The organism is Bradyrhizobium mercantei (assembly GCF_001982635.1).
In the GTDB taxonomy this organism is placed as follows: domain Bacteria; phylum Pseudomonadota; class Alphaproteobacteria; order Rhizobiales; family Xanthobacteraceae; genus Bradyrhizobium; species Bradyrhizobium mercantei.
Map to the genome: position 1 here is coordinate 556,838 of NZ_MKFI01000007.1, position 87,552 is coordinate 644,389.

Sequence of the window (87,552 nt, forward strand, 5' to 3'; positions counted from 1 at the left end):
CACCGCGAAGCGCAGCACGGCAAGCTGCCAGGCATGGAGCAGCTTGCTCTCCGGTTCGGTCGCGTTGTCGCGCATCAGTCGAACACCCCGCGCGCCGATACTCCTTCGGCTGTCGAGGGAGGTCAGGCGCGGCCGCGACTATCCTTGCGCGGGAATAGGTTTTCGAGGGGAGCGCGCGCCCGATCGCATAGGAATCCCATAGGCGGGGCGCACAGCGTGCTAATTCCCTCAAATCCCTTCGAACTGCAGCCGCGCCAGCCGGGCATAGAGGCCGCCCGCGGCGACCAGCTCGGCGTGGGTGCCCTGCTCGACGATTTTGCCCTGGTCCATCACCAGGATGCGGTCGCAGGACAGCACGGTTGCGAGGCGATGCGCGATGACCAGCGTGGTGCGGTGGCGCATCAATTCCTCGAGCGCAGTCTGTACCAGCGTTTCGCTCTCGGCGTCGAGCGCCGAGGTCGCTTCATCAAGCAGCAAAAGCGGGGCATCGCGCAGGATCGCACGCGCGATCGCGATGCGCTGGCGCTGGCCGCCGGACAGCGTCACGCCGCGCTCGCCGAGTTGCGCGTCGAAGCCCTCAGGCAGCCGGCGCAGGAATTCGCTGGCGTGGGCAAGATCGGCAGCGCGCTCGACTTCGACATCGGTGGCATCCGGCCGGCCGAACCGGATGTTCTCGCGGGCGGAAGCGGCAAACACCACGGAATCCTGCGGCACCAGCGCGATCCGCGCGCGCACCTCGGCCGGATCGGCCTGCCGGATCGGCACGCCGTCGAGCGAGATGGTGCCCGATTTGGGATCGTAGAAGCGCAGCAGCAGATGGAACAGCGTGCTCTTGCCGGCGCCGGAGGGGCCGACGATCGCGACCTTCTCGCCGGAGCTGACCTTCAACGACACGCCGTCGACCGCGAGCGCGTTGGGCCGGGTCGGATAGGCGAAGCTGACATCGTCGAAGCCGACATCGCCGCGTGCCGGCTGCGGCAGCGCGCGCGGCGATGTGGGCGCCGCGATCTCCGGCTTGACGCGCAAGATCTCGAACAGCCGCTCGGCGGCGCCCGATGCGGCCGAGACTTCACCCCAGACCTCGCTGAGCTGGCCGAGGCCGCTCGCCGCAAACGCCGTATAGAGAATGAACTGGCCGAGCCGGCCCGGGCTGATGGTTCCGACCAGCACGTCGTGCGAACCGACCCAGAGGATCACCACTACGCTGGCGAACACGATGAAGATGACGATCAGCGTCAGCACCGCGCGCGCCTTGGTCGAGCTTCGTGCGGCCTGGTAGGCCTGCTCGACCTCCCCGGCGAAACGCGCCCTGGCGAGCCGCTCGCCGGTATAGGCCTGCACGGTGCGGATCGCGTTGACGAGCTCCGAGGCATAGGCGCTGGCATCGGCCAGCGTGTCCTGGGCGGTGCGCGACAGCCGCCGCACCCAGCGGCCGAACGCGACCAGCGGAATCACGATGACCGGAATCGCGAGCAGCACGAAACCCGAAAGCCGCGGGCTGGTGATCACCATCATCGCGGCGGCGCCGAAAAACAGCATCAGGTTGCGCAGCGCGATCGATACCGAGGCGCCGACCGCGGACTTGATCTGGGTGGTGTCGGCGGTGAGCCGCGACACCAGCTCGCCGGACCGTGCGGAATCGAAGAACGAGGGCGACAGCGAAATCAGATGCGCGAACACGTCGCGCCGGAGATCGGCGACGATGCGCTCGCCGATCGTCATCACGAGGTAGTAGCGCGAGGCACTGGCGCAGGCGAGCACCGCGACGACCGCGATCATCACGCTGAAATAGCTGTTGATCATCGCGATGCCTTCGGGCGTGAAGCCCATGTCGATCATCCGCCGCACCGCGACCGGCACGATCAGCGTGGTGATCGCCGCAATCGTCAGCGAGATCAGCGCAAGGATCGCCCGTCCCTTGTAGCGCGCGACATAGGGCGCGAGCGCAAGCAGCGGCCGCAAGCGGGCACGGCTCTTCGAAGGCTCCGTGATCTGGCTCTCGATGAAGGCTTCCTCATCGAGCAACGCGTCGCGCGGCGCCTGCGGGGTGCCGTGCGGGGTCTCAAGCTGTTCAGCTACGCTCATCAATCTAGACCGGTTCTATCGCCCCCCACATAGGCCCGCCGACCCCCGGCTGGCAAATCCGGTAAAGTCCCAATCCGGTGATGGGCTTAAGCCCTTTCTTGGCTTGTTTTGGGGGGCACCATGGGTTATAGAGCCGCCCAAATCCCGTATCTAATGCATCTTGAGACGGGCGCTGGCGCGCCGAAGGAACTGTCATGAAAGCCGATATTCATCCGAATTATCATACGATTAAGGTCGTCATGACCGACGGCACCGAGTACCTGACCCGCTCCACTTGGGGCAAGGAAGGCGACACGCTGAACCTCGATATCGACCCCAAGTCGCACCCGGCCTGGACCGGCGGTACCCAGCAGCTGATGGACCGCGGCGGCCGTGTGTCGCGCTTCCAGAAGAAGTTTTCGGGCTTCCTCAAGAAGGACTAAAGTCCGCTTCGGGATCGCCCTCGCGATCGAACGCAAAACGCCTCCCTCGCGGGGGGCGTTTTTGTTTTGCGGGCTGCTCTGGATGGGCCGGATTGAGAAACGCGCCACTCCCTCCACGTCGTCGTCCCTGCGAAAGCCAGGACCCACAGCCATTGGTCGTGAAAGCGATCGTGGCCCCAGCATCGTTCGGCAATAACCATTCGGGGTAATCGGTCCTGGCTTTCGCCAGGACGACAGCGGCGGATGGTTCACGCGGTGTCATCACCGCGCATGCGGGTGATCCAGTATTGTTGCCCGTCAAGCGGCCGCAAGCCGCGGCGAGGCTAATGGGCGGCTCGAACCCAGGCAACGACCTGGTCGACGACCTGATCGATCGCAAGATTGGTCGAGTCGACAACGTGGACACGCCATCGCGGGTCGCCGCGTTGCCAGTTGACCCAACGGTCCCACCGCATCGTATCGGGTGGGCGGCTGCATATCACATCCTGTCGCCACTGGGGATCGACGGCATGCACGCGCTGCCACGCCGCCCATGACAGCATGTCTTGTGTCGCGCCATGTGTTCCGCGCTTCCGGAGGCGGTCCAAACGCACGACATCGTGGCAATCAAGCAGTGCGACGTGAATTTCGCCAAGGAGGGGCGCTGACGGGCAGGCCAGTATTTCCCCCATGATCGCGCCGCCAACAATACCCGTATCCCTGCCGCGTTGCCTGTTTTCGACCGCCACCTGAATCCAGCGCTCGGTCGTGAGCGGTCGCCATTCCGGCGGACAGGGAGAAGGCACGCCAAATTCATCGAAGTCCCGCCAATCCATCTCCGGCAGATTTGCACGCAATCCCGGCAGGGCTGCGCTCTTGCCAGAACCACTGGCACCAGTGAGGAAGAACATCATGTGGCCCTTGTCGCTTGAATCCGTGTGTTCGTGGACGGGTTGGAGCTTTGGCAAAGAATGATCCGCGCTCTGAGAACACCGCGGCAGGATTCCTGAAGTGAAGCGGCGCGCGTTCCTCACGCCGGGTGTGGCGCGGTCATGACGAGGTGACTGCTCGCCTCTTCGCATGCGCCCGACGCGGCTCGGCTGCCTGCGGCAAGCGTGGCCACCATCAGGGCTAACGTTCAACCGGAACAGACAGATGCGGAAGGTACGACCTAGCGCGGATGTCTTGATCGCTTGAGCTCGGCGACCTTGAACTTCCCGGCGGCCTGCAGGCTGCTGCAAAGCCACCAGGCCCGGTTGCGGTACTCGCCCAGGAACCATTTGGTCTCGACGCAATCCACGTAGGATTTGTAGGTGAGGTTGTCCCTGCACGTTGACGAGAAAGGCCCATGTGCTTGTCCGCCCGCAGACTCGCTGCAGCCGACCCAAGGGTCCTTGCCGTGCGGGAGGCTCGATTCGCAGCCACCGTTGCAATTGCTGGCGACTTTCTCCAGCGCGGCAATCCTGCCCAGCACTGAATCCGGCGCCGGCGATGGCGCGCGAGCGGCTGATGATGACGTCTGGGTGGCTCTCGATCTCCGGCGAGATTCCCCTGTATTTGCCGTTTGCGTCGGACGATTTGTCCTTGCCACCTGTTTCGGCGCTTCGACCGTGATGGACGGTAGCGGCTTGGCGGAGTCTGTTTGCGACGCGGCCGGGCCGCACAGCAAGACAGTCGACAACACAGCGACAGTTGAAGGCGCGACAAGGCTCGGCAACAATCTCATGAGATGCCCTCCCAAATCGGGGACGGAAATGCCGTCCCGCCAAGCGCACGGTACCATACATCTCGAATGGGGCCACCTAGGGTTGAAATTATTTCCGGAGATGACTGGCCATCGACATGGCGGCCAAAAGAACGCCGACGGAATGCTGACGGGATTTCCGCAAGCGACCCAACCAGAACGGTTCAAGATTGTTGCGACGCAAATCGACCGTTGAATCCTGTTTCTATGTTCGCGATTTCCTGATGTGATCTTCAGTATTGCGAGCCGATTTGCTGTGATCCCCGCGCTGGGGCACCGGGTCGATCACATCATGTCGTGACCAGAATGATAGAGCAGGAAGGACATCACATGCCTTCACGCCGTCAATTTCTGACCGGCACCGTCGCGACCGGTGTCGCGCTGTCAATGCAGCAGACCGCGGTAACAGCCGCGCAGCAAAAGCGAGTTATCGTTGACTCGCAGGTTCATCTGTGGCCGGCGAGCACACCGGAAAGACCCTGGCTCCCCGGTGGCAAACCGCAGCTTCCGGAGCCCTTCACCATCGAGCGGATCATTCCACTGATGGACGAGGCCGGCGTCGATGTGAACCACTAACGATCCCCGAAGGCGAGCCGCGCGCCGAGCGCGACCAGGATGCTGCCGCCGATCCGCTGCATGATCCGCTGCGACCTCTTCGAGCGCTGCAGCTTCGACATCACCGCGCTGGCGAAGAACACGCAGACGATATCGACCGCCGAGAATGTCAGGTTGACCGTTGTGCCGAGCAGAAACAGCTGGGTCCAGACCGGCAGACTTGCCGACGCATCGACGAACTGCGGCAGGAACGCCAGGAAGAAGATCGCGGTCTTCGGATTGAGCACCTCGACGACGATGCTTTGCGCGAAAGCGCGCTCCGCGGAGAGCGGGGCCAGCTCGGGACGCTCGGTGTTGTCGCGTTCGCGAAACAGCGACAGCCCGAGCCAGACCAAATAGGCCGCACCGGCGAGCTTCATCGCCATGAAGAGCGGCGGCACCGCATGAAACAGCAGGGCGAGGCCGGCAGCCGCGGCGCCGACATGGACATAGCCGCCGAGATGTAGCCCGAGCGACGCCATCAGTCCCGCGCGGCGTCCGCCCGCGAGCGTGCGGGCCGCGGCGTAGAGCATGGCTGGTCCCGGGATCAGCGCGAAGGTCGCGGTCGTGATCGCGAAGGCGAGATACAATTCCATATGGGGGCGTCCATCTCTGAACAATAGGGGCTGAGCGGCCGCTACTTCCTCCGCCGTCATTGCGAGCGAAGCGAAGCAATCCGTCTGCCCGCGTATGCCGATGGATGGATTGCTTCGTCGCTGTCGCTCCTCGCAATGACGGGCGGCATTTTGTTCAGAGCGCTCACTTCGCCGGAATCATCGCCGCGACGTCGCGATCGACCGGATTGTCGCTTTCGCCGAGCCCCGCGATCACTCCGGCGCGGTCCTCGAGCTTGCGGTTCTGGCTCATCTTCTTCTTGGCGTCGATCCGCGTGATCGGCATCCGGAAGCCGACGATGCCGCGCAGCTGCGCCTTGATGAAATCATCGGGCGCATCGCTGACCTGCCAGACCTCCTTGCGCGACTTCTCGTGCAGCTCGGTCAGCCGGGTCACCACGTCGAGCAGGCGGTCGGCATCCTCGAAGAATTCGGCCGCGCCATAGGCGTGCACGGCGACATAATTCCAGGTCGGCACCACCTTGCCGTGCTCGGCCTTGGTCACATACCAGGACGGCGTCACATAGGCGTCGGGCCCCATGAAGATCGCCATCGCCTCGCCTGTCGCCGGCAGCTTCCACTGCGGATTGGGCCGCGCGACGTGACCGTACAGCGTGCCGTAGTCGCCCTCGTTCTCATTGAGGATCAGCGGCAGCGGCGTGCCGATCAGCCCGTCGGCGGTCGCGGTGACCAGCGTCGCGAGCTTCGAGGCCCGCATCGCGGCGTGGATCGGGCCGAGCTCATCGATCTTGAAATGCGGCGGCAGGTACATCGGACAACCTCATCAAATGTTGCTCGCACCATAGCGCCGAAGTGGCCTATGATAAGAGCCACTTTCGATCATCTTGATTGGTCCACTATGCCCCGCCTGCGCGCCACGATCAGCATCCCCTCGCTCGGCGCGATCGACCGCGCCGCCGGACAGGTCGGGCGCCAGCTCGCGCAGGCCCTGCGCGCCGCGATCACCAAGGGCGAATTGAAGGCCGGGGAATTGCTGCCGTCGACGCGTGCGCTGTCGGCCTCGCTCGGCGTTGCGCGCGGCACGGTCACGGAGGCCTTCGAGCAATTGCAGGCCGAGGGCTATCTGGAATCGCAGGTCGGCGCCGGCACCCGCGTCGCCCCGACGCTTGCCGAACAGGCACGGCCGGCCGCGGTCGATCGCAGCCCAAGCAAATCAGCGCCGATCCAACTGCCTGCACGTGCGGTGCGGCTTGCCAAAGTGGTGAGCGCCTTCACGCCGATGCCGGAGGTCCCGTTCGCGATCGCAGTCCCCGGCGGCGCGGTCGCGCCCGATGACAATTGGCGCCGGCTCGGCAACCGCGTGCGCGCCTCGCGCGCGGCCGCGCCTGCGAGTTACGGCGATCCGCGCGGCCTGATGGAATTGCGGCAGGCGATCGCCGACTATGTGCGCAAGTCCCGCGCGGTGCATTGCGAGCCGGAGCAGGTCGTGATCACGGCCGGCACGCAACAGGGTCTCTACCTCGCCGGCCGCGTGTTGCTGTCGTCAGGCGATCGCGTGTGGGCCGAGGACCCCGCCTATCCCGGCATGACGGCCGTGCTCGACGACCTCGACTTCGTCACCACGCGCGTGGGCGTCGATGCGCAAGGCATCGACGTCGATGCCGCAATCGCCGCGTGTCCCAATGCGCGCGCAGCGTTCGTGACGCCCTCGCATCAGTACCCGCTCGGCATGCCCTTGAGCATGGCCCGCCGCAACGCGCTGGTGGCGTGGGCGCAGCGAAGCAATGCCTGGATCGTCGAGGACGATTACGACAGCGAGCTGCGCTATGCGGGACATCCCTTCCCGTCGATGCAAGGCCTCGCGCCGTCGCGCGTGATCTATCTGGGCACGCTGAGCAAGGTGCTGTTTCCCTCGCTGCGGCTCGGCTATGTGGTGGCGCCCGCGCCGCTGATCGACGCCTTCGCCGGCGCGCGGGCGCTGCTCGACCGGCATTCGCCGACTGCGGACCAGCACGTGCTGGCAGCCTATATGCGGGAAGGTTTGTTCGAAGCACATATCCGGCGGATTCGCGGCGTCTATGCCGCGCGCCGTGCGACCCTGATCGCCGCGCTCGCACGTCACATGCCCGATGACGTCACGCCGCAACCGAGCGACCAGGGCATGCATCTGCTGCTGTGGCTGCCGCCGCGCTTCGACGATGTGCAATTGGCGAAGGCCGCGCTTGCCGACGGCATCGTGGTGCGGCCGATTTCGCCGATGTACAAGACAGCGGCGCAGTCCGGGCTGATGCTCGGCTTCGGCGGCTTCGAACCGGACGAGCTGGAGTCAGCGGCGATACGGCTGCGAGGATTGATGGATCAACATACGTTGCAGCGGCGGGCCAAGCCGCGCCGCATCGACGTATCACACTGAATGGATCCTACTGCTCGAACGCAGCCTTCAGGCGGTTGAGCTGCGGCACCAGCGGGTTGCCGATCGTCGAACGGTCAGGCGCAGGCGCGTGGATCGTGGTATCGAGCCGGCGGACGCGCGCCTGCAGATCCATCGAGCGGGCGATCAGCTGCTGCAATTGCTCCGGCAGCTTGGTGACCATGTCGGCCGGGCCGGGATCGGCGGCCGAGAGCTTCACCTTGGTCTTCTCGCGATTGGCCTGGGTCAGCGTCATCTCGCCTTCCTTGACCGCGCGATGCAGCAGCAGCCATGACGCGAGCTGCATCAGCCGCGTGGTCAGGCGCATGCTTTCGGTGGCATAGGTCAGGCTCACGGACCGTTCCAGCGCCTTGGCCTCGGCACGTCCGTCGCCGTCGAGATAGGCGGCGGTCTGCTCGACCAGGTCCATGCCTTCCCGGAACAGCACGCCGAATGCCGCAGAATTGGTCAGCCGTTCACTGAACAGCACAAGCCCGGCTTCGTTCTGGGAACGATCGGCCATGGTTAACGCCCTCACACCATCGTAACGCCCGCTGGCATCTCACGCGCCAGCTTATGATGAACAAATCATTGCGCGGGCGCGCCGAAGAGTCCAGCCGCAACCGGATTTATGGTTTCCAGCCGGGGACGCAACAAAAAAGAGCCGCCGTTTCCGGCGGCTTTTGAAGTTGATAACAGGGAGGCGTCAAACAGAGTGGACAGGAGCCACTCGGTGTCCAAACGAGGACAATGCAGTCATAATCGAGAAAGCTTAACCGATCGTAAATGAACGGATTTCTTGACGGTTTGTTTGCCATGTCGGCCATTGACCTAGTTTGGGACAGGTGCAGGCTGCGCGCGAACGCGTAGCCCGGATGGAGCGCAGCGCAATCCGGGAATGGTGCTTCTTCTCCTTCCCCCTGAAAGGGGGAAGGTCGGGATGGGGGTCAGCCGCAAGCGACGCTGCAAGGGGAGAGAAGAGATCTCCACCCGCTTTGCTCTGACGCGCAAAGCGACCTCCCCTTTTCAAGGGGAGGTTGAAGCATCGTTCATCGCAGCGCTACGACTTGAAGAACGCGTTCGCTGCATCCTTTGACGCACGCTTCTTCGTCATCGCCTCTTTCAAGCGATCGACTTCGGCGGTGAGCAACGCAATGCGCTCGGTCAATTCCTCTACCGACAGCAGCGAGAGATCCTGTCCGATCTCGTGGCTGATCTTCTTCCGCGGCCGGTCCTCATCCTCAATCGGCATGTGTCCTCCCGGCGATGTGATCTGGCGCCTCGCGTCCAGAGATGTTATATGTCGTGAAGCACGATGAGATCGGGTTGAACCGTCATCGTGTTCTTTGTTTGCGCATGATCTTTCCGGAAAACCGCTTCGCACTTTTCCGGATCATGCTCGAGGAGAATTTTGCAGTGACTTTCGTGTGCGCGCAACATCTGACGCGAATGCCCCGGGCCGACCGCAAGGAGTCTGACCGGACGGGATAGCGCGCGCCTGCGCGCCAGGCATGAGCCGACCCCAAGCCCTTCCGATCACGCGGGAGGGCTTTTTGATTTTTTCGATCCGGGGTCGGCATCACCGAACGCGAAAGACCTCAACCCATGACCAAGATTCTCATCACCAGCGCGTTGCCTTACGTCAACGGCGTCAAGCATCTCGGCAATCTCGTCGGCTCGCTGCTGCCCGCCGATGTCCACGCCCGCTTCCGCCGGCAGACCGGCTGCGACGTGCTCTTCATCTGCGCGACCGACGAGCACGGCACGCCGGCCGAGCTCGGCGCTATCGAGGCGGGACAGGATATCCGCCCGTTCTGCGACGCGCAGCATGCTATCCAGGCCGACATCTACCGCCGCTTTGGCCTCTCCTTCGATCATTTCGGCCGCACCAGCGCGCCGCACAATCATGCGTTGGCGCAGCATTTCTATCGAAGGCTCGACGCAGCCGGACTGATCGAGGCGCGCAGCTCGCGGCAGGTGTTCTCGCCGGCCGACCGGCGCTTCCTGCCCGACCGCTACGTGCTCGGCACCTGTCCGCATTGCGGCGATCCCGGCGCGCGCGGCGATCAGTGCGACCATTGCGGCACGCTGCTCGATCCGCCGGACCTGATCGAGCCGCGCTCGGCGTTATCCGGTGACCGCGCCCTCGAGATCCGCGAGAGCCGTCATCTGTACCTGCGCCAGTCGCAGCAGGTCGAGACGATCGGCGCATGGATCGACAGCCGCACCGGATGGCCACCCTTCGTGGTGTCGACCGCGAAGAGCTGGCTCAATGCGGACTTACGCGATCGCTGCATCACGCGCGACCTCGCCTGGGGCATCGCAGTGCCGCGCGAGGGATTCGACGGCAAGGTGTTCTACGTCTGGTTCGACGCGCCGATCGGCTACATCGCGGCGACGCAGGAATGGGCGGACGCCGCGCCCGGCCGCGACTGGCGGCAGTGGTGGTTTGAGGCCGACGACGTCAGCTACGTCCAGTTTCTCGGCAAGGACAACATCCCGTTCCACACCGTGAGTTTTCCGGCGACGCTGCTCGGCTCCGGCGAGCCATGGAAGACCGCCGACGTGATCAAGGGATTCCATTGGCTGAACTACGAGGGCGGCAAGTTCTCGACCAGCAGGAAGCGCGGCATCTTCACCGACGCGGCGCTGGAGGAGTTGCCCGCCGATCTCTGGCGCTGGTGGCTGATCGCGAACGCGCCCGAAAGCGCCGACACCGATTTCAACGTCGCGAGGTTCGTCGCCGACGTGAACAAGGACCTCGCCGACATCTTCGGCAATCTCGCCAACCGCATCATCAGCTTTGCGCATCGCGCCTTCGACGGCCTTATCCCGGACGGCGGCGCACCCGGCGACGCCGAGCGGCAGCTCGCACATGACCTGGAGCAGCGCATCGCGACACTGCACCGCCACCACACGGCGCTGGAGTTTCGCGCGGCTGCTGCCACGACCCGCGCGATCTGGGACACCGCGAACGCCTACCTGCAACACGCAGCACCCTGGACCGCCATCAAGTCCGATCCTGACCGCGCGGCGGTCATCACGCGCACAGGCCTCAATCTTGTCGCGCTGTGCGCGACGCTGGCGTGGAGCATCGTGCCGAACCTGTCCGAACGCGTGCTCGGCGCGTTCGGACAAAACGATGCCGTGCCGCGCTGGCCCAATGGCCCACTGCTCCCGCCGCTCGATCGGGGCGCCGGTACGCCGGTCGCAAGGCTCGGCCCGCTGGTCGAGAAAATCAGCCCTGAAAAAGCCGACCATCTGACGAGCCGGTTCGGAGCTTAATGGCGTTTCGCTTCGTTGGAAAAGGCGTTATGCCATCCGCCAATCCTCTTCACTGACCAGGGACCAGCCATGACAAACCTGCCCGCGCAAATGACCGTCGTCGCCATCAGCAAGCCCGGTGGCCCGGAGGTGCTGGTGCCGGAGACCCGCGCACTGCCAATGCCGAAGGCCGGCGAGATTTTGGTCAAGGTCGCGGCCGCCGGCGTCAATCGTCCCGACGTCGCGCAGCGCTCCGGCTCCTATCCGCCGCCGCCCGGCGCCAGCGACCTGCCCGGCCTCGAGATCGCCGGCGAAGTGGTCGCGCTCGGCGAAGGCGCCAAGCACAAGATCGGCGACAAGGTGATGTCGCTGGTCGCCGGTGGCGGCTATGCGCAATATTGCATCGCGCAGGACGCGCAGGCGATGACCGTGCCGCCGTCACTGTCGATGCAGGAGGCCGGCGCCATTCCGGAAACCCTGATGACGGTGTGGCACAATGTGTTCGAGCGCGGCGCGCTCAGGGCAGGCGAGACGCTGCTGATTCACGGCGGCTCGTCGGGCATCGGCACGATGGCGATCCAGCTGGCCAAGGCGTTCGGCGCCAAGGTGATCGTCACCGTCGGCTCGCAGGACAAGGCCGACGCCTGCCTCAAGCTCGGCGCCGATGTCGCGGTCAACTACAAGACCGAGGATTTCGTCGAGGCGGTGAAGAAGGCGACCGACAGTGCCGGCGCCAACGTCATCCTCGACATGGTCGGCGGCGATTATATCGACCGGAACTATGACGCCGCCGCCGTCGAGGGCCGCATCGTCCAGATCGCGTTCCTGTCGGGAACACCGAAGGCGTCAGCCAATTTTGCCAAGCTGATGGTGAAGCGGCTGCACCACACCGGCTCGACCCTGCGCCCCCGTAGTAATGCGGACAAGGCGGCGATGGTCGCGGCGATCGAGGCGAAAGTGCTGCCGCTGCTGCGCGAAGCCCGCGTCAAACCGCTGATGGACAGCACATTCCCGCTGGAAAAGGCCGCCGACGCACACCGGCGCATGGAGACCAGCGAACATATTGGCAAAATTGTGTTGGTGGTTTAATTCTCGCAACGGAAGCAGGGGCGGAAACCCTTTGATTCCCTTCGCTTTCGTGTCATTTATCGCGCCACCTCCGGGCCGGTCGCCGGGCCCCGGGCAGTTTGTCGATCGCGGAGTACTGACATTGCGTCTGATCAGGTGCCTTGCGCTGCTGGCGCTGGGCCTCATGATGTTTGCCGCTGCGCCTGCCGCGTATGCGATCGACGCGGTCAGCGTGCGCAGTGATGCGCCGGCGATCGATTTGACGGCGGTTCTCGACCATCAACGCAGTGAAACCGACCGCATCCAGGTTTCCACCGCGCCGGGAACCGACGGCATCGTGCGCCGCATCGAAGTTCGCGCCCGCGAAGGCGGCCAGAACTGGGTGGTGTTCGCACTCGCCAACAACACCGACGACCAGCTCGACCGCCTGATCGTCGCACCGCACTATCGCATCGTGTCGTCAGGCCTGTTGTGGCCCGACCTCGGCCTGTCGCGCATCGCCACCATCACGCCGTCGGTCGGCGATCGTCCGGAGCGGCAGGAGAGCCCGACCGCCGACGTGTTCCGCATCACGCTCGATCCCGGCGCCGTCGTCACCTATGTCGCGGAGCTGCGCACCGACAAGCTGCCGCAGCTCTATCTGTGGGAACCCGACGCCTACAAGGACAAGGTCAACTCCTTCACGCTGTACCAGGGCATCGTGATCGGCATCTCGGGCCTGCTCGCGCTCGTGCTCACGATTTTGTTTGTGGTCAAGGGCAGCATCATGTTCCCGGCCGCTGCGGCGCTGGCTTGGGCGGTGCTGGTCTATATCGGCGTCGACTTCGGCTTCTGGGGCAAGGTGCTCGACATGTCGAACAACGCCGAGCGCGTCTGGCGCGCGGCGGGCGAGGCGATCCTCGCGGCGACATTGCTGGTGTTCCTGTTCGCCTATCTGAATTTGAGCCGCTGGCACGTCCGCTACTCGCACATCACGATCGGCTGGTTGGTCTTCCTCGGCTCGCTGGTGGCGCTGGCGCTGTTCGACCCCGCGGTTGCCTCCGGCATCGCGCGCATGTCGCTGGTCATGATCGCCTTCGCCGGCTTCGCGCTGATCGTCTATCTGTCGACCCACGGCTTCGACCGCGCGGTGCTGTTGATCCCGACCTGGTTCCTGCTGGTGGTCTGGGTGGTCGCGGCCGGCATGACGGTCGCAGGCTCCGTCACCAACGACATCGTAGGCCCGGCGTTGCTCGGCGGCCTGGTGCTGATCGTGATGCTGATCGGCTTCACGGTGATGCAGCACGCCTTCGCCGGCGGCGGCGCCACCACCGGCGTCGTTTCCGATGTCGAGCGCCGCGCGCTGGCGCTGACCGGCTCCGGCGACCTGATCTGGGACTGGGACGTCTCCGCCGACAAGGTGTTCACCAGCCCCGAGACCGAAGCCCTGCTCGGGCTGAAGCGCGGCACGCTGGAAGGCCCGGCGGCGAAATGGCTCGAGGTGCTGCATCCGCTCGATCAGGACCGCTTCCGCGCCGCGCTCGACAGCGTGCTCGACCAGCGCCGCGGCCGACTGGTGCAGGATTTCCGGCTGCGCACGCCGGACGGCCACTTCATGTGGTTCGCGCTGAAGGCGCGGCCGGTGGTCGGCTCCGACGGCGAGGTCTCGCGCGTGGTCGGCACGCTCACCGACGTCACCGAGTTCAAGAACTCCGAAGAGCGGATGCTGCATGACTCCGTTCACGACAATCTGACCGGCCTGCCGAACCGCCGGCTGTTCATGGACCGCCTCGGCGCGGTGGCGAACCTCGCCAAGACCATGCCGAACCTGCGGCCGACCCTGATGGTGATCGACCTCGACCGCTTCAAGCAGGTCAATGATTCCGTCGGCATCGCCGTCGGCGATTCCATCCTGCTGACGCTGGCGCGCCGTCTCACCCGCATCCTCAAGCCGCAGGACACGCTGGCGCGGATGGCCGGCGACCAGTTCGGTCTGATCCTGCTGTCCGAGCAGGATCCGGCGCGCATCACCAATTTCGCCGAGACCATCCGCAAGACCATCCGCGCGCCGATCGCCTTCAACGACCGCGAGATCTTCCTGACCGCCTCGATCGGCCTTGCGCTGTCCGATCCGGCCGCGCCGCTCACCGACGAGATCATCAAGGACGCCGAGCTTGCGATGTATCATTCCAAGCGGATCGGCGGCGACCGCATCGACGTCTACAAGCCGGCGATGCGGGCGCGGAAGACCGACCGCCTGACACTGGAAAGCGACCTGCGCCGCGCCATCGAGCGCCAGGAGATCACGATCCTGTACCAGCCGATCGTGCGGCTGGAGGATCGTGCGATCGCCGGCTTCGAGGCGCTGGCGCGCTGGGACCATCCCAAGCTCGGCCGGATGTCGCCGTCGGAGTTCATCAATGTCGCCGAGGAGACCGGCCTGATCGTCGATCTCGGCATGTTCGTGATGGACCAGACCGCGCGCCAGCTCGCGGTGTGGCAGCGCGCGATGCGCGCGCGCGAGCCGATCTTCGCCTCGGTCAACGTGTCGTCGCGGCAATTGCTGCGCCACGACCTGATCCACGATATCCGCACCGTGCTGTCGCGCTCCTCGGTGGCGCGCGGCACGCTGAAGCTGGAACTGACGGAATCGCTCGTGATGGAGAACCCGGAGCACGCCGCCCAAATGCTGGCGCGGATCCGCGAGCTCGGCACCGGGCTGTCGCTCGACGATTTCGGCACCGGCCACTCCTCGCTGTCCTATCTGCAGCGCTTCCCGTTCGACACCATCAAGATCGACCAGTCCTTCGTCCGCACCACGAGCCGCGGCACCCGCCCGGTGATCCTGAAATCGATCATCGCGCTGGCGCACGATCTCGGCATGGAGGTGGTCGCGGAAGGCGCCGAGACGGATTCGGACGCCGTCGAGCTCTACCAGCTCGGCTGCGAATACGCCCAGGGCTTTGCCTTCGGCGAGCCGATGGACGCGGATGCCGCCACGCGGCTGCTCACTGAGGAACGGCTGGAAGCCGCGAGCTAGCGCGGCTTCGGCATTCGCTTGAACTTGACGCTCTTGCCGTCGGTCTGGCGGGTGGCGATATAGCCAGCCTCGAGGCAGGCCTCGCGCTGCGGCATCTTCTCCTGCGGGCTGCGCAGGGTTTCCCACCACGAGGCCCGGTGCGCGGCGCGCGGCAGCGCCGCATCGATGATCGCCTCGATCTCCTCGAAGGTCAGCACGAATTCGGGCAGATGCTGCTTCTTCAGATAATCCCGCAGCGCGTCGTAGTCGTTCACATCGTCCTCAAGGCTCAGTGTTCCGGCAACCACCCGTTAACCCATTCGGCGGCCGCTGTCGCCACTTAAGGCGACAACAAGATTTCCCGTTGCATGACGGCGCTTTGGAGCGGGACATGCCATTTCGACGGGGAAAGGACGCAAGGCGGCGCTGGCGGCTATCGGCAAAGCTGCTGATCGTCGCATCCGTTGCGACCGTCCTCGGCTTTTCCGCAGTCTGCGCCGGGGTGATGTTCGACATGCGCCGCGGCGAGGAGCAGCTGGCCCGCCGGACCCTGGAGAATCTGGCGTCGGGCATCGAAGCCGACATCAGCCGCAACATCGAGCTCTACGACCTGTCGCTGCGCGCGGTCGCCAGCAACCTCGAGATGCCCGAGATCCGCAATGTCAGCAAGGAAATGCGTCAGCTGATCCTGTTCGACCACGCCGCGACCGCGAAGCATTTCGGCGCGATCCAGGTGTTCGACACCAAGGGCGACCTGACCATCGACGCCGCGAGCCTCGATCCACGGCCGGAGAACCGCAGCGACGAGGAATATTTCACCATCCAGCGCGACCATCCCGACACCGGGCTGTATATCAGCCGGCCGATGCTGCATCGCGGCGCCTACGCCATCGTGCTGAGCCGGCGCATCGTCGACGATAACGGCCGCTTCCTCGGCGTCGTGGTCGGCTCGATCCGCTTCAGCTATTTCCACGATCTGTTCGGCCGGCTGAACCTCACGCCGGGCGACACCATCACCGTGCTGCGCAACGACCGCACCATCATCATGCGGACGCCCTTCGATCTCGATGTGATCGGCAAGAACCTCGCCGAGCAGCTCGACTGGAAGGCCGAGAACCTGAAGGCGGGCGGCGCCTTCTCCGGCAAGGGTCCGGTCGACGACACGCCGCGGCTCTATGTCAGGCGCAGCAGCAGCGGGCCGCTCTACGTCGTGGTCGGCAAGCCGCTCGACGCCGTCTTCAACCTGTGGCGCACCGAGGCAATCCGGATCGGCGCGATCATGGCGTTCCTGATCCTGTTCGTGCTCAGCGCGACGCTGGTGCTCGCCCGCGAGATCGGGCGCCGTGCCGACGCCGAGGACAAGCTCGAGGAGATGGCGACCACCGATGCCCTCACCGGCCTGAAGAACCGCCGCAAGTTCGACGCCGAGATCGAGCGCGAGTGGCGCCGCGCCGGCCGCTACGGGCAGCCGGTCGCGCTGCTGATGATCGATGCCGATCATTTCAAGGCCTACAACGACACCTATGGGCACCAGGCCGGCGACCAGGTGCTGGTCGGAATCGCGATCTGCATTTCGGATGCGGTGCGCCGCGCCGGCGATTGCCCGGCGCGCTTCGGCGGCGAGGAATTTGCCGTGCTGCTGCCCAACATGACCGCGCTCGAGGCCTTCAACCTGGCCGAGAGCATCCGCGGCAAGGTCCAGCAATGGTGCGAGGGCGAGCTGATCACGACGGTGAGCGTCGGCGTCGCCAGCATGCGGCCGGTCGCGGGCCAGCAATGGTGCGACCTGATCGAAGCCGCCGACAAGGCGCTCTACGCCGCCAAGGCCAACGGCCGCAATCAGTCGGTGCTGGCCACCACGCCGAAGATCACGCTGGTGGCGTGAGGGCACACTCCCTCCGCATCGTCGTCCCTGCAACGTGTAAGGGACGCTCCGGCGGAAGGGCTCCCTCCGCCCTTGCGGGGGAGGGTTGGGGAGAGGGGTGCCGCACGGCAAGCTCTCTCCACTCAGTAAAGTATGCTCCACGCGCCAGCCGAAGTCGCACGAGTCGACATCACGTCAATGATCTCGCCCGGGGCCACCCCTCTCCCCACCCTCCCCCGCAAGGGGGAGGGAGCCTGAGCAGCTTGCTCACCTCACGTAGCGTAACACCAAGAGCGGCTAACCTCTCCGCTTCTTCTTTGGCTTCTTGCCGAACTTCGGTTTCGCAGCCGACACGTCGGGCCACTGCGTGAGCCCGGCGTGTCCGGCCTTGCCCCGATGTTTCTTTTTCTTGCCGAACCTCGGCTCGTCGCCGGATGTCGGCCTCGTGCCCTTTTCGTTCCGATCTAACCGGAATGGAGCTCTGGAGTCTCGCTTGGACGCGTAATCATCGCGCGAACCGCTCGCACCTTCCCTCGAAAACGCTTTGGTCTCGCGATCCGGCTTGCCGCGTCGCTTTGCTGCAACCTCATCATGCGGCTCCTCGCCACGAAGAGCGCCGCGTCCACCGTCGTCCTGATCGCGCCAAGGCTCGTGTCTCGGCTCGTACCGCGGCTCGCGCCTGGGCTTGCTTGCCGGCTTCTCCGCGCGCGCCTCGCGCTGCGGAGCGTCCCCCAGCGCCTCGATGCGGATGCTGTCTTCCTTGTCCGGACGCTTGATCTTGACGGCGAAGGAGTCCGCGACCCGCGCGGCGATCTCGAACTCGGTGGTCGTATCCATGATCTTGATGGCGCCGATGTCGCGTTTGTCGATGCCGCCGCGGCGGCAGATCATCGGCAGCAGCCAGCGGGCCTCGGCATTCTTCCGGCGCCCGATGGCGGCGCGGAACCAGACGGTCGCCTCCTCCATGCCGTGGCGAGGAGACTTCCCGGTCTTCGCTCGCGGTCCGGCGGCACGCTCCTCGCGGCGCGAGGCGCGCTCGCCGCGGTCGCGGCCCCGTCCCTCGCCGGGATCGAGAATGTCCTCCGGCGCAGGCAGGCGGGCGCGATAGAGCCGGGCAAGTGCTGCGGCAACCGCCTCCGGCGTCCGCTCGGCAAGCAAGGCTTGTGCGAGGACCAGATCGTCCGGCGTCGCCTCTTCGCTGAACACCGCATCCCTGAGCAGCCGATCATGGTCGAGCTTGCGGATCTCCTCGGCCTGCGGCGCGGAGCCCCAGACGATATCGATGCCGGCGAGATCGAGCAGCAATTCCGCGCGCCGCCGCCGTGCCGGCGGCACCAGCAGGATGCTGACACCCTTGCGGCCGGCGCGGCCGGTGCGGCCCGACCGATGCTGCATCACCTCCGGGTCCTTCGGCAGATCCGCATGGATGACGAGGTCGAGGCTCGGCAGGTCGATGCCGCGCGCCGCGACGTCGGTCGCCACGCAAACCCGGGACCGGCCGTCGCGCAAGGCCTGCAACGCCTGGGTCCGCTCGTTCTGGGTCATTTCGCCTGACAGCGCGGCGACGGAGAACCCGCGCTCGAGCAGCGCCGCCTGCAAATGCCGGACGGCTTCGCGGGTGTTGCAGAACACCAGCGCGCTCGGCGCCTCATGGAAGCGCAGCACGTTGACGACCGCGTGCTCGACGTCGTCGGCGGCGACGCGGATGGCACGGTACTCGATGTCGGCATGACCGCCTTCGTCGCCGGCGACCTCGATCCGGAACGCCTGTTGCTGGTATTGCTTGGCCAGCGCGACGATGCCGCGCGGAAACGTCGCCGAGAACAGCAGCGTGCGGCGGGTGTCCGGCGTGGTCTCGAGGATGAATTCCATGTCCTCGCGAAAGCCGAGATTGAGCATCTCGTCGGCCTCGTCCAGCACGACGACTCGCAATCCCGAGATATCGAGACGGCCGCGCCGCAGATGGTCGCACAGCCGGCCCGGCGTTCCGACCACGATGTGGGCGCCTGCGGCCAGCTCGCGCTGCTCGCGGCGCGGATCCATGCCGCCGACGCAGGAGACGACGCGGGCGTCGGCATGTTCGTAAAGCCACGAAAGCTCGCGCTGAACCTGCAGAGCGAGCTCGCGCGTCGGCGCGACGATCAGCGCCAGCGGGGCGGCGGCCGGCTCGAACTGCTCGGCGCCGTCGAGCAGGTCCTTTGCCATGGCCAATCCGTAGGCAACGGTCTTGCCCGAGCCGGTCTGGGCCGAAACCAGGAGGTCGCGGTCGACGGCGTCGTCGGCGAGCACGGCGAGCTGGACGGGAGTGGGCTGATCGTAGTTGCGCTCAGCCAAAGCGCGGGCGAGCGGCGAACTTGTGGTCGGAAAGGGCACGAGATGGGAAACCTTGATTGGTCCGGGCGCAGAACGTCGAGCGGGACGACCTTGAAGCTGCGTACCCGGCAGGCGGCACAGCCGCATGACGATTTGGGGTGCTTTACGCCAAGACCGGCCAAATCGCCATGCCCCCAGAGCCTTCCTACGACGGAAAAGGCCCCCCATGGCGGAAAAGGTGCCGGATCAGGCCGGCTGCCCGATCGGGGCCTGGAGACCCGCGATCCGGTCCATCAATCCGGATAACCGCGACGGCGGTGGGCTGGCCGGGGCGATCAGGCCGCCTGCCCCGCGCAGCGCGCCCGGGATCAGCTCGCAGGCCAGCAGGCGATTGCGTTCATATGGCCCGGGCATGCGGAGCGTGGCGGTTGTCCCGGCCGAAAAGCCGAAGCGGCTGTAATAGGCGGCATCTCCAACCAGGACGACGGCTCGGTGACCGAGCCGCTGCGCCCGTTGCAACGCCTGCCGCATCAGCGCGGCGCCGATGCCGAGGCACCTCACCTCTTCGGCCACTGCGAGAGGGCCGAGCAGCAGGCAGGAATGACCGGTACCGGTCACGACCGGCCACAGCCGCAATGTGCCGACCAGGCGACCGGCACGGCGCGCGACAAACGCGAGGCCGCGCGCAGGCTTGCGGCCCTCGCGCAGCCGCTCCGAGGTCTTGGCGAAGCGGCCAGGACCGAATGCGGCGTCGAGCAGACTCTCCCGCGCCGCCACGTCCGAACGGCGCTCCCTGCGGATCGCAACCGGTTTGTCGTTCGGAGAACCAAATGAGGACATCACGCCACCCTCGCCAGATAGATGAAGACCTCGTCGAGGTCCCGGCACTTGAAGCGCTCGGCGAGCTCGCCCGGACGCCCCATCGCGACGACGCGGCCGTGGCTCATGATCACGACGAAGTCGCAGAGCTGCTCGACCTCGGTCATGTTGTGTGAGGACAGCAGGATGGTGGCGCCGCGGCGCTTCTGATAGGCGACGAGCCGGCTGCGCACCCACTCGGCGCGATCAGGGTCGAGCGAGGCCGTCGGCTCGTCGAGCAGCAGCACGTCGGGATCGTTGATCAGCGCCTTCGCGACGGCGACCCGGGTCTTCTGGCCGGCCGAGAGCCGCCCGGTGACACGGTCGAGCACGTCGCCGAGCTCGAAATCCTCGATCAGCTCCTCGATCCGGGCCTTGAGATCGGCGACGCCGTAGAGCCGGCCGAACACCATCAGGTTCTGGCGCACGGTGAGGCGCCCCGGCAGCGCAACATAGGGGCTTTCAAAATTCATCCGGCTGAGCACCTTGTGACGCTCGGTCGCCATGTCGTGTCCCAGCACCATGGCGCGGCCGAAGCTCGGCACCACGAGGCCCATGATCATGGCGATGGTGGTGGTTTTGCCGGCACCGTTGCCGCCGAGCAGGCCGACGGTCCAGCCCTTCGGCACGATGAAGTTCACCTCGTCGACCGCCCAGTGGGTGCGGTACTTCTTGCAGAGGTCCTCGACCGCGATCGCCGGTGCGTCGGCGGTGCCGAGGCTCGCAGGCGCGTTGCCTTCGGACGGTACGATGTTTGTCGACACTGAAGTCAGATGCCTGCGCGGCAAGAAGCGTTCGATACGGCTCATGGATGTCTCCCCTTACTCGCCCATGGTGAGCAGGCCGCCCTTGTGGCGGGCGCTCTGCAACAGGGCCACGAATGTGGTGAAGCCGATGCCGAGATAGACGGCATTGAGTGCGAGGCATTCGATCATCAGGTCAGTGCGGAAGGTGCCGTCGAGCAGCACGGCACGCATGCCCTCGAACACGTAGGTCGGCGTCAGCGACCAGGCGACCGGCTGCAGCCAGAGCGGCAGCGCCGCGACCGGATAGTAGACGCAGCACAGCGGCAGCAGCACGATCATGATCGAATAGGCCAGGCTCTCGGCGCCAAAACCCTGCCGGATCACGAGGCCGGCTATGACGAGCCCGATCGCCCAGCTGGTCAGCACGAGGTTGAGGAAGAACGCGACCAGCCCGGGCCCCATCGCAAAGAGGTTGAAGCCGAACAACACCAACGTCAGCAGCAGCACCGGCAGCGTGCCGATCACGAGCCGGATCAGGCTCATCAGCATCAGCGAGCCAGCAAGCTCGAACGGCTGCAACGGGCTCATCATCAGATTGGCGAGATTGCGCGACCAGATCTCCTCCAGGAAGGTGAAGGTGAAGCCGAGCTGGCCGCGAAACAGCACATCCCAGAGCAGGACGGCGCCGAGCAGCAGGCCGGCGGTCGAGGCCATCGCCGACTTGCTGTCGTAGAGGTAGGTGTAGAGGAAACCCCACACCAGCATCTGCATCGCCGGCCAGTAGACGATCTCGAGCAGCCGCAGCCATGACGAGCGCAGGATGTAGTAATAGCGCGCCGTCATGGCGGCGATGCGGTTCAATGACTGTGTCATGGCACGCACCTCCATTGCTGCGATTAGTCGAACTCGCGGCGGATCGGACGGCGCTTGCCGACCTTGGGCGGAAACGCGAGCAGCGCGTTGGCCTGCACCCGAACCGGATGCTCGAGGCAGGCCGCGAGCAGGTCCTCCAGATGCGCGACCGAGCCGTGCAGCCGCGACATCGGCGTATCCTGGCCGAGCACGACGCGCGCCTCGACCAGATCGACGCCGCGCTGCACGATCTCGAACTGCGCCAGATGCAGGTTGCAGTCGAACATCCAGCGATAGGTCGCATCGAGAATGCTGCCGGCCGGAACCTTGCGGCCGTCGCGATTGACGAAGGCGTCGTTGAGCCTTCCGTCGATGCTGGCGATCTGCGACCAGTTGATATCCGACGGCGCGGGATTGGCCGGCTGGGTGATGTAATCGCCCTGCACGTAGCGGATGAACGGCATCGCCTCGTTGAGCAGGTTGGTGATCACGGCGATGCCGGACTGGCCGGGAGCTTGCGGCTCCATCGTGAGGGGATCGAGCACATCGAGATGCACCGTGTCCTCGCACACGTGATACTGGCCGCCAGGCATCTCGAGCGCGATCCGCGTCGCTTCCTCCGAGGAATATTCGTCGAGCACGGGCACGCCGAGCTGGCGCGACCATTCCGCCCGCGCAGCGCGCGAGGAATATTCCGAATGCGTCACCGCGAGATTGAGCGACGAACGGAATTCGTCGACATGCGGCATCAGCGCATCGAGGCTCGACGGATAGAGCGACAGGATCTTCGGCCCGAGATAACGCAGATGCTGGGCGACGCGCGCCGGCGGGATCAGGTTCGAGATGAACGCGGTCGGATAGTCGCCACCGATCGAATCGAACCACCACGGCACGGTGTAGACATGGGCGAGCAGATCCTCGGCGCGGTAGTTGCCGCCGCTCTGCATCGCGAACTGGCGGACGCCCTGGATGGTGTCGGTGATGACGGCGTCATAGTCGACGCGGATCAGCAGGGTCTGCCCGGACGAGCCCGACGAGCGGGTCGGAAACAGGTTTTCCGGCTTGTACTTCTTGTTGACGCACTGGTTCGGGAAGGCCGCGACCAGCTCCGGCTTGGTGATGACGGGAATCTTCTGGATGTCGTCATAGTCGCGCAGATGCTCCGGCTTGAAGCCCGCCGCATCATATTTGGCGCGGTAGACCGGAATCTCGCGGTAGGCGAGCTCGACCAGCTCCTTGATGCGGGCGAACTGCCGCGCGCGGATCTCGGCGACCGGCAGATAAGGATGCCGCATGCATTCGCCGAGATAGTTCGCGGTGGCGGCGACGAGTTCGGGCGCCGCGTCGTTGGACGGCTGAAAATCCGGGCGGGTGTGCTCGGTCTCCCAGAACTGACGCTGCGGCACGCTGCTGACATCGACTGCGGCAGGGACGAGGGACGCGGCGGCCTGATCGTGCTCCGGCACCAGAGCAAGGCTGTCATCGGAAGTGCTGATTGCGAGAGAGGACGTCATCTTCAGCTCCATGATTGACGGGGAACCGCCCGTTCATGGCGCTATCAATGGCGCGCGGCGCTTGCTCCTGCCGTGACACGCATCACACGCGGTCGCACCCCGTCGCAGCGCGCGCCGGTCCTGTCACCGAGCATGTGCTGAAGATGTTTTGGCAGCTTTCGATCACTTCGCCTTGAGCGCCTTGTCATGGCTCTCGAGTGCCGATGCCAGCAGCTTGGGCAGTTGCGCGGCATAGACCTCGATGAAGGTGGCATCGCCGCACGCCTCCGGATCGCGCGCGGCCTGCTCGGCGACACGCGCAGCCTTGGCCTCGCATTTCGCGAACATGTGCCAGAACCAGTCCGGACTCTTGCCGAGCGCCGGCTTGTTCTTCTTGATGACGGCGGCGCCGACCGCGCTCATCGCGCTGACGACGCCGGCGCCCAGCGTGCTGATGGCGCGGGCGTTAAGGATGTCCTCGCGCGCCTGCGCGGTGGCGTTGGTCGCGGTCGCTCGTCCCTTGGTCGGCATGCTCAAGCTCCTTGTCGATCCCTGCCGATCCTTCGGCCGGCGAAGCATCGGCCGGGGAAGTTGAGGAAGGCTCAAGGGGCATGGTTGAAAACCGCTATGGATTTCATTCCGGTTTTAGGCGCTTCCGAGCGATCGGTCCCGATAGGGTTGCGGAGCGATCCGTCAGGAGCCGTTACCCTTTGGCGCCGTAGCGGCGGATCAGCTGGTCGGCGACGTCATTGAGATCATTGCCGACCACTTGCGGCTGCGGGCCGACGCCGAGCACATCATTGCCGGGCCGCTTGATCAGCGCGGCCTCCCAGCCGGCGGCGACCGCGCCCAGCGTGTCCCAGGTGTGGCAGGCGATCAGGCAGAATTCCGAGGGCTTGGCCCCGAGCTCCTGCTCGACATAGCCATAGGCCTGCCGCGACGGCTTGTGGTGCTTGACGCCGTCGGCGGAGAAGCGCCGCTCGAACAGGTCGACGATGCCGCCGTTGGTGAGCTGCCGGGTCTGCACCTCCAGGAGATTGTCGGTCAGCGTGAACAGGCGGAAGCCCGCCGCACGCAGCTTGCGCAGCGCCGCCGGCACTTCCGCATGCGGCGGCATGGTGGAGAATTTCTCGGTCAGCTCCCTCTTGTCGTTGTCGTCGATTTTGATGCCGCGCGTGTCGGCCAGCATCTTCATGACCGCGGCGCCGATGTCGGTGAACGGCACGTAGCAGCCCGCCACGGTGAGCGAGGCGGAATACATGATGAAATTCGCAAACCACAGCCGCATCGCGCTCTTGTCGTTGAAGATGCGCCCAAACACCGGCTCCATGGTCTCGAGGTCGAGCAGGGTCTCGTTGACGTCGAACACGATCAGAGGAAGTGCCATTTTTGGTCTCCTGTTGCTTGTTTGTTGGTCTCAGCCCCTGTCCTTCATCCGGCTGCGGTGCGCGGCCTGCTTGGCGCGGTTGCCGCAGATCGCCATGCTGCACCAGCGGCGCGCCCGCGCACGCGTATGATCGGCAAACATCAGCGTGCAGGCCGGCCCCTCGCACGCCTTGATGTCGGAAAAGCTCTCCTCGCAGACCACCCTGGCCATCGCCTCGCCGATCGGCAGCAGCAGCGATTCCGTCGAGCGCCAGTGCCGCGTGCGTTCCAGCGCAAAGCCGTCATGGTCGTCGTGACGATGCGGCACGATCCTGCTGAACGCCGCATCGCTTTCGAGCAGCCGGTTCAACGGCTCGAGTTCCCCAAGCGCCCGCGACGCCAGCGGCCGGCCCATATGCTTGCGGACGAAGCCGCGGAACCATTCGCGCAGATCGCGGGCCTGACCGGCGACATCGTCGAGTTCGCCCGGGGTCGCGCGCGCTTTGAGTGCGTCGAGCACGTCTGACGGCACCAGCTTCGCCTGCGCGAGCCAGCGCAACAGGCCATCGCCATCGGCGATCCAGTCCACCGGCGTATCGACCGGGGTCGCGATCGAATTGATGAAATCGAGGCCCAGGCTGTCGGCGATGAACATCGCGGGCGGGTGGGATTGCACGAGTGCCTCCTGGCGGCTTTTCGAGGTTGCCGCAAATAACCTGATTAATGCCTGTTGACAAGTTACGAACATTGGATCATAAGCATCGTAACCTGTCAAATAGCTTTTAACAGGTTACTTGAAAACCAAGGAGCGGACAATGTCGAACAAGGACGTCAGCGTGGTGCTTGCCCATGGCGCATGGGCCGACGGATCGAGCTGGGCGCGGGTGATCGCGGCGCTGGATGCCGAGGGCATCAATGCGGTGGCGGCGCCGCTGCCGCTGACCTCGCTCGCCGACGACGTCGCAGCGTTGAACCGCACGCTGGACCGCGTCGAGGGACCGGTCGTGCTGGCGGGCCATGCCTATGCCGGCGCCGTGATCGCCGGGACCCGCTCGCCGCGCGTCAAGGGCTTGGTCTATATCGCGGCACTCGCGCCCGACGAGGGCGAAACCGTCGCCGACGTGTTCTACCGCCTGCCGCCGCATCCGTTCGCGCCGAAGCTTGCGCCCGACGCCAATGGCCTGATCTGGCTGCCCGAGTCCGCCTTCGCCTCGGCCTTCGCGCAGGGCGCGCGGTCGGAGGACCTCGCCGTGCTCGCCGCCGTGCAGCGGCCGATCTCGCCGGCCTGCATCACCGTGCCGGTCGGCCGTCCCCGGTGGAAGGACGTTCCAAGCTGGTTCCTGGTCGCCGAGGACGACCGGATGATCGCGCCAGAGACCCAGCGCAGCATGGCGGCGCGGATGCAGGCGACCGTGCGTTCACATGCCGTCGATCACACCCCGATCGTCACAGCGCCGAAGCTGGTCACCGACATCATCCGGGAAGCCATCCACGGCGTTACAGAGCACTGACCTTTCCAGCGATCTAGGACAGGAGCACTGCCATGCAGGACAAACCACTCTCGGCCGACCGGCTCGGTGCGTTTTCCGATGCGGTGATCGCCGTCATCATCACGGTGATGGTGCTGGAGCTGAAGCCGCCCGAAGGCGTGGCATTTGCGGACCTGCTGCCGCTGTGGCCGACCGCGATCAGCTACGCGGCGAGCTACCTGTTCATCGCGGTGATCTGGGTCAATCATCACCATTTGCTGCATCTGGTGCGGCAGCCGACACCACGCTTGATCTGGCTGAACTTCGTCCATCTGTTCGCGGTCTCGCTGCTGCCCTTCGCAACCGCCTGGGTCGCGCGGTCGCACATGGCCGCGGCGCCGGTGGTGGCCTACGCGGTGATCTTCCTCCTGATCGACCTCGCCTATCTCGCTTTCGAGCGCGCCGTGCTGGCGCAGGCCGACCAGACGATCGTTTCCGAACGCGTGCGGACATGGGCGCAACGCCGCACGCTGCTCGCCGTGCTGGTGTTCGCGGCCGGCGCGGCGATCGCGCCCTTCATGCCACTGCTCGGCTTCGCCACCGTGTGCTGCGCGCTGCTGCTCTACCTCAGGCCCGAAGCGATCAGCGGGCTCGCGAAGCAAATCAAATCCTAGGCTCCAAAACCACACCACCACATCACGACCACAAGGAGTGACAGATGTCCCACGTCAAATATCGCACCGCCGATGTCGATGGCTTCAACGTGTTCTATCGCGAGGCCGGATCGCCCGGCGCGCCGAAGCTTTTGCTGCTGCACGGCTTCCCGAGCGCGGGACACATGTTCCGCGATCTGATCCCGCTTCTCGCGGACAAATTCCACATCGTGGCGCCCGACCTGCCCGGCTTCGGCCAGTCGGACATGCCGCCGCGCGACAAATTCGCTTACACCTTCGACAACATCGCCGCCGTGATCGATCGCTTCACCGAGGTGATCGGCTTCGATCGCTTCGCGGTCTATGTGTTCGACTATGGCGCGCCGACCGGCTTCCGCCTGGCGGCGAAGCATCCGGAGCGGATCACCGCAATCATCTCGCAGAACGGCAATGCCTATGAGGAGGGCCTCAGCGACGGCTGGACCCCGATCAAGGCCTATTGGCAGGACCCGTCACGGGCGAACCGCGACGCGCTGCGCGCCTTCCTGACGCCGGACACCACGCGGTGGCAGTACACCCACGGCACGCCGGATCCGGCCGCGGTGTCGCCGGACGGGCAGAACCTCGACAATTACTACATGGCGCGGCCCGGCGCGCATGACGTGCAGCTCGACCTGTTCGGCGACTACAAGAGCAACGTCGCGCTCTACCCGGCCTTCCAGGACTACTTCCGTACCCACCAGCCGCCGTTCCTCGCGGTGTGGGGCAAGAACGATCCGTTCTTCCTGCCGCCGGGTGCCGAAGCCTTCAGGCGCGACAATCCGAAGGCCGTCGTCAAATTCCTCGACACCGGCCATTTCGCGCTCGAGACGCATGCCGCCGAGATCGCGCAGAGCATCCGCGAATTCCTGGCTCGCTGACGTCGGCTGCAAGGAAACGGCCATGACCAGACCCGTCGCCATCGTGACCGGAGCAAGCTCCGGCATCGGACGCGCGACCGCGCTGCGGCTCGCCAGGGATTTCTCGACAATCGTCCTCGTCGCGCGCAGCGGCGAGAAGCTGCGCGAAGCCAGTCAAGAGATCGAAGCCGGCGGCGGCACGCCGCTGGCGCTCGACCTCGACCTCGCAACACCGGCGGCAGCCGACGACATCGTCAAGGCCACGCTGGACCGCTTCGGCCGCATCGACGCGCTGGTCAATATCGCCGGCGCTGTGCCCGGGCTCGATCTGTTCGAGATGACCGACGCGCAATGGGACGCGGGCCTCGCGCTCAAGTTCCACGGCGCAAGGCGGCTGACCATCCGCGCCTGGGACGCGCTGAAGGCGTCCCAAGGTGCTGTCATCTTCACCTCGGGCAATGCGGCCGTGCTGCCGCGCGCCGGTGCGGCGGCGGTCGGCACGATCAACGCCGCGATCGAGGCACTTGCCAAGGCGTTCGCCGAGCGCGGGATCGACGACGGCGTGCAGGTGAACTGCGTATCGCCCGGCGCCGTGATGACCGGACGGCGACTCGGAATGCTTGAGAAGGCCGCGGCAGCAAAGCAGCTCGACGTCGACACGGCCAAGGCCGGCTTCCTCAAGCAGGCCGGCATCAAGCGATTTGGCACGCCAGAGGAGATCGCCGAGCTCATTGCGTTCGCGGTGTCGCCGCCGGCGCGCTGGATGACCGGCACCGTGCTGCGGATGGACGGCGGCGAGATCAGGACGGTGTGAGACGGGCCTCGTCGCCTAGGCGCCCGTGACGCGCCAGATCACGTTGCCGACGTCATCGGCCATCAGCAACGAACGGTCGGGGCCGATCGCGACGCCGACCGGGCGGCCATAGGACACCTTCTCGTCGGGTGCGAGAAAGCCCGACAGGATGTCGCGCGCGGGACCGGAGGGGCGGCCGTTCTCGAACGGCACGAACACCACCTTGTAGCCTGATAGCGTCGAGCGATTCCACGAGCCGTGCTGGCCGATCACCATGCCGTCAGGGAAACCGGGCAACGTGCCCTTGGGCATCCAGCACAGGCCGAGCGAGGCGGTGTGGCCGCCGAGCGCGTAGTCCGGCTGGATCGCCTTGGCGACCATCGCCGGATCCTGCGGCACGCGGTCGTCGACCGTCTTGCCCCAGTAGCAATAGGGCCAGCCGTAGAAGCCGCCGTCGCGCACCGAGGTCAGATAGTCGGGCGGCGTCTCGTCGCCGATGCCGTCGCGCTCATTGACGACGGTCCACAGCACATTGGTGGTCGGCTCCCATGCGAGCCCAACCGGATTGCGCAGCCCGCCGGCGAAGATGCGGCTGGTGCCGGCGGCAAGATCTAGCTCATAGACCGCGGCACGGCCTTCCTCGACCGCCATGCCGTTCTCGGCGATATTGCTGAGCGAGCCGACGCCGGCATAGAGCTTCTTGCCGTCGGCGCTCGGCAGCAGGCTGCGCGTCCAGTGCCCGTCGGGCTTGAAGGTGACGAGCTTGCGCCCTTCCGCGGTGATGCGATCGGCGCCCGCGGTGTAGGGATACGCGACCACGCCGTCGGTGTTGCCGACATAGAAGGTGTCGCCGATCAGCGCCATGCCGAACGGCTGGCGCAATCCTTCCATGAAGGCACCGCGGCTTTCGGCGACACCGTCGCCGTCGCGGTCGCGCAGCAGCGTGATGCGGTTGGCGCTGACGCCGAGCGCTGCGGCGCGGCGCATCGTTGCCTGCATCGCATAGTGGAAGACGCTGCGCGGGGTGCCGGCGATCTGCGTCGCCTCCGCGATCAGCACGTCGCCGTTGGGCAGCACATTGATCCAGCGCGGATGATCGAGCCCGGTCGCAAACGCGTTGACCTTGAGTCCGGGTGCAGCGGTCGGAAGCTGGCCCTTGTCCCAGCCCCTTGCGGTCGGCATCTTCAGCGTCGGGATCGCGCCCTGCGATTTCGCCGCCGGAATCTGCGGCGCGCTGCCCCAGGCGGGCGCGGGCTCGGCGCCCTGCATCCGTCGCCACGCCACGGCGCCGGCCCCGATCGCCGCGACGACGCGGGCAAAAACTCCAGACGTGCTCATGAACTTCCCCTGTTACTGCGCCCTGTTATTGTGCCTTGTCATGGCCTTGCCGGCCGGCCGCGGGCCCAAAGCAGCATTCGCATAATGCCGGCCCTGATGACAGTAGTTATACGATCTTCGCAGCCGCACTCGAATCGAGGACACTGGCTGCACGCTCCCTTGTCAGAGCGTTTTCCTCCCTGAGACCTTGCCCGCCCCGGTCGGCGGGCTTCCTTTTCCGAAGCACGGGCTTTTTCTGAGGCCGTGGCCCGCCACCTCGCGCCGCCGGACAAGATTGCATTAACGTCACTGCGCAATCGTGCCGTGAACTCGCGTGAGGCGCCGCAAGAGCGGTGCTAAGGTCGACACCGGAAACCGCGATCTACCCGCTGCAATGCATTGGCTCAAATGCCCGTGATGAACCGCGCTGCCCCGTTTGTCGTCGACACGTTCCTGTCCGCCGTCGCGGTCTTCATTCTTTCCGAGGCGGCCTGGGGGATCATCGGCGCAAGCGGCCAAGGCGGCGCCTTCGCGGTGGCGTTCGTGCCGCTGCTGCTCGCCCTGTTCATCGGGTGCATCGCCGCTCCGTTTCTTGCCGTCCCGATCTACGGACTTGCGAAGGGGCGCTATGGATTCGTGCTCGGGCCGGCGATTGCCGCAGCGGCCACCTATGCGACGTCAACATGGGAGCTTCAACGGAAGGAAGATGTCGTTGCAGGACTGACCAGCACGACATCCGCACCGATCGAGGCCAATCATCGCCTTCTACCCGTCGACGGCTGGCGCCTTGGCGACAAGTGCGCCACCAACTGCATCAAGGTGCTCGCCACCTCCAGCCACGCGATCGCGCTGAGCTCCGGCGACGCGCGCAACAAGCACTGGACAGTCTACACGGGAGCTGATGGCGAGATCTGTCGCGCCACGGAGAATATGGGGCTTACACTGGAGTTCCTGCGGCTCGGATATCCCGGCAAATGCGCAACCCGGCAGACCATCGCCGATTTCGATGATGGGCTCATCGTGCGCGTGCGCACGCCCGATCCGCGCTATTGGCCGGCCGCTGATCTGCCAAAGTCGTTCCGGGGAACGGTCTATGAGAGCTTTGAACGCGTAGACGGCAAGGACCGGCTGCTGGCCCGCCATATGGTCGGATACATGGGTCAGGAGATGTCGGGCCTGATGCTGCTGTTCGGCAAGCGCCCGCAAAAGCTGGATGCAGGCCCGCCGCTCGACGAAGACTCCTTTCTGGCCAACGCCATCAACATGCCGGCCGACTTGCTGCTCAACCCTGCGGACCCGTTCCCGCTCGACCAGGTGCTTGGCGAGATTGAAAGCCATCTCGACCGCAAGGACATCGTTCCCGGCAGCAGGGATATGCCAATGGCCTTCATCGTACAGACCGCGTGGGAAGCGGTGATGCGAATTCAGGGGCCGCAGGATCCCGACATCATGAAACGCCACATCCTGTCCCTGCTGACCAGTCGCGAGCCTCGTCGCATCGAGCTTGCGCTGCTCGGGATGAATCTGCTCCCGCCGAACGATCAAAAGCCGCTTCCCGATGCAGACGGCCCTCTGTTCGACCTCGCGTTCATTCCGTTATCCGATCGGAGCATATCCCTGCTGTACACCGCGATGCAGTGGCAGTTCGCTCCCGGGCGAACGCCACCGTCGTCCGACATTCGCGAACGCGCCAAGGCTCATCTGAGCGACCCGGATCGCGAGGCGTGGCAGCGCCAGGTCCTGGCGAAAATCAGCGTACTCTAGCGTTGCCGGCGGAACGACGCTCGATCGTGCGGCGCAAGCCCGCTCACCAAAACCTGATGCCATTCTCGCGCAAATGCACCCTCATGAGCTGCATGGCAGATCCAGGAACACCGCTCCATGGCGGTCGTTGGTCGCGACACCAGCAAGGAGTGTATCAATGCAACGGAACACCAAGATCCTGGCCCTGGCCGCAGCATCGCTGATCGCAACGACAGCAGGTGCATTCGCACAGGGCTATTATCCGTATGGGAGCCCCGATGCACGGTACTACGGCGGCCCACGCTACGGTGCGCAACCGTATGTGACGTATAATCAGGCGGAACCGGGCTGGTATGGCGCGATGAACGGCACCAACCACCCGACGCCGAGTTCGACACAGGGCGACGTTGGTCCTGAAGGGAACAACAACGGCACGCTGACCGGCGTCTACCGGCGGTGGTAGCCGCGCAAATGTGAGGCCCGTCGCTCGGCTTGAGCGACGGGCCTTTTTGCTGTTCCTCAGGTGGTGAAGATCGAAGCCGCAGCGATGCGGCTTATTTCACCATCGCGCCGTAAACGATGTCCTGCATGTTCTCGCGATAATATTTGCGCAGCTCGGCGGGCGATTGGTATCGCTATTTTGCCGCCCCGCTTCGGCAGGAATTGATCACGCCGGCAAGGGCGACGACAAAGCGTGGCGGCGCGCGGCGCTGCCGCCCGTGCGGATGTCTCCGCCCGCGAAGAACGGCTCAACCTCGTGCTCGAACGTCTTCAATGCGGCGCCGATCGCCTGGTGCATGTCGAGATATTTGTAGGAGCCGAGCCGGCCGCCGAAGATGACGTTCGGATGCGACGCCGTCATGGCGTGATAGGACGCCAGCATGGCGCGGTCGGCGGCCGTGTTGATCGGATAGTACGGCTCGTCGTTGCGGCCGGCGGAGCGGGAATATTCGCGGTAGATCGTGGTCCGCGCCCCGGCATGCGCGCGCTCCGGATGCAGATGCCTGAACTCGTGGATCCGGGTGAACGGCACCTCGGCATCGGCATAGTTGATGACGGCGGCGCCCTGGAAATCGGCGACATCGTGCACCTCGCGCGCGAAGTCGACGGTGCGCCAGCCGAGATGGCCGCAGGCATAGCCGAAGAAACGGTCGATCGGTCCGGTGTAGATCACGAGCTGGCGCGGATGAATGCGGTCGGCGATGTCGAAATAGTCGACGCCGAGCTCGACCGCGATTTTTGCGTGCTCGAGCATCCGGCGGAAGATCGCGGTGTAGCCACTGGCCGGCATGCCCTCGTAGCGGTCGGCGAAATAGCGATCGTCGAAGGTGAAGCGCACCGGCAGGCGGCCGATGATGTCGGCCGACAGCTCGCGCGGATCGGTCTGCCACTGCTTCTGGGTATAGCCGCGGATCAGGAGATCGTAGAGCGTGCGGCCGACCGAGGCGATCGCCTTGTCCTCGAGATTGCCGATGCCAGCCGCGCCATGCGCCGCTGCTTCCGCCGCGATCACCGCGCGCGCCTCATCCGGCGACATGATGCGGCCGAACGCGGCGCACACCGTCGCGAGGTTGATCGGCATCGAATAGACGCGGTCCTTTGCCACCGTGAAGACGCGATGACGGTAGTCCGTGAATTCGGTAAAGCGGTGCAGATAACGCCAGACGGTCTCGGAATTGGTGTGGAAGATATGCGTACCGTAGCGGTGCACCTCGACGCCGCTGTCGGGGTCGACCTCCGAATAGGCGTTGCCGCCGATATGCGGCCGGCGGTCGAGCACGCAGACACTTTTGCCGAGCCTGTTCGCCACCTGCTCGGCGATCACGGCGCCGAAGAAGCCCGCGCCCACCACGACGACGTCGAAACTCTCAAGCTGCATGTGGCCCCCGCCCCGCGCGGGCCCGGGCGGCCGTCCGCCGCGACATCCCGACGGAGCTTCAACGGCGCTGTGGCCGACTTCCGGCGAAGAATTTGGTTAAGGGCGCGATAATTCCGAGCCCGGAACCGCCTGCTCAACCGTTCAACTGACAGCATGCGAAGCGCTGGATTTGGCCGCGCGCGCAGCAACAGCATCACGCGCGGGGGCCCGATGTCCGTAATCTGCGTCCTGTATTCCAGCAACACGACCTATGATTCGCTGCGCGGCATCCTCGCGATGGCCGCCGCCGAGCTCGACCGGCTCGGGCACGAGGTCAAGATGCTCGATCTGCTGGCGCCGGATTTCTCGGCCCGCCTCAACGCCCTGCTGCCGCGGCGGACCGAGACGATGGCGCTCGGCTTCTCCGGCATCGGGCTCGATATCCACACCAAGGACGGAAGGCTGTTCTGGGACGTCGCCCAGATCCCGGTCTTCACCTGGTTCTGCGACCACCCCTGCTACTTCGCCAAGCGGCACGGGCTGGAGAGCCGCTACACTGCGCATGGCTATGTGTTTCCGGACCATGCCACGTTCAACCGCGATCACCTCGGCGCCAACGGCAGCGTGTTCGCGACCCATATGGGCATCCCCGATCCCGGCTTCTTCGGCGGCCTGCCGCCCGAGCGGCGCAACGGCCGGCTGATCTTCGCCAAATCAGGGTGGAATCCGCTGGGGCTCGAGCGCGGCTGGCGCAAGACGATGCCGCCAAAACTGTTCGCATTGCTGTTCGACGCGATCGCCGAGGCGCGCGGCAAGACCTGCGGCGCGTTCCCCAAAATCATCGTCGACGTCGCCGAGCGGCATCTGGTCTATCTGAAGCCGGGCGGCGACCTGTTCAACGTGATCCTGACCCGGCTCGACAACTACACGCGAGGCGTGCGCACCCGCGAAGTGGGCGCGGTGCTCGCCGATTATCCGGTCGACTTCATCGGCGGCGGCTGGAGCGATCTCGATGTTGCCGGACGCCCGGCCCGCGTGCTCGGCGCGATGACCTTCGATGCGATGCGCGAGGGCCTGGGCGGCTATCTCGGCGCGGTCTCGCTCAATCCCAATATCGACCTGTCGGTGCATGACCGGGTGTTCTTCGCGCTCGGCGCCGGCACCGTGCCGGTGTTCGACGCCAATCGCTTCTCGGCCGCGGAGATGCCGCAGCTCGCCCGCTACAGCTTCGCCCAGGACACGACGAGCATCGCAGCGGCCGTCGAGGCGGTGCTGGCCGATCCCGCCGCGGCCCAGGCGGCAACCGCCACCACGATGAGCGAGCTCTATCCGCGCTTCTCGATGCAGCGGTCGGTGCAGGACATCCACGAGATCACGATGTCGATCGCGGGCGCCGCCGGCTCCGGGTTGTTGCCCGCCGAGCCGGTGCCGGCCGGCGTCTGGACGCCGAAGCAGGCGGCCTGACCGCGCGCGGCCGGTAGCCCGCATGAGCGCAGCGATATGCGGGGCCAGCACCCAATACTCTCCCCCGGATATCGCTACGCTCATCCGGGCTACGCCTGCCGCCATTTCCGTGGCTGGCTCGCTCCAGCTGCGATACCATGGACCTATCATCTCCGCTCGGGTCCAGCATGAACCGCCGCGCCTTCGTTTCGGGACTGGCTGTTGCCACGATGCTCGCGGGCCTCGCGCCGGCCGCGGCCGACGGCAGGCGGGTGGCGCTGGTGATCGGCAACGGCGCCTATAGAAGCGTGCCGGCGCTGTCCAATCCACCGAATGATGCCGGCGATATCGCCGCGGCGCTGAAGCGCCTCGGCTTCGCCGTCACGCTGGTCAGGAACGGAAGCTTCGACGACATGCGGCGCGGCCTGATCGCGTTCGGGCGCGAGGCGGCCGGTGCCGACATGGCGGCGGTGTACTTCGCCGGCCACGGCATGGAGATCAACGGCGACAACTGGCTGATCCCTGTCGATGCCGAGCTGAAGCGTGACACCGACGCTGCGAACGAAGCGATCAGCCTGCAGAGCGTGATGCTACAGGTCTCCAACACCGGAAGTCTCGGCCTCGTCATCCTCGACGCCTGCCGCAACAATCCGTTCGCGGCGAAGATGAGCCGCTCGCTCGCAACCCGCGCCACCACAACCAGCGGGCTCGGCCGCATCGAGCCGGTCGGCAACGTGCTGGTCGCCTATGCCGCGCGCGACGGCACCACCGCGCTCGACGGCGACGGCCGCAACAGCCCGTTCGCCGCAGCGCTGCTGCGCAACATCGAGACGCCCGGCGTCGAGGTCACCTTCATGTTCCGCAACGTCCGCGACGACGTGATGGAGGCGACGCGCAACGAGCAGCAGCCGTTCGTGTACGGCTCGCTGTCGCGCAAGGCGATCTATCTGGCGGCACAGCCCACCGCCGATGCGGCGGGCGCAAAACAGGCGAACGCGGCGCCGGCGGCCGCGGCTCCCGCATTGCCGGCGCCGCCCGCAACGTCAGCCGGCGCCATCGATCCCGCGCTGGTCGGCACGTGGCAGCTCATGGTGGCAAGCGGCCGCGGCCAGTCGCGCTGGATCTGGCAGATCCTGGCCGACGGCACCTACAAATTCCACGCCGAGCCGTTCCGCTCGGCGCAATCCCACGAAGGCACCGTCACCTTCGCCAATGGTCGCTGGACGCTGCATGCGCTGAAGGGGATGAGAAACTACAGTGATGCCGGCACCTACGAGGTGCACGACGCGACCGCCGTGATCACCGGCAAGCTCGGCACCGGCTACTGGAAGCGCAGCATGGAGTGAGGGGACTACTGCTCACAAGTCCAGTTCACCCGTGGCCGGATAGACCACCGTCCGATCGCCCTGCACGACCGCACCTTCGGTCAGGCGCGCGGGCTCCAGGCGACCGTCGCCCATAATGTGCACGACGGTCTCGCCTGCCGCAATCAGATAGTCGGCGACGATGCGGCGGTGGCAGCGCCACCACACCGCTTCCGAGCACATCATCGCGCAGCGTTGCGCGTGGCCCTCGTCGCGCAGATGCTGCAGGCTCGCGTGAAACTGCGGCGACAACGCATAGTCGGCGTAGTTGTGAAAGCTCTCATTGCTCCAGAACCCGTTGACCGAAGGCGCTACGCCGCGCGCCTTGCCGCGGAGCCCGCCGAGATCGGCCAAATGCTCATAGGAGATGCCCGCGGCCTCAAGCGGCTTCGGCAGCGTGTCCTTGTTGAACTGCGGATTGGTGCGCGACCGCGGCACCGTCCTGATGTCGACGACGCGCTCGATCCTGGCCGCGGTGAGCAGGACGACGAAGTCCTCGAGGCTGCGGTTGGAATGGCCGATCGTGAAGAACGGCAGCGCCGCGCCCTTGCTAGGCATGATGCAGCGCGCTGCCCTTGTGGGCCGCGACGTGATCGGTCTTGTCGCTCTTGATCTCGTATTGCGGATCGGCCTCCGAGGCACGGTGCGTGTGCCCCTTGTAGTCGAAATCGCGCGTGTGAACCGCGATGATGGTGCCCGAGACGCGGCCGGCCTCGGAATTCCATCTGACGTGATCGCCGACCTTGAATCGCCTGGTCATGTCGCAACCTCCGGCTTGAGTTGAGCATACCTCGTTCCGATGATCCGGCTCAGCCAACCTGACCGGCACAGCATAGCGGGCTCGTGGCAAACCGGCGAAGCCGATCCAGGTTCCCATTGCTCACGCTTCATGTCGCGCCTGCGCCCCGCCGCACGCAATCGTGGCGCCACCGCCGACAGTTCAAGATTCAGGTTGTATTATTGACGATATGCACGTAGATTTCGAATGCGATCACAAGTGGAGGGGCCATGCCGCTGCACCATAACGTTGATCCGAAATTTCCCTATGACGGTCCTGATTTCGACGAGTTCTGCATTGCGGAGAATGGATATCTGAAAGCGTCGCGTGATCGCAGCCCCTGCATCACCTGCGCCCTGTCCAAGCTTTGCCAGGCCGGCTTCGAGAAGCAGGTACATCTTGCCGTCGAGGGAAAGGATCCGAGCCTGACCAAGGACTGCGAGCTGACCGCGAGCGACCTGACCGCGGAGCGGCTGCTCTCAGGATTGAGCGAGGAAGAAATCGCGTTCGTCAAAACCCATATCTCAAGCCTGGCGGAGGAGTGCGGAAATGGCTGATACAGCATCGATGCAGCTCGAAGCGAAGAAGCAGCTGGCTGCGAAGGCGGACACCGTGGCCAAGCATCAACTCGAGGCAAAGCGCCAGCTGGCGGAAAAGGCGGCGCTGACCAGCCGGCACCAGCTCGAGGCCAAGAAGCAGCTCTCCGAGAAGGCCAATCTGGTCGCCCGGATGCAGCTCGCGACCAAGAAGAGCAGCTGATCGGGCGCTCGGCGTCCCGCAGGAGGAACGCTGAGTCACCGCGCCGGCTCAGATGCGACCGCGCGTCGGGCTGATCGAGCGCGGTCTCCGCAAGCGCGGCGGCAACAGGCCGATCGCGATCAAGGACAATGGAGTCGCCCGCGAGATCGCATTGATCTTGTGCCGTGTTGGTCTTGTGCCGGGGAAGAATGGTGCCAAAGGGCGAGATCGAGCCATCCGGCTTCGCCCTTCGGGCTATGCGCCTGTGCGGCGCGATTGCTGACTATGGGAGCATCAAGGGGGATGGTGCCCAGGGGCGGGCTGGACATCCGCCAAACAAACTACAGCATTTTCAATGACTTACTTAATTTATCGACTGAGGCTTTGTACCACTTAAATGTGCTTATGTCGACCGAGCTTCTGCATTGCAGGAGCGGACGGTCACGGATAACGTCACACCGGCATGGAAGCTGGTGCGCGTCAGCACCCCCAGCGCGGGAACGTTCTTATCGGGAAGCCGCAAGGACACCAATACACTTATCTTGGATATGGGACGACCAACTCCGGGGAAGGACGGCGGTCCTCCAGATACTTCGGCGATGGACAGCCAAATCCTCTACTCGATCCTGGAGCAGGCTTTACCTGCTAGTAGGCCGTAACTCGCAGTCTCGCTACAACAGGCCGCACTGTGGCGCCACGCTCGCATGCTCACCGGCCAGGAGGATGCTGGGATCCGCTTCGAATTTGAAGGGGAGGGTCGCTGTCGGCCTAAGGCTTGGCGCGGCAGGCCGCGAACGGACGATTGAGCAGGTAAAGTCGCCGCTGCACCCACTAAACATTTATGCACCTCATGAGCGCGTCACAGCCAGATGCATGACTTCATATTCACTACACGTTTGACGGGCGGCGTCGCGCAAAGACCACCTCACGATGAATGCAGGCCGAAGTCGTAGTGCAGATGGAAGAAGCGCGAGTTTCGGAGGAGGCCATCCGGCGCCTGCCCTTCCGGCATCTCGATGAACTCCCGCACCAAGCTGTCCTTGACGCCGAAGACAACGTCGGTGTCGAGATACTGGTCGCCTTCTGCGAATACGTGCGTCACCAGTTTCTGATAGCCGGACGCCGAAATCATGAAGTGGATGTGCGCCGGGCGCCACGGATGCCGCCCCTGCTTCTTCAGCATGTCTCCGACTGGGCCGTCGTGAGGAATTGGATATGCAGCCGGCTTAATGCTCCAGAAACTGAACTTCCCATCTCCATCCGTCGAGAACCTCGCCCTCATCGCTAGGCCACCAGTCTCCTCGAGTTGCTGGACGTCGTAGTAGCCGTCGCCGTCCGAATGCCAGACATCGACAATGGCGCCCCTGATCGGCGTGCCGTCTGGAGCATTTACCGTTCCCGTGACGATCAGCGGCTCACCTGCGAGACCGCCAGAGATGTCATCGCCGCGCTCCTTCTCGGGAGGCCCTTCTACGTAGAAGGGCCCAAGCACAGTCGACTCAGTGCCGCCATTGGCCGCTCCGTGATTGATAGCGTCCACGAGCATCGAGACACCGAGCGTGTCTGACAGGAGCACGAACTCCTGGCGGGTGTCACTGCACATTTTTCCGGTATCGGTCAGGAACGCGATGCCCTTCTCCCATTCTTCGAAAGTCGGCCGCACCTCTCTGACGAATGCATGCAAATGTCGAACCAGCGCGGCGCTGACCTGAGCCGTCCGTTTGTCGCTCGCGCCTGAAAGGCGGTCGATGACCGCGTCGGTGATCGTGATTTCGTCGAAGTTTCGCATGGCTCCCCGTCTTTTTCTTCTTTGGTGAGATCTCTCAAATCCTGTAGTCGTCTATCTGGATCGCGTTCGGCGGACGGCCGTCACACGCCGTACGCAGAATCTCTCGAATCGACGAGTGGTCGAAGGGGCGGGAATTCCAGTAGGCGTTCTTCATCGCGAGCTTCGTGGCTCGCTCGATCTTCTCTTCTCCGAGCTCGGCTCGCTCAGCGATGTCGACGCCTATGACCGAGCCTCCCTTCGCGCCGCTGGAACGCACCGCAAACGATGAATGCTCGCGTCAAGTTCAACCGATTGATCTCGCTGCTTATCGATTCGATGGTCCGCGAGCCAAACAACGCGCGTGTCGGCACGCCGGAAAACGTGAAGCGTGGCATCATCTACCTTCAAGGGAGCTGGGAGCCCGCGGAAGCCGGTCGGGGCTTCCGCGGTCTTGAGTGACGCTTGGCTTACTCGGCCGCGTCGTTCATGTAGGACTTCTTAACGTCCTGGGCTTTGGCGTAGTCGGGCTGGAAGCGGACACTGGCGTAGTGGGATTTTTGCTCGGCCTCCTGAGCACGCTTGCCGAGTTCCGCCGTGTCGCCGAAACCGAGAACCTGCCGCGCCAGTTCGGTCAGCGGGCCATCGACCTGATATTCGGTTCGCTGCATCGTAAGTAGATTGATGAGGTAGAGAGGCGTGCCGTTGAACTTCTCGAACATCTCGTGGCGGTTGCCCCATTCGCTCAGGAACCGCTCACTGATCTGACGGAAGATCTTGATGCGATCGTAGGCGCTGATCTCCGCGCCGCGGAGAGCCTCGGCGAGCTTTGGACCGATGTATGGATCTTCCATCTCGCGCTTCGACGGTTGAATAACAACGCCGCGACCGCAGAAATCGATCAGCATGTTCACCATCTTGGCCTGGTTCTCGAGATAGTAGGCACGGCCGAAATCGATGTAGATGTTGTTCGGTTTGAACAGGCCCCCGGGCGTCGCGAATCCCGTCTCTTCGGCAGCGATCATGAAGGCCCGGCAAGTCTCCCGGAACCGGATGAGCTCGGCGAGCTGGGCCGCGACGACCGGGTTGGTGCTAGTGCCCAACGACTGGGTCAGAAGCAGAGCGAGACCGACCATCAGTTCAGCGTGGACGCAGTGACGGATTTGGGTCTCGAGATGCACCCAGTCGAATTGGCGCTGCGGATACCACTTCGCGTGATCCGGGTTGCCAACATGCTGCACGCGGTCCCACGGAATCAGTACGTCATCGAAGTAGACCATCGCGTCGAGCTCGTCGCCGATGGTTGCCAGCGGACGATCGTACGGATCTGCGTCCGGCTGTGCGTTCGACTTGCGGGCTACGACCGAAACGCCCTTGGTAGCGATCGGCACCAGCGCGTAGACGGTCTGCTCGGCAGTCTGGCCGGGGCGCCACAGGTTTCCGATAAGGAGGTGATTGACGAACGGAACGGACGTGCCGATTGCCTTCCAGCCGCGGACGAGGATACCATCGTCGCGCTCTTCGATGACCTTCAGCATTGGCGTCTCGGCCATCGCATTGTCACGGCCGCGATCGAATTGGACGTCGAGGAACATCGGCGAGATCGCCAGGTCCTGAGACGTGACCTCTTCCCACTGACGCTGAATATTGCCGGAGAGATCGCGTTTCTTGCCGCTGAAGCGCGAATTGTCAGACCAGGGCTTCTGGTCATCCACCTGGGTGAACATAACCACATTCATGCCGGCTGGCGGCCGCGTGAAGATACCACCCTTGAAATGACGGCAGAGGAAATCGCAGTACTCGCGGCGCTTGACTACATCTTCCTTCGACCGCGGAAGGAACCAGTGCATCGACTGACGCTTGCCCTTTTCGTCGACGAAGGTTGCTATGTCCTGATTCTTAGGGTCGAGGTGAAGATCGTAGTATTCGGCGATCGCATTCGCATACCCTTTCGTCATGGGATGCGTGGTCACGTCCTCGATCAGCTCGCCACCGACATAGACGCGGCGACCGTCTCGCAGAGATTGAAGATACTCAGCACCGGTTCTCATAGTTCACTCCTCCATGGGGTTCCTAGGAAATTTGTCGCTGGAACGTCGCTGCGTCCCAGTAGTCCTCGCTGTGGCGTATCCGACCGTCTTCGACTTCGACGAGTTGGACGCCGCGTAACGAAATGGTCTTGGCTTCAGTCGCGCCGTTCTTCCGCGGAGCGGTCGCATGCATGACGTAGGAGACGGCAATCGCTCCGTCGCGCCCCACGATCATGGACTTCACTTCCCAGTGGACGTCCGGGAGCCAACCGAACAGCTTCTGCATGCCTACCGCGATCTCGGCGGCACCCTGCTTCGTCTTGAGTTGGGAGATCTCGTCGTGCGTTGCATCGTCGTGATAGAGCGCGAGGATCGCACGGTGATCGTGCCTGACGTAAGCATCGAAGAGCGAGTTGACGACTTCTTTCGGGGTCGACACGGACATCATGCGCGCGCCTCCAATTCGACGCCGAGCATGTAGCGGCCCTGTCCGTAGAGTAGCGGCGGGCCTGCAGCCGGGGCATGAATGCTTTCGATTTCGGCAATAGCGATGCGATGGCTTCCGACCGCGAGCTGCTCGACTGCCCGACATTCAAACACGATTGACGCCTTGCGCAGCCGCGGAACACAGTTTCCTCGGGAAAAGTCGTCCGGCAGTAGGATGTACTCGTCAATGAACTTGTCGACGTGAGGTCGCGAGCAGAGCTCCGATAGGTGAAGCTGGTCTTGAGTGAGGAGATTCACCGCGAAGCGCCCGCCTTCCCGCACGTGCGTGGCGGTCACGGTCTTATTGTTTAGGCAGATCAGTATCGTCGGCGGCTCGGTGCAGACCGAGGTGAACGAGTTGATCGTCATCCCCCAGGGTCTGTCGCCATGCCAGGTTGTTACGACGCTGACGCTTCCGACGAAGTGCCGCATCGCTGCCCGGAACGCCGCCGCATCCGTAATCGTCCGCGAGGGCGAAACTCCGAGGTCGTTTCCAAATTCCGAGTTGTTCTTCATGGTGCGCCTCGTTGCGACTTACCTATGTCGCAGAGGCTAAGTGGCGCGCGTACCCGCCGTCTAATCGATAATAAATATTCCAACTATCCGCCGCATCGATTCATCCGCCTTATGCTCGTTGAGACGCCATGCGGGAAGCAAGGGGCGCGCGGACATAGCAACGCAATTGCGGCAGCATTTCGCAACCGCAATATGAGCGATATCGCCGCTCCGAACGCGCTAAAGCGACCTCATTCCGATAGTGCAAGGCGATGCAAATTGTTACGGTTTGCAGTCTCGTCCATCGGGAGACCCGGGGTGAACCTACGAAATATCGACCTCAACCTGCTCGTGATACTCGACGCGCTCCTCACCGAGCGCAACGTGAGCCGGGCCGGCCAGCGCATTGGCCTCAGCCAGTCGGCGATGAGCGCGGCGCTCGCGCGACTCCGCGAAGTCTTCCACGACCCATTGCTCGTGCGCGTTGGGCGTGATCTGGCTCTCACGCGGAATGCGGAGGACTTGATCGTTCCTCTGAAGGAGTCTCTTGGCAAGGTCGAACAGATCCTGCTGCGTCGTCCTGGATTCGATCCGGCGACCGACGTCCGGACGTTCTCGATCAGTGCGTCCGACTATGCGGGGTTGGTGCTGCTCACGCCGCTCGTCAGGATGGTCGCCAACGAAGCTCCGAATGTGACGATCCATCTGCTGCCTCGGGCTCGCGACGCCGCACGCGTGCTACAGACGAGCCAGGCAGACATTGTCATCGAGCCGATCGAACTCTTCGGACCGAACGACTATCCGACGGCCTCGCTGCTGCGCGATCGCTGGCTTTGCGCCGTCGATGCAAATCACCCCGACGTCAAAGACGACACGTTGACCGAGAAGCAGTTTCTAGAACTTCCGCACCTCGTCTACGGCATCGGAGACGATCGGCAGCTGAACCTCGCCGATCAACATCTTGCCGATACCGGCATTCAGCGCCGGATCGAGGTGACGGTCGAGAGCTTTCTGTTGAACCCGTTTCTGATCAAGGGGACGCGGCTCGTCAGTCTCGTGCTCGAACGCGCGGCCAGAAGACTGATTGGCACGATAGATATCAAGCTGCTGGAGTCACCTATACCCGTTCCGGACATCCACGAGGCCATGTACTGGCACCCGCGCCATACAACCGATCCGGGACACAGGTGGTTGAGAGAGAAGCTGCTTAACGTCGCGCAGCAACTCGATTGAGGCGCTTTTGCGATCACCCTAGCCGCGCGGTTGCCTCTCGACCATCGCGTGCCTTAGCGCGACAAGGACGGCCGACTTAAAGTAGAGTTCGCTCGACCGATCTACCGATCGGCGCGCTGGACGGCGGCGCGCTGATCAGCAATAATTACATGGCGGACAGCAACTAGAACTCAATCTGCCCTTCCGCGTTATCCGATTGGTCGACCCATATCGCACAGACCGGCTTTGACGGTCAGAAGTATAGAGACCTTCTGCACCTTCGCTATACACCGTCGTCGCTGATCACGCGATCCCTGCGTGGCGCTGAGATTACCGCCACCGAAACTCGCGATGACAATCCGATTCATGGCCTCTGCGGACGATTTCCGCTCGAGGACGCCTACATCGTTAGCCTGAAACTTCGCGAATATTCTGCCTGCGAATACTCGGAGCACGGCCGGTGTGTCACAAAGATCGATATCCGGCCAGACACGACATATTTGTACGACATGAAGTGCGATCCTCGCTTTGTGATCGATAAACCGCATCACTCCCTTCATTTTTATGTGCCTGCCGCGGCGCTGAATGGGATTGCAGAGCAGTACGGAGCGTGGCGTGTCGGACAACTCGATTGTCAGTTTGGTAACGGATTTTGCGATGAGGCCGTGCACCACATCGGTGCGTCGCTCTTGAAGGGCTTGCGTCGACCATTCGAGGCGAACCAGCTTTTCGTCGACCACATGATGCTGGCGTTCACGGCACACGTCGCTCAGTCGCATGGACAACTGCGCAATGCTGCCCCCTTAAGCGGAGGCCTCGCTCCCTGGCAGGCAAAGCGGGCCTGCGAAAAGCTCGAAGCTGATCTCAGCGGCAAACTTACGTTGCAAGAAATCGCAGCTGATTGGGGCATTTCGGCCAGCCATTTTTCGCGAGCGTTTCGGGCGACCATCGGCCTGCCACCGCATCAATGGTTACTTCGCCAACGCATCAGCGCGGCCAAGCAGTTGCTGAGTGTCCGTAGCCTATCACTCGCTGAAGTCGCAATAGCGGCCGGGTTTGCTAATCAAAGCCACTTTACGCGCGTATTTTCAACTATGGTTGGCGCGCGTGGCGTCGCGAAATTCACGGCGGCCCGAAAAGTGAGACGTAAGGTAGGGGCACGGCCGTCGTGCTCGGCATGTTGGCATCTGCTCTGGGCTGCATAAGAACGATTTCAAACTGCGTCGTTCTAAGAAGCTAAGAACCGGGACTGTTATCGCGGGCGATTTTCCGGATGGGGCCCGTCAGGTCCACCGGATTGAGCGTTGCAATCGACCGCCTCCATCCTGCCGATCAGCAGCCGGTGGCGTCCGCGCCCCCACTCTTACCGACGGAGAGGGCTGCGTGCCGCTAAGCGGTCGGCGTCACCCGGTATCGCCGTATCACGCCGATAATGACGACGACAAAGAATGCGAGAACGATACCCTGGACGACAATGAACGGCAGCTCGGCCGGCGGCACGCTTGGCGCCAGCGCGTGCAATGCCGGCACTTTCAGGAAGGACTGGATCACGAACACGAATACGTTGAGATAGAGCGAGACAAGCGCGGATAGCGCGTAGATCCAGCGCCAAGCACCGGTTTGCCTCTTTCTGTAGCGCGCAAAGCAGGCGATTGCCAACAGAACCAGAGAGAGAATGCCGATTATGTGCGACGGCAGTAGCTTGTCGAACAGCAGCGGCGGAATCAGGAATCCTGAAGCGCTCGCAAGAATAGTGAAAGCAAGGAAGGTCCAAGTAAGACCCGGCATCTGCCTCGAGCCGAGCATCCCAAACATCACGACCAGGCCCGCCACGATTGCAACCAAGCTGATGATCACATGGGCCATCGTGAACGTCGTCAAATTCATACCCAAGATTACAACACTCCCTAACAGAAACGTATGGTTCTCATGCTCGCCGACGCTCCGATGAGCGACAGGCTGAGCCGCCTTCGGTAACAGGTCTTTTAAGGATGGGGCACCACCTTTGGTGGCAATTTTGGTCATTGGCTGGATCCTTGAAGTGTAATTCTATCGGCCTTGGCTTTCTTCAAGATCACCTTCGCTCTCCGCCCGGTGAATATGGCACCGTGATGATCTAGCGGATGGGCGCCATGACTACGCCAGAACAATTGCTGTGCTTTTAGAGCTATTGCGGCTAATCCGCGCCTTGCCCAAGGGCTGCAGGATTTATCAGGATCCGCGATGCCCCGTATCGGCCAACGTGGACTGCATGCCGCGGTACGCTTGCGGTATTCCTTCGCGCACGTGTCCTTCGCAAACCGTTACGGCTGATCGTAGCAGGATCGGAAAAGGCATGACCGTTTTGGGAAAGACGCCGGACCCGCGCTGGGCTAAATGTTCGCCGATGTTCGAACCCAGGGTTCTGCTCTGTACAAGCTCCCAAGAGGCCGCGAGCCCAGCGTCCATCGTGGATGCGCTGAAGGCTGCGGCGGGTGAATCGCCAACGGAACGTTCTAGCTTTGCCAGAGGCTGCTGCGTGCGCGGCACCTATGTCCCGTCGGATCGAGCCAAGGAAATCACAAGATCCCGCAGTTTTACCGAAGCATCTCGCGTGCTGGCTCGTTTCTCAGTAGGCGGCAATCCGACATTGGCGGATACAGACCGTCCCGTCCTGCGGCGCTTCAGCTTCCGGCTGGGCAGCGACGGGCATCGCTCGGAACTCCTTACGCAGAACGCGCCAGTGCACTTCGCAAGGACGCTGGACCAAATGTTGGCTCTTCTGAAGGCGGCCATTCCCGGACAGAATGGCAAGCCGAATGCGAAGAGGATCAAGGCATTCTCTGCCGCTAATCCTGAGACTCTGCGCCAGGCACAATGCCTCGCGGCGCAACCATTGCGATGGAGCTTTGCAGACACTACCTATTGGGCCGTGCACGCCTTTCCGGCGACAAACTCACGTGACGAGACGCGCTTCATCAAGTTCAAGGTGGCGCCGGTCAGTGGAGACGGCACACTAACCGATGACGATGCAGCGATAGTGCCTTCCGACATCTTGAATGATGAGCTCGGTTTGCGGATCGCAACTCGCGATGTCAGGTTCAGCGTGATAGCGCTGCTCGATCGTCCCGGCGATCCCGTTATGGACTTAACGATACGATGGCCCGAAGAGGACGAGCGCGAAGCGGTGCGATTGGGTACGATCGTCATCACTGGCGTTGAAGCAAACGACGAGATCATCCTCGAGCCTGGCAATCTCGCGGAAGGTATCGGCTACCCACCGGACGAGATGTTTGCAGCGCGCTGCGTCGCTTACGCCATCTCACGGGCAAAACGCCGATGACAGGATCAAGCTCCTGCTATCACGTTTCGCCTTCCGACGCGCTTCGCTTCTCGCCCGGCCAACCACCTGGGACCACTGACGAGCGCGTCCTCGTGAGGTGGCTTTGAATACCATTGCGATCTCTGACGGCGCCGGACTAGGAAGCGTCAGCAACTTGCTTCACCGCCTTACCCGCCTCGGCCCAGCTCAAAGAAAGTCAGCGTCGCTGTCCATTTGCCAGCGACAATGCCATTCAGCAGATGCTCATATTGCGAATTTGGTTGCACAGCAGCAAACGCGACCATTCGCCTCGTCGTTGCAATTTCGATTGCAGCTGATACGTAATCGCTTGTAGCAGGATTGGGCAAAGTGCGATTGTTTTAGGAAGGACGCAAAACCGGTCGAGCACCCAGAATGCGCGTCGAACGCTCAACGAAATGCCCCTCACAGGCGAGGACAGATTCATGAGCAGCACGCCAAGCTTACCCAATCGTTCGCATAACAATCAGACAGAGACTTCCCAGGCACAGCGGAGCGATTCGCCAATCGGTGAGTGCCCTCACGCCGATGCCGAAATGAAGCGTGTTCTCAAAACAACGCCACTCCACATGGCTTCAGACCCATCGAGCGGCGTGATTACGTTCTGGAGACACGACCCCCTGCACGACGTCGTGCGGCCCATGGCCGACCACGTCATTATGACATTCCCCGCCGAGCCAGTGCGGTTTGAGCGCCGCGACGGAAAAGTGTCTGTAAATGGAATGACTCGTCCGGGGACCTTGACAGTCATTCCGGCCGGTTCAACCTCGCGATGGGACATCTACCAGCCCCTGAGTGTTCTTCAGCTCTACCTTCCTCAGGCGACGCTCGATCGCGTTGCACACGAAGCTGGCACAGCCGCTTCCGGTGAACTTGTGGAGCGAACTGCACATCCGGATCCCATTACATCCCGATTACTGCTGAGCGCGGCAGACGCCTTGGAAGGCTGCGCGGCGCTGGATACGCTGTTCAGGCACCAACTGACCGATCTTTTGGCCACGCGCCTGCTTGCCGCGCACGTCGGCGCGCCAGCGACATTCCATCCGACCATCGGCGGGCTGGCGCCCAAAGTGCTGCGTCGCGCTATCGAACGCCTGCGTTCGGAAAACAATGCTGACCTTTCTCTCGGAGCGCTGGCCAGCGAGGCCGGCCTATCGCGCTTTCACTTCTGCCGCGCCTTCAAAGAGAGTACAGGGCTTTCGCCCCACGCTTGGTTACGTCAATATCATCTCGAGCGGGCCATGATGATGCTGCGTGACACCGACGATGCAATTGTGTCGATTGCAGCCGCTCTGGGCTATTCCTCGCAGACCGCATTCGCCGCGGCATTTAGAAAGCTGACCGGTGAGAGCCCAAGCGATTGGCGGCGACGCGTGAGGTGAGCACTTCGCCGACATTTGCTGGGAGCAAATGCCCGCTAGTGCCTTGGTACACGCTTATAGGCATGATCGATCGAGCGGCCACGACGGTAAAACGACAATGTTTTCCGTCCAATGAGCAGATTATTTTGCAACGCGACTCCACCAGTTTGAGGTAGCGCGAAAGGACTGGTAGATGAAAACATTTCTCAGCCTGGGAGCGGGTCCAGGGATTGGCTTAGCAACCGCCGAACGTTTTGCCAAAGAGGGATTCCATGTGGTTTTGGCCAGCCGCGACGTCGCGAAAACGCACGAACTGGCCGAACGGCTGATTGCAAGAGAGTACAAAGCCAGCGTTCGCCGGGTCGATGCAAGCAATCCAAGGAGTGTCATGGAAATGGTCGCCGATGTTCAGAAACAGCACGGCTCGATCGACGTCTTGCACTACAACGCCGCATCCCCGCGCAAGGCGACCCTTTATGAACAACCTCTTGATAGCTTCAATGCTGATCTCGCAGTGAACATCGGAGGAGCGCTCGTAGCGGCTCAGGCAGTCACCCCGAAAATGGAAGCGCAGAAATCCGGTACGATCCTATTGACTGGAGGTGGCTTCGCACTCGCTCCCAATCCGGACTACCTCTCGATCAGCATCGGAAAGGCTGGTCTTCGTGCTTTGGCTCAAGGACTTTTCGAACCGCTCCGGGAAAAGGGGATTCACGTCGGCACGGTGACTGTTTGCACCTTCGTTTCCCCGGCTTCGAATGAGGCCTCAGCGGTGGCTGAACACTTCTGGCAACTTTATGGCCAGCCGAAGGACTCTTGGACGGTCGAGGTCATTTACAGCCCGGCGAGCGCATGACCGAGAGGCCGGCTCCCGGCGACGCCACAAGGCGCTTCAAATACGACATATTCTAGTTGGCCGTACAAAGCACACTGAAGACCGACCATAGGTCACCCCGTCCGAAGAACCGGCGAAGGCCGAAGCGATAGCGGAAGTTCAGGCGTTAGCAGCAATTGCTCTACAGATACGGCAATCGCTCTGGCGCGACCAAAGGACCGATCCGCTAGATTCCCACGGTGCCCGCGTTCAACCGGACGGAGAGATAAGATGATCTGGAAGAGCATCTTTGGATCCCGTGCACTCGCACCGCGACGGCGAGTTGTCGCAGCCGCAATCGTTTACGGGCTTTCGTTGGCCGTTCGCTTCACGTCAGCAACAGGTGAGGAAATCGAGATCCCGGTGCGGTACGTGCATTCTACCAAATCAATGATGTCCGCTCCAACCAGAGGCGGCACTCAGTTTCCTTACGCCGACTGGAGCTTGAACCCCACCCAAGCGGCTTTTCGTTCTCCACGCCTTGGCCGGTTCGGAACGTGTGACTGACGTCTTCACGCGCAAGGTGCCGCGGAGACCTGCCCCGTCCAGATTGGCATCAGTGACCGAGAGGTTGTCGTGGCCGATCTCACTGACCGCACCGCGCGGCCTTGGCCGCAGGAGGGACGTACTTCAATTCAGGTGAGGCTTCGACCGACAACGCCATTATTCGGAGTGAGGCTGCTCGCTCGCAACTATGGCCGATCGTCCGCCATTGACTTCTTGAGCTGGTCGGCTGACGCGCGCGAAGGCATTGCGATCTCCGCCAACGCCGGCCGGACTCCAAAGCGACCATACGCAAGCGAGCCGTTGTTCAAGAGAGGAGAAGTACCTTGAAGACGCATTCACTCTGGATGATTACAACCAGTTGCTTCATCGCCTTGACATCCGCTGCGCAAGCGCGATCGGCCTATGATGGTTCTTGGGACCTCGTCTTCGTGACCCAAAAGGGTGCCTGCGAGCCCAGCTATAGCTTCACCGTCAATGTTTCTGACGGCATCGTCTCGCACCCGAATCTTCTCAAATTCAGGGGACACGTGGCACGATCTGGCGCGGTGCATGCGTCAGTCGCAGTTAGCGACAAATATGCTTCCGGCTCCGGCAGGCTCGTCGGCTCCGCCGGCCAAGGCAGATGGAGTGGCCACGCCGGCAGTTCGCTATGCTCCGGCTACTGGACCGCTCAACGCAGTTAAATGTACCCAAGGCGACGATTCAGAGGCCTCCAAATGGTCGGCAGAACCAACACGATCGAAAGTGTAGCTATCTCTGCTGCGCTGCGTCGTCGCCGGACCGGATGCCAGCTTGGTTCTTCCCGTTTCTACAATGAGAGCTGCACCAACGTGGGGCTCCGCGCCAAGGCTTTCCCGAGCGATTGGCCCCGACGCACCTTAACAGCAATCGCTCTTCAAGCCCGGCAATCGCTCTGGCGCACCGGCAGCTTTGATCGGCTAGACCATCATTACGGAGACACACCCGCAATGAGCGGATCACGGGCCTCCGAACACCTCATAGCATCACCCGCTTCCCACGCGGGAAGCGCCCCGCCAAGATCGAACGCAGGAGTTTGCAGAGATGAATGAGACGATCCGACGCACTCAGCAACAGATCTCACATGCCGTTAACGACGAGCTAGTTCCGTCGCGCTACGCGCTTCGGATTGGCGAGATTGACGTGCTGGTGATCAGCGATGGCGTGCTGACGCTGCCAGGCGCGATGTTGGCCCACAACGCCGATCCGGCTACGCGGGCGGCCTGGCTAAAGGACAATTTCCTCCCGCCGGACGCGTTCGATTGGGCGCTGAACGTGGTCGTGGTGCGCAGCGGCGGCCGGACCATCCTGGTCGACGCCGGGATGGGGGTTGAGTTCCCATTGCCGCGGGCCGGGCAGTTGGTCCACCGATTGGAGAGCGCCGGCATCGATCTGTCGTCCGTGACCGACGTAGTGCTGACTCACATGCATATGGACCACGTTGGCGGACTGCTCGTCGACGGGGTGAAGGACCAGCTGCGTCCTGACCTGCAGATCCACCTCGCGGCCGCCGAGGTCAAGTTTTGGGAAGCGCCCGATTTCTCCCGCGTCTCCATGCCGCCGGGATTCCCGGACGCGCTGCGGGCGACCGGCAAGCGGTTCTTGAACGAGTACCGCAGTCGGTTTCGGACGTTCGATGAGCAGTACGAAGTGGCGCCTGGGGTGGTCGTCTGTCGCACTGGCGGCCACACCCCCGGACACAGCGTGGTCCGCCTTTCGTCCGGTGGCGAGCGGCTGACGTTCGCCGGCGACCTCGTGTTCACGGTCGGGTTCGAACACCCCGACTGGCACAACGGCTTCGAGCACGATCCCGAAGAGGCGGCCCGCGTCCGGGTCCGTCTATTGCGAGAGCTGGCGGCGAACCGCGAGCTGCTGGTAGCCACACATATGCCGTTCCCGTCCGTCGGTCATGTCGCAGTCGATGGTGACGCTTTTCGTTGGGTCCCGGCCATCTGGGATTATTGATTGCCTTTGTTGAGTGCCAACTAGCAAGTCGTAAGTCAGAGCAACACGATGGAGGAGACCATGAAGATCGTCGTGATCGGCGGCACGGGCCTGATCGGCTCGAAGACTGTCGCCATTCTCCGCCGGAGCGGCCATGAAGTAATGGCTGCATCGCCCAAAAGCGGCGTCAACACCATAACCGGCGAAGGACTCAAGCAGGCCATGTCGGGCACGCAGGTGTTGCTCGACCTCGCCAATTCGCCTTCGTTCGAGGATAAGGCGGTGCTGGAATTCTTCGAGACGTCTGGCCGCAACCTGCTCGCGGCCGCGGCGGCGGCGAATGTCCGGCACCATGTGGCGCTATCGATCGTCGCGACCGACCGTACAGACAATGGCTATTTCCGTGCCAAAGTTGCTCAGGAGAACCTGATCAGGTCCTCCCGCATCCCTTACACTATCGTGCGCGCGACCCAATTCCTGGAATTCGTCCGCGGCATCGCCGATTCAAGTGCAGATGGAAACAAGGTCAGGCTCCCACCCATCCTGTTCCAGCCTATCGCCGCGGACGACGTCGCTGCCAACGTCGCGGATGTGGCACTCGCGGAGCCGCGAAACGGAATCGTGGAGATCGCTGGCCCGGAACGAGCGCCACTCAATGAAATTATCGCTCGTTATTTGAAGGCCGTTGGTGATCCGCGCGAGGTCGTGAGCGATCCGGAGGCGACATACTGGGGTGGCCGGGTCGAGGAGCACTCGCTGGTGCCGTTGGGCGAGGCGCGTCTCGGGCGCATTGGTTTGGATGAATGGCTTCGTCGCTCAGAAGCAGCAGCCTAGTCCACATCGCGAGCGACGCCCGTTCGGCCACGGGCGGGCGTCGACCAACAGGCGAAGGAGCCGACCATTATGATGAAATCCACTGCTTTGGTTCTGCTGTGCCTCATGACCGGCACGGCATTGGCTGAGGGGCCTAAGGTCACGCCACTCATGTCCAAGGATCTTCCGGAAAGCCCCGGCAGGGAAGCCCTGATGATCACGGTCGAACATGCGCCAGGCGGGACAAACGCCGTTCACCGACACAATGCTCATGCGTTTGTCTATGTCCTTGAGGGGTCCGTCGTGATGCAAGTGAAGGGCGGGCAACCGGTGACACTGACGCCAGGACAGAGCTTCTATGAAGGGCCCGGAGACATTCACGTCGTCGACCGGAACGCAAGCGACACAAAACCAGCCAAGTTCCTGGTGGTCTTGATCAAGGACAAGGGCGCCCCAGCGCTCGTGCCCGCACAGTAATCGTCGTCACGACTCATTTGCAGTTGCCCAGTGTCCTGCGGCGACGGTCACAGCCGTCACGCTCGCCGGCACGGCTAAACGCGCGGGATTTGCCATGAGTATGAGGCCAATCTTAGGCTTGCTCGGCGTGTTGATCGCAGCAATGAGCAGCGAGTTCAACGACACCGTAACGTCAATCGCGCTCGTCGATATTCGAGGTTCTCTTGGAATCGACTATGATGCTGGCACCTGGATCGAAAGCCTTTACGTCGCAGGACTTGCTATTGGGATGACTTTCGCGCCTTGGTGCGCGGTGACATTCACGCTTCGCAGGTTCGCCCTTTGCGTCGTCGCTGCGGTCACGGCATCAACTCTTCTCATCCCATCGGCGCATAACCTGCAGGTAGTCCTGATCTTGCGCGTTATCCAAGGCTTCGCCGGCGGCCTTACGATCCCTCTTCTCATGACAACGGCGTTGATGGTGTTGCCGCCATCTATCCGTCTCTACGGCTTGGCCGTGTACGGACTGACAGCCACGTTCACATCTCCTTTCAGTGCCTCGCTCGCCGCGCTCTGGACTGATGTCATCGGCGACTGGCAATTCGTCTTCCTGGCAGCACTTCCTTTGGGCGCTCTGGCGGCTGTTCTGGTCTGGTACGGCATGGATCCCGGCGAGCCCGAATACAGCCGGCTCAAGCTATTCGACTGGCGCGGTGCGCTGCTAATCATTCTGAGCTTCGGCGCTCTCACCACGCTGTTGATGCAAGGCGATCGGCTGGACTGGTTTAACTCTCCCCTCATCTGTGTCCTCGCACTGGTTTGTATCATCGCTATCCCGTCGCTCCTCATCAACGAGTGGTTCCATGCACTGCCGCTGCTGAAGCTGCAAATGCTGCTGCGGCGCAACTTCGGATATGCAGCGCTCGCCCTTTTTACTTTCGTAGTGCTCAGCGCCTCTTCGACGCTGATCCCAACGACGTTCCTGGCAAGTGTGCAAGGCTACAGACCGACCCAGGCTCATCTGATTACGCTTGTCATCGCGCTCGGCCAGTTTGTGATGTTACCGGCAGTGGCGTTCTTGCTCGATCACCGGAATGTGGATGCGCGTGCGGTTACGCTTATTGGCCTTGCACTGATGATGATCGCCTGTCTTGGTGCATCGTCCGTCGACGTCACATGGCATCGCGATCAGTTCTATGTCTGGCAGGTACTCCAGATGGTTGGTCAACCGATGATCGTCATGCCCTTACTGATGATGGCAACGAATACGGTGCGTTCTCACAGCGAAGGTCCGCTCGCTTCGGCACTAATCAACACCACGCGCGCTTTGGCCGAGCCGGTGGGAATCTGGCTTATCGCGCTCATTGAGCGTTGGCGTGGCGCTCTACATTCTGAGCGACTTGTCGATCAGATTGGCCTCAATCGTTTCCAGAAAAGCACGGGAAGCCTTGAACAGTCAGCCGAGGCAGTCACGCAGCAGGTGCACGCTCTCACGACAGCCGATATCTATCTCGTCATGGCCGCCCTCGTCGCCGGCTTTGTGATGCTGGTGATGATTCTCCCTGAGCGTACCTATTCGCCACGTATTCTGTTTGCCAAGAAATAAGGAGGCTATTGCCATGCTTCTCCCCCCCGACAATGTCAACACCGGCGAACCCATGCCGGCGGGTGCTCTTGTCCCCGGCAGTAAGGTCGAACAGGCTCCTGCGAAGAAGCGAACCCGCTGGCCTTGGCTTCTGGCTGGTGGTGCCATCGCAGCAAGCGCCGCTACCGTACTTTGGCGCATCTACGTCCCGCAGGCTGATGTCTGGACAAATGATGCCTATGTACGCGTACACTATACAACGATCGCGTCGCGGGTCGCCGGTCAGATCACCTCGGTGGCCGTCGATAACAACCAAATGGTCAAGACCGGCGATCTCCTGGTTCAACTTGACGATCGCGATTTTCGCGCCGCCCTGGACACAGCGCAGGCAACGCTAACGCGTGATCGCGCTGCGGCTGCGAATGCTACCGCCAATATCAGCCGTCAAACAGCGTTGATCGCCCAGGCCGACGCTCAGCTAACAATGGCAAAGGCGCAGCTGAGCTTCGCAGAGAAGGATGCCAGTCGCTACAATCAGCTCGCCTCCACGGGCGCTGGCACTGTGAAGATGCAACAACAAGCGGACACCTCTCTGTTAACGGGCGAAGCATCGGTTAGCGGCGCCAAGGCCGCGCTGGAGGCCGCGCGCGCGCAGCTCACGGTCGCCAAGGCAGAAGAAGATGCGGCCATGGCCACGGTTAAGGCGGACGAAGCCCGGCTGACACAGGCGCATCTCAATCTTTCTTACACGCAGATTCGCGCACCCGTCGACGGCATGATCGGCCAACGCGCCGTACAGGTCGGAAATTATGTCAATCCAGGTGCCGGACTGATGGCTGTCGTGCCGCTCTCCGACGTCTATATCGAAGCGAACTACCGCGAGGTCCAGCTGAAGCACGTCCAGGCGGGGCAACATGCCCGCATCCATGTCGATGCCTATGACATCGATCTCAAGGGTACGGTGCTCGGCGTGCCTGCAGCCACAGGGACGACTTTCGCGGCGATAAAGTCCGAGAACGCTACCGGCAATTTCACGAAGATCGTGCAGCGCTTGCCGGTCCAGATCATGCTGTCTCCAAATCAGCCACTCGCGCGGCTCCTTCGGGTCGGCCTCTCGGTTGAAGCTACGGTGGAGACTGGCCTGGAAGACGTTGTCGGCGCCCATCGGACGCTCGATGCGAACCTCCTATCGCGGGATCCCTAGTCCCTTCGACCGCAGCTAATGGGTACGCATCCGGCGATGACCGGCCTGTCGAGTGAGACGCGCTGTTGGGAACTGTCCTAACGGATTGTGATAGGCGCAGTTGCAGTGCCCAAGTCGAGCGCTCGAAAATGGTAGACACGTGCCGGCGGCAACGCTGGTCCGAGGATGATAAGCTCAATCTTATCCTGGATGAGCTTACACGCGCTGCGTCAGGTCGCGGGCCCCGGCTGATGATAGGATCGTAGCAGCGATATCGAACCAATTTGCTTTGACATCGTTGGTAACGCGCGTTACCTCCTTTGACTGGTTTGAATGTTTCAACTCGTGGGGGAACGCATGGCGGTTGCAAAACGACGACCTCCTGAAGATCGACGAGAGCTCATTTTGGATGCCGCAGGAAAGGTTTTCTTTGAACAAGGCTTTTCAGCGACGAGCGTCGACGCGGTCATTGCCCACGTGGGTGGATCCAAGAGGACAATTTATAACGAGTTTGGGAGCAAGGAGGGCTTGTTTGCCGCTCTTGTCGAAAGGTGTGCGGATAGAGCAGTCTCAGTTCTGATCGAGAATGAAGCGCAAGGTCGCGATGTAAGGAAGACGATGACAGACTTCGGCAGTCAACTGCTACAGGTCTACCAGACAGACGATTTGATCGGAATTTTCCGAACTAGCCTGGTCGAAGCGGAGCGGTTTCCACGGCTGGCTCGGACCGTCTACGAAAAGGGACCAGGCCGAGCTGCCTCTCATCTTACACGTATCCTGGAAGATGCGAAGGCTAAGGGCGAGATACAGGTGATCGACTGTGCAGGCGTCGCAAACCATTTCGTGAGCATGATACGTGGAAATCAGTATCTCAAGGTTGTGCTGGGCTTACGCCCCCCACTCAAGGGCAGCGAAGCAAGTGCGTTCGTTAAGTCCGCGGTGGATCTCTGTCTGCATGGAATCGTCACACCAAGTTCCGCGAAGCGAAAGAAGTGACTTCGTTCAGTGCCGCGTCGAGCTGAGGAAGGAATTGGAGTAGCTGCGAGGTTCAGATGACGTTGGCATGGCTCAACTTGCGTACGGCAGAGCCTAGTCCGCACCCGCTGTGCTTCTTGATGATTTGGTATCTACTCTAATGCGGGCCGTGACTATCCAGAGCGGAAGCCATGACCATTTCTGGTAAGGCCATCGAACTCTCACGCGTCAGAGCTGTCGTCGCAACACCCAGCAGTTTGAAATCGAGTTACCCGGCAGCTGGCAGAGGCAGTGATTGCTACTGTCTCTGTCCCTCGACCGGGTGTTGGGCAACCGAGAATTTGATGCGCGCTGGCATTCTTTGGCGGAAGCAGGACGACTTCGCTGTCGGACGTGCCGGCAGCGCTGGCCGATCTACAAGGAACCTCGCCTATCGTTCAACTCAATCAATCCAACCACGGGCTCCTGCTCTGAGCGAGATGCACGTGGGCAGCACCTGACGACGTACCGAAATACAGGTTGGGACGAACGGATGGCGCAATTGCAATTCAACTTGGGGCGGACCAGCTAAACATGCGGAGCCGGGAAGGTTGCGGAACCAAAGCCCACTCCCCGTTCCCATTATTGCGCTCTCTGCCGCGCTAGCGCAGATCCTCGCTCGATTGCCATGAGCCGTTTGCCCACCGCGCGATCGATCTGCCTCGCTTCTCTTGCGGTCACCTTTCCCGTGACGATTTCGGTCGCCATTCTCGATGTAAGTGCCGCGATCTCCTGTAGCGTCATTTGCTCGATCTGTACGATCCGCTCTGCGATGTTAGCATCTGCTTCCGCGGCTTCCTTGTTGCGCATGGCTTGCTTGCCGCATGAGTCGCACTTCGATCCTGAACCCGGTGGTGCCGAAACAAGGGCGCTGGCTCCGAAGGAGCTCTGTGCAAGAAGCTACCGCCTGGCGTCCCTGCATGGTTCGCCAGCCGGTGCCGGTTACGCCCCCTAGCATCCGTTCGCGGACGTGCTCTCAGCGGCTCCCTTTGCTGTTTGACCAGAACGGCGTGGTTCACCGATGTTTGTAGTCACGAGGAGACGAGAGATCCTCACCGTGTACTCTTCCTACTTCACCAAGCGCAGAACGACACCAAGCGATTCGCTTCGATCAGCCCTGCAATCGGCTTGAGCGCGGCGCCGCGGTGTGAATCGAAGGAACGCAAGAGGCCGCTTTATTGGTCGGCAAGATCGAGGAACTCTTCAACATTGATGAGTTGTCCGTATCGGTCCTTGCGCGCATGGATGGTGCGATCGCAGCCGCGTTGCAGCGGCCCCGCCCTGGAGCTCCGCGATCGCCTCGGCAGGAACGCAGCGGTTACGGCCTCAGGTCCGACATCAGATTGGCGTTCCCATTCGGCCTAAGTTTGATCCATCTGACATTCGCCCCCCTCTCCTTTCGTCAACCCGGTCAGCGCGCTTCTCGGCGATGTAGCCCAGTCGGCTTGCGAGCCAAGGTCTTCATCGCCCCGCGCTTAAGCTACCGCGTTCGCGTACCTTGAAGGTGCGGGTGCTGACCCGGTCGAGGAGTCCAATCATGTCGCGCAAGTCGACGCTGGCTATTCCCTGAGTAATGAAGACAATCCGGGTTCGTTGGTCTGCATCCGGCCATTTTTCCAACCAGGTCATCGTGTGCAGCAGGTGCTGGACTCCTTGAATAACGGCCGGGCGCCCCGGCTCGTCGGCGATGCTTACCAACCCTTTGACACGGAGCAGGTTAGGCCCAAGATTGTGGCTGATCCCATCCAGGAGGAACTGCAGTTCGTTACGAGACAAAGGGACCGTTCGAACCAGGACAAAGCTTTCGATATTCTTACCGCGAAGATGATACAACGGTTCGTGATCGTGCTCGTGATGGCTATGACTGTGATCGTCGTGTTCGTCATGCAACGACGGTTCGGCGGTAGCTACCCCGAGCCATGGGCGAGGATCGGCACTCGGATCGGCGTGATCGAAACCCGGAGCAGTAAGAAGTGCCGCTAGTGCCTCCGCGGACCAATCGATTGCGTGGACCTCCGCCGTCCGGTTGAGGCGCGCTATGCTGCTGCGTAGCGACACCTCGGTATCGCTAACGGACGGCCCGACAAGATCGAGCTTTGTAAGCCGGATCTGGTCGGCGAGTGCAATCTGCCGAAGCGCTTCGTCATGCCGTTCCAGCGTGTGACCGTAGTTAACTGCGTCGACTAGGGTAACCACGCTTGAAACACGATAAAGGCCGTCAAGCGTGGGCTCCGATAGGAACGCCTGCAGCACCGGAGCCGGTTCGGCCAGTCCTGACGTTTCGATCACGACGTTCTCGAACGCTGGAATCCGGCCCGCCGCGCGATCGTGATACAGCGCATTCAGTGTCGCCACGAGGTCGCTGCGAACCGTGCAGCAAAGGCACCCGTTTTCCAGTACCACCACCGAGTCGTTGCTGGAGGCGACCAACTGATGGTCGATCCCGACTTCGCCGAACTCGTTTACGACAACGATGGTCCGCTCCATGCCAGGCGCCCGAAGCGCCGCGTTGATCAGTGTCGTCTTGCCGCTGCCCAGAAAGCCGGTGACGAGCGTCACCGGGATACGGGGGCGGCTTGATCGCGCGGTGTCTGAATCGGCTGTCATCTGGGCGGCCACACAGATCTCAGAACACGTGGCAGCCTGGAAGACCGCAGGAGATGAGTTTGTCCGAGGGGAAGTTCGTGATGATTTCACATCCGGTTTTGGTCACAACGATCTCTTCCTCGATGCGGGCAGCGCCCGAGCCGTCTTCCGCACCTTTCCACGTCTCAAGGGCGAACACCATGCCTTCCTGAAGCGGAGTATTCTGGCCGCGGAAGCGCTTAGAGAAGATCGGCCGCTCCCACAGGGATAGGCCGACCCCATGGCCATATTGTAGCAGGAAGGCTTCCGCCTCATCTCGGTAGCCAAAGTCCTGTGCGTCCGGCCAGACAGCGGCCACCTCATCGGGAGTGACACCCGGTCGGATCATGTCAATGGAAGCGCTGAGCCACTTGGAGGCCGTCTCGTACGCATCGATTTGATGCTTGTTCGGTTCGCCGCAAATGAACGTACGATAGTAGCACGTGCGATATCCGTTGTAGGAGTGCATGATGTCGAGGAAGATCATGTCGCCGGGTTGGATCATTCGATCCGAGAACGTGTGGGAATGTGGGCGGCCGCGCGATCCCGATACGGAGTTGACGCATTCGACGCGCTCGGAGCCCATCCTGAACAGCCGGTCATTGGCAATCGCGACGAGCTCGTTCTCCTTGGTCCCTGGGCGGATAGCACGCGCGATGTCGACATAGGTCGCATCGACCATCGCCGCCGCCATCTTTAGCAACTCGATCTCGTCTTGAGTCTTGATCTCGCGTGCGTCGAGCATTGCTTGCTGACCGTCGACGACCTCAATGCCTTCTGCTTCGAGCGCGCGCAGCATGCCAAGCTCCATCACATCGATGCCTAGCGGCTCCTTCTCGAGGCCGTAGTGCACGAGCGCCTTCTTGATCTGCCTGGCGAAGTCGCGCTGCACGTTCATGTGCGGCGGGATCGCGCCCTGCATAGTGGTGATCGGCGCCGCGACATTGTCGGCAATCCAGGGCGAAGAGATCCGCTTGGCCGGCGGCGCCGGATCCCAAAGGAGCGGCGCCCCCTCGACGGGGCACAGTGCATAGCGGATGAACTTGTCGCGCGCCCATTCGCCAATATGGGTGGCCGTGACATAGCGGATATTATCGAAATTGAAGCACAGCACGGCGCCAAGCCCAGCGTAGCGGATCGCCTGCTGGGCACGAGCTAGACGTGCCTTCGAGAGGCGGCTGTAATCGATGCCTTGCTCCCAATCCTTTGCCATCTGGCCCCAGGAAGCGGTCGAGTAGGGACTGTTGTATTTCATCTAGCGCGGCTCCTTCTTGGCCAGCTCAAACATCGTAGTGGGTGCCTTAGGCAGATTCGGTATTCCAGTTCCGCTCCTCAAGAACGCGCATCAGGCGCGGGAAGAAGGCGGCAGAATAGGCTCGGATGAGGGCTGATTGACGCTCTGTCCAACTACGCCGATCGAATACGGGGCAACGAAGCATCGGCCGATGCGCCCGCTACCGCGAATCTCGCCTCGAGAGTCTGATCCGGACATCCCGGCCCATCTCGTCGCTTGGGGTAACCGGACTGGGGAGCATCCCCTCTTTGTCGACATGCCCAACCTCCATCCTTGCCAGCTGAGCTTGCCAAAGATCGGTCGTCTAAATATCATTCAATATTCTCAAAATGAGAAATCATTGCCGTCGGCAATAGCCAAGCGCGAATGATCGCAAGAGAGTGCATGTCGGAAGCGTTTTGTTGCTCATGAACACGGTGGGCTCGCAGATATATTGGCTGGGATTCCAGCGAGCGCAGCGTCTGATAAATGATCCGCACCGACATCGATCGGCGACAGACGATGATTGGTGGGCGAAGATATCAGCCACCGATTATGCCGGCTCGTAGGGACGATCCGAACGCGTGGCTATTGTTGCCTACAAACCAACAAATCCTTCTCACGTACCGATGACATGAAAACAGCGATACGACCCCAGACACTACCGATCGCCATCGAGCAAGGGATTGCCGGGTAGATGACGGACTACGAGCTGCTTCGCATCATCAATTTCCTTGAGCGTATTCGCGCGCCCTTCGACCAGAATATGCGTGGGGGAAGCATAGATCCAGTTTGGAACATGGTTCTGTTCCTCATAAAGAGCCACCTGCGCGGTGATCCCGTGACGATGTCGTCCTTGGCGTCGGCGTCGAATATACCGTTCCCGAGCGCGATGCGCCGGATACATCGGCTTATCGAAGACGGTGAAATTGAGAAGCGCGCAAGAAGCAGGACCGGAAAATCATTCGTCCTGGTACCCAGCAAATCATTGAGAGCCAGTTTCGCGAAGTATGCGATCAGCGTTAAGACGCTGCTCGCGGAGACGTTCGGGCTTGGCGGCGGCGGCACCAATTCTGACGACTACTATTTCGGTGGATCCTATATTGCGGATCAGATCATTCCGCCACTCAAGATCGTAGAGAACCGCAAGGTCTCTGGCCAGGATCTTCGATTCCTCTTGCACAACGACAACTATTTCTCGTCGATGCGCAACATGTGGACGGATTTTCGCAGCAGGCTGATGTCTCGCAGGCACTTCAATTTGCTCGCGCTTGAGGAACTCCACAAAGAGACATTTAGAAACGCATGTCGCGCATCGAGCGAATATGACATCGCAGCCATCAACATGCCGTGGCTTGGAGAAGCGGTGGCCAAGGGCGCTGTTCGTCCGCTGGATGATTTCATCAAATCCAGCGGCATAAATCCTCTCGATTTTCACCCAAACATTTGGGCCACCGGGACTTGGAATTCGGTTCAGTATGGCGTGCCGATCTACTGTACGGTCGAAACGCTTGCCGTACGCAAGGATCTCTTCAGCGAACGTCGGCTGCAAATGCCTTCGAGCTTTCAGAGCGTGCTCGAGGCCGCCCGAGAACTGCACCAGCCCAGACGGGGGCTCAACGGAATAGTCTGGAACGCGGCCAAGGGCATGCCCATTGCACACAGTTTCATGATCTTCATGGGCTGCTGCGGTTCTCCTGTGCTGAATCTACCCACTTTCAGACCCGGCTTCGATTTTAGCAGAATGAGCCAGGAGGAGTATCGTCCCAAAGTGCTCTGTGAAGAGGGTAAGCTCGCGCTCGACTATATGCGGCAGCTCTTAGAGTTCTCGCCGCCAGACATCCTTGAGATGGACTGGGATCATGCGCTCGATCACTTCATGACCGGCGGGGCCGCCATGGTCTATTGCTGGACGATGAGGGCTGCTCGCTTCGAGTACGACATTCGCTCCACAGTGAAGCGCAACGTCGAGTATCTGCCGCATCCTCGCGGACCCGGCGGCGCTACGGTCGGCCCCGTCGGTGGATTTCTCCTCGCAATTCCCACCAACCTTTCGCTAGAGAGGGCAAAGCTTGCGTTCGAAGCTATCTCGTGGATGGCATCGCCGGCGGCCATGAAGGAGCACGTCAAGAACGGAATTCCGGTTGCGCCACGCTTCAGCGTCTCGGCCGACCCCGAAGCGGCAGCAACAACGCCCATCGTTCGTATGGTAGACCGGCTTGCGCGGCAGAACAAACTTCACACCTGGTACAGGCCGCCAATTCCCGAGTACAGGTCGCTTGAGCGTATACTTGGTCAGAACATCTTTGCAGCCCTGAAGGGCGAAATGACCGATCGACAGGCTCTCGAACGCTGCCAGAACGAGATTGACCACATAATGAGAAGCGCTGGTCGTCATTGAGGCCTGCCAGTCACGACTTCGAATGCCGACTAGCAGATCTACCGGAATGGGAGCGCTGATAGCGTGTGCAGAAAACGGCTGTCTCCCGCCAAGGCATGCGACGTCCCGAGACTCGCGGCGCCCAAATCAAGAGCTCGGCCAAAGTCAAATTTGGCGCGACAGGTAGACAGCCAGCGGTTCAAGCATTTGCGCTGCTTCCAGCAGCATGAACGCATACAGTATCGACCTTGGCTGGATCCACGGCCCGTCCCACCAATACGGCAATCTGGTGCAGTTAGCCGCGAAGCTTGAGTGCATCGAGCGGTCCGGCCTCGTTTCGTCGACCGACGCAAGTAGACCGATCCAATAGTCCGGGAAGCTGCGCGACGAAAGGCTAGGCCTGCCCCCGCGGTCGCGCCTGGGCGTAAAGATGGACGGGCTCCTGAAAGCCTGAGACGGCATGCCGACCAAGGGAGACGAGGTCGTCCGCCTTGAGGAGCTCTGCAAAGCGCTGGGAAGCCAAGAGAGACTCGCCCGTAGTTGCGCAGACCGTCTGGATCCGACTGATCAGATTTACGTCTGGGCCGATGACGGTGAATTCGAGCCGCCTGCCGGCCCCAATGCTTCCGTAGCTCATCTCTCCATAATGTAACGCTATGCCGGCGTTTATGGGACCGAGGGAGGCGGGTGAGCGACCAAGATTACCGAGAGCGGCTTGCGCGGCCTGCATTGCGGCTCGACAGGACTCCACCGCGATGTCGTGCTGGAAGAATGCAAGCACTGCGTCGCCCATGAGCTTCACTATTTCGCCGCCACTTTCTGCAATCGCCGACACGACCCGGTCGAAATAGCTGTCGAGAAGCTCCAGAATCTTGCCGCTCGGTAGACGATTCGTAACCTCGGTAAAGCCTCGAAAATCGCAGATCATGAGCGCGGCTTCCAAGGATTCAACCTGCCCCCGGCGCATCTGGCCAGCGAGGGCGCGCTGGGCTGTTGCCCTTCCGGTGTACGTATCAAGAACTGTCAGATCGAACTTGCGCAGGGTTCGCAGCTCGCAGACGCTGCGGAGCGCCGGAACGATCCGCTCGATCGCCTCTCTTTCCTCGCAAGTGAACCCATCGGACTGTTTGGTGCAAAACGCCGCCGCGCTCACTGGACCATCCACATTAACAAGCGGAACGATCATCAGCTCGATAAGCTCTCGATCATTGTCGACGTCCAGATACGTCCAACGTCGGGTGCCAGGTATGTCCGTCCGAATCGACAGGGGCTCCAAGGTCTGCATCACGTGTCGAACCGGGCTCCCCACGAAGTTGGTAGTCAGATCGAGCCCGTTTTCGCGGTCCATGATCTGGACGGGCTCGTTCGGGGACCACAAGACAGTGCGCCCCAGTATCTCGGGGTGCAACGTTCTCAGGTGAAACGCGAGGCGATCGACAGGAAGACCGGCCGAACGCAATCTCCGACCGAGGCCAGCTATTAAGTTAGCATCATCGCTGTCCTGGCATTCGTCACCGGCGAGCCATTCCAGCACCTCTAGGATCACGGCCCTCATCTAAGCAAGTTCCTCATTTCGGACTGGGTTCTCGCGTCAACATTGTGTGTTTCGAACGTTGCGGACGGAGTGTCACTGCGCTGCCTGCCTGGTGTCCTGCAGCGGCACTTGTCGTGATCGCCGACAGACTGCTCCGCCTCCGCGTCCGTCACGCAGCAAGAGACGACGGACCACATAAACTGCCCGCGAACTTCATTGGTCCGATGTCCTCCCAACTTCAAAGCCATTGAGAAAGATGTGAACCGCCGACTCCACAGCCGACGCGATCTCAGACTCCGTCGGGTTCGCGTGGAGCGCAAGAACGGCGTTCAGATGAAGGTTGCCGCGGAGCATACCAACGAAGACATCCGCTGCGGTCATGCAGTCTACCAAGTTTGTTTGTCCCGCATGTCGAGCATTGTGTAACACTTCAGCCAGGCGGGTAACGGCGCGACCCGGCCCCTTGTCGTAAAAGGCCTGTGCTAGAGCCGGGAAACGTTGCCCTTCGGCGACAATAATACGATAAACGCCGACCAAGCTTGGCGACAGATAGATGCGCGCTAGCCGATGCCCGAGCCGCCTTAGGGTTGCCTCCAAATTTCCGTCAAACTTCTCATGATCAAGGCTGAGCAGCGCGGCATCGGCAATCTCGGAAACCAAGGCAGCGAACAGCCCCTGCTTGCTTCCGAATTCATTGTAGATGTTTCTTTTGGAACCGCCTATCCGCCCAATAATGACGTCAATACTTGTAGCGGCGTATCCGCGTTCGAAGAACGCGAAAGCCGCCGCCTCCAAGATCTCAGCACGCCGGTTTGACATCGCACAATCTATTCATGCGGTAACGTACGGTACCTTATCCATCAGGACGATTGAAGTCAAGGCGCGTTTACAAAAATGGCCCGGAAGCCCCTACCAGGGTGATGCCGGGAAGAGTTGCGGTTTCGAGCCCGGCAGCTCGGCTCATAAGCCAAGCCTATTCTCGCTCGATCACGTGCTCAGCACGCCCGCGGACTTCCGACTGGCTGTGCTCCTACTGGTTCGTAGGCCAAGTCGGAGTTGAGTATCGTCCCGAGAAATGTTGTCCGTTGTTGCCTAGTTTGCGGGGTCATCTCTGGTAAGTGCGAGAGACAACGATCTTATTGCGGGGGCGGCAAGAAGGACAACTGGTGCCAGCGCCCCCCACGAAATCAACCATGACGCCAGCCAATTCCATAGGAACTGGCCAGTTGTCACGGATGGCAAACTCGCAATACCGGCGGCAACAAAGGACGTTATTCCTGATTGGATGATACCAAAGATGAAATGACTATAGCGCCGCGGGATAGCGAACATCAGGCACTCGATCCTTTCCTTACATGGTGTACGCGAGCACACTGCCATTTTGGATATGTAGCGCGGATCTCGTTTGGATCTGATGCAATTTTCTATCGATTTGGGAATCACGCTTGTAAGCAGGCCTCAGACTTTGTGTAATATCCCTCAAACAGCAGCTACGGGAGCCGGACCATCGCACGCCATCTCCGGAATGAATTGGATCTGTTTCAACTTAAGGTAATCGACACGCTCTTACGTGAACAGAGTCTAACGCGCGCAGCCGAAGCATTGGACATCACGCAACCGGCGCTGAGCAAGACCCTGGCGCGGTTGCGAGATCACTTCAATGACCAACTTTTTGTTCGCGTCGCGTTTCAGATGAAGCCAACGACCAAGGCACTCGCTTTGGCACCGCAGATCGCCAGCATCCTCAAAGAACTATCGCTGCTACAGTGTGAACAGTTGCCATTCTTGCCTGAGACCTCGGCCCGGCATTTCAAATTCGCGGCGCCCGATGCTGCCATCGTCTTGACGCTACCGTCAGTATTGATGGACATGCGTAAGCAAGCTCCAAATCTGCGATTGCATGTAGTGCAACTCGATGTGGAGCATCTCCACTACCGGCTAGAGTCCGGAGAGGTCGATCTTGCCGCCGGTGATTACCCGCTTCTCGTCCAGGGCATCAAGCGACAGCGGCTGATTAGAACAAATTATTTGAGCCTCGTGCGGCTAGGACACCCTCGAATCGAGGAATTCAAATCCTTGGAAGGGTTTGCTTCTGAAAGCCACATTTTGGTAGCAGCGGAAGGAGCCGGCCACTACAACAAGATTGCGCAAGAAGCGCTGGAGTTAGTGATACCCAAGGAGAACATCTCGGCTCGTGTGCCGGGGTTCGCAGCGGCTGTGCTGCTGGCAAAATATACGGACGCGATCGTAACCCTTCCGAGGCTTATTGCAGCTGCTCTAGCTCGCGAGCTCGAACTTCAGTCCTTTGAAACTCCGATGAAGTTGCCGGAAATCGAGATCTATCAGTATTGGCACGAGCGCTATGATCGCGACCCAGGGCACATTTGGCTCCGGTCATTATTCCACGGCCATTGCACTCGAATTGCGAACATCTAACGAAACGAGGCCAGGCGATTGCTGTCTCATGTTAGACACCGCGTGGCGCGACGCCGCACAAATCTCATGCAAGACGTCATCTGCTTTCAAGGAACTGGATACTGTTTAAGTTGTAGCGGCGACCCTCTGTGCGAACCTCATGGTCAAAGCATCGCCCGTTTTGACCCGAATATCGCTGCCGAGCGTGACATGGACCGTACGACGCCCAATAGATGTCGCGTTGCTGATCCTGAGCATTGCCTTCTTCCACCTATCCGTCTCGGAGATGCGTACCGCCCCCAAGTAATCTTCTTCAGGAGGGGCACACAAATTGTCGTCGAGGACGACTTGGATCTGGCTTGGCACAGCCCCCCTATTTCCTAATACAACGCCGGTCATTTCATGGACGCGATCAAGAAGGCGCGCCGCTTTGACGAGGTCGCCACGCTGAATCAACCGTCGCGCTTCCGAAGAGGAACAGTTCGGGAGGCCGCGTGGAGCGTGAATCGGCTGGGCTTCTACGGAAAAGTCGCGGCTCTTGCCAAGTTCCTTTAGGGACACTATGTCGCCCTTGCGCCCGCGGCCACAGGCAAAGTTTTCGCCTACAACAAGAATCTTCATTCCGAACCGTCGAATAAGATCGTGAGTCACGAACTCTTCAAAGGTCTCGTGTCGCCTTCGTTCATCGAATGGCAAGACGCAACAGTAATCAACGGCGCCTGATCCAGCCAGAAGGCGAAGGCGCGTTGAAACCGTGCAGATGAGCGGCGGTGCCGATGCGGGGTGGATGACAGCTCGCGGAATCGGATCAAAGGTGACGAGCACGGTCTTCAGGCCGGCGTTATCACCGAGACGTCGCAATGTGCGGAGTAGCTTCCTGTGGCCCCGATGAACGCCGTCGAAGGATCCGACGGCGACGACAGAACTAGCAAGCACGGCCACTTGTGCTCTATCAACAATTTGCATGCGATCGTCTCCTGCCGCAATCAGAGCCGGCACCGCACTGGATGTGACGGTGCCGGCTCCGTGGACTAGGAATGAAACCTAGCGCGCGCCGATGGCGGCCAGCGCCGGCTTTGGCTTTTGTTGGCCGCCGTCTTGCGCCCGGGCGTAGTCGGCGGATTGAGCGTACTGGTCCTTGCCATCGAACTCGAGCCCGCACACCTTTCTCGCAAAGGCGGCGTACGAACCCGTTGCTCCCATTTCGGCACGTTGTGTAGTCAAGCTCAAGAGCGCGAACACTGGTGTGCCGTTGAAGTTCTCAAACATGAATATACGCTGGCCCCAATCGGTCAGGAACAGATCGCGGATCACGCGCGAGATGTGGGCGCGATCCTTTGGAGCGCCTTTGGGACCCTTGTTCATCTTCTCGAACCAAGGACCGAACTTCGGGTCGTTCCATTGCGCTTCAGAAGCGGACATCAGCGGGCCGCGACCTGCCAGGTCGAGCAGTTCGTACGCCATGGCTGAAATGTTCTGGAGAAAATGGGCACGGCCCATCTGGTAAAGAAGCGTGTTGGGCTTATAGCTGCCGCCGGGCGTGACAAAGCCTTCCTGCTCGCAAGCGAGCAAGTGTGCCATCATCGTCTGATGAAATTGGACAAGCTTGGCAACGCGAGCCGCGACGGCTGGAATGCCACTTGTTCCGACGTGTTCGGTGATCAGAATGGCAAGCCCCGCCATCAGCTCGGCACGCAGAGTTTGGCGGATCAAAACCTGGTAGTGGATCCAGTCGAAGATTCGTTGCGGATAGAGCTTCGCGTGTTCGGGGTTGCCGAGGTGAAAGACCTGTTTCCAGGGAATAAAGACGTTGTCGAACACGGTCGATGCCTCGAGCTCGTCGCCCATAGAGGCCAGCGGATGTTCAACCGGGTCGTTCTTTACCGTGCTCTCGCGGCAAAGGACTGTCACGCCTTTCGTGTTGACCGGGATTTGAGCATAAATGACCTGCTCGCCGGGAAGGCCGGGGCGATAGAAGCAACCGATATGGATATAGTCGGCGGTGTGCAGCGCCGTAGACACTGCCTTGACACCCTCGACGATGATGCCGTCGTCATTCTTCGAGACGACCCGGAGGTTTGGGGAATGAGCCAGAGCGTCCGGATTCGATCGATCTGCTTGCGGATCGATGAACGCGAAAGCGCAGTTCAAGTCCTTGTCTTCCGCGAGCTTTAGGAAGTCGCGGATGTTCTGTGCAATGTTTCTGCCTTCCGCGCCGATCGACTGCTTCTCCCACGGTTCCGGATCATCCAGGTAGGTGTGGAGCGGCCAGGTGTTAGCATCCGGCAACCGTCCATAGGAGGCTGCTCCCAGTTCGCGCAAGATCGTTTCGCAATAGCGCCGCTTCGCGAGGAGCTCTTCCTTATTGCGCTGAGGCTGCCACTGCCGCGATCGCCTCACGCCATCTTCGCCGACGAAGGTCATGACATCCTGCAGCTCCGGCCGGTGATGCAGGTCATAGAACTCCGCAACGCGCTTAGCGTAATCGCGCGTTAGTGGATGCGTGGCAACGTTGTCGATCTTTTCGTTTCCTACCCATACAACGCGTCCGTCGTTGAGGGCCTCCAAATACTGTTTTCCTGTTCTCATTCTTTCAATCCTTGGTTGGGTGGAGGTTTCAGGTTTAGTCCGCCAGCGACTTTGTCGTCGCGTACGTTCTTCGGTGATAGATGAGGGGCTCGAGCTTCTCCGAACGCGTCTCGGCAACGACTTCAGCGAAGATGACCAGGTGAGATCCAACATCGAGGGTATTGACGATGGTACAGTCGAAGGACACCAACGCGTCTGTGCGACACGGGGACCCCGTCACCAGGGCCTGCCAGCCGTCTGGCTCGAAACGCTCTTCCATCGATACAGACCCGACGCCGGCAAATATCTGAGATACTGGCGCCTGATCCGAGGCGAGCCAGTTTACGGAGAGCACACCATTATTCTTGATAATGCCTGCGGCGTAACTCTTCCTGTTTACGCACAGAAGTATTGTTGACGGCTGATCGCAAACCGAACAGACCGCGGAACATGTAAGTCCCGCAAGCCCATGCGGGCCGTTTGTCGCCACCACGGTAACCGCAGTGGCGGTTCTCGAGAGCGCATCCCGAAAATCAAGCGATGCGATAGTCTCCGGGCATTCGGTTTGCCGGCCGATCTTCTCGACAGTGTTCATGCGCGCCTCCCGCACCGCGACGAGAACAAACATCACCGCGCTGGTTGATCCGCGCGTCGTCTCTTCAATAAGAATGATCTGAGAACGCCCGTCCCGACTATGGTCGGAAAGCCATAGATATTATGTGTCGGTGGCGAGGAGCGGAACGTCGTTCAACCATTCCACGCCGCTTGCTTGAGGCCGGCTCTAGTGTGTCGCGATCGATGAGCGAGTGCTGCGAACGCTGTATCGTAACTCGTCCCAGACCTATGCTTGGCTAACGTCCAGCTAGGTCAGGCCGCGACGGCGCATCTCCTCGGGATAGTTAATGAGGCGGGCTGATGCATTTCCCGGCCGCTTGGCGGCGCGAGCGATAATCCGCGCGCAACTTGCCGCTGGCAACGACTATCGGAACTGCCGCCATGAGAACCACCTAAGGCAGCCGGCGAATGGCCTACAGATCCTGGCGAACCCTAGCCGTTTCGAGTTCTTTGCCGCTCTTCTCGTCTTCTCGGCAAGGAAGCGAGCTGGCTTTCGTACTTCTGCTTCTGCGGCGGCACCGGCAGCAACGGTGGCCAACCACCAATCGGGCATTCTAAGCTTGTAGCCAAACCGTGCAGAAGCTGATCGCTTCAGTCGCCACCGGACCGCGATCTCTGATCTGGTGCACAGGAGACTGATCTGAGGTCTACCGGACGCGATGCAAACAGCCGAGCACATCGGCTCAAGCGTCCGGACGAGGTGTTAGCGACAACGGCGAAGCTGAATGTCTCCGAAAGAGCTCGTCTCTGAAATCACTCGACGTGATCGCATACCGCTAACCCTCGCCATCGCTGCGAACTCGAGCGCGTCTCGGTTCCTGGCGGCTCACAAGCCCTCCGCTGGGCTCCGCTTGAATCGGTTCCGATCATGCGAGTGATGGTAGCCGACAGCTGGGCCGAGCGGCCAGATTCCCGTTGGATTTACCCGCCGCTGACTTCCATAGTAGTGCTTCTTTATGTGATCGAAGTTTACGGTCGCGTCTACCCCAGGCAGCTGATACAGGTCGCGCATGTAGTTAGACAGGTTCGGGTAATCGGCGATACGCCGCAGATTACATTTGAAGTGGCTGTAATAAACAACGTCGAAACGGACGAGTGTGGGGAACAGCCGCCAGTCGGCTTCGGTCATGCGGTCGCCGAGCAGAAAGCGATTTAGCGAAAGGCGCTGCTCGAGTTCGTCGAGGGCGCCGAACAACCCCCGGCACGCTTCCTCATAAGCCTCCTGCGCTGTCGCAAATCCGGCTCGATAGACGCCGTTGTTGATGTATTGATAGACGAGCTCATTGACCGCTTCGAGTGCCTCTCGCAGGTCGGCCGGACAGTAGTCAGTTTGTTCGTTCGTCAAATTGGCGAAAGACGAATTGAACATTCGAATGATTTCCGACGACTCGTTGCTCACGATCCTTTTGCGTTTCTTGTCCCACAAGACCGGCACAGTGACACGCCCGGTGTGCTTGGGCTCACTCAATACGTAGATTTCAGACAGCCTTCTCGCGTTGTTGACCGGATCTCCGCTTGAGCCCTCTTCAGTGTCGAACGTCCAGCCCGTTTCGCCCATGTGCCAGGAAACGGTCGACATCGAGATCAGTTGCTCAAGCCGCTTGAGATGCCGGAATATGATGGTCCGATGAGCCCAAGGACAAGCCAGCGACACATACAGATGGTACCGATCGGGTTCAGCGACGAAGCCGCCCTCGCCGGACGGCCCTGGGGAGCCATCGAACGTAATCCAATTCCGGAACTTCGTCGTCGGCCTCCTGAACCGGCCGGTCGGCGTCTGCGCTCGGTCGGGACTATCGTCGGTCCAAATGCCATCGACAAGAAGTCCCATCGGTCGTCTCCACAATTTGCCGTCCTTAAGATTGCGGGTCGCTGCCGGAGCAGCGACCCGCGAACACTGCAGCCCCGTGTGACCGGCGGCTTAACTGAACATCGCCTTGTAGTCCTGGACAAACTGCTTCGTGGTCCGCGGCGCACGACCCACAATATCTTTGATCGGCTGTGTATTCTCCTCGGACAACCCACCCGATGCGCCGAGCTTGGCGATCGCGAGCATATGGCCGACAAGCCAATCCGGCATGTTCTTCGCCCGCATATTGGTCTCAGCCGCCTCGAGTGAGGCTGGAATGTAGATGATCTGCTTACCGAGCACTTCAGCGAAGACCTGCGCGAATTCGCCGTAGGTCGATTGCGCACCGGTGAACTCGTAGGTCTTGCCGACATGCTTGTCCGGCTTCTGTAGAATTCGTGCGGCCACCGCACCAGTGTCACGCACGTCGATGAAAGGCAACTTCAGATCCTTTGCAAACGGCATCACCATCTTGCCATCGGCCTTGATCATGCCAGCAGCCGCGAAGGTGTTCTGCATGAACAGGCCTGGCCGAAGCAGGCACCAGCTAATGCCGCTCTTCTCCAGGGCTTCCTCGACCGTGTGGTGACCACGACCGACGATCGATTCAACATTCGGGCCCACCACCGCGCGGCCACCGGAGACCTTCAGAACGAACTTCACGTCAGCCGATTTCGCCGCTTCGATGATGTTGATCTGCTGCACATCCGACTTCGGATTGTGACCTGTTACGATCATCACGCGATCGACGTTGCTAAATGCTGCCTGCAACGAAGCTCGGTCATCGAGATCGGCCACAGCGATGTCGACATCCGATCCGAGACCCTGGCGGGCCTTATCCGCATTTCGCACGACGCAGAGAGGCTTCTCTCCGATCGATTGGAGTTCCTTGACCGTAGCGCTCCCAGTATTTCCGGTTGCACCAACTACCGCAATCTTAGCCATTGTATGATTCCTTGTGCTTGTCTGTAACTTTGACCCGACGGATCGGGTTATTCCGCGGCCTGGACCGCGGCGCGCATTTTCTGCAACCGCGGCTGAATAGTGCACGCCTCGTCCCAGCTCCTCATGCGCAACGACCTGGCGAATTTTCCGACGCCGTCCGTTTCTGCACAGAGCAGCGCCAACTCGATGATTTCCTCTTCGGAGAAATGCTTCTTCAAGTCGTCATAGACTTCATCGCTATCGATAGCGTCGTCACTCGACTTGAACAGCGTTGCGAACCTGAGCGCCGCACGTTCACGCTCGTCGAACAACGGACTGGTTTCGAAGTCGATGGTTGCCATCAGCTTCTCTTCGGTCAGGCCGCTCTCGTAAGCAATGCGGGCCTTGACGCTCGAGCAGTAACTGCAGCCGTGTTTCAAGGAAATGAGAACGCGGCACATTTCCTTGAGCGCAACGGGGACGATGCCACCGTTGAGCAATTCATTCCATTGCCGCAGCCAATTTCGTCCCGCCTCGGATCGCGCGTAGATTTGTGCGCAAAGTGGATCCGGGGCACCGTTGTGCTGAGCGCTTTGAATAAGCAATCGCTGGGTGCCAGTCGCCTCCTCCATTGTGAGAGGGCGAAGTCGCGGTTCAGACATGATCGTCTCCTCGGTTAGATTTATTCACCTCCTATACATTTGGTCAGATCAATCACTTAGTGCATGGCAGGCATGGTTATGATACGTCGTACAAATGGAAGACAGGCTCTTTTCTCTGCCGCTATCGGCAATCCGCGCGTTCCTGATGGCCGCGGAATTCAAGAACTTAACCCGCGCTGCCGAGGCCCTGGACCTTTCGCAGCCCAGCCTCAGCAGAATTCTGGGCACGCTTGAGAAGGATCTGGGCGCACAGCTTTTCACCCGCAGTCGGCGCGGGGTCGCGCTGACGGACGCAGGTGCATATTTCAACGCCGCAGCGGCCAGCCTCATCAGGCAGGTTGACGTCCTCGTGGCGGACATGAGAAGCCGAGAATTGTCCCCTGGCGGCCGCGTCGTGATCGGGGTGCCGGTGGTGATGACGGAATTCGTCACCCAGCCGCTGGTGAACTGGTTTTCCAGGAAATTTCCGAGAGCACGGCTTTCAGTACATGAGGGAATTTCGGACGAGTTGGAATTCGAGTTTTCGCTCGGCCGGCTCGACCTCGCCTTGCTAATCAGCACGGAAACCAAGGCGCGAAATCTCGAAACGGTCCCGCTCGCCAGCGAGCAGGTGTTTCTTCACGGCCCGCGGAAAGCCAAATTTTCCGGCACTCCGGTATCATGGAAATCGCTTGCGGAGCGGCCTCTAATCCTGCCCCGTCCCTCCAATTTCCTTCGCCGAAAGATCGAGGAAGCCAGCAAACGCCACCACGTTCCGCTACAGATCATTACCGAGGTCAACACGCCTTCGACAATTCTGTCTCTGGTAGAAGCCGGAGCGGGCTACTCCTTGTTGCCAGGTTGCGCCTCGTACACGCAACGAGCTCGCGGCACGCTGTCGGCCGCACCGATCCGTGGCTTTAAGATCGTATGGAGCTTGGTACGCAACCAAACGGCCTCGCAGCCGACGCTTGTGGCCGCCGCCGAAACCAAGCTCCGAGAGCTTGTGCGTTCGCAGGGCCGGCGCGGCTTGTGGACCCCGATCGAGTAGGAGCTCGATCGCTGCGCCACGACCATTGTCGTGATGTGTGCTTCCAACCTGGCCTCATGAAGAATGAGTCCGTGTCACATAAAACTGCGAACTAGAGCATGATCGCTACACGTTGACGCGTATCCGGCGTAGGCAAAATTTGGCTCATTTCTGCGACGTAAAGCAGCTCGGCAGGCGCCAGCGCAATCCGTTACCTCGACAGCTCGCTCATCAACTCCTCCAACTGTAATTTTGCGCTTGGTAAAGGCCTGCTCGATCGGAGCGGTAAGGCGGCAGGGGACGGACAGCTTAGCACCGGCAACGCGGATTGCGCGCCGGGCGATCCTTCCATTGTCGCTATCGAGATTCTCGACGATCACAATGTCGCCAGGCTTGAGCGCTGGCACTAATAGACTAGCCATCTCCGCATAATCAGGATCTCGCTGCGCTCTATCGGCTTTACAAAACGGCCGGCGCGTCACCGGCCGTTGCAGAACTCTAGAGCGTTCACGAGGCGCGATCAGACCGCGGAAGTGATCCACTGCTGAAGCTTCGCCTTCGGCGCGGCGCCGACCTGGCGGGACGCCATCTCGCCGCCCTTGAAGATCAGCAGGGTCGGGATCGACATCACGCCGTACTTCGACGCGGTCTCCGGGCTCTCGTCGACGTTGAGCTTCACGATCTTGACCTTGTCGCCCATCGCGCCGGCGATCTCGTCGAGCGCGGGTGCGATCATGCGGCAGGGCCCGCACCATTCGGCCCAAAAATCGACGACCACGGGGCCGTTCGCCTTGAGCACTTCGGCTTCGAAATCGGCGTCGGAAACTTTGCTAACGACCATTGGAATACCTCACTCGGTAGAGAGAAAGCCTGCAAATAGTGGATCTCATTCGCGGCCCCCGAAGCCCTCGGCAATCTGCTATTCAAGCCCACTCGCGCGGGCCTGCTCGCGGGCCATGACTGCCCAATCTTTGTCCCCGTCACCTTTACCAATCGCCGCGACCAGCCTGTCACGCCAGATGTTGCCGCTTGGCAATGGCACGCCCGCCAATTCAGCGGCAATGAGCGCCAAGTTGGAATCCTTGAGACCCAGAGGAGCGATGTGGCCTACCGATGAATAGCTCTCGTCTCTGATGATTTTTCCATACACGTTGTACGCGACGCAATTGAAGATGCTATCTGTCATCACTTCGTAGAAAACAGCCGGATTGACGCCATATTTTCGGACCAACGAGAAGCCCTCGCCCATGCTTTCAATGGCGCATCCAAGCACGAAGTTGTTTGCAATCTTCGCGGCCGCGGCAGACTCCGGATCCGGGCCAGCCTGGAACGTTCGCCGGGCGATGGCATCGAACAGGGGCTGACAGGTTTGTAGAGCTGCGGTGTCTCCGGAGGCGACAATCGTTGCTCCACCCGAGGCTACAAGATCCGGACGGCCCAAAACCGGTGCCGACACCAGGACTTGGCCCCGTTTTGAATAAGCCGCCTTGATCTTCCGCAGCACCGGAATGCCATGCGTACCCGCGCAAATGTGAATGCGTTTCGCAGGGAGCGTGTCCAGAAGCCCGTCCTTTTGGAATACGACATCATGGAGCGCGTCATCATCCGACAGCATGGTGAAAATCACCTCGCTGCTGCGTGCGGCGTCCCCGATCGAGGTAACCGCCGTTGCACCCGCCTCGACTAGTGGGACGCTTTTTTCCATGGTCCGGTTGAAGACCGCAACATCGTGCTTGGCTGCAAGCAGGCGGGCAACCATGGTTTGCCCCATTCTTCCGATACCGATGAAAGCCGCTTTCATGATGTCGATCCGTAGTAGGTCAGGGTTGGCGATCACATAACATATGGAGGTAGCCGTCAGCCTTAGATAACCTCAGCGCACCGTCGAGGTCATAAAAGCCAACGAAATGCAGCAGAGTATCCAAAAGACGCAAAACTCGACACCGCCGATGACCCAGAGCCATTTGTGATTCAACTTGTACATTGCGATGGTCGCGACAAATAGATGCAACGCTGCCATCAGGGCCACGTAACTCGTGTACACATCGAGCACCAAACCCAGCGTCAACGCGGCTTCGACAGTGCCTGCGACATACATCCAAAACGCAGGTGGCTCGAACTTTGCCGCGGTAAAGAAGTCGATCGACGCGGGTGAAGTAAATTTCCCGATGAAATGGGGAATAAAAAAGAGCCCACAGGTCAGCCTCAGCAGGACCAAACCGTTGGAAATGTCGAAACTGCTAGCTAACGACATGGGTGTCCCCAGTTGTGGAGGTATCAACGAAACTTCTGCGGCTTTGCGTAAGTCAAGCTGCCGATCATGGGGCGTGGATTACCTATTCCACGCCTTCAACAATCCGAAAATCTCGGTCTGCAGACTTTCCCAACACCTTCAATGCTGCCTGATAATCCGGGCTTTCGTGCGCGGCGACTGCCGTCTCGATGCTCTCAAACTCGACGACGACTATTCTCTCCTTGATGCCTGACTCATGAGCGACCGCGGCGACGTCCTTGACCAGGTACTTTGCTCCATACTTCAGAAGCGCAGGACCGGCGAGTTTGGCATAGCTTGCGACCCCATTCGGGTCGTTGATAGCGAGATATGACGAAATCCAGTAACCCTTCTTGGCCATTCTAGTTTCTCCCTTTTGCAACGACGATTGTCCCATTCCATTCATTGGCGGGCGTCAAAAATTGAGCACTCTTCCATACGCGTCCAGCACCGACTCCTTTAAGGCTTCTGATAGCGTCGGGTGTGGGAAGATCGTATGCATCAACTCTTCTTCGGTGGTCTCGAGCTTCATTGCTACCGCGAAGCCGTGAATCAGCTCGGTAACCTCCGGGCCAACCAGATGTGCACCGAGAAGTTGGCCGGTTGCCTTGTCGAAAATGGTCTTGACCATCCCCTGGTCATCGCCCAGGGCTACGGCCTTGCCGTTGCCGGCAAAGGGAAAACGACCTACGCGAATGTCATGCCCTCGCTCTTTCGCAGCCTGTTCGGTAAGGCCGATAGATGCAATCTGCGGGAAGCAGTAGGTACATCCGGGGATCATGCGCTTATCTATCGGATGGGGGTGCTGCCCTTTGATCGCCTCCACGCAGACGACGCCTTCATGCTCAGCTTTGTGCGCGAGCATGGGCGGGCCAGCGACATCGCCGATGGCGTAGATACCGCGGACGTTAGTCTTTCCGAAGCCGTCGGTCACGATGGCGCCGCGTTCTATTTTCGCGCCAAGTCTTTCAAGACCCAAGCCCTCCACATTGCCGGTCACGCCGACAGCTGAAAGGACGCGATCCACCGTGACGACCTGGACGCCGCCGCCTTTGCCATCCTCAATGGTGGCCGTAACGCTGTTGTCCTTTCTGTCCAGCTTCGTCACCTTCGCACCCGAGATGATCTTGATGCCCTGCTTCTCAAATTGCTTGCGGGCGACGGCAGCAATTTCGGCATCTTCGACTGGCAGTATCTGCGGCAAGACCTCCACTACCGTCACCGCGACACCCATCGTCCGGTAGAACGAAGCAAACTCCATCCCGATCGCGCCGGAGCCCACGACCAACAGTGACTTCGGCAAGGTGTCCGGGTTCATGGCCTCAACGTAGGTCCAGACCAGCTTCTTGTCGGGCTCGAGCCCGGGAAGAATCCGGGGCCGCGCGCCGGTCGCAAGGATGATGTGCTTGGCCTGATAAGAACCCGGCCCAAGCGCATCTTTCGGAGCCGGCGTCTTGGACTGTTTCACGATGATCTCGCCGGCCGTCTCGAGCACCGCGTCGCCCCAGATGACCGATACCTTGTTCTTCTTCAACAGGAAGTCCACACCGCCGTTCATGCGGTTCGCGACGGCGCGCGAGCGCTTGATGACCGCGCCGAACTCGAACGACGCGTTGTCGGCCGACAGGCCGAAGTCCTTGGCGTGCGTCAAATAGTGATAGATCTCGGCCGACCGCAGAAGTGCCTTGGTAGGGATGCATCCCCAATTCGAACAGATGCCGCCGAGAAATTCTCGTTCAATGATCGCAGTCTTAAGACCGAGCTGCGCGGCGCGGATCGCCGTGACATAGCCGCCCGGCCCCGATCCGATGATGACGACGTCAAACACCATGCCGGACATCGCTAGACTACCATTGCGATTGGATCTTCAAGAACCGCCCGAAGCGTTTCGAGAAGTCTAGCGCCGAGCGCGCCGTCGATGACGCGGTGATCGCACGACAGCGTTACCGACATCATGCTCGCAAAGACCGGGCGACCATGAGGTCCCTCTGTCGGCCTCCTTTCAACCGCGCCGACAGCGAGAATGCTCGAGTGCGGCGGATTGATGATCGCCGTGAACTGCCTGGTGCCGTACATACCGAGATTGGAAATCGCGCTGACACCGCCCGTATACTGCGCGGGCAACAGCTTCTTAGCTCGCGCGCGCGCCGCCAGTTCCTTCATCTCGAACGAAATATGCGAAGGGGATTTGCGATCAACATCACGGATCACCGGCGTGAACAGACCGTCATCAACCGAAACAGCGACGCCGATATCTGAACGCTTAAAGCGCAGTATGCGGTCTCCCGCCCATACAGCGTTGGCGGCCGGCACGCGTTGAAGTGCGGCTCCAAGTCCCTTGATGATGAGGTCGTTGACGGAGAGTTTGTAGGCCGGTTCGCCAGTGCGTAGCGCGGCATCATTGGCCTGCTTTCGCAGCTCCAAAAGCGCGTCGACCCTGATGTCGGCCGAGAGATAGAAATGAGGAATGGTCTGCTTGGCGTCGACCAGGCGGCGGGCAATCGTCGAGCGCATTCCGCTAAGCGGCACTTCCTCGAATTCGACATCCTGATAGAGAGCTACGATATTGCTCTTGCTCTCCGCTGGCACCAATTGCCCGCGGTGCACTGCGGCGCTCGAGGCTGCCGCCATCACGTCGGCCGCGACGATTCTACCGCGCCCGCCGGAGCCGGTCAGTGCGCCCAGATCAACCCCCTTTTCGTCGGCAAGTCGCCGCGCCAGCGGCGTGATAAGCGTACCGCCAGACAACCGTGCCGGGCCATAGTTGCGTGCGGGTGTTCGCACCTCGAAAAACGGATCGAGCGCTCCTTGCGTCGGGCTGGGTGCCACGAGACTGCCCCTGGACGGGGCCTGCGGTCCCTCGGTTGGCATCGCACCGTATCCCGACAGCGCGGCCTCAAGGTTCGGGTCTTTGTTGGCGGTCTTGGCGCCGCTTGGCGAAGCAGCCGAGCCTGCGGTCGCGGTGCCGCTCACGCCGTTGGCCGAAATCATGGCAACGACCGCGCCAACTGGCGCGACGGCACCCACCTGAAGGTGGATATCGGTGAGCGTGCCGTCTTCGACAGCCGGCACCTCCATCGACGTCTTATCAGTCTCGATTTCGAACAGGAGGTCGCCTGCCTGGACGACATCGCCAACCGACTTGAACCATTTTGTGATCTTGCCCTCGGCGACGGTTTCACCGAGCTGCGGCATCAGGACGTTCATTCAAGGCTCTCGCTTACCAATTCAAAGAGACGTACTGCGTCTCCAGAAACTCCCTCAACCCCTCATGGGCTCCTTCGCGACCGATGCCTGACTGCTTCATGCCGCCGAACGGCGCCGCCGGATCCGATACCAGTCCGCGATTGAGGCCGATCATACCGAAGTCGAGCTGCTCGGAGACGCGCATACCGCGTCCGACATCCCTCGTATAAAGATAGGCCACAAGCCCGTATTCGGTGTCGTTGGCACGTCTGATCACTTCCGCTTCGTCCTTGAAGGTCTGCAGCGACGCCACCGGACCGAAGATCTCTTCCCTGACCATTTTCGCGTTGTCGGGTACATTGGCGAGAACGGTGGCGGGATAGAAGTAGCCCCGACCTTCCGGCTTCTTGCCGCCTATCAGCACCTTTGCCCCCTTACCTACCGCATCGTCGACGAGCTCAATGACCTTGTCGCGACCTTCGGCATTCGCAAGCGGCCCGACTGCAACACCGTCGTGAAGGCCATTGCCCATCTTCAGCGAGGTCATCTTGACGGCGAGCTTCTCGGTGAACTCGTCAGAGACTTTCTCGTGCACGTAGAAGCGGTTCGCGGCCGTGCAGGCCTCGCCCATGTTGCGCATCTTGGCGATCATGGCGCCCTCGATCGCCGCGTCGATGTCGGCGTCGTCGAACACAATGAAGGGCGCATTGCCGCCCAGTTCCATTGCGGTGTTGAGCACATTGTCGGCCGCACTGCGCAAGAGACGCCGGCCCACGTCAGTCGAGCCCGTAAACGACACCACGCGTACGCGCGGATCGTGCAACATGGCATCGACGACGTGGCCGGAGCGGCGGGATGGAATGACATTGACCACGCCCGCGGGAACTCCCGCCTCTTCCAAAATCGGCATCAGCGCCAGCATGGTCAGCGGCGTCTCGGAAGCCGGCTTCAACACGACTGGACAACCCGCGGCGAGGGCCGGGCCAATCTTCCGCGTGGCCATCGCCGCCGGAAAATTCCACGGCGTCACCAGGACACCGACACCGGCCGGCTTGTGATGCACGAAGATGCGAGCTCCGGACGCCGGCGAAATACTGTTGGCACCGAGATTGCGCACACCCTCTTCCGCATACCAACGAAAGAACTCGGCCGCATAAGCTACCTCACCACGTGAGTCCGACAATGGCTTCCCGTTCTCGAGGGTCACGAGCCTCGCCAGCCGCTCGGCATCACGCATCATCAACGTGAAGGCTTTACGGAGAATTTCGCCACGCTCGCGCGGCTTACGCGCGGCCCATGCGGGAAATGCCTCGTACGCGGCCGTTACCGCGGCGTTGGCATCGTCGATGGAAGCGCTTGCGACCGACGCAATCCTTTGCTCGGTCGCCGGATCAATCACGTCGAAGCGCGCGCCGTCGGAAGATTTCCGTCCTTTGCCATTGATCCATAGATCGGTCGGCACGTTGTCAAGCAAGTTGTCAAGTTTGCTCATGAAATGCTCTCACGCTCCCATCGTCCGCCGGATACGATCAACAATGCGATCGACGTTCGGCAACATGGCGTCTTCCAGGAGATCAGAGGCAGGCAGCGGGCAATGCGGCGTAGTGATGCGAACCGGCGGGCCGTCGAGATCGTAGAAGGCTTCGTCAGCGACGATCGACACGATTTCAGCACCCCAGCCGCACAGCCGCGGATTCTCCTCCACGGTGAATAGGCGGTTCGTGCGCGCCACCGAGCCAAGAATAGTCTGAGTATCGAGCGGGACCAGCGAGCGCACGTCGATCACCTCGCATTCGATGCCGTGCTCGGTGGCGAGCTTCTCGGCGCTCGCCAGCGCGCGCGGCACCATCATCGCGAGCGCCAGGATTGTCGCATCCTTGCCCGGGCGAAGGATCTTCGCAGTGCCGAGCGTGTCGACGATCTCGCCGTCGGGCACCTCACCCTTGATGGAATAGAGGGACTTGTGTTCGAGGAAGATCACCGGATCCGGGTCTCGTACCGAAGCGGCAAGCAGGCCGATGACGTCACGCGGGCTCGACGGCGCAACGACTTTGAGGCCCGGGATCATCATGCACCAGTTCTCGACACTCTGCGAGTGCTGGGCACCGAACCGCGAGCCTGCGCCATTACCGGTGCGCACGACCAATGGACACTTTGTCTGCCCGTTAGTCATGTAACGGCTCTTCGGGAACTCGTTAGCGATGTAGTCGAAGCAAACCGCGATGAAGTCGGAGAACATGATCTCCGCGATCGGCTTCAGGCCGGTCATCGCTGCCCCCATCGCAGCACCGAGAATCGCCTGCTCGGAGATCGGCGTATCGCGCACACGCAGTGGACCGAACTTGTCGTAAAGACCCACCGTCGCCTTGAACACGCCGCCTGCCTTGGCTACATCCTCACCGAGGAACACCACATCTTGGTCCCGTTCCATTTCCTGCGAGATGCCGCGGATCACTGCATCTCGGTAGCTCAGTTCCGCCATGCGTACCCTCCATCGGCATAAACGTCAGTGGTGAGAATATCGAGTGAAGTCGGCGGCGCCGCCTTGCACTTCTCCGTCGCTTCATCTACTTCGCGCTTCACGTGTGCGTCGATGTCCGAAATCGCCTTCTCGGAGATGCCGAACTGAGCCAGCCGTTCGCGATAGATTTTAATCGGGTCGCGTTGCTTCCAGCGCTCAAGTTCGCCCTCGGGGCGATACTTCGCCGGATCGGCTCGCGAATGGCCGCTGTGGCGATAAGTCAAACATTCGATCAGCGAAGGGCCACCGCCTGAACGTGCCCTGTCATACGCCTTGAGCGCCTCGCGATAGACCACATCAGCGTCATTTCCGTCGATCACGATCTTGGGCAAGCCGTAGGCCGATGCGCGATCGCCAGCCGGGTTCTGAACTGCCGTCACATCGCTGATCGGCGTATATTCCATGTAGAGATTGTTCTCGCAGACGAACACTACTGGCAGATTCCAGATCACGGCGAAGTTCAACGCCTCGTGGAATGCGCCGATGTTCGTTGTGCCGTCGCCGAAGAAGCAGACGGACACATCCTTCTGTCCTTTGTACTGCGCGCGCCACGCAGCACCACAAGCAATAGGCAGGTGTGCACCGATGATCGCATAGGAACCCATCACACCGTGCAGTTCCGATGTCAGATGCATCGAACCGCCTTTCCCACGCATCAGGCCGTTGTCGCGGCCCATGAGTTCGCCCAGCACCTTCTCGACAGGGACGCCTCGCGCAAGCGTATGCGCGTGGCCGCGATAAGTGCAGAAACTCAAGTCTCCGTGCTTCATGGCGCACGCGAATCCGGCTGCCACACCTTCTTGGCCAAGCGACAAATGGCTGGTTCCCTTCACCAGATTCTGCAGGAAGAGATCATGCGCCCGCTGCTCGGCGTCGCGGATCACCAACTGCGTTTTGTACAGTTCCAGCCGCTTGGTTTCGCCGATATCGTCGTTGATAAGGTCTGTTTCAGTTCGAGCCTGCATCCGCATAGAGTCCACTCCATTCAATCAACGACCAGAGCACGACGGCTGCACAGCCGCACTTGCCCGAGGTTGGACGTGCTCGCCACGCACCAGGCCTTCCGTCGCCCGGCAAGCACGCGCGATCCGAAACCGCCTCCGATCATGCCAAGAGCCGGTGGGCGGCCATTCCATTTGTGATCGGAGGCAACGCTTCCCGATCCAGCCGGGGCTCGCCCGCGTGTGGTGGCGGTCGTCATGGCGCCTACCTTCGATTCAAGCGTCTGCAGCGGCGTGAGCAACCGCCTCGCGTCGCGCTTCGCTTCGGCTACCGTGATGTGTGATAAACCGATCAGCTTCCAGCGCGGCCATGCATCCCATTCCGGCAGCCGTTACTGCTTGGCGGAAAGTGTCGTCGGTCACGTCGCCTGCGGCGAAAAGGCCCCGAACCGAGGTCGCAGTTGAAAACGGCTCGGTCCAGACATAACCATTCGGTTTCATCCTGATCTTGCCAACCACAAGGTCTGTCGACGGTTGGTGCCCAATGGCGATGAATATGCCGTCGACAGCTAGCTCCTGCGTCGCGCCAGTCTTGACGTCCCTCAGCGCGACACCGCGGACCTTGAGGGGATCAGCGTCACCGGTGACGTCCTCCAGCTCTGCGTTCCAGACCACCTCAATTTTCGGATGCTTGAAAAGCCGCTCTTGAAGAATTTTTTCTGCACGGAAATGATCGCGTCGGTGAACGATCGTCACCTTAGAAGCGAAGTTCGTCAGAAACAGCGCCTCTTCGACCGCGGTGTTACCACCGCCAATCACTAGGACTTCCTTGTTCCTGTAGAAGAAGCCGTCGCAGGTGGCGCACGCGGATACTCCATACCCCTTGAACTTTTGCTCTGACGGCAAATCAAGCCAACGCGCCTGAGCGCCTGTCGCAAGGATCAAGGTCTCGGCAATATAAACATCACCGGAGTCGCAACTAACCTTGAATGGGCGCTGCGAAAGGTCGAGGTCGTTCACGTAATCGGTCACGACGCGAGCGCCGACGTGCTCCGCCTGCGCCTGCATCTGGTCCATTAGCCAGGGCCCTTGGATGACATCCGAAAAGCCAGGATAATTCTCGACTTCGCTGGTGATCGTAAGTTGCCCACCGGGCTGCGCACCCTGGATAAGTACCGGCTCAAGCATTGCTCTAGCGCCGTAAATGGCAGCCGAATAACCGGCAGGACCTGAGCCGACAATCAAGCACTTCACTTCAATTGGCTTACCCAAAGCGCGCCCCCGTCTCGTCTTGCGCGAACAGGCGGCGACCAGTGTGTCGCCATACGCTGTTTGCATGGACCCTGAACTTTGATGGCAAGGATGAGCTAACGCGGCCCCCCGGACTATGGTCGCCAAGCAATAGATACTATGCGTCGACAATTCGCCCCGTTCGCTTTCGTGGTGCGGCTCGTTAGCGTAACAGTCGCGCCGCTACTTATCATGAGGGCCAGTGTCGATGCGTATTGCTCTTGCGGGCGAATTCAACTCCCATGAACCGCGTGTTGCTGCAACTCCCGAGACTGTGAAGAAGCTTGTCTCGCTTGGCGCCGAAGTCTTGGTGGAGCCAGCCGCGGGTAAGCGCTCCGGAATTCTCGATGCCGATTATGAGGCGGCCGGTGCAAAAATGGCTGCGTGCGCGGCAACGAACGCCGACATAATCCTCAAAGTCCGACGACCATCCTCCGACGAGATCAAGTCTTACAAGAAGGGCGCGATCGTCGTTGCGATCATGGAACCTCACGACAACGAGGCAGCGATCAAGCATCTTGCCGATGCTGGGCTGGTCGCCTTGGCGATGGACCTGATACCGCGAATCACGCGCGCGCAGTCGATGGATGTTCTGTCCTCGCAGGCAAACCTGGCCGGCTACCGCGCAGTAATCGACGCCGCGGGGGAATATGGTCGTGCGCTACCGATGATGATGACGGCCGCAGGTACAGTTTCCGCTGCGAAAGTCTTCGTCATGGGCGTCGGCGTCGCGGGTCTTCAGGCCATTGCGACGGCCCGCCGTCTCGGCGCCATCGTCACTGCAACCGACGTCCGGCCGGCGACGAAGGAGCAAGTCGAGAGCCTTGGCGCCAAGTTCCTCGCCGTCGAGGATGAGGAATTCAAGAACGCGCAGACCGCTGGTGGCTACGCCAAGGAAATGTCGAAAGAGTATCAAGCGAAGCAAGCTGCACTGGTCGCGGGTCACGTTAAGAAGCAGGACATCGTCATCACCACCGCACTAATCCCGGGTCGTCCAGCGCCGCGCCTGGTTACCAAGGAGATGGTGGCTTCGATGCGTCCAGGCTCGGTGTTGGTTGACCTTGCAGTCGAGCGCGGCGGCAACGTCGAGGGCGCCAAGTCGGGTGAGGTGGTCAGCGTCGGCGAGGTCAAGATCGTTGGCCATTTCAACGTGTCGGGGCGGCTCGCTGCGTCCGCTTCCGCGCTCTACGCTAAGAACCTGCTTACCTTCCTCGAGACCGTAGTGATCGACAAGAAAGAGAAGACGATCGCGGTCAATTGGGATGATGAGATCATTAAAGGCACAGCGCTCACTCGAGATGGTGCGGTAATCCACCCCAACTTTCAACCAAGAGGCTAACGGAGCCGTTCATGGAACATGCTGCCACTGTTGTCGATCCCTTCGTGTTCCGGCTGTCGATTTTCGTTCTCGCCGTGTTCGTCGGTTATTTCGTGGTGTGGTCGGTGACGCCTGCGCTGCACACGCCGCTAATGAGCGTGACCAACGCGATCTCGTCGGTGATCGTGGTCGGCGCGCTGCTCGCGGTCGGCGTCGGCATGGTGTCGAGCGGCTCGGGCTGGGCCCGCGGCTTCGGCTTCGTCGCGCTGATCTTCGCCTGCGTGAACATCTTCGGCGGCTTCCTGGTCACCCAGCGCATGCTGGCGATGTACAAGAAGAAAGCCAAGTAAGCTGCCACTTCGGGCTAATAGAATAGATGGGGACCTGAGATGAGCGCCAATCTCTCTGCACTGTTGTATCTCGTAGCCGGTGTGTTGTTCATCCTGTCGCTGCGCGGCCTGTCGAGCCCGGCGTCGTCGCGCCAGGGCAACATGTTCGGCATGATCGGCATGGCGATCGCCGTCGGCACCACGCTCGCGAGCCATCCGCCGGCCGACGGCATGGCCTGGCTGCTGGTGGTTCTCGCGGTCGCGATCGGCGGCGGCATCGGTGCCGTGATCGCGCGCCGGGTGCCGATGACCTCGATGCCGGAACTCGTCGCCGCGTTCCACTCGCTGGTCGGCATGGCCGCGGTGCTGGTCGCTGCCGGTGCGTTCTACGCGCCCGAGGCGTTCGACATCGGCACGCCCGGCTACATCCATCCGCAGAGCCTGGTCGAGATGTCGCTCGGCGTCGCGATCGGCGCGCTGACCTTCACCGGCTCGGTGATCGCATTCCTGAAGCTCTCGGCACGGATGAGCGGCACGCCGATCATCCTGCCGTTCCGCCACGTCATCAACATCGTGCTGGCGCTGGCGCTGGTCTTCTTCATCGTCGGCCTCGTGCTGTCGGGCAGCGCGCTCGACTTCTGGCTGATCACCATCATCGCGCTGGCGCTCGGCGTGCTGATGATCATCCCGATCGGCGGCGCCGACATGCCGGTCGTGATCTCGATGCTGAACTCCTACTCCGGCTGGGCCGCGGCCGGCATCGGCTTCACGCTCGGCAACTCGGCGCTGATCATCACCGGCGCGCTGGTCGGCTCGTCCGGCGCGATCCTGTCCTACATCATGTGCCACGCGATGAACCGCTCGTTCATCTCGGTGATCCTCGGCGGCTTCGGCGGCGAGACCGCGGCAGCCGGCGGCGGCTCGGGCGAGCAGAAGCCCGCCAAGCTCGGCTCGGCGGACGATGCGGCCTTCATCATGAAGAACGCCTCCAAGGTCATCATCGTGCCGGGCTACGGCATGGCGGTGGCGCAGGCCCAGCACGCGCTGCGCGAGATGGCCGACCTCCTGAAGAA

Annotated in this window: 84 protein-coding genes (1 of these 84 running past the window's edge); 37 read left to right on the forward strand and 47 right to left on the reverse strand. The window is 61.6% G+C overall.

The features are described from left to right. Together BI327_RS32425 and BI327_RS32430 are read right to left on the reverse strand one after the other, a co-directional pair. Window positions 1-75: the 5' portion of a hypothetical protein gene (locus BI327_RS32425; protein WP_076865381.1), read on the reverse strand. 330 nt of this gene lie to the left of the window's left edge; only the first 75 of its 405 coding nucleotides appear in the window; it begins with the start codon at window positions 73-75; its stop codon lies off the left edge, out of view. Between the two features lie 153 nt (window positions 76-228). Next, complete coding sequence (locus BI327_RS32430; protein ID WP_076865382.1) at window positions 229-2,085, reverse strand: ABC transporter ATP-binding protein/permease; 1,857 nt, start codon at window positions 2,083-2,085, stop codon at window positions 229-231. Window positions 2,086-2,279: 194 nt separating this feature from the next. Between BI327_RS32430 and rpmE the strand changes: the two genes are divergently transcribed. Beyond that, window positions 2,280-2,507 (forward strand): 50S ribosomal protein L31, encoded by a 228-nt coding sequence (gene rpmE / locus BI327_RS32435; protein WP_016845230.1) that lies wholly within the window; start codon window positions 2,280-2,282, stop codon window positions 2,505-2,507. A 323-nt stretch (window positions 2,508-2,830) separates the two neighbouring features. On the opposite strand, the gene BI327_RS32440 is transcribed toward rpmE, so the two are convergent. After that, entirely contained in the window at window positions 2,831-3,400 is a 570-nt protein-coding gene (locus tag BI327_RS32440) for a hypothetical protein (RefSeq protein ID WP_143271728.1), read from the reverse strand. A gap of 513 nt (window positions 3,401-3,913) precedes the next feature. On the opposite strand from BI327_RS32440, the gene BI327_RS42470 reads away from it, so the two are divergent. Together BI327_RS42470 and BI327_RS32450 are read left to right on the forward strand one after the other, a co-directional pair. Further along, complete coding sequence (locus BI327_RS42470; protein ID WP_159450498.1) at window positions 3,914-4,426, forward strand: hypothetical protein; 513 nt, start codon at window positions 3,914-3,916, stop codon at window positions 4,424-4,426. 110 nt (window positions 4,427-4,536) lie between these two features. Then, entirely contained in the window at window positions 4,537-4,806 is a 270-nt protein-coding gene (locus BI327_RS32450; protein ID WP_245335000.1) for a hypothetical protein, read from the forward strand. Here the strand turns inward: BI327_RS32450 and BI327_RS32455 are convergent. Further along, window positions 4,803-5,420, reverse strand: coding sequence for a LysE family translocator (locus tag BI327_RS32455; protein ID WP_076865385.1), 618 nt, complete (start codon window positions 5,418-5,420; stop codon window positions 4,803-4,805). The two genes, BI327_RS32450 and BI327_RS32455, sit on opposite strands and share 4 nt — an antisense overlap. A 163-nt stretch (window positions 5,421-5,583) precedes the next feature. Then, complete coding sequence (locus BI327_RS32460; RefSeq protein ID WP_076865386.1) at window positions 5,584-6,210, reverse strand: FMN-binding negative transcriptional regulator; 627 nt, start codon at window positions 6,208-6,210, stop codon at window positions 5,584-5,586. Window positions 6,211-6,297: 87 nt separating this feature from the next. Here BI327_RS32460 and pdxR point away from each other — a divergent pair, with 87 nt between their 5' ends. Beyond that, window positions 6,298-7,812 carry a MocR-like pyridoxine biosynthesis transcription factor PdxR gene (pdxR, locus tag BI327_RS32465; protein WP_076865387.1) on the forward strand — a complete coding sequence of 505 codons (1,515 nt, stop codon included), beginning with the start codon at window positions 6,298-6,300 and terminating at the stop codon, window positions 7,810-7,812. 7 nt (window positions 7,813-7,819) lie between these two features. Here the strand turns inward: pdxR and rcdA are convergent, their stop codons facing one another. Together rcdA and BI327_RS32475 are read right to left on the reverse strand one after the other, a co-directional pair. After that, the gene (gene rcdA / locus BI327_RS32470; protein ID WP_076865388.1) at window positions 7,820-8,332 is read right to left on the reverse strand and encodes a protease adaptor protein RcdA; all 513 of its coding nucleotides are present in this window, start codon (window positions 8,330-8,332) and stop codon (window positions 7,820-7,822) included. Window positions 8,333-8,869: 537 nt separating this feature from the next. Continuing rightward, the gene (locus tag BI327_RS32475; protein WP_076865389.1) at window positions 8,870-9,061 is read right to left on the reverse strand and encodes a DUF1192 domain-containing protein; all 192 of its coding nucleotides are present in this window, start codon (window positions 9,059-9,061) and stop codon (window positions 8,870-8,872) included. A 353-nt stretch (window positions 9,062-9,414) separates the two neighbouring features. Between BI327_RS32475 and metG the strand changes: the two genes are divergently transcribed. From metG to BI327_RS32495, 3 genes are all read left to right on the forward strand, one after another. After that, window positions 9,415-11,094: a methionine--tRNA ligase gene (gene metG, locus BI327_RS32485; protein WP_076865391.1), complete on the forward strand. Its 1,680-nt coding sequence runs from the start codon at window positions 9,415-9,417 to the stop codon at window positions 11,092-11,094. Window positions 11,095-11,163: 69 nt separating this feature from the next. Continuing rightward, the gene (locus BI327_RS32490) at window positions 11,164-12,162 is read left to right on the forward strand and encodes an NAD(P)H-quinone oxidoreductase (RefSeq protein WP_076865392.1); all 999 of its coding nucleotides are present in this window, start codon (window positions 11,164-11,166) and stop codon (window positions 12,160-12,162) included. A gap of 121 nt (window positions 12,163-12,283) precedes the next feature. After that, complete coding sequence (locus BI327_RS32495) at window positions 12,284-15,160, forward strand: EAL domain-containing protein (RefSeq protein ID WP_028333677.1); 2,877 nt, start codon at window positions 12,284-12,286, stop codon at window positions 15,158-15,160. On the opposite strand, the gene BI327_RS32500 is transcribed toward BI327_RS32495, so the two are convergent. Then, window positions 15,157-15,414: a DUF7662 domain-containing protein gene (locus BI327_RS32500; protein WP_076865522.1), complete on the reverse strand. Its 258-nt coding sequence runs from the start codon at window positions 15,412-15,414 to the stop codon at window positions 15,157-15,159. The genes BI327_RS32495 and BI327_RS32500 overlap by 4 nt on opposite strands. A 116-nt stretch (window positions 15,415-15,530) precedes the next feature. On the opposite strand from BI327_RS32500, the gene BI327_RS32505 reads away from it, so the two are divergent. Beyond that, window positions 15,531-17,024, forward strand: coding sequence for a sensor domain-containing diguanylate cyclase (locus BI327_RS32505; protein ID WP_076865393.1), 1,494 nt, complete (start codon window positions 15,531-15,533; stop codon window positions 17,022-17,024). A 276-nt stretch (window positions 17,025-17,300) separates the two neighbouring features. Here the strand turns inward: BI327_RS32505 and BI327_RS32510 are convergent, their stop codons facing one another. The 8 genes from BI327_RS32510 to BI327_RS32545 all read right to left on the reverse strand — a co-directional run bounded on the left by BI327_RS32510 (window position 17,301) and on the right by BI327_RS32545 (window position 25,285). Further along, window positions 17,301-19,376, reverse strand: coding sequence for a DEAD/DEAH box helicase (locus BI327_RS32510; RefSeq protein WP_076865394.1), 2,076 nt, complete (start codon window positions 19,374-19,376; stop codon window positions 17,301-17,303). A gap of 186 nt (window positions 19,377-19,562) precedes the next feature. After that, entirely contained in the window at window positions 19,563-20,156 is a 594-nt protein-coding gene (locus BI327_RS32515; protein WP_076865395.1) for a GNAT family N-acetyltransferase, read from the reverse strand. Further along, complete coding sequence (locus BI327_RS32520) at window positions 20,156-20,983, reverse strand: ABC transporter ATP-binding protein (RefSeq protein ID WP_083742287.1); 828 nt, start codon at window positions 20,981-20,983, stop codon at window positions 20,156-20,158. The genes BI327_RS32515 and BI327_RS32520 overlap by 1 nt, the downstream gene beginning before the upstream one ends. A 12-nt stretch (window positions 20,984-20,995) precedes the next feature. Continuing rightward, entirely contained in the window at window positions 20,996-21,793 is a 798-nt protein-coding gene (locus BI327_RS32525; protein ID WP_076865524.1) for an ABC transporter permease, read from the reverse strand. Between the two features lie 23 nt (window positions 21,794-21,816). Continuing rightward, window positions 21,817-23,286 carry a phenylacetate--CoA ligase family protein gene (locus BI327_RS32530; protein WP_143271729.1) on the reverse strand — a complete coding sequence of 490 codons (1,470 nt, stop codon included), beginning with the start codon at window positions 23,284-23,286 and terminating at the stop codon, window positions 21,817-21,819. A 162-nt stretch (window positions 23,287-23,448) separates the two neighbouring features. Further along, the gene (locus tag BI327_RS32535) at window positions 23,449-23,796 is read right to left on the reverse strand and encodes a hypothetical protein (RefSeq protein WP_076865397.1); all 348 of its coding nucleotides are present in this window, start codon (window positions 23,794-23,796) and stop codon (window positions 23,449-23,451) included. 172 nt (window positions 23,797-23,968) lie between these two features. After that, a complete protein-coding gene (locus BI327_RS32540; RefSeq protein WP_076865398.1) occupies window positions 23,969-24,652 on the reverse strand; it encodes a haloacid dehalogenase type II in 684 nt (227 codons plus the stop codon). Between the two features lie 30 nt (window positions 24,653-24,682). Continuing rightward, entirely contained in the window at window positions 24,683-25,285 is a 603-nt protein-coding gene (locus tag BI327_RS32545) for a CGNR zinc finger domain-containing protein (RefSeq protein ID WP_076865399.1), read from the reverse strand. Window positions 25,286-25,445: 160 nt separating this feature from the next. Between BI327_RS32545 and BI327_RS32550 the strand changes: the two genes are divergently transcribed. From BI327_RS32550 to BI327_RS32565, 4 genes are read left to right on the forward strand one after another with little or no spacing between them, the layout of a single operon-like run. Next, the gene (locus tag BI327_RS32550; RefSeq protein WP_076865400.1) at window positions 25,446-26,141 is read left to right on the forward strand and encodes an alpha/beta fold hydrolase; all 696 of its coding nucleotides are present in this window, start codon (window positions 25,446-25,448) and stop codon (window positions 26,139-26,141) included. 32 nt (window positions 26,142-26,173) lie between these two features. Then, window positions 26,174-26,773: a TMEM175 family protein gene (locus BI327_RS32555; protein ID WP_076865401.1), complete on the forward strand. Its 600-nt coding sequence runs from the start codon at window positions 26,174-26,176 to the stop codon at window positions 26,771-26,773. Window positions 26,774-26,817: 44 nt separating this feature from the next. Next, entirely contained in the window at window positions 26,818-27,672 is an 855-nt protein-coding gene (locus BI327_RS32560; RefSeq protein WP_076865402.1) for an alpha/beta fold hydrolase, read from the forward strand. Between the two features lie 22 nt (window positions 27,673-27,694). Next, window positions 27,695-28,465 (forward strand): SDR family oxidoreductase, encoded by a 771-nt coding sequence (locus BI327_RS32565; RefSeq protein ID WP_076865403.1) that lies wholly within the window; start codon window positions 27,695-27,697, stop codon window positions 28,463-28,465. 15 nt (window positions 28,466-28,480) lie between these two features. On the opposite strand, the gene BI327_RS32570 is transcribed toward BI327_RS32565, so the two are convergent. Further along, window positions 28,481-29,782, reverse strand: a complete 1,302-nt coding sequence (locus tag BI327_RS32570; RefSeq protein ID WP_076865404.1) for a PQQ-dependent sugar dehydrogenase — start codon at window positions 29,780-29,782, stop codon at window positions 28,481-28,483. 396 nt (window positions 29,783-30,178) lie between these two features. Between BI327_RS32570 and BI327_RS32575 the strand changes: the two genes are divergently transcribed. Both BI327_RS32575 and BI327_RS32580 read left to right on the forward strand, forming a co-directional pair. Beyond that, the gene (locus tag BI327_RS32575; RefSeq protein ID WP_143271730.1) at window positions 30,179-31,525 is read left to right on the forward strand and encodes a hypothetical protein; all 1,347 of its coding nucleotides are present in this window, start codon (window positions 30,179-30,181) and stop codon (window positions 31,523-31,525) included. A gap of 157 nt (window positions 31,526-31,682) precedes the next feature. Next, the gene (locus tag BI327_RS32580; protein ID WP_076865406.1) at window positions 31,683-31,967 is read left to right on the forward strand and encodes a hypothetical protein; all 285 of its coding nucleotides are present in this window, start codon (window positions 31,683-31,685) and stop codon (window positions 31,965-31,967) included. Window positions 31,968-32,171: 204 nt separating this feature from the next. Here the strand turns inward: BI327_RS32580 and glf are convergent, their stop codons facing one another. Then, window positions 32,172-33,383, reverse strand: a complete 1,212-nt coding sequence (gene glf, locus BI327_RS32585) for a UDP-galactopyranose mutase (protein ID WP_076865407.1) — start codon at window positions 33,381-33,383, stop codon at window positions 32,172-32,174. Between the two features lie 210 nt (window positions 33,384-33,593). On the opposite strand from glf, the gene BI327_RS32590 reads away from it, so the two are divergent. Both BI327_RS32590 and BI327_RS32595 read left to right on the forward strand, forming a co-directional pair. Continuing rightward, window positions 33,594-34,826: a hypothetical protein gene (locus BI327_RS32590; RefSeq protein WP_076865408.1), complete on the forward strand. Its 1,233-nt coding sequence runs from the start codon at window positions 33,594-33,596 to the stop codon at window positions 34,824-34,826. Between the two features lie 137 nt (window positions 34,827-34,963). Further along, a complete protein-coding gene (locus tag BI327_RS32595; protein ID WP_083742288.1) occupies window positions 34,964-36,151 on the forward strand; it encodes a caspase family protein in 1,188 nt (395 codons plus the stop codon). A gap of 12 nt (window positions 36,152-36,163) precedes the next feature. Here the strand turns inward: BI327_RS32595 and BI327_RS32600 are convergent, their stop codons facing one another. Both BI327_RS32600 and BI327_RS32605 read right to left on the reverse strand, forming a co-directional pair. Beyond that, the gene (locus BI327_RS32600; RefSeq protein WP_076865410.1) at window positions 36,164-36,727 is read right to left on the reverse strand and encodes a DUF488 domain-containing protein; all 564 of its coding nucleotides are present in this window, start codon (window positions 36,725-36,727) and stop codon (window positions 36,164-36,166) included. After that, entirely contained in the window at window positions 36,720-36,929 is a 210-nt protein-coding gene (locus BI327_RS32605; RefSeq protein WP_076865411.1) for a hypervirulence associated TUDOR domain-containing protein, read from the reverse strand. The genes BI327_RS32600 and BI327_RS32605 overlap by 8 nt, the downstream gene beginning before the upstream one ends. Before the next feature lie 248 nt (window positions 36,930-37,177). On the opposite strand from BI327_RS32605, the gene BI327_RS32610 reads away from it, so the two are divergent. Then, window positions 37,178-37,504 carry a hypothetical protein gene (locus tag BI327_RS32610; RefSeq protein WP_076865412.1) on the forward strand — a complete coding sequence of 109 codons (327 nt, stop codon included), beginning with the start codon at window positions 37,178-37,180 and terminating at the stop codon, window positions 37,502-37,504. Further along, window positions 37,497-37,706: a hypothetical protein gene (locus BI327_RS32615; RefSeq protein ID WP_076865413.1), complete on the forward strand. Its 210-nt coding sequence runs from the start codon at window positions 37,497-37,499 to the stop codon at window positions 37,704-37,706. The genes BI327_RS32610 and BI327_RS32615 overlap by 8 nt, the downstream gene beginning before the upstream one ends. A gap of 904 nt (window positions 37,707-38,610) precedes the next feature. Here the strand turns inward: BI327_RS32615 and BI327_RS32625 are convergent. Beyond that, complete coding sequence (locus tag BI327_RS32625) at window positions 38,611-39,474, reverse strand: intradiol ring-cleavage dioxygenase (RefSeq protein WP_076865415.1); 864 nt, start codon at window positions 39,472-39,474, stop codon at window positions 38,611-38,613. 264 nt (window positions 39,475-39,738) lie between these two features. Here BI327_RS32625 and BI327_RS42475 point away from each other — a divergent pair, with 264 nt between their 5' ends. After that, on the forward strand, window positions 39,739-39,912 hold the full coding sequence (locus BI327_RS42475; RefSeq protein WP_159450499.1) for a hypothetical protein: 174 nt from the start codon (window positions 39,739-39,741) through the stop codon (window positions 39,910-39,912). 8 nt (window positions 39,913-39,920) lie between these two features. Here the strand turns inward: BI327_RS42475 and BI327_RS32635 are convergent, their stop codons facing one another. The 3 genes from BI327_RS32635 to BI327_RS32645 are packed head-to-tail and all read right to left on the reverse strand — an operon-like array spanning window position 39,921 to window position 42,482. Beyond that, entirely contained in the window at window positions 39,921-41,501 is a 1,581-nt protein-coding gene (locus BI327_RS32635) for a 4-hydroxyphenylacetate 3-hydroxylase family protein (RefSeq protein WP_076865417.1), read from the reverse strand. A 22-nt stretch (window positions 41,502-41,523) separates the two neighbouring features. Next, on the reverse strand, window positions 41,524-41,928 hold the full coding sequence (locus BI327_RS32640; RefSeq protein WP_076865418.1) for a nuclear transport factor 2 family protein: 405 nt from the start codon (window positions 41,926-41,928) through the stop codon (window positions 41,524-41,526). Then, window positions 41,925-42,482, reverse strand: coding sequence for a flavin reductase family protein (locus tag BI327_RS32645; protein WP_076865419.1), 558 nt, complete (start codon window positions 42,480-42,482; stop codon window positions 41,925-41,927). The genes BI327_RS32640 and BI327_RS32645 overlap by 4 nt, the downstream gene beginning before the upstream one ends. Before the next feature lie 297 nt (window positions 42,483-42,779). Here BI327_RS32645 and BI327_RS32650 point away from each other — a divergent pair, with 297 nt between their 5' ends. Together BI327_RS32650 and BI327_RS32655 are read left to right on the forward strand one after the other, a co-directional pair. Continuing rightward, window positions 42,780-43,694, forward strand: a complete 915-nt coding sequence (locus BI327_RS32650; RefSeq protein WP_076865420.1) for a LysR family transcriptional regulator — start codon at window positions 42,780-42,782, stop codon at window positions 43,692-43,694. Window positions 43,695-44,182: 488 nt separating this feature from the next. Then, window positions 44,183-44,878: a helix-turn-helix transcriptional regulator gene (locus BI327_RS32655; RefSeq protein ID WP_347337685.1), complete on the forward strand. Its 696-nt coding sequence runs from the start codon at window positions 44,183-44,185 to the stop codon at window positions 44,876-44,878. Between the two features lie 184 nt (window positions 44,879-45,062). Here BI327_RS32655 and BI327_RS32660 read toward each other — a convergent pair whose 3' ends face one another. After that, window positions 45,063-45,560, reverse strand: coding sequence for a hypothetical protein (locus tag BI327_RS32660; protein WP_076865525.1), 498 nt, complete (start codon window positions 45,558-45,560; stop codon window positions 45,063-45,065). Between the two features lie 448 nt (window positions 45,561-46,008). On the opposite strand from BI327_RS32660, the gene BI327_RS32665 reads away from it, so the two are divergent. The 10 genes from BI327_RS32665 (at window position 46,009) to BI327_RS32710 (ending at window position 56,750) form a co-directional block, all read left to right on the forward strand. After that, window positions 46,009-46,995 carry a catalase gene (locus BI327_RS32665; protein ID WP_394329899.1) on the forward strand — a complete coding sequence of 329 codons (987 nt, stop codon included), beginning with the start codon at window positions 46,009-46,011 and terminating at the stop codon, window positions 46,993-46,995. Window positions 46,996-47,438: 443 nt separating this feature from the next. Then, complete coding sequence (locus BI327_RS32670; protein WP_076865526.1) at window positions 47,439-48,395, forward strand: helix-turn-helix transcriptional regulator; 957 nt, start codon at window positions 47,439-47,441, stop codon at window positions 48,393-48,395. A 172-nt stretch (window positions 48,396-48,567) separates the two neighbouring features. Beyond that, a complete protein-coding gene (locus BI327_RS32675; RefSeq protein ID WP_076865422.1) occupies window positions 48,568-49,230 on the forward strand; it encodes an SDR family oxidoreductase in 663 nt (220 codons plus the stop codon). A gap of 848 nt (window positions 49,231-50,078) precedes the next feature. After that, window positions 50,079-50,438, forward strand: coding sequence for a hypothetical protein (locus BI327_RS32680; RefSeq protein WP_089025657.1), 360 nt, complete (start codon window positions 50,079-50,081; stop codon window positions 50,436-50,438). 379 nt (window positions 50,439-50,817) lie between these two features. After that, window positions 50,818-51,738 carry an MBL fold metallo-hydrolase gene (locus BI327_RS32685; protein WP_076865424.1) on the forward strand — a complete coding sequence of 307 codons (921 nt, stop codon included), beginning with the start codon at window positions 50,818-50,820 and terminating at the stop codon, window positions 51,736-51,738. Window positions 51,739-51,798: 60 nt separating this feature from the next. Next, complete coding sequence (locus BI327_RS32690) at window positions 51,799-52,551, forward strand: SDR family oxidoreductase (protein WP_076865527.1); 753 nt, start codon at window positions 51,799-51,801, stop codon at window positions 52,549-52,551. A 69-nt stretch (window positions 52,552-52,620) separates the two neighbouring features. After that, a complete protein-coding gene (locus BI327_RS32695; RefSeq protein WP_394329900.1) occupies window positions 52,621-53,007 on the forward strand; it encodes a cupin domain-containing protein in 387 nt (128 codons plus the stop codon). Window positions 53,008-53,101: 94 nt separating this feature from the next. Continuing rightward, entirely contained in the window at window positions 53,102-54,592 is a 1,491-nt protein-coding gene (locus BI327_RS32700; protein WP_076865425.1) for an MFS transporter, read from the forward strand. 13 nt (window positions 54,593-54,605) lie between these two features. Further along, window positions 54,606-55,775: an HlyD family secretion protein gene (locus BI327_RS32705; protein ID WP_083742290.1), complete on the forward strand. Its 1,170-nt coding sequence runs from the start codon at window positions 54,606-54,608 to the stop codon at window positions 55,773-55,775. Between the two features lie 336 nt (window positions 55,776-56,111). Then, a complete protein-coding gene (locus BI327_RS32710; RefSeq protein WP_076865426.1) occupies window positions 56,112-56,750 on the forward strand; it encodes a TetR/AcrR family transcriptional regulator in 639 nt (212 codons plus the stop codon). 600 nt (window positions 56,751-57,350) lie between these two features. Here BI327_RS32710 and BI327_RS32715 read toward each other — a convergent pair. The 3 genes from BI327_RS32715 to BI327_RS32725 all read right to left on the reverse strand — a co-directional run bounded on the left by BI327_RS32715 (window position 57,351) and on the right by BI327_RS32725 (window position 60,648). Then, window positions 57,351-57,578 carry a hypothetical protein gene (locus BI327_RS32715; RefSeq protein ID WP_076865427.1) on the reverse strand — a complete coding sequence of 76 codons (228 nt, stop codon included), beginning with the start codon at window positions 57,576-57,578 and terminating at the stop codon, window positions 57,351-57,353. 651 nt (window positions 57,579-58,229) lie between these two features. Further along, entirely contained in the window at window positions 58,230-59,387 is a 1,158-nt protein-coding gene (locus BI327_RS32720) for a CobW family GTP-binding protein (RefSeq protein ID WP_083742291.1), read from the reverse strand. A gap of 7 nt (window positions 59,388-59,394) precedes the next feature. Continuing rightward, window positions 59,395-60,648 (reverse strand): M24 family metallopeptidase, encoded by a 1,254-nt coding sequence (locus BI327_RS32725; protein ID WP_076865428.1) that lies wholly within the window; start codon window positions 60,646-60,648, stop codon window positions 59,395-59,397. Window positions 60,649-61,363: 715 nt separating this feature from the next. On the opposite strand from BI327_RS32725, the gene BI327_RS32730 reads away from it, so the two are divergent. Beyond that, complete coding sequence (locus BI327_RS32730) at window positions 61,364-63,067, forward strand: extracellular solute-binding protein (protein WP_076865429.1); 1,704 nt, start codon at window positions 61,364-61,366, stop codon at window positions 63,065-63,067. Window positions 63,068-63,440: 373 nt separating this feature from the next. Here the strand turns inward: BI327_RS32730 and BI327_RS32735 are convergent, their stop codons facing one another. The 3 genes from BI327_RS32735 to BI327_RS32745 form a co-directional block, all read right to left on the reverse strand. Next, window positions 63,441-64,601 (reverse strand): adenylate/guanylate cyclase domain-containing protein, encoded by a 1,161-nt coding sequence (locus BI327_RS32735; RefSeq protein ID WP_076865430.1) that lies wholly within the window; start codon window positions 64,599-64,601, stop codon window positions 63,441-63,443. Between the two features lie 192 nt (window positions 64,602-64,793). After that, window positions 64,794-65,399 (reverse strand): TetR/AcrR family transcriptional regulator, encoded by a 606-nt coding sequence (locus BI327_RS32740; RefSeq protein WP_076865431.1) that lies wholly within the window; start codon window positions 65,397-65,399, stop codon window positions 64,794-64,796. A 273-nt stretch (window positions 65,400-65,672) separates the two neighbouring features. After that, a complete protein-coding gene (locus tag BI327_RS32745) occupies window positions 65,673-65,912 on the reverse strand; it encodes a DUF2798 domain-containing protein (RefSeq protein ID WP_076865432.1) in 240 nt (79 codons plus the stop codon). Window positions 65,913-66,110: 198 nt separating this feature from the next. Between BI327_RS32745 and BI327_RS32750 the strand changes: the two genes are divergently transcribed. After that, on the forward strand, window positions 66,111-67,016 hold the full coding sequence (locus BI327_RS32750; protein WP_083742292.1) for a LysR family transcriptional regulator: 906 nt from the start codon (window positions 66,111-66,113) through the stop codon (window positions 67,014-67,016). A gap of 105 nt (window positions 67,017-67,121) precedes the next feature. On the opposite strand, the gene BI327_RS32755 is transcribed toward BI327_RS32750, so the two are convergent. The 6 genes from BI327_RS32755 to BI327_RS32780 all read right to left on the reverse strand — a co-directional run bounded on the left by BI327_RS32755 (window position 67,122) and on the right by BI327_RS32780 (window position 73,613). Beyond that, window positions 67,122-67,961 (reverse strand): FAD synthetase family protein, encoded by an 840-nt coding sequence (locus BI327_RS32755; RefSeq protein ID WP_076865434.1) that lies wholly within the window; start codon window positions 67,959-67,961, stop codon window positions 67,122-67,124. Window positions 67,962-68,039: 78 nt separating this feature from the next. Further along, window positions 68,040-69,584: a 4-hydroxyphenylacetate 3-hydroxylase N-terminal domain-containing protein gene (locus tag BI327_RS32760; RefSeq protein WP_076865435.1), complete on the reverse strand. Its 1,545-nt coding sequence runs from the start codon at window positions 69,582-69,584 to the stop codon at window positions 68,040-68,042. Window positions 69,585-69,618: 34 nt separating this feature from the next. Further along, the gene (locus tag BI327_RS32765; protein WP_076865531.1) at window positions 69,619-70,158 is read right to left on the reverse strand and encodes a flavin reductase family protein; all 540 of its coding nucleotides are present in this window, start codon (window positions 70,156-70,158) and stop codon (window positions 69,619-69,621) included. An 846-nt stretch (window positions 70,159-71,004) separates the two neighbouring features. Further along, window positions 71,005-72,009, reverse strand: a complete 1,005-nt coding sequence (locus tag BI327_RS32770) for a glutathione S-transferase family protein (protein ID WP_076865436.1) — start codon at window positions 72,007-72,009, stop codon at window positions 71,005-71,007. Between the two features lie 90 nt (window positions 72,010-72,099). Further along, window positions 72,100-72,972 (reverse strand): NmrA family NAD(P)-binding protein, encoded by an 873-nt coding sequence (locus BI327_RS32775; protein WP_076865437.1) that lies wholly within the window; start codon window positions 72,970-72,972, stop codon window positions 72,100-72,102. Between the two features lie 47 nt (window positions 72,973-73,019). Further along, a complete protein-coding gene (locus tag BI327_RS32780; protein ID WP_083742293.1) occupies window positions 73,020-73,613 on the reverse strand; it encodes a carboxymuconolactone decarboxylase family protein in 594 nt (197 codons plus the stop codon). 94 nt (window positions 73,614-73,707) lie between these two features. Here BI327_RS32780 and BI327_RS32785 point away from each other — a divergent pair, with 94 nt between their 5' ends. Next, on the forward strand, window positions 73,708-74,643 hold the full coding sequence (locus BI327_RS32785) for a LysR family transcriptional regulator (protein ID WP_076865439.1): 936 nt from the start codon (window positions 73,708-73,710) through the stop codon (window positions 74,641-74,643). A gap of 499 nt (window positions 74,644-75,142) precedes the next feature. On the opposite strand, the gene trxA is transcribed toward BI327_RS32785, so the two are convergent. From trxA to trxB, 10 genes are all read right to left on the reverse strand, one after another. Beyond that, complete coding sequence (trxA, locus tag BI327_RS32790) at window positions 75,143-75,463, reverse strand: thioredoxin (RefSeq protein ID WP_076865440.1); 321 nt, start codon at window positions 75,461-75,463, stop codon at window positions 75,143-75,145. 78 nt (window positions 75,464-75,541) lie between these two features. Next, complete coding sequence (locus BI327_RS32795) at window positions 75,542-76,423, reverse strand: NAD(P)-dependent oxidoreductase (protein WP_076865441.1); 882 nt, start codon at window positions 76,421-76,423, stop codon at window positions 75,542-75,544. 72 nt (window positions 76,424-76,495) lie between these two features. Beyond that, complete coding sequence (locus tag BI327_RS32800; protein ID WP_076865442.1) at window positions 76,496-76,876, reverse strand: DoxX family protein; 381 nt, start codon at window positions 76,874-76,876, stop codon at window positions 76,496-76,498. An 82-nt stretch (window positions 76,877-76,958) separates the two neighbouring features. Beyond that, window positions 76,959-77,255, reverse strand: a complete 297-nt coding sequence (locus tag BI327_RS32805; protein ID WP_076865443.1) for a DUF1330 domain-containing protein — start codon at window positions 77,253-77,255, stop codon at window positions 76,959-76,961. A gap of 54 nt (window positions 77,256-77,309) precedes the next feature. Continuing rightward, complete coding sequence (gene lpdA / locus BI327_RS32810; protein WP_076865444.1) at window positions 77,310-78,734, reverse strand: dihydrolipoyl dehydrogenase; 1,425 nt, start codon at window positions 78,732-78,734, stop codon at window positions 77,310-77,312. 2 nt (window positions 78,735-78,736) lie between these two features. Then, window positions 78,737-80,101, reverse strand: coding sequence for a dihydrolipoamide acetyltransferase family protein (locus BI327_RS32815; protein ID WP_076865445.1), 1,365 nt, complete (start codon window positions 80,099-80,101; stop codon window positions 78,737-78,739). Between the two features lie 13 nt (window positions 80,102-80,114). Next, window positions 80,115-81,572, reverse strand: a complete 1,458-nt coding sequence (locus BI327_RS32820) for an NAD-dependent succinate-semialdehyde dehydrogenase (protein WP_076865446.1) — start codon at window positions 81,570-81,572, stop codon at window positions 80,115-80,117. Between the two features lie 9 nt (window positions 81,573-81,581). Continuing rightward, window positions 81,582-82,562: an alpha-ketoacid dehydrogenase subunit beta gene (locus BI327_RS32825; RefSeq protein WP_076865447.1), complete on the reverse strand. Its 981-nt coding sequence runs from the start codon at window positions 82,560-82,562 to the stop codon at window positions 81,582-81,584. Continuing rightward, a complete protein-coding gene (locus tag BI327_RS32830; protein ID WP_076865448.1) occupies window positions 82,550-83,572 on the reverse strand; it encodes a thiamine pyrophosphate-dependent dehydrogenase E1 component subunit alpha in 1,023 nt (340 codons plus the stop codon). The genes BI327_RS32825 and BI327_RS32830 overlap by 13 nt, the downstream gene beginning before the upstream one ends. A 246-nt stretch (window positions 83,573-83,818) precedes the next feature. After that, a complete protein-coding gene (trxB, locus tag BI327_RS32835) occupies window positions 83,819-84,814 on the reverse strand; it encodes a thioredoxin-disulfide reductase (protein ID WP_076865532.1) in 996 nt (331 codons plus the stop codon). A gap of 226 nt (window positions 84,815-85,040) precedes the next feature. Here trxB and BI327_RS32840 point away from each other — a divergent pair, with 226 nt between their 5' ends. From BI327_RS32840 to BI327_RS32850, 3 genes are all read left to right on the forward strand, one after another. Next, the gene (locus BI327_RS32840; RefSeq protein WP_076865449.1) at window positions 85,041-86,171 is read left to right on the forward strand and encodes a Re/Si-specific NAD(P)(+) transhydrogenase subunit alpha; all 1,131 of its coding nucleotides are present in this window, start codon (window positions 85,041-85,043) and stop codon (window positions 86,169-86,171) included. 11 nt (window positions 86,172-86,182) lie between these two features. Then, window positions 86,183-86,500, forward strand: coding sequence for a proton-translocating transhydrogenase family protein (locus BI327_RS32845; protein ID WP_076865450.1), 318 nt, complete (start codon window positions 86,183-86,185; stop codon window positions 86,498-86,500). A 39-nt stretch (window positions 86,501-86,539) separates the two neighbouring features. Then, a partial coding sequence (locus BI327_RS32850; protein WP_076865451.1) for an NAD(P)(+) transhydrogenase (Re/Si-specific) subunit beta occupies window positions 86,540-87,552 on the forward strand: 1,013 nt, incomplete at its 3' end.

Bases quoted from the DNA above. Each gene is read 5' to 3' on its own strand.
- BI327_RS32705 (WP_083742290.1), top strand. From the start codon at position 54,606: ATGCTTCTCCCCCCCGACAATGTCAACACCGGCGAACCCATGCCGGCG.
- BI327_RS32785 (WP_076865439.1), top strand. From the start codon at position 73,708: ATGGAAGACAGGCTCTTTTCTCTGCCGCTATCGGCAATCCGCGCGTTC.
- BI327_RS32490 (WP_076865392.1), top strand. From the start codon at position 11,164: ATGACAAACCTGCCCGCGCAAATGACCGTCGTCGCCATCAGCAAGCCC.
- BI327_RS32695 (WP_394329900.1), top strand. From the start codon at position 52,621: ATGATGAAATCCACTGCTTTGGTTCTGCTGTGCCTCATGACCGGCACG.
- BI327_RS32440 (WP_143271728.1), bottom strand. From the start codon at position 3,400: ATGATGTTCTTCCTCACTGGTGCCAGTGGTTCTGGCAAGAGCGCAGCC.
- BI327_RS32655 (WP_347337685.1), top strand. From the start codon at position 44,183: ATGAAGTGCGATCCTCGCTTTGTGATCGATAAACCGCATCACTCCCTT.
- BI327_RS32600 (WP_076865410.1), bottom strand. From the start codon at position 36,727: ATGCCTAGCAAGGGCGCGGCGCTGCCGTTCTTCACGATCGGCCATTCC.
- BI327_RS32535 (WP_076865397.1), bottom strand. From the start codon at position 23,796: ATGCCGACCAAGGGACGAGCGACCGCGACCAACGCCACCGCGCAGGCG.
- BI327_RS32545 (WP_076865399.1), bottom strand. From the start codon at position 25,285: ATGTTCATCGCCGACAGCCTGGGCCTCGATTTCATCAATTCGATCGCG.
- BI327_RS32735 (WP_076865430.1), bottom strand. From the start codon at position 64,601: ATGAGGGCCGTGATCCTAGAGGTGCTGGAATGGCTCGCCGGTGACGAA.
- rpmE (WP_016845230.1), top strand. From the start codon at position 2,280: ATGAAAGCCGATATTCATCCGAATTATCATACGATTAAGGTCGTCATG.
- BI327_RS32770 (WP_076865436.1), bottom strand. From the start codon at position 72,009: ATGGGACTTCTTGTCGATGGCATTTGGACCGACGATAGTCCCGACCGA.
- BI327_RS32715 (WP_076865427.1), bottom strand. From the start codon at position 57,578: ATGCGCAACAAGGAAGCCGCGGAAGCAGATGCTAACATCGCAGAGCGG.
- BI327_RS32795 (WP_076865441.1), bottom strand. From the start codon at position 76,423: ATGAAAGCGGCTTTCATCGGTATCGGAAGAATGGGGCAAACCATGGTT.
- BI327_RS32555 (WP_076865401.1), top strand. From the start codon at position 26,174: ATGCAGGACAAACCACTCTCGGCCGACCGGCTCGGTGCGTTTTCCGAT.
- BI327_RS32505 (WP_076865393.1), top strand. From the start codon at position 15,531: ATGCCATTTCGACGGGGAAAGGACGCAAGGCGGCGCTGGCGGCTATCG.
- BI327_RS32820 (WP_076865446.1), bottom strand. From the start codon at position 81,572: ATGAGCAAACTTGACAACTTGCTTGACAACGTGCCGACCGATCTATGG.
- BI327_RS32540 (WP_076865398.1), bottom strand. From the start codon at position 24,652: ATGGCACTTCCTCTGATCGTGTTCGACGTCAACGAGACCCTGCTCGAC.
- BI327_RS32815 (WP_076865445.1), bottom strand. From the start codon at position 80,101: ATGAACGTCCTGATGCCGCAGCTCGGTGAAACCGTCGCCGAGGGCAAG.
- BI327_RS32430 (WP_076865382.1), bottom strand. From the start codon at position 2,085: ATGAGCGTAGCTGAACAGCTTGAGACCCCGCACGGCACCCCGCAGGCG.
- BI327_RS32610 (WP_076865412.1), top strand. From the start codon at position 37,178: ATGCCGCTGCACCATAACGTTGATCCGAAATTTCCCTATGACGGTCCT.
- BI327_RS32515 (WP_076865395.1), bottom strand. From the start codon at position 20,156: ATGTCCTCATTTGGTTCTCCGAACGACAAACCGGTTGCGATCCGCAGG.
- BI327_RS32725 (WP_076865428.1), bottom strand. From the start codon at position 60,648: ATGAAATACAACAGTCCCTACTCGACCGCTTCCTGGGGCCAGATGGCA.
- BI327_RS32710 (WP_076865426.1), top strand. From the start codon at position 56,112: ATGGCGGTTGCAAAACGACGACCTCCTGAAGATCGACGAGAGCTCATT.
- BI327_RS32730 (WP_076865429.1), top strand. From the start codon at position 61,364: ATGACGGACTACGAGCTGCTTCGCATCATCAATTTCCTTGAGCGTATT.
- BI327_RS32615 (WP_076865413.1), top strand. From the start codon at position 37,497: ATGGCTGATACAGCATCGATGCAGCTCGAAGCGAAGAAGCAGCTGGCT.
- BI327_RS32550 (WP_076865400.1), top strand. From the start codon at position 25,446: ATGTCGAACAAGGACGTCAGCGTGGTGCTTGCCCATGGCGCATGGGCC.
- BI327_RS32530 (WP_143271729.1), bottom strand. From the start codon at position 23,286: ATGACGTCCTCTCTCGCAATCAGCACTTCCGATGACAGCCTTGCTCTG.
- metG (WP_076865391.1), top strand. From the start codon at position 9,415: ATGACCAAGATTCTCATCACCAGCGCGTTGCCTTACGTCAACGGCGTC.
- BI327_RS32685 (WP_076865424.1), top strand. From the start codon at position 50,818: ATGAATGAGACGATCCGACGCACTCAGCAACAGATCTCACATGCCGTT.
- trxA (WP_076865440.1), bottom strand. From the start codon at position 75,463: ATGGTCGTTAGCAAAGTTTCCGACGCCGATTTCGAAGCCGAAGTGCTC.
- BI327_RS32825 (WP_076865447.1), bottom strand. From the start codon at position 82,562: ATGGCGGAACTGAGCTACCGAGATGCAGTGATCCGCGGCATCTCGCAG.
- BI327_RS32565 (WP_076865403.1), top strand. From the start codon at position 27,695: ATGACCAGACCCGTCGCCATCGTGACCGGAGCAAGCTCCGGCATCGGA.
- BI327_RS32805 (WP_076865443.1), bottom strand. From the start codon at position 77,255: ATGGCCAAGAAGGGTTACTGGATTTCGTCATATCTCGCTATCAACGAC.
- BI327_RS32665 (WP_394329899.1), top strand. From the start codon at position 46,009: ATGACCGTTTTGGGAAAGACGCCGGACCCGCGCTGGGCTAAATGTTCG.
- BI327_RS32450 (WP_245335000.1), top strand. From the start codon at position 4,537: ATGATAGAGCAGGAAGGACATCACATGCCTTCACGCCGTCAATTTCTG.
- BI327_RS32660 (WP_076865525.1), bottom strand. From the start codon at position 45,560: ATGAATTTGACGACGTTCACGATGGCCCATGTGATCATCAGCTTGGTT.
- BI327_RS32780 (WP_083742293.1), bottom strand. From the start codon at position 73,613: ATGTCTGAACCGCGACTTCGCCCTCTCACAATGGAGGAGGCGACTGGC.
- BI327_RS32830 (WP_076865448.1), bottom strand. From the start codon at position 83,572: ATGCGGATGCAGGCTCGAACTGAAACAGACCTTATCAACGACGATATC.
- BI327_RS32460 (WP_076865386.1), bottom strand. From the start codon at position 6,210: ATGTACCTGCCGCCGCATTTCAAGATCGATGAGCTCGGCCCGATCCAC.
- BI327_RS32775 (WP_076865437.1), bottom strand. From the start codon at position 72,972: ATGGCTAAGATTGCGGTAGTTGGTGCAACCGGAAATACTGGGAGCGCT.
- pdxR (WP_076865387.1), top strand. From the start codon at position 6,298: ATGCCCCGCCTGCGCGCCACGATCAGCATCCCCTCGCTCGGCGCGATC.
- BI327_RS32590 (WP_076865408.1), top strand. From the start codon at position 33,594: ATGTCCGTAATCTGCGTCCTGTATTCCAGCAACACGACCTATGATTCG.
- BI327_RS32700 (WP_076865425.1), top strand. From the start codon at position 53,102: ATGAGTATGAGGCCAATCTTAGGCTTGCTCGGCGTGTTGATCGCAGCA.
- BI327_RS32455 (WP_076865385.1), bottom strand. From the start codon at position 5,420: ATGGAATTGTATCTCGCCTTCGCGATCACGACCGCGACCTTCGCGCTG.
- BI327_RS32740 (WP_076865431.1), bottom strand. From the start codon at position 65,399: ATGTCAAACCGGCGTGCTGAGATCTTGGAGGCGGCGGCTTTCGCGTTC.
- BI327_RS32645 (WP_076865419.1), bottom strand. From the start codon at position 42,482: ATGAAGAACAACTCGGAATTTGGAAACGACCTCGGAGTTTCGCCCTCG.
- BI327_RS32560 (WP_076865402.1), top strand. From the start codon at position 26,818: ATGTCCCACGTCAAATATCGCACCGCCGATGTCGATGGCTTCAACGTG.
- BI327_RS32570 (WP_076865404.1), bottom strand. From the start codon at position 29,782: ATGAGCACGTCTGGAGTTTTTGCCCGCGTCGTCGCGGCGATCGGGGCC.
- BI327_RS32765 (WP_076865531.1), bottom strand. From the start codon at position 70,158: ATGAACACTGTCGAGAAGATCGGCCGGCAAACCGAATGCCCGGAGACT.
- BI327_RS32580 (WP_076865406.1), top strand. From the start codon at position 31,683: ATGCAACGGAACACCAAGATCCTGGCCCTGGCCGCAGCATCGCTGATC.
- BI327_RS32525 (WP_076865524.1), bottom strand. From the start codon at position 21,793: ATGACACAGTCATTGAACCGCATCGCCGCCATGACGGCGCGCTATTAC.
- rcdA (WP_076865388.1), bottom strand. From the start codon at position 8,332: ATGGCCGATCGTTCCCAGAACGAAGCCGGGCTTGTGCTGTTCAGTGAA.
- lpdA (WP_076865444.1), bottom strand. From the start codon at position 78,734: ATGTCCGGCATGGTGTTTGACGTCGTCATCATCGGATCGGGGCCGGGC.
- BI327_RS32670 (WP_076865526.1), top strand. From the start codon at position 47,439: ATGAGCAGCACGCCAAGCTTACCCAATCGTTCGCATAACAATCAGACA.
- BI327_RS32800 (WP_076865442.1), bottom strand. From the start codon at position 76,876: ATGTCGTTAGCTAGCAGTTTCGACATTTCCAACGGTTTGGTCCTGCTG.
- glf (WP_076865407.1), bottom strand. From the start codon at position 33,383: ATGCAGCTTGAGAGTTTCGACGTCGTCGTGGTGGGCGCGGGCTTCTTC.
- BI327_RS32635 (WP_076865417.1), bottom strand. From the start codon at position 41,501: ATGAGAACCGGTGCTGAGTATCTTCAATCTCTGCGAGACGGTCGCCGC.
- BI327_RS32520 (WP_083742287.1), bottom strand. From the start codon at position 20,983: ATGAGCCGTATCGAACGCTTCTTGCCGCGCAGGCATCTGACTTCAGTG.
- BI327_RS32690 (WP_076865527.1), top strand. From the start codon at position 51,799: ATGAAGATCGTCGTGATCGGCGGCACGGGCCTGATCGGCTCGAAGACT.
- BI327_RS32755 (WP_076865434.1), bottom strand. From the start codon at position 67,961: ATGCAAATTGTTGATAGAGCACAAGTGGCCGTGCTTGCTAGTTCTGTC.
- BI327_RS32675 (WP_076865422.1), top strand. From the start codon at position 48,568: ATGAAAACATTTCTCAGCCTGGGAGCGGGTCCAGGGATTGGCTTAGCA.
- BI327_RS32575 (WP_143271730.1), top strand. From the start codon at position 30,179: ATGAACCGCGCTGCCCCGTTTGTCGTCGACACGTTCCTGTCCGCCGTC.
- BI327_RS32625 (WP_076865415.1), bottom strand. From the start codon at position 39,474: ATGCGAAACTTCGACGAAATCACGATCACCGACGCGGTCATCGACCGC.
- BI327_RS32640 (WP_076865418.1), bottom strand. From the start codon at position 41,928: ATGATGTCCGTGTCGACCCCGAAAGAAGTCGTCAACTCGCTCTTCGAT.
- BI327_RS32760 (WP_076865435.1), bottom strand. From the start codon at position 69,584: ATGAGAACAGGAAAACAGTATTTGGAGGCCCTCAACGACGGACGCGTT.
- BI327_RS32840 (WP_076865449.1), top strand. From the start codon at position 85,041: ATGCGTATTGCTCTTGCGGGCGAATTCAACTCCCATGAACCGCGTGTT.
- BI327_RS32595 (WP_083742288.1), top strand. From the start codon at position 34,964: ATGGACCTATCATCTCCGCTCGGGTCCAGCATGAACCGCCGCGCCTTC.
- BI327_RS32745 (WP_076865432.1), bottom strand. From the start codon at position 65,912: ATGTTCGCTATCCCGCGGCGCTATAGTCATTTCATCTTTGGTATCATC.
- BI327_RS32475 (WP_076865389.1), bottom strand. From the start codon at position 9,061: ATGCCGATTGAGGATGAGGACCGGCCGCGGAAGAAGATCAGCCACGAG.
- BI327_RS42475 (WP_159450499.1), top strand. From the start codon at position 39,739: ATGAATGCTCGCGTCAAGTTCAACCGATTGATCTCGCTGCTTATCGAT.
- BI327_RS32605 (WP_076865411.1), bottom strand. From the start codon at position 36,929: ATGACCAGGCGATTCAAGGTCGGCGATCACGTCAGATGGAATTCCGAG.
- BI327_RS32845 (WP_076865450.1), top strand. From the start codon at position 86,183: ATGGAACATGCTGCCACTGTTGTCGATCCCTTCGTGTTCCGGCTGTCG.